We start from the raw sequence: 91,664 nt of genomic DNA, 5'->3' as shown, positions 1-91,664 counted from the left end.
GCCCCCGCAGCCCCCGCAGCCCCCGCAGCCCCCGCAGCCCCCGCAGCCCCCGCAGCCCCCGCAGCCCCCGCAGCCCCCGCAGCCCCCGCAGCCCCTGCCCCGGTCACCCCTGTCCCCGTCACCCCCGCTCCCGGCACCCCTGCCCCCGTCACCCCCGCTCCCGTCACCCCGGCTCCCGCCCCCCACGCTCCTGCCGCCCCCGCCCCCTCCGATCCAGTACGGCCCGCCACGCCCGTACGTCCCCCGGCACCCGCGCCGCAGGCGACCGGCACCGGGACAGGCACCGGCAGTGCCGGTGGCGTCGTCGAGTACGTCCCGCCCGCGGAGGCCCAGCCCGGCCGTACGACCCCCGCCCCCGTTACCTGCTCGGCCTCAACCGGCCCGTACCAGCGCGAAGTCGAGCGTTTCCTCGGCCTCACCGCGGACGGCAAGCAGTCTCCTGAGGACTGCCGGGTCATCCGCGCCTGGCAGCTCAGGGAGAAGATCGTTCCGGCGATCGGCTTCGCCGGGCCGACGAGCTGGGGCATGGTCCGGCTGTCCGAGGCGCGGCGCGATCCCAACGCCGCAGGAGAGTGCCCGGTCCTGGCAGCGCGCGTCGCATGCGTCGATCTGCCGCGCCAGTTGATGTGGGTGCAGCACGGGGCGGACGTGGTCTTCGGTCCGGTCCCGATCCGCAGCGGCATGGCTGGCTTTGCGACCCGCGTGGGCTGGAACAGGATCTACTGGAAGAGCAAGGACCACGTCTCGACGATCTACAACTCGCCCATGCCGTTCGCTCAGTTCTTCAACGGAGGCCAGGCGTTCCACGGCGTCTACGGCAACATCTACGACCCGAAGGGCGGCTCGCACGGCTGCGTCAACCTCCGCTACGACGACGCGAAGGAGCTGTGGGACGTGCTGTACGCGCAGGACCGCGTCTACTCCTGGGGCCGCCGCCCCGGTACGTGAGGCGGGAGCCTTCCGGCGCGCCCCCGAAACGTATGCACCCACGCCCGCGACGCCCCGCCCCTCGGGGAGCAGGTCGAGCAGCCCCGCCCCGCGTAGGGGAGCCCGCGATGTCCCGCCCCGGATGGGAGGGGGCCAGCCGCCCCGCCCCGCCCCGCTTGGGAGAGGCCGAGCAGGCGCTCCGCGTGGGGGAGGCCGCCCCGCCCCGCATCGGAGAGGCCGAGCAGCCGTCCCGCGCCGCCCCGAGTCAGGGAGGCGGGGCAGCCCCGCCCCGCGGGGTGGAGCCCGAGCCGTCCCGCCCCGCATCGTGAAGGCCGAGCCCCCCGCCCGCGTCGGATACACGCCTCCCGCATCCGAGAGACACCTCCCGCAACCGAGAGACGCCTCCCGCTCGGGAGAGGCATGTGCGGCACGTGGTGAGAGACTGTTCCCGATGACAGCACACCCCGGCGGCGCCCCCACCCACCCCGCCCTCCCGATGCGCGCCCGCGCCGTGGTCGATCTGGCCGCTCTGCGCGACAACATCCGTGCCCTGCGCGCCCGCGCGCCCCGCGCGGAGCTGATGGCCGTGGTCAAGTCGGACGCGTACGGCCACGGAGCCGTGCCGTGCGCCCGCGCCGCCCGTGCGGCCGGCGCGAGCTGGCTCGGCACCGCCACCCCCGAGGAGGCGCTGGCGCTGCGCGCCGCGGGCGATACGGGGCGGCTGCTGTGCTGGCTGTTCACGCCCGGCGGCCCCTGGCGCGAGGCAATCGAGGCGGACATCGACGTGTCGGTGAGCGGGATGTGGGCGATGCGGGAGGTCACCACCGCCGCCCGCGAAGCCGCCGCCCGCGAAGCCCGTACGCACGACCAGGACCGGGTACAGGACCGGGGCCAGTACCGGGACCGGGGCCAGGGCCGTGGCCGCACGGCCCGCGTCCAGCTCAAGATCGACTCGGGTCTCGGACGCAACGGCTGCCCGCCCGGCGACTGGCTGGAACTCGTCCACGCGGCCCGCGCCGCCGAGGCCGAGGGTGTGCTGAAGGTGACCGGCATCTGGTCCCACTTCGCGTGCGCCGACGAGCCCGGCCACCCCTCGATCGCGGCGCAGCTCGAGGTCTACCGCGACGCCGTCGCCGTGGCCGAGCGCGTCGGGCTCCGCCCCGAGGTGCGTCATATCGCCAACTCGCCCGCCACCCTCACCCTGCCGGAGTCGCACTTCGATCTCGTACGGACCGGGGTCGCGATCTACGGCGTCTCGCCTGTCCCGGACGTCGGCTCCGCGTCCGACTTCGGGCTGCGCCAGGTGATGACGCTGTCCGCGGACATCGCGCTGGTCAAGCGGGTCCCGGCCGGACACGGCGTCAGCTACGGCCACCAGTACCTCACCCCGGGCGAGACGACGCTCGCGCTCATTCCCGTCGGCTACGCGGACGGCATCCCGCGGCACGCATCGGGCGCCGGGCCCGTGCTGGTCGGCGGTAAGTGGCGCACCGTCGCGGGCCGGGTCGCGATGGACCAGTTCGTCGTCGACCTCGGGGGCGACAGCGCCGAAGTGGGCGACGAGGCGGTGCTGTTCGGGCCGGGCGACCGGGGCGAGCCGACCGCCGAGGACTGGGCCCGCGCGGCGGGCACCATCGCGTACGAGATCGTCACACGGATCGGATCGCGGGTTCCGCGCGTCTATGTGGGTGAGGGGGACGACGGCGGTACCGCCGCCACCGGCGCCTGACCGCGCCCGGCGTCCCCGCCGACGACCGCACCACCGCGGGCCCGTGCCAGAAGTGAGCAACGGCACGCCGACACCCCTCGGTAGCGGGCGCTGGATGCACCGTAGTTTGACCGACGACGCGCACGGCCGGGGAGGCCGCACGCATGAGGCCGCAGGGCAGGGGCAGATGGTAGCCACGGGGTGAGGTCACCTCTGCCACGGGCCAGGGGAGGCACGATCATGGGCGAGAGCACCGCTGCGAACAGGGCGGGAGGGGCGGCCGGTTGGCGCCGCGCCGGCATCGCGGGCGCCGCGATCGGCGTGGTCGCGGCGGGCGCCGCCGCGGGAGTGGCCATCGAGCGGCTGACCGTCGGCCGCGGCATGCGCAGCAAGGCGCGGCTCGCGCTGGACTCGTCCAGCCCGTACGGCCAGTTGCACGGCACCCCGGGACGGGCATTCGCGGACGACGGCACCGAGCTCTACTTCGAGACGGACGAGATCGAGCCGGCGGACGATCCGCCGCGCAGGCGCCGGGTGTTCGGGCGCCGCAGGCCCGCGCCCGTGACCGTCGTCTTCTCCCACGGCTACTGCCTGACCCAGGACTCCTGGCACTTCCAGCGGGCCGCGCTGCGCGGCATCGTCCGCACCGTCCACTGGGACCAGCGCAGCCACGGACGTTCGGCCCGCGGCCTGGAGCAGGCGGACGGCACGCCCGTCAGCATCGACCAGCTCGGCCGCGACCTGAAGGCGGTCCTGGACGCGGCCGTGCCCGAAGGGCCCGTGGTCCTGGTGGGACATTCGATGGGCGGTATGACGGTGATGGCCCTGGCCGCCCACTTCCCGGAGTACGTACGGGAACGGGTCGTCGGCGTCGCCCTCGTCGGCACGTCCTGCGGCAGGCTCGGCGAGGTCAACTACGGTCTGCCGGTGGCCGGGGTCAACGCGGTGCGGCGCTTCGTGCCCGGTGTGCTCAAGGCGCTGGGACGGCAGGCGGACCTGGTCGAGCGGGGGCGGCGGGCGACCGCGGATCTCTTCGACGGACTGATCAAGCGGTACTCGTTCAGCTCCCGTGACGTGGATCCGGCGATCGCGCGATTCGCCGAGCGGATGATCGAGTCGACGCCGATCGACGTGGTCGCGGAGTTCTATCCCGCGTTCCAGGAGCATGACAAAAGCGAGGCGCTGGCGGCCTTCCGGGAGTTGCCCGTGCTCGTCCTGGCGGGCGCCGGGGACTTGGTGACGCCCAGCTCGCACAGCGAGGCGATCGCCGCGCTGCTCCCGGACGCCGAGCTGGTCCTCATACCCGACGCGGGCCACCTGGTGATGCTGGAGCATCCGGAGACGGTGACGGACCGGCTGGCGGAACTGCTGACGCGGGCAGGGGCGGCGCCGGCCGCGGCGGAACACGCCTCCCGCCCCTCGCGCTCGGCCGGCGGCTGAGCGCCGGTTCTCGTCCGGCACGCGCCACCGGCAAACCGGGACGTCCCCCCTGCCCTCCCCTGCCCTCCACCTGTCCTCCCCTGTCCGCGGCAGAACGCCGCCCGGGCCGCCGCGCCCCGTACCATCGGCGGATATGGACGCCCCGTACGACCCCGCACCCTCTTCCGCCCCCGGCGGCGCGTCGCTGACGACAGCCACCGGAGGCATGACCTCCGCCCAGCTCACCATCACCGGACCGGACGCGATGCAGGACCTCGGACGGCGGCTGGCGAAGATGCTGCGCCCCGGCGATCTCGTGCTGCTCAGCGGTCCGTTGGGCGCGGGCAAGACGACGCTGGCGCGCGGTCTGGGTGAGACGCTCGGCGTGCGCGGCGCGGTGACCTCGCCGACCTTCGTCATCGCCCGGGTGCATCCGTCGCTGGGCGACGGGCCGCCGCTCGTGCACGTGGACGCCTACCGACTGGGCGGGCTCGACGAGATGGAGGACCTCGACCTGGACGTGTCGCTGCCCGAGTCGGTGGTGATCGTCGAGTGGGGTGAGGGCAAGGTCGAGGAGCTGTCGGAGGACCGGCTGCACGTCGTCATCGGGCGCGCCGAGGGCGACGAGACCGTGGAGAACGACGTGCGCGAGGTGACCGTCGTCGGAGTCGGCCCGCGGTGGGCGGCTACGGACCTCTCGCCGCTGGCAGGCTGACGGCGCAGCACACTCCGTACACCGCTCCGTACCACCTGTGCAGTCCCGCGCGGGCTCCGGTCCCGGCTCCGTAGAGCAGGGATGCGGCCCCCGCTCCGCAAGAACTGCCGCCCCGGTTCCGTACGACTCGGCATCGGCGTGCCGGGCGTCGAACGGACGCACCGTGCCGCGCGTTTCCGGGGCGTCCCGGGAACCCGACCAGGTCGGAGCCGCGTCTTTCCTTCGTGTGTACGTTCCGACAAGTCGTCGGCAAAATGTTGCGCGTCCGGTGCCGTGCGTGGTCACATGGTGACAGCGAACTTGGTTAGGTCTACCTAACTTGGCACCGGACTCGCCGTACGAGCCGTGAGGAGGCACCCATGACGCGTCATGAGCCCGACACTGATGCGCTGATGGACGGACGCCCCGGCGAGGAAGGGGCGGAGTCGGGCGCCCCGTCGTCCCCCGGCCCGTCGATGAGCCAGCTCCTGGCCGCCTGCGCCGCGGCGAACGCCGTGTCCACGCCGCCGGAGGACCCCCAGGGCGGGCCCGGGACCCCGGACTCCGAGGGTGAGGTCCGGCGAGACGCCGCGTAGCCCGTATGAGTGATGTCCGCCAGTGCCGCGGGCTGCCGCTCAGTCCACCACGACGATCTTCGTGCCGATCGTCGCGAAGGCCCACATCGCCTTGCCGTCGGCCCGCTTCTCCCGGATGCCGCCGGTCTTCAGCTCAGCGCCCGGGTCGGGCATCCGGCCGTTCACCGCCGCGCTGAAGCCGACCACCACACCCTCGACCGTGGTGAACCGTACGACGTGCTCGACGGGCACCCCGTCCGAGCCGGTGATCCGTACCGACCGCGACGTCACCGCGTACTGGCCGGGCTCCGGGCTGACCGTGCTCGGTGTGACCGGGAAGGTCCGCGTCACCGCGTCGTCCCGGCCGACGAGCCACACGCGCCGCTCGTCGAGCGCGTAGACGACGCGTACGCCGCTGCCTGAGGCGGCTGGAAGGTGGTGCTTCTCCTGCTTGTCGCTGTTGTCGCCGGACGTGTCCGGCCGGCCGTTGGAGTGCGAGCCGTCGCGGCGGGCCGTCGAGAGGTCGTCCGGCGCGGTGGCGGACGCCTGGTAGGCGAGGAAGGCGACCACGGCGAGGGCCGCGGCCGTGATTCCCGCGACGATCGGCCCCGAGTTGCTCCGTGCCACGCTTCCGCCTCTCGCCCCGTACGTGCCTCGACATGCCTTGCGCCGCAAGCCTTCGCGCCCGAAGGTAGCACCGCCCGAACCCGCTTTCGGCGCGGAGCGCCACGGGGCCGGGGGATACGGGCCATGCGCCGTACGCGAAGCCCACCCCCTGCCCCCGCTGCCCCCTGCCGTCCCGCTGTGTCCCGCGCGCTTCCCGAGCCGTCCCCGCGCGCCGGGCGGCGTTCCCGCCCGGGAGGAGCGGCGTCCCGCTTCCGCAGGAGGGGCACGGCGGGCGGGAGCCGCGCCGTAGGCTGTACTCGTGCTGCTGCTCGCTCTTGATACCGCCACCCCCGCTGTCACCGTGGCCCTGCACGACGGAGACGGAGTCGTCGCCCAGTCGCACGAGGTGGACGCGCGGCGCCACGGCGAGCTGCTGCTCCCCGCCGTCGACCGGGTGCTGGGCGATGCCGGGGCGAAGCTCACCGCCGTGACCGGATTCGTCGTCGGCGTCGGGCCGGGTCCGTACACCGGGCTGCGCGTGGGGCTCGCGACCGCGGCCGCCTTCGGCGCCGCGACGGGCGCCCCCGTCCACGGCCTGTGCACCCTGGACGGCATCGCGTACGCCGCGGGACAGGCCGGTCTCGAAGGACCTTTCACCGTCGCCACCGACGCCCGCCGCAAAGAGGTCTACTGGGCGAGTTACGCCGACCCCCGCACCCGCGTCTCCGGCCCCTCCGTCGACCGTCCTGCCGACATCGCCGCGATGGTCGGGGGTCTTCCCGCCGTCGGCGCGGGCGCGCGTCTCTACAGCGAGGTCTTCACGGACGTGCCGGACGGCATGCCCGAGCTGCAGTCGGCGGCCGCGCTCGCCGCGCTCGCCGCGGAAAGGATGGCCACGGGCGGGGAGTTCCTGCCGAACCGGCCTCTCTATCTGCGCCGCCCCGACGCCCAGGTGCCGGCCAACTACAAGGTGGTCACGCCGAGGTGACGAACGGGAAGGTCACGCTGCGCGAGATGCGGTGGTGGGACATCGAGCCCGTGCTGGGCCTGGAGCGCGAGCTGTTCCCCGACGACGCCTGGTCGCGCGGGCTGTTCTGGTCCGAACTGGCCCACGCCCGCGGCCCGAACGCCACCCGCCGCTACATCGTGGCGGAGACGTACGGCGGCTGCGGGGAAGAGGCGCGCGGGGAGAGCGCGTACGGGCGGCGGGCGGACGGGGAGAGCGGCGTCGAGCCGGGCGAGTCGGCGGTCTCCGCCGCCGGCCGCACCATCGTCGGCTACGGCGGGTTGGCCGCCGTCGACCGCACCGGAGACATCCAGACCATCGCCGCGGCCCGCGCGTACTGGGGCACGGGACTCGGCGCCCGCCTTCTCGGCGACCTGCTCGCCGGCGCGAACGACTTCGAGTGCCGCGAGGTGCTGCTGGAGGTGCGGGTCGACAACACCCGCGCCCAGCGCCTCTACGAGCGCTTCGGCTTCGAGCCCATCGGCCTCCGCCCGAACTACTACCAGCCGGGCAATGTGGATGCCGTGGTGATGCGCCGTGTGGAGCACGACGCGGACGACGAGCACGGCGGAACCGGGCACGGTTCCATGGACGAACACGAACAGGGAATGACCAACGATGGCTGACGAGCCGCTTGTCCTCGGCATCGAGACCTCCTGTGACGAGACCGGCGTCGGCATCGTCCGCGGCCACACGCTCCTGGCCGACGCGGTCGCCTCCAGCGTCGACGAGCACGCGCGCTTCGGCGGCGTCGTGCCCGAAGTCGCCAGCCGCGCCCACCTGGAGGCGATGGTCCCGACGATCCAGCGGGCCCTGAAGGACGCGGGCGTCGCCGCGAGCGACCTCGACGGCATCGCGGTCACGGCGGGCCCCGGGCTCTCCGGCGCGCTGCTCGTTGGTGTCGCGGCGGCCAAGGCGTACGCGTACGCACTCGGCAAGCCGCTCTACGGGGTGAACCACCTCGCCTCGCACATCTGCGTCGATCAGCTCGAGCACGGGGCGCTGCCCGAGCCGACGATGGCGCTGCTCGTCTCCGGCGGTCACTCCTCCCTCCTGATGTCGTCCGACATCACCACGGACGTACGGCCCCTGGGGTCGACGATCGACGATGCGGCGGGCGAGGCGTTCGACAAGGTCGCCCGCGTCCTGAACCTCGGCTTCCCCGGCGGCCCGGTCATCGACCGCTGGGCCCGCGAGGGCGACCCCGACGCCATCGCCTTCCCCCGCGGCCTCACGGGCCCCCGCGACGCGGTCTACGACTTCTCCTTCTCCGGCCTGAAGACCGCCGTCGCCCGCTGGATCGAGGCCAAGCGCAACGCGGGCGAGGACGTACCGGTCGCCGATGTCTCCGCGTCCTTCCAGGAGGCCGTCGTGGATGTGCTGACGCGCAAGGCCGTACGGGCGTGCAAGGACAACGGCGTCGAGCACCTGATGATCGGCGGTGGCGTCGCCGCCAACTCCCGCCTCCGCGCGATGGCCGGTCGGCGCTGCGAGGACGCGGGGATCGCGCTCCGCGTGCCGCGGCCCAAGCTGTGCACGGACAACGGCGCGATGGTGGCGGCGCTCGGCGCGGAGATGGTGGCCCGCGGTCGTCCGGCCTCGGCCTGGGACCTATCCGCGGACTCCTCGCTCCCGGTGACGCAGACGCACGTACCGGCGCCCGGCGGGCACAGCCACGACCACGTCCACGAGATGAGCAAGGACAACCTCTACTCATGACCGTTCACTCATGGCCGCTGCTCATGACCGTTCACTCATGATCGTTCGCCGATGACCGTTGCGCTGATGTGGGAGGCGAGGGCGGCCGAGGGGCGCGGACCCGAACTCCTGGACTGGGTGCGGGGGCAGGCCCTCGACCCGCCCGCGCTGCGCCGCGAGACCTTCACGGCCCCCGGGGACCGTGTCCTCGTCATCACCTGGTGGGACGCCCCGTACGACGCCGAACTGCCCGAACTGCCCGAGCCTGGCGAGGAGTTGGTGCGCCGGACGGTGCACCGCTGGCGCTTCGAGTCCGTCGGACCGGCGCAAGAGGGTCCCTAGTGCCGCCGCCGAGGTTGGCTCCCGCCGCCCTACGGGCGGATGTCGCCACTTGAAGACGGCCCCTTCCAGACGGGAACTTCCAGACGGGAACTTCCCCGGACGCCCGCCCGGTCGGGGAAGTCCGGCTCGCTCAGAGGCGGCCGTCCGCCGCCGACGGCCGGCCGACGAGCATCGCCGGCGCGCCCCCCACACGCGTGAGGAAGACGGTCGCCGCGTTCGGACCCCGCGGCTTGATCTTCCTGCGGAGTTCCTCCGGCTCGACGGCCGACCCCCGTTTCTTGACGGTGAGCGTGCCGACCTCGCGCTCGCGCAGCAGCGCCTTCAGCTTCTTGACGTTGAACGGCAGCGCGTCCGTGATCTCGTACGCGGTGGCGTAGGGGATGGGGCGCAGCTCGTCCGCCGTCACATAGGCGATGGTGGGGTCGATGAGGCGGCCGTCGAGCCGCTCGGCCACGTCCGCCACCAGGTGCGCGCGGATCACCGCGCCGTCCGGCTCGTAGAGGTAGCGGCCGACCGGGCCCGCGGCGGGGTCGGGGAGGCCGGCGCCGACCAGGTCGTGAGGGCCGGGGAGGAGGGTGGCACGGCAGGTGCCGGCCGTGCCGGTCCCGAACCACAGCACCGCCTCCTTCACATCGCCGCTGTCCGAGATCCACTCGGCCTCCGCGTCCTTCGGCACAGCCTCGTGCGGTACGCCGGGCGCGATCTTCAGGGCCGCGAAGGGGGCTTTGCGGGCGGCCTCGACGGCCCAGGACAGAGGCGGTGAGTACGCCTCGGGGTTGAAGATCCGCCCGGTCCGGCCGCCTCGCTCCCGGTGGACGCCCCGTCTTGCCGGATCCGCGAACACCGCATCGTACGCACCGAGTTCGATCTCCGTGACGTCCGCGCAGCGCACCTCGACGAGGTCCGCGAGCCCCAGCGCCTCGGCGTTGGCCCGGGTGACCGCACAGGTGAGTGGCGAGCGGTCGACGGCGACCACCTCGATGCCCGCCCGCGCGAGTGCGATCGCGTCGCCCCCGACGCCGCAGCACAGGTCGGCCACGCGCCGCACGCCGAGCGCGGCGAAGCGGTCCGCGCGGTGGGCGGCGACGGACGTGCGGGTCGCTTGCTCGAGGCCGTCCGGGGTGAAGAACATGACGGCCGCGTCCGCGGCGCCGAACTTCGCTGCCGCGCGGCGCCGCAGCCCGGCCTGCCCGAGAGCGGCGGAGACCAGCTCGGCCGGATGGTCGCGGCGGAGGCGGGTGGCGGTCGCGAGCTCCTGCGCGGGGTCGTAGTCGCGCAGGACGTCGAGGAGCGTCCGGCCCTCGTCGGTGAGCAGGGCGGCGAAGGCGTCGAGGTCGTCCACCTGCTCCATTGTGCCGGTGGCCGGTACGGGCACGGCCCGCAGGTCACAGCACGGGCAGCCGGCGGGGGGCGGCGGGCGGGGCATGGCCGGACCGGGCCGGGTTCGTTGCGGGACGGATGTGGGCCGAGCGGTGGACCGGGCAGCGAGCCCGGCGTTTTCGGAGCGCCCGATGCCGGTGCCCCTGGCAGGATGCGACACTATGCAACTTGTACGACAAAATGAAAAAAGAGATCACATTTGGACTAAAGGGCAGCTCTGGCGATGGGGCACCAGCGTCCGCGGCGCCGCGGTGTTCATGCTCATCGGCGCCGTCGGCGGCGCCTGTGCCCAGCCTCCCGACCATGCGCCCCGCGACCGTTCGAGTCCCGAATCCGGCCCCGCCGTCCTCGGCGCGACAGGGGCACCGACGGCGGCGTACGCCCTGGAGGGCGGAGCGGGCCCCGGACGCGCGGGCGCACGCGGACTTGCTCCGTACGCCGGTGAGCGTGCCCTGCCGGCGGGCGCGGACGTCCCCGCGCACGACGCGGAGCGCGACCCGTCGGCGGGCGCCGGCGCCGGGGCGGCGGGTGCCGGGGCGGCGGGTGCCGGGGCGGCGGGTGCCCCTGCCATTTCCGTGGGCCGGGCTGCCTCAGGGGTGAGCGCCGGTACGCCCGGCTCCGCTTCCCCGTTCGGCACCAACCCGGCGCTGGCCTTCTCCGCCCGCGAGACGGCCAGGTCCCAAGCGGTCAGGCTCGCGTTCGCCCACCGATGGGGTCTTTCGGTCCCGCCGCTCATCGCGCCCGCCCCGCCCGAGCGCAGACTCGCCCCCGGCGCACTCCGCGGCCTCTCCGGCTCTTCCGGCCTGCCGCCCGTGATCGCCCGCGTCCCCACCAGCGACCGCGTCGTGTTCCTGACGATCGACGACGGCGTCCACAAGGACCCCCGCCTGATCCGCATGCTCCGTGAACTCGGCGTCCCGGTCAGTGCGTTCCTCAGCGACTACGTCGTGCGTGACGACTACGACTACTTCCGGCAACTCCAGAGCCTCGGCGTCGCCATCAACAACCACACCATCAACCACGAGGATCTGCTCACCCTGTCCTACCGGGGCCAGCGCAAGGAGATCTGCCGCCAGCAGGACACCATTGAGCGGGAGTTCGGCGTACGTCCCCGCATCTTCCGCCCGCCCTACGGGAACTGGGACCGCGACACACTTCGCGCCGCCCGCTCGTGCGGCATCACGGTCGTACCGCTGTGGAGCCAGGAAGCGTTCGCCCGCCGCATCGAATACGGGGGCGGGGAGCACCGGTTCCGGCCGGGTGACATCATCCTCACCCACTTCCGCGGCAAGTCGGAATGGGACGGCACGATGCCGGACATGGTGCGTCGCGTGATCCGGGCCGCCACGTCCCAGGGCTTCGCGCTGGCCCGCCTGGAGGACTACATCTGACCGTCGGGGCAGGCACGGCTGTCCGCCCCGGGACAGGCTGGCCGTCCTGCAGGCACGGCTGTCCGTCCCGGGCGCGCGGGGTGGCCGGACGCGTTTCCGGTCCGTGCGGCCGACGCGGGCAGCCGTGCGGGCCCCCGGCGACGCCCGGCGATCGGCGCCTGCCGCTCCCTGTCGGACTCTCCGGCAGAACTCCCTCAACGGGTCGAACGACCAAGAACCAAAGCCGTCGTGTCCGAGCCACCGGCCGCGGGGCGAGACTCCAGTTGTCCCGTTTCAGGAGCCCCGAAAGGGGGGCTGGGCTGTTGGTGTGAGGAACAAAGCGGGCCCATGACGAGAAGGATCGGAGCGAAGTTGAGGGAGGGAGCAACGGCTCGGCCGACCGACGAGGCACAAGGAGGGCTCTGGTATGCGGGTGAACAAGATCGCGACAGCCACGATGCTGGTCCTGGCGGTGAGCGGATGGACTGCAGTGGGAGCCGGGACGGCATTCGCCGGCAGCGGCCCTGATCAGGGGAAGGCGAAGGCCAGGGCGGAGGGAGGATCCACCACTGGCGGGGGCCTCTTCCAGCAGAACATTGCGCAGTCCTCCAGACAGAACAACAACTGCAACAACCCCAACACCGCCCCCGAAGATGCGATCACGCTCACCGGGAGCCGGGCAGCGGGCCGGTGCGCGACCGCCGACGGTTCCCTGACCGCGTTCTCCCGCACCCGCAACGGCCCCGCCCACGCCGAAGGCGGCACATCGACCCTCAGCCTGGCTCAGCAGAACACCGCCCAGCGCGGCAGACAGAACAACAACTGCCACAACCCCAACGACTCGGACATCACCGTGGAAGGCAGCCGGGTGGAGGGCCTCTGCCTCGACCGGGACTTCTCCTTCGCCGAACACACGTCCGTCACGGGTGGAGGCGCCCGAGCCGAAGGCGGCTCCAGTGCCGGCGTTGAGGGCAATCTCCGCCAGCAGAACACGGCACAGGAAGGCCGCCAGAACAACACCTGCAACAACCCCAGCGGCGCCTTCCCTCTCGACGTGACCGGGGGCCGGGTGGAAGGCCGTTGCGGCAACAAGGACGGCTCGTACAGCAAGCACGCCCGTATCAAGGGCGGCGGCGCCTGAGCCGAAGGCGGCAGCGCAGGCGCCTTCGTGGAACAGCAGAACATTGCTCAGGACGGCCGGCAGAACAACACCTGCAACAACCCCAACTTCCCCAATGCTGACCTGGACGCCGGCCGGGAGACGAGCCACTGCGGGAACAAGGACGGATCGTTCAACCACAAGTCCCTGTTCAAGGGCGGCGGGGCGCGGGCCGAAGGCGGCTCCAGTACAAGCGCCGCCGTGGTCCAGCAGAACATCGCCCAGGAGGGCAGGCAGAACAACACCTGCGACAACTCCAACCACGAGATCCTCGCGGTGACGGGGGGTCGGGAGTCGAGCCGCTGCGGGAACAAGGACCTCTCCTTCAGCAAGCACACCCGTATCAAGGGCGGTGGCGTTCGAGCCGAAGGCGGCTCCAGCACGATCGGCGACGTGACCGAGCAGAACATCGCCCAGGAGGGCCGGCAGAACAACAGCTGCGGCAACCCCGACTTTGCCGGGACGACCCTGCTCGGTGGTGGCGGGGAGTCGAGTCGCTGCGGGAACAAGGACCACTCCTTCAGCAAGCACACCCGTATCGAGGGCGGTGGCGTCCGAGCCGAAGGCGGCTCCAGCACGATCGGCGACGTGACCGAGCAGAACATCGCCCAGGAGGGCCGGCAGAACAACAGCTGCGGCAACCCCGACTTTGCCGGGACGATCCTGCTCGGTGGTGGCGGGGAGTCGAGTCGCTGCGGGAACAAGGACCACTCCTTCAGCAAGCACACCCGTATCGAGGGCGGTGGCGTCCGAGCCGAAGGCGGCTCCAGTACCGGCAGCGTGGTTCAGCAGAACATCGCCCAGGAAGGCCGGCAGAACAACACCTGCAACAACCGCAACGAGCGTTTTGGCACCCTTACTGTGACCGGGGGCCGGGTAGAGGGTCGTTGCGGCAACAAGGACGGCTCGTTCAGCAAGCAGACCCGTATCGAGGGCGGTGGCGTCCGAGCCGAAGGCGGCTCCAGTACCGGCAGCGTGGTTCAGCAGAACATCGCCCAGGAAGGCCGCCAGAACAACACCTGCAACAACCTCAACAGCGACGCGCCCCTCTCAGTGAGGGGGAGCCAGATCGGAACGCGTTGCTGGGACAAGGACATCTCCTTCAACCGCAAAACCTTCATCAAGGGCGGCGGCGCCCGAGCCGAAGGCGGCAGCGCAGGCCTGGACGCAGATGTGAACCAGCAGAACATCGCCCAGGAAGGCCGGCAGAACAACCTCTGCAACAACCCCAACCTCCCACCCGTCGCCACGCCCTTGAGCGGCAGCCGGTCGCAGGTGGGCTGCAGGACGGTGGACGGCTCCACCAACCTCCACACCGCGGACATCCGCGGAGGAGCCAAGGCCGAAGGGCGGCTCATCCACTACCGACCTCTTCCAGCAGAACATCGCTCAGGAAGGCCGGCAGAACAACAGCTGTAACAACCCGAACAACCTCACCCTCACCACTACCAACAGCCGCACAGAAACCCACTGCACCGCCGCCGACCGTTCCACCAACATCGCCACGGTCTACCGGTAACCGCCCCCGGCTCAGCGGCCGTTCCACGCTGGCCGGTGCCGCGGATTCGGTGCGGGGCGCCGGGCGCGAGCAGGCAGAGCGCGGGGACCGCGAATGGCCTCGTCGGGTGAAACCCGGCTCGGGGCTCCAGTGGAGCGGGACATCGGGCGAAGGGCCTGTACCACAAGCAGCAGTTCGGGTACGGCCCTTCGCCGTGCCCCACGCGCTCACGCCCCTTCCACGCCTGGCGTGCTCCTCGACGCAGGCGCGAGCCTCCGGCCGTGAGCGAGTACCTGGGACACGCCGACCCGGCTCTGACAGTCGGCGTGTACGCGCACACGATGTCGAGCAGACGGACCCGCACGCGGCCGGCGGTCGATAGGCTCTTCCGGGGTCTGATCAGGGGGGAAGACGGCCCAGGGCCAGCTCGGGCAGCGTGATCGGGACCCGTGCCTTGCTCAGGCGCAGGTGGGGGTGCCCGGCAGCTCGCTGGCACTCTAGTTGACTGAGTGCTAACGCCGTCATAGTCTCGGCTTGGCACTCTCCACCAGGGAGTGCCAGCTACACAGCGACGGGCAGATCCGGCACCCGCGACGACGGATCTACCAGGTCGCCACCTCAGACAGTCAACCCCGTGAGATCTCCGAAGGGGGAGGTCGGATCGTGACGACCGCCAGCACCAAGGTTGCCATCAAGCCGCTCGAGGACCGCATTGTGGTCCAGCCGCTGGACGCCGAGCAGACCACAGCCTCTGGCCTGGTCATCCCGGACACCGCCAAGGAGAAGCCCCAGGAGGGCGTCGTCCTGGCCGTGGGCCCGGGTCGCTTCGAGGAGGGCAACCGCATTCCGCTCGACGTCAAGGTCGGCGATGTCGTGCTCTACAGCAAGTACGGCGGCACCGAGGTGAAGTACAGCGGCGAGGAGTACCTCGTCCTCTCGGCTCGCGACGTTCTCGCGATCGTCGAGAAGTAATTCACCCACGTTTGTGATCTGCGCCCCGGCCTCCCGTGTCTGAACAACCGGGCGCCCGGGGCGCAGCTCTTCGAGAGGACATACGCAACCATGGCGAAGATCCTGAAGTTCGACGAGGACGCCCGTCGCGCCCTCGAGCGCGGCGTCAACAAGCTCGCCGACACCGTGAAGGTGACCATCGGCCCCAAGGGCCGCAATGTCGTCATCGACAAGAAGTTCGGCGCCCCCACCATCACCAACGACGGTGTGACCATCGCGCGTGAGGTCGAGGCGGAGGACCCGTACGAGAACCTGGGCGTCCAGCTCGTCAAGGAGGTGGCGACCAAGACCAACGACATCGCGGGTGACGGCACCACCACCGCGACCGTACTGGCGCAGGCGCTGGTCCGAGAGGGACTGCGCAACGTCGCCGCCGGTGCCTCCCCGGCCGCCCTGAAGAAGGGCATCGACGCCGCCGTCAAGGCCATCTCCGAGGAACTGCTCGCCACCGCCCGCCCGATCGACGAGAAGTCCGACATCGCCGCCGTGGCCGCGCTGTCCGCCCAGGACAAGCAGGTCGGCGAGCTGATCGCCGAGGCGATGGACAAGGTCGGCAAGGACGGTGTCATCACCGTCGAGGAGTCCAACACCTTCGGTCTGGAGCTGGACTTCACCGAGGGCATGGCCTTCGACAAGGGCTACCTTTCCCCGTACTTCGTCACCGACCAGGAGCGTATGGAGGCCGTCCTCGACGACCCGTACATCCTGATCCACCAGGGCAAGATCGCGGCGATCGCCGACCTGCTTCCGCTGCTGGAGAAGGTCATCCAGTCCGGTGGCTCCAAGCCGCTGCTGATCATCGCCGAGGATGTCGAGGGCGAGGCGCTCTCCACCCTCGTCGTCAACAAGATCCGCGGCACCTTCAACGCAGTCGCCGTCAAGGCGCCCGGCTTCGGCGACCGCCGCAAGGCCATGCTCGGCGACATCGCCACCCTCACCGGCGGCACCGTCGTCGCCGAGGAGGTCGGCCTCAAGCTCGACCAGGTCGGCCTCGAGGTCCTGGGCTCCGCCCGCCGCGTGACCGTCACCAAGGACGACACCACGATCGTCGACGGCGCCGGCAAGCGCGAGGACGTCGAGGGCCGGATCTCCCAGATCAAGGCCGAGATCGAGGCCACGGACTCCGACTGGGACCGCGAGAAGCTCCAGGAGCGCCTCGCGAAGCTGGCCGGCGGCGTTTGCGTGATCAAGGTCGGCGCCGCGACCGAGGTCGAGCTCAAGGAGAAGAAGCACCGCCTGGAGGACGCCATCTCCGCGACCCGTGCCGCGGTCGAGGAGGGCATCGTCTCCGGTGGTGGCTCCGCGCTCGTCCACGCCGGCAAGGTTCTCGAGGGCTCGCTGGGCAAGGAGGGCGACGAGGCCACCGGTGTCGCCGTCGTGCGTCGCGCCGTCGTCGAGCCGCTGCGCTGGATCGCCGAGAACTCCGGCCTCGAGGGCTACGTGATCACCTCGAAGGTCGCCGAGCTGGAGAAGGGCCACGGCTTCAACGCCGCGACCAGTGAGTACGGCGACCTGGTCAAGGCCGGCGTCATCGACCCGGTCAAGGTCACCCGCTCCGCGCTGGAGAACGCCGCGTCCATCGCTTCCCTCCTGCTCACCACCGAGACCCTCGTGGTGGAGAAGAAGGAAGAGGAGCCGGCCGAGGCCGCGCACGGCGGTCACGGCCACGCGCACTGACCCGTACGCGAAGCTCGTACGCACCGAGGCCCGGTGTTCCCGTCGCGGGAGCACCGGGCCTCGGCCGTGCCGTCATCCGGTCATCCGCGTCCGTCGGCCCATGATGTCCACGGTCCACCACCGGCGGACCGTGGACCGGGGCGCCGCACCGCCGGGAGGCGCCGCGCCTACATTTCGACGGCGTCCAGCTGACGCAGCAGGCTCAGGATGTCGAACTGCCACCAGCCTTCCTCGATCCTGCCCTCCCGCAGCCGGAAGACGGTGACCCCCGTCATCACGCACTCCTTGCCGGTGGGCGGGATGCCCAGGAACTCCCCGCGGTGCGTACCGCGCCAGGTCCAGCGCGTCGCGACCTCTTCGCCCTCGGCGAGCTGGCTCTCGAGCGTGAAGTCGAAGGCGAAGGCCTGCCGCCACTCCGCCACGTCCTGGCGGATGACGTCCGAGCCGACCGTGGCGTCCTGCTCTTTCATGACGTCGTGATCGACGTAGTCCCATGCGAAGAGTTCGTCGATCGCGTCGAGGTTGCCGGCGGTGGCGACCTCGACGAAGAACCGGCGGACGGTGGCCTTGTTGAGCTCGTCCTCCCGTACCACCTCCAGGTCGGTGAAGACGGGCAGCTCATCGCAGAGCGCCACCATCTCCTGGAAGGTCCGGTCCGTCTCCGGCAGGCTGGAGTTCCTCATCGCGTCCTCGTACGAGGGGAACTCGACGATCTCCACGTAGTGATCGTCGTCCGAGCGGTCCCGGCCGACGATCGCGTGGGTGGCGGTCCGCCTGCCCTTGGTCTGTTCGGCCCATGTATCCATGAGCCGGTTCATGTCGTCGAACTTGCTCGTCTTGCAGTCGATGATCTGCACGAATGTCATGGCACCTCCAGGGACGAGCGCCTGGTGCCCAGTTTAGTGACGAAATATTGGTATTGGCCGTGGCCTTGGCCGGTCGGTTCGGCCCGCTCGGCCCGGCCCGATCAGCCATGTCCGTCAGCCCGGCCCGTCCGGCCCGGCCGGTCAGGTCCGGTCAGGCAGGCCGCCGCCCGCCCGGTCAGCTCGGTCCGTACTTCCGGCCCGTACGGGAGGAGATCCCGCCCAGCACGCCGCGCGGCGCCAGCTTCGCCAGGCCCAGCAGCGTCTTGTAGCGGGCGTCCGGGATCGAGATCGTCTTCCCCCGGGCGAGATCCTGCATGGCCGAGGTGACGACTTTGTCCGCGTCCAGCCACATCCAGCCCGGGATGTTGTCCGTGCCCATACCGGCCCGTTCGTGGAACTCGGTGCGCACGAACCCGGGGCACAGCGCCATCAGCCGCACCCCCGAGCCCGCCAGATCCCGTGCCGCCCCCTGCGTGAACTGCACGACCCACGCCTTGCTCGCCCCGTACGTCCCGCGCGGTACGAACGCCGCGACCGACGCCACGTTCACCACCCCGCCCCGGCCGCGCTCGCGCATGCCCTCGGCCGCGGCGCTCGTCAGCCGCAGCACGGCCTCGCAATGAACTGTGAGCATGCGCAGCTCGTCCGCCATCGTCACCTCGAGGTAACGGCCCTTGTTGCCGAAGCCCGCGTTGTTGACGAGCAGATCCACCGGATGCCTGCGGTCCGCGAGACGCTCCTCGACGGATGCGATGCCCTCCTTCTTGGAAAGGTCGGCGGGCAGCACCTCGGCCTCGATGCCGTGCCGGTCGTGCAGCTCGGTCGCCTGACCCCGCAGCCGCTCGACATCACGGGCCACCGAAACGAGGTTGTGACCGTCGGCCGCCAGCCGCCGCGCGAACGCGGCCCCGATCCCTGCGGTCGCTCCCGTAATCAGTGCAGTCGTCATGCGCGAACGCTAGCGCGCCCCGGGCCCCGGGATCAGGTCCTGCCCGGGCCCCGAGACGAGCGCTTCACCGCGGTCTCGCGGGCCTCCGGGTCAAGCGCGTCCCCGGCGGCGAGAACACGGGGGAGCAGCTCCGGTTCCAGGGTCAGCGCGCGGAACAGGAACGAGACGCTGACCTCGTGGTCCGGGCGGTGGACGATCGTGATCGGATCCCCGGCCCGGATCTCGCCCGGTTCGATCACCCGCAGATACGCGCCCGGGGCCGCCCGCCGCGTGAACCGCTTCAGCCAGTCCGTCTCGCCGAGCCACCCCGCGAAGGTGCGGCACGGGATGCGCGCCCCGCACACCTCCAGGAGCAGGCCGGGGCCGATCCGCCAGAGCTCGCCGATCCTCGCTCCGTTCACGTCCAGGCCGGTGGTGGTGAGGTTCTCCCCGAAGACACCGTTGCGCAGCGGCCGGCCGAGTTCCGCCCCCCAGGCGTCGAGATCCTCGCGCGCGAAGCCGTAGACCGCCTGGTCGGTCCCGCCGTGATGGCGCCGGTCGCAGACCGCGTCACCGGCCAGCGCGCTGCCTGCCGTGCCCTTGGGGCCTGGCGCAGCGACCCGTACGGGCCCGTCGGCCGGGCGCTTGTCGATTCCTGTCCCGCCGGGTGCGTCGGCGTAGTCGGCGAAGTGCGGGCGGCCGAGGTTCACGGAGACCACGTGCATGCCCCGAACGCTAAGCGCCCTGCCCGGGAACCGCCCGGGATGATCGACCGCGGCTTCGAAGCCTCGCTTAAGGTTGGCCCATGATCGAGGCTCGTCACCTCAGGGTGCTGCGCGCGGTCGCCGCGGCCGGCTCCTTCTCCGCCGCCGCCCGCGAGCTCGGCTGCACCCAGCCGGCCGTCAGCCAGCAGATGAAGGCGCTCGAGCAGTCCGCCGGTACGCCGCTGCTTGTCCGCGCTGGGCGTGAGATGCGCCTGACCCAGGCCGGTGAGGCGCTGCTCCGGCACGCGGTCGGGATCCTGGCCGGGCTGTCCGCCGCCGAGGAGGAGGTGGCGGCCATCGCCGGGCTGCGGGCCGGGCGCGTACGGCTGGTCTCCTTCCCCAGCGGCAGCTCCACGCTGGTACCGACCACGCTCGCCGAGATGCGCGCCGCCCATCCCGGCATTCAGGTCTCGCTGGTCGAGGCGGAACCGCCGCGCTCGGTGGAGATGCTGCGGGCCGGGGACTGCGAGATCGCGCTCGCCTTCCGCTATCCGCGGGTGCGGGGCGCCGATCCGGCGGCGGTGCCGGCGGGGGTGGCCCCCGAAGGGCACTGGGGGAGGGACGACGTGGTCGTACGGCCCCTGCTCACGGACCGGCTGGTGGGAGTCGTGCCGGAGGGGCACGCGGTCGCGGGCGCCGATCGGGTCCGCATCGAGGATCTGGCCGGGGAGTCCTGGATCGCGGGCTGCCCGCGGTGCCGCCGGCATCTGGTGGAGGTGTGCGAAAACGCCGGTTTCACTCCTCGGATCGACTTCGCCACGGATGACTACCCGGCGGTGATCGGCCTGGTGGGGGCTGGTCTGGGGGTGGCCGCACTGCCGGCGCTGGCGCTGGAGTCCGTACGGGGCAAGGGTGTGGTGACGGTGGAGTTGGAGCCGGGGGTGGAGCGGGAGGTCGTGGCGCTCACGCTGCCGGATCTGGCGCATGTGCCGGCGGTCGAGGCGATGCTGGAGCGCCTCGTGCTCGCGGCCGACCGCTGAGGCGCTCCGGGGAAGCGGCCGAGGGTACGGCGGGGGCACGCCCGGGGATACGGCAGGGGATATGGCGGGGGCACGCCCGGGGATACGGCAGGGGCACGGCCGGGGGAAGCGGCCGAGGGTACGGCGGGGGCACGCCCGGGGATACGGCAGGGGCACGGCCGGGGGAAGCGGCCGGGATATGGCAGGGGGAACGGCGGTGTCGGGCCGCGGATGGCCGCCCCCGTACGACCGGAGTGAAGTGTCGGCCCCGGCGGAACGGCCGGCGGCCTTCGGCGCACGGGGGGCAGCAGCGGCCTATAGCAGAGGCCGGGCCGTCGTGCCGCCGGGCAGTCACGGACGGACCGCGCAGGGCATGGCAAAGCGTCACTCAGAGTTACGAGTGCCGCAAATGAAGAAACGTTTTGTCAGTTACTGCTGGTGGCGATCAGGCGGTGCCTCGCCCGGCCCATCAGCTCCTCGCGCTCGTCCTCGGTGAGTCCGCCCCATACGCCGTAGGGCTCCCGGACCGTGAGTGCGTGCGCCGCACACTCGGCCCGTACCGGACAGCGCATGCAGACCTCTTTGGCGGAGGCCTCTCGCGCGCTGCGGGCCGCTCCCCGCTCGCCTTCCGGGTGGAAGAAGAGCGAGCTGTCGACCCCTCGACATGCGGCCAGGAGCTGCCAGTCCCACAGATCGGCGTTGGGGCCGGGAAGGCGGGAGAAGTCTGCCATTGCTCATCCCCTCGGAGGTTTTCCGGTGGAGCAAGTGCCCACGACCGTACATCAACTGTGTAAGTAGATGTAAATATGACTCATTGCGAATCTAGCGACAGACACCTGTAAATGGGAAGAAAAGCGGCCAAATAGGGCATAGTCCATCCGGAGGGGTGCCCGATCCAGGCCTCTGACCAGCGCTCACGCACCGCAGCGGCCGCGTGACAGCACCCTCACGTAGAGTATTGAAGGACGCCGCCGAACCCCGTAACTCTTTCGGGTGACCGTCGTTGAGAGTGCGGAGGCGGTTGACGGGACAAGCACTCGGGCAGGTGTCCGAGGCTGTCAATCGCTGAGGTGACGATACGTACCAGCCTGGAGGCTCAAGGTGACGCGCATCAGCTGCGGAGGACGGCCATGACATCCGTCCTCGTCTGCGACGACTCCCCGCTTGCCCGAGAAGCGCTTCGCCGCGCGGTCGCAACCGTGCCCGGCGTCGAGCGTGTGACGACGGCCGCCAACGGCGAGGAAGTCCTCCGCCGCTGGGGAGCCGACCGATCGGACCTGATTCTCATGGATGTCCGGATGCCCGGTCTCGGTGGTGTCGAGACCGTGCGCCGGCTCCTCTCCGCCGACCCCGGCGCCCGGATCATCATGCTCACCGTCGCCGAGGATCTCGACGGTGTGGCGCTGGCCGTGGCCGCCGGGGCGCGTGGCTATCTGCACAAGGACGCCTCGCGTGCGGAGCTGCGGGCCACCGTGACGCAGGCACTCGCCGACCCCACGTGGCGGCTGGCCCCGCGCCGGCTGCGGTCCGCCGAGATGGGCGCCGCTCCGACGCTCACCGCCCGCGAGATCCAGGTGCTGGAGGGCATGAGTCACGGCCGCTCCAACGCGGAGATCGGGCGTGAGCTCTTCCTCTCCGAGGACACCGTCAAGACACACGCCCGTCGGCTCTTCAAGAAGCTCGGCGCCTCGGACCGCGCGCACGCCGTCGCGCTCGGTTTCCGCTGGGGCCTGGTTCGCTGAGGCCGTGCCGGGTGGTTCGTAGCGGGGGAACGCCGGTCCCCGCCCGCGGTTTCGCGGGCGGGGTGACAGGCGCTTCGGTGGGGCGGACGGAGCAGTGACCAACGCGATGTCAACGTTTCGCGGGCTCTGCCGCATCCTTGAAGGTATGGATTCCTCGGGGAAGGCTCGGTCGGGGGGAGGGCGCAGGACGTGACAACCGGCGCACCCACTCATAACGCTTCGATGCACAACCGCGGGCGCGGTGCAACGCAGCGCCATGCAGCAAGGCACCATGGACCGATGCGCGACGACGAGACCGTTGGGTCCCCCATGGCCGGAGGCCCCGGGGGCATCGGTGATCTCGTCCATCGCGCGGTCGAGGGCGACGAGCGGGCCACACACGATCTGCTGGCCCACGTACACCCGCTCGCCCTGCGGTACTGCCGCACGAGGCTGTCCCGGCTGCCGGGCGACGCCCGGCACTTCGTGGACGACCTCGCCCAGGAGGTGTGCCTGGCGGTGCTGTGCGCGCTGCCGCGTTATCGGGACACCGGCCGCCCCTTCGAGGCGTTCGTCTTCGCGATCGCCGCGCACAAGGTCGCGGATCTGCAGCGGGCGGCCATGCGCGGGCCCGGGAGCACGGCGGTGCCCTCCGACGAGATGCCGGAGCGGCCCGACGATTCCCTCGGACCCGAGGAGCGTGCCCTCCTCAGCAGCGACGCGGAGTGGGCGCGGAAGCTGCTGGCCAGCCTGCCCGAGATGCAGCGGGAGCTGGTGCTGCTGCGGGTCGCGGTGGGGCTGACCGCGGAGGAAACCGGCCAGATGCTGGGCATGTCACCGGGGGCCGTCCGGGTGGCCCAGCACCGGGCACTCAGCAGGTTGCGGGCACTGGCGGAGCAGTGACCGGCGCGATGCGTCGCCGGTGACCCGGATCCCCGGGTGACCGATACCTCCCCCGTGGGGATTCGGGGGCGGAATCCCGGGCACATCGAGCCCGTTAGCATGGGAGTCCGCGCCGGGCAAGAGCACTGGGAAGGTGTCATGACTGACAACGTCGACGGAACGCCCGAGAAGTTCGCCATGATCGGGCTGACATACGACGACGTGCTGCTGCTTCCGGGTGCGTCGGAGGTGCTCCCGAACACGGTCGACACCTCGTCGCGCGTATCGCGGAATGTGCGGCTCAACGTTCCGTTGGTCTCCGCCGCCATGGACAAGGTGACCGAGGCCCGGATGGCGATCGCCATGGCCCGTCAGGGCGGCGCGGGCGTGCTGCACCGCAACCTGTCCATCGAGGACCAGGCCAACCAGGTCGACCTGGTGAAGCGGTCCGAGTCCGGGATGGTGTCGGACCCGATCACCGTGCGTCCGGACGCGACGCTGCGCGAGGCCGACGCGCTCTGCGCCAAGTTCCGGATCAGCGGTGTCCCGGTGACCGACGACGAGGGCAAGCTGCGCGGCATCGTCACCAATCGCGACATGGCCTTCGAACTCGACCGCAGCCGGCAGGTACGTGAGGTCATGACCCCGATGCCGCTGGTGACCGGCAAGGTCGGGATCTCCGGCGACGACGCGATGGAACTGCTGCGCCGTCACAAGATCGAGAAACTGCCGCTGGTGGACGACCGCGGGGTGCTCAAGGGCCTGATCACGGTCAAGGACTTCGTCAAGGCCGAGAAGTACCCGAACGCGGCGAAGGACGCAGACGGCCGGCTGATCGTCGGCGCCGCGGTCGGCGTCGGCGACGAAGCGTACGACCGTGCACAGGCGCTGGTCGAGGCCGGTGCGGACTTCCTCGTGGTGGACAGCGCACATGGCCACAGCCGCGGCATTCTCGACATGGTCGCCAAGCTCAAGTCCAACATCACCGTGGACATCGTCGGCGGCAACGTCGCCACCCGCGACGGTGCGCAGGCGCTGATCGACGCCGGCGTCGACGGCGTGAAGGTCGGCGTCGGTCCGGGCTCCATCTGTACGACCCGGGTCGTGGCCGGCATCGGCGTGCCCCAGGTGACCGCCATCCACGAGGCCGCCCGCGCCTGCGGCCCGGCGGGCATCCCGCTGATCGGCGACGGCGGCCTCCAGTACAGCGGCGACATCGCGAAGGCCATCGCGGCCGGTGCCGACACGGTCATGCTGGGCTCGCTGCTGGCCGGGTGCGAGGAGTCGCCGGGCGAGATGGTGTTCATCAACGGCAAGCAGTTCAAGTCGTACCGGGGCATGGGCTCGCTGGGTGCGATGCAGTCGCGCGGACAGGCCCGCTCGTACTCCAAGGACCGCTACTTCCAGGACAATGTCCTCTCCGAGGACAAGCTCGTCCCCGAGGGCATCGAGGGCCAGGTGCCGTACCGTGGCCCGCTGTCCTCCGTCGCGCACCAGCTCGTGGGCGGTCTCCGTGCCTCGATGGGCTACGTCGGCTCGGCCGATGTCGCGGAGCTGAAGGAGAAGGGCCGCTTCGTGCGGATCACGGCGGCCGGGCTCAAGGAAAGCCACCCGCACGACATCCGGATGACGACGGAAGCGCCGAACTACTCGCGCCGCTAGGGCGGTTGGCGCGGCGCGGCACGTACCACGGCACCACCCGTACCGCGCCTTCCGCAATTCCGCCGACGGGCCCCCGCGCGTCCGCTCATCCGCGCGCAGCGCCTCGTGGTGCTCCGGGCCCGCGGTCGGGCCGGCGGTCCGGACCACGGGCGCCTGCCGGTCCCGGGCGGCGGCCGTCGGGGATACTGGTGAGCGCAGACGTTGAGGGAAAGGCCAGACACGTGACTGAGATCGAGATCGGGCGCGGCAAGCGCGGCCGCAGGGCGTACGCGTTCGACGACATCGCCGTCGTCCCGAGCCGGCGTACGCGCGACCCGAAGGAGGTCTCGATCGCCTGGCAGATCGACGCCTACCGCTTCGAGCTGCCGTTCCTGACGGCTCCCATGGACTCGGTCGTCTCCCCGCAGACCGCGATCCGCATTGGCGAACTCGGCGGTCTCGGCGTCCTCAACCTCGAGGGCCTGTGGACCCGGTACGAGGACCCCGAGCCGCTGCTCGTCGAGATCGCCGAGTTGGACGAGCGCACCGCCACCCGCCGTATGCAGGAGGTCTACTCCTCCCCGATCAAGGAGGAGTTGATCGGGCAGCGCATCAAGGAGGTGCGCGACTCGGGCGTGGTGACCGCCGCGGCGCTGTCGCCGCAGCGCACCGCTCAGTTCTCCAAGGCCGTGGTGGACGCGGGCGTCGACATCTTCGTCATCCGCGGTACGACGGTCTCGGCCGAGCACGTCTCCGGTGCCGCCGAGCCCCTCAACCTCAAGCAGTTCATCTACGAGCTGGACGTGCCGGTGATCGTCGGCGGCTGTGCCACGTACACCGCGGCCCTCCACCTCATGCGCACCGGCGCCGCGGGCGTCCTCGTCGGCTTCGGCGGCGGCGCCGCGCACACCACCCGTAATGTGCTGGGCATTCAGGTGCCGATGGCGACCGCGGTGGCGGACGTCGCGGCGGCGCGCCGGGACTACATGGACGAGTCCGGCGGCCGCTATGTGCACGTCATCGCCGACGGCGGTGTCGGCTGGTCCGGCGACCTGCCCAAGGCCATCGCCTGCGGCGCGGATGCGGTGATGATGGGCTCGCCGCTGGCCCGTGCGACGGACGCGCCGGGGCGGGGGCACCACTGGGGCATGGAAGCGGTCCACGACGAGGTGCCGCGCGGCAAGCGGATGAACCTCGGCGCGGTCGGTACGACCGAGGAGGTCCTGCTGGGCCCCTCGCACACCCCGGACGGTTCGATGAACTTCTTCGGCGCGCTGCGCCGCGCCATGGCCACCACCGGCTACAGCGACCTGAAGGAGTTCCAGCGCGTCGAGGTCACGGTGGCTCCCTCGGCCCACCACACCAAGCGCTGACGCCGCTCGTCGCTGCCGCCGTCACAGGCGGTGCACCGGAACAGGCGAACGGCCCCGGCCGCACGGCGGTCGGGGCGCGTTCGTACGTGCCTCGCGCCTGGTGGATCGTGCGCTGGGACACGCGGGGCGCGGAGCGGCGCACAGCACCCGATGTCAGCTGCCGGTCTTCTTGGTGACGCTGAAGCCTGCCGCGGCGGCGAGGGCGAAGAAGAGGTAGCTGATGCCGTTCAGGTCTTCCTTCCAGCCGTCGAAGAGGCGGTCGAAGTTGTCGAAGAAGATCTCGGTGGCGGACGGCGCGCCGGGGACGTACTCGGCGGTGACCAGGGCGTAGCCGTAGAGCTCACCGAGGACCACGGCCGTGACGCCGAGGACGGCACCGAGGACCTGCAGGGCCACGTTGTTGCCACCGAACCTGCCCAGGGCGAAGCCGATGAGCGCGCCCACACCGACCGCGAGGTAGCCGATCTGCGTGACTTCGCCCTTGTCCTCGTCGAACGTGGCGTACAGAACGCCCGCGTAGATACCGGCCGCGACGAGGGCGGCCACGATGCCGAGCACCACGGCCAGGCCGACGTTGCCCCGACGGGCGGGTGCGGGGGGCGGGGGGTAGGCGCCGCCGGGCTGCCCTCCGGCGAAGGGGTTTCCGGGCTGAGGCTGCGACTGCGGCTGCCAAGGCTGGCTCATGTGCTGTCCCCCGATGTGAAGGTGTCGTGGATACCGCCTCCGTGAGCGGACACGTCGAAGCGGACGTATCGCACAGGAGTGCGGTTGACTCAATTTCGGCCAGAAGGCTAGCAGTTGGCGCCGACAACGGGGCAACGACTTTCTACGGTCCGTGACAAGGTTGTCACGTGAGCGCGCGGTCGCCGTTACGCGGAGCGACGGCCGCGGTTACGCGGAGCGGCGGCCGCCGTCACGCTGAGGCCGTGACCGCGGCGCACCGGAGTGCCCGAGCAGTCAACCACCCCTATTCCGCGACCCGTTGGGCCACCAGATAGCCCTCCAGCGCGGCCACCGTGTAGAAGGCGACATCGTTCTTGCCGAGGATCTCGCCGAGCCAGTAGTCCAGGGCGGGGCCGAGGTGCCGGACGATCGCCCCGCCCGGCTCCACTTGCATCCTGGCGGCAAGGACTTGGGCCACTGCGACACCGGCCGTGGCCAGTGGGACGCCGTACAGGGCAACGGCCCGGCCGCGGCCGCCCAGCTTGCCCAGGACGGCACCGACGAGCAGGCCGATGCCCAGTGCCCAGTAGCCGAGTTCGGGTCCCGCGGGGCAGGCCGCGCCCTGAAGTGCCCCCAGCAGCAGGGCGCCGGACAGGGACGCCCCCGCGCCCGCGGCGACGCCGACCCCCGCACGCTTCGAGGACTCGCTCATCTCCGGTGCAACTCCCGCTGCCGGCTGGTCCGTCCGGAACGCCGGCACCGGCCGGCCCGTACGCGTCAGCGCCGGGTGAGCGCAGGGCCATAGGGCGTCACAGCCGGTGGGCGGCACCCACGGGCGTCGCACCGCGCGTATCGAGGAGCAACTGGGCCTTCACGGCGAGCCCTTGGAGGTCGTACGTGCGGTGGTGCTGGAGCAGCACCGTCAGATCGGCGGCCGCCGCGGCCTCGTACAGGGCGTCGGCGCGCGGCACCTGCCGTCCCAAGACGCTCCACTGGTGCACGAACGGGTCGTGGTAGCTGAGCTGGGCGCCCATCTCCATCAGCCGGGTGGCGATCTCGCGCGCGGGCGAGCCCTCTTGGTCGGCGACATCGGGCTTGTACGTGACTCCGAGCAGCAGGATGCGGGCGCCGCGCGCCGACTTCCCGTGTTCGTTGAGCAGGGCCGCGCAGCGGTGGATGACGTAGCGCGGCATGCCGTCGTTGACCTCCTGCGCCAGTTCCACCATCCGCAGCGGGTGGCCGGGGCCCTGCCCCTTCCGCGAAAGGCGGCCCGGGCCGAGCGCGACGCCGCGTCCGCCGACACCGGGCCCCGGGCGGAAGGCCTGGAAGCCGAAAGGTTTGGTCTCGGCGCAGCGCACCACGTCCCACACGTCGACGCCGATGTCGTGGCAGAGGACTGCCATCTCGTTGGCGAAGGCAATGTTGACGTGCCGGTAGTTGGTCTCCAGAACCTGGACGACCTCGGCCTCGCGCAGTCCGCGCGCCCGTACGACGCGGTCGGTGATCCGCCCGTAGAACGCGGCGGCCGCCTCCGTGCAGGCGGGGGTGAGGCCGCCGATGACCTTCGGGGTGTTCGTGTGGCCGTAGCGGCGGTTGCCGGGGTCGAGGCGGCTGGGCGCGTAGGCGAGGTGGAAGTCACGCCCGCCGCGCAGCCCGGAGCCCCGCTCCAGGATCGGGAGGAGGTACTCCTCGGTGGTGCCGGGGTACGCGGCGGACTCCAGCAGCACCGTGGCGTGCGGCCGCAGCCATTGCGCCAGCACGCGGGCCGCTTCGCCGACGGCGGACAGGTCCAGGGCCCCGTCCTCGCCGGCCGGTGTGGGGGCACAGATCACGGCGGTGCGGACCCGGCCCAGCTCGGCCGGGTCCGTGGTGGCGCGGAAGCCACCGGCCAGCATCCGGCGGACATCGGCCGCGGCGAGCGAGCCGTCCACCGGGGGGCGGCCCGCGCGCAACTCGGCGATGGCGTGTTCGTCGGGGTCGTAGCCGATGGTGGAGATGCCCGCGGCGGTGGCCGCCTGGGCGAGGGGGAGGCCGAGGTGGCCGAGTCCGATGACGGCGAGGTCCGCGGGCATGGCTGGTGGCCGTCCTTCCCGAGACGATCTTCCTGAGGCGCTATGTAAGGCTAAGCACACATATGACTGATATTGAGTATTGGCTGATGGTGGACGCATCGGGTGTTGCCGCCGCGGGGCGCTCGGAGATTGCGGGCCTGTGGCGCGGTGAGAATCCCTGGACGGGGAAAGAGCGACCCGGACACGACGGGAGGCAGCGGTGAGGACAGCGACACTGGGACCGGCCGAGCGCGGTGAGGCACTCGCTCGTATGGCGGAACGCGAGCTGGACATTCTGGTCGTGGGCGCGGGCGTCGTCGGCGCGGGCACGGCGCTGGACGCGGCCACCCGCGGCCTGTCGACCGGGATTGTCGAGGCGCGCGACTGGGCGTCCGGCACCTCCAGCCGCTCGAGCAAGCTCATCCACGGCGGGCTGCGATATCTGGAGATGCTCGACTTCGCGCTGGTGCGCGAGGCCCTCAAGGAGCGCGGACTGCTGCTGGAGCGACTCGCTCCACACCTGGTCAAGCCGGTCCCGTTCCTCTACCCGCTGCAGCACCAGGGGTGGGAGCGCTGGTACGCGGGGTCCGGTGTGGCGCTCTACGACACCATGTCCGTCTCCTCGGGCCACGGCCGGGGCCTGCCCCTCCACCGGCACCTCACCCGCAAGCACGCGCTGCGCGTCGCTCCATGCCTGAAGCGGGACTCGCTCGTCGGTGCCCTGCAGTACTACGACGCCCAGATGGACGACGCACGCTACGTCGCCACGCTCGTCCGCACCGCGGTCGCCTACGGCGCCGAGGCCGCCAACCGCGCCCGCGTCATCGGCTTCCTCCGCGAGGGCGAGCGCGTCGTCGGCGCCCGCGTCCAGGACGTGGAGGGCGGCGGCGAGTACGAGATCCGCGCCAAGCAGATCGTCAACGCGACCGGGGTGTGGACCGACGACACCCAGGCGCTGATCGGCGAGCGCGGCCAGTTCCACGTACGGGCGTCCAAGGGCATCCATCTGGTCGTGCCGAAGGACAGGATCCACTCCACGACCGGGCTGATCCTGCGTACCGAGAAGAGCGTGCTCTTCGTCATCCCGTGGGGCCGGCACTGGATCGTCGGTACGACCGACACCGACTGGGATCTGGACAAGGCGCACCCCGCCGCGTCCAGCGCCGACATCGACTATCTGCTGGAGCACGTCAACTCGGTGCTCGCCGTACCGCTGACCCGGGACGACGTCGAGGGTGTGTACGCCGGGCTGCGCCCGCTGCTCGCCGGTGAGTCGGAGGCCACCAGCAAGCTCTCGCGCGAGCACACGGTCGCCCACCCGGTGCCGGGGCTCGTGGTGGTCGCCGGCGGCAAGTACACGACGTACCGCGTGATGGCCAAGGACGCGGTCGACGCCGCCCTGCACGGACTGGACCAACGCGTCGCGGACTGCGTGACGGAGGACATCGCGCTGATCGGCGCCGAGGGCTATCGGGCCCTGTGGAACGCGCGGGCGCGCATCGCCGCTCGTACGGGCCTGCACGTGGCACGCGTGGAGCATCTGCTCAACCGGTACGGGTCCCTGACCGAGGAACTGCTGGAGCTGATCGCGCGCGATCCGTCGCTGGGAGAGCCGCTGGGCGCCGCCGACGACTATCTGCGCGCCGAGGTCGTCTATGCCGCGTCGCACGAGGGCGCCCGGCACCTGGACGACGTCCTGACCCGCAGGACCCGGATCTCGATCGAGACCTTCGACCGGGGCACGCGCAGCGCACGGGAGGCGGCCGAGCTGATCGCCCCCGTGCTGGGCTGGGACAAGGACCAGATCGAGAAGGAGGTCGAGCACTACGAGAAGCGGGTGGAGGCCGAGCGTGAGTCGCAGCGCCAGCCGGACGACCAGACGGCCGACGCGGCGCGTCTCGGCGCACCGGACATCGTGCCGATCTAGTGCCGCCCCCGCCGAGGTCTGCCCCGTAGCGTGGCGACCTCCGGCGGAGCGCGGCCGGATGGGCCAGTGTGGACAGCGGAGTGCCAGCGGGCAGTTCGGACAGCCGGACCAGGGCGGTGGCAAGGCGTGACATTGAGGATGCGGAGGCAGCCGCCGCGGCGGGGTCGCCCCGACGATGAGCAGCTCACGGGGCGCCTTGCGGCCGTTGCGGTGCTGGGGTTCGTGCTGATCGTGCCGCCCTTGCTGGCGCGGTTCGACCGCGTGGCCCAGGTCTTCGGCGTGCCGGTTCTGTGGGTCTACCTCTTTCTCGTCTGGGCGATCCTGATCGGTCTGGTCGCCGTCATCGGCGGCAGATCGAGGTAGCGCCGTGCTCCAGACCTGGGTCATCGTCGCTGCATCGGTGGGATACCTCGGTCTGCTCTTCGGCGTGGCCTTCTACGCCGACCGTCGGGCGGACGCCGGCCGGAGCCTGATCAACAACGCCACCGTCTACGCGTTGTCCCTCGCGGTGTACGAGACCGCGTGGGGCTTCTACGGCAACGTGGGGACGGCCGCCACGTCCGGCGTCGGCTTCCTGTCGGTGTACCTCGGGCCGATGCTGATGTTCGCGCTGGGCTGGCTGGTGTTGCGCAGAATCATCCGGATCAGCCGAGGGCTCCGGATCACTTCACTGGCCGACTTCGTCTCCGCCCGCTACGGCAAGAGCGTCGCGCTGGGCGGCCTGGTGACGATCATCGCTGTGGTGGGGATCGTTCCCTACATCTCGCTGCAGCTCAAGGCGATTTCCAACACCTTCGAGATCCTTCGTCGGCACCCCGCCATCACCTCGACCTCGGAGCTGGGCACCGTCCCGCTCTTCCAGGACACCGGCTTCTACGTGGCGATGCTGCTCGCCGCGTTCACGATCCTCTTCGGCACCCGTCACCTGGACACCACCGAACGCCACGAAGGCATCGTGGCCGCCATCGCGTTCGAGTCCGTGGTGAAGCTCGTGATGTTCCTCTCGGCCGGGGTCTTCGTGACCTTCTGGCTGTTCGGGGGGTTCGGTGACCTGTTCACGCAGGCAGCGGACGCAGGCCTCACACAGCTGTTCACGCTGCGAGGGGAGACCCCGTACGGCACCTGGGTGTGGCTCAACGTGCTCGCCATGCTGGCGATCCTGCTGCTGCCCCGGCAGTGGCAGATGATCGTCGTCGAGAACGTCGACGAGCGGCACCTCAAACGGGCGATGTGGCTCTTCCCCCTGTATCTGCTCGCGATCACCTTCTTCGTGCTTCCCATCGCGGCCGGGGGGCTGCTGCAGTTCGGGAAGTCCGTCGACGCCGACACGTATGTGCTGGCCCTGCCGATGGCCGAAGGCCCGCAGGTGCTCGCGCTGCTCGTGTTCATCGGCGGCATCAGCGCGGGCACCAGCATGATCATCGTCGAGACGGTCGCGCTCAGCACCATGGTGTCCAACTCACTGGTGATGCCGCTTCTGCTGCGCAGCAGGTCCCGGCTGGCGCACCGGGCCGACGTCGCCGGGCTGGTGCTGGGCATCCGCCGGGCGACAATCGTGCTGGTCCTGCTGCTCGGGTACGCCTACTTCCGGCTCGTCGGCGAGGGGCCGGCGCTGGGGTCGATCGGCACGGTGTCCTTCGCCGCCGTGGCACAGTTCGCGCCCGCGATCCTGGGCGGCCTGTTCTGGAAGGGCGGCACCCGCCGGGGCGCGCTGGTCGGCCTGGCAGCGGGGTTCGCGGTGTGGGCGTACACCCTGCTGCTGCCGATCATCACCGAGGCCGGGTTGCTGCCTGCCTCGTTCCTGCGTGACGGCCCGTTCGGCGTCGACTGGCTCCGGCCGCAGCACCTGTTCGGCCTGGAGGGAATGGACCCGGTCAGCCACGCGATGTTCTGGAGTGCGCTGCTGAACATCGGGGGGTACGTCACGGTCTCGCTCGCCGCCAGGCCCTCCAGCGCCGAGCGGTTGCAGGCCCGGCAGTTCGTCGACGTCCTCGCGGAGCCTGCCAGGGAGCGGCGCTGGCAGATCCGTGCCACGGTCGGCGAACTGCAGGCGCTGCTGGAGCGCTTCCTCGGGCCGGAGGGCGCCCAGCGAGCGTTGCGCTCCTACGCCGGGGGGACCCCCGGCCAACCGTCGGCCGAAGCGAGCCCGGAGCTGGTCCATCACGTGGAATCCCAGCTCGCCGGTTCGGTGGGCGCGGCATCCGCGCGGCTCGCGGTCGCCGCGGTGGTCGGAGAGGAGCGGGTCGGCACCGATGACGTCATGGAGATGCTCGGCGAGGCGTCGGAGAAAGTCGAGGCGGCCCGCAGACGCCTCGCGTTGCTCTACGACGCGACAGGGGGCATCGGCACCACCCTCGATGTGACGCGTACGGCCGAGGAGCTGACGCAGGTCGCGGTTGCGCGCTTCGCCGACTACGTCACCGTCGACCTGGCCGAGGCCGTGCTGCACGGGGACGAACCAGGCGTCGGCGCCAGCACGACATTGCGGCGCATCGCCCTCAGCGGAATCCACGATGCCCCTCCCCTCTTCCCCGCGGGCACGATCATCCCTTTCGTTCCATCCGGGCCCCAGGCCAGGAGCTTCGAGAGCGGACAGCCCGTCCTCGTACCCCGGCTGGCGGAGGCCCCGGGGTGGCAGGCGATCGACCCCGAGCGTGCCGCCAGGGTCATCGACTACGGGATCCACTCGCTGATCACGGCACCCCTGCGCGCTCGCGGGGTGCTGCTCGGCGTGGTGATCTTCTGGCGCTCCGAGAAACCCGAGCCCTTCGAGGACGACGACATCTCCCTGGCGGCCGAACTGGCCGCACGGGCCGCCGTCTCCCTCGACAACGCCCGCCGCTACACCCGCGAGCACGGCATGGCCGTGACGCTGCAACGCAGCCTGCTGCCCCGTGCGCTGCCCGAACAGAACGCCGTCGAGGTCGCCTCCCGCTATCTGCCCGCACAGGCCGGGGTCGGCGGCGACTGGTTCGACGTCATCCCGCTTCCCGGCGCCCGCGTCGCGCTGGTCATGGGCGATGTCGTCGGACACGGGCTGTACGCCGCGGCCACCATGGGACGCCTGCGCACAGCCGTGCACAACTTCTCCGCCCTCGACCTTCCCCCCGGCGAACTCCTCGGCCACCTCGACGAGTTGGTCGCCCTCATCGACCAGGACGCCGTCGGCGCGGACAACGAACCCGGCATCACCGGCGCCACCTGCCTCTACGCGATCTACGACCCGGTCTCCCGCACCTGCGCCATCGCCAGAGCCGGCCACCCCACCCCCGCCCTCGTACACCCCGACGGCACCGTGGACTTCCCCGACGTACCCCCCGGACCGCCCCTCGGCATCGGCGGACTGCCCTTCGAATCCGCCGAGTGGCAACTGCCCGCCGGCAGCAGGCTCGTCCTGTTCACCGACGGCCTGGTCGAGCGTCGCGACCAGGACATCGACACCGGGCTCCGGCTGCTGCGCGACACCCTCGCGCACGCGGACCCCTCGCCCGAACGGATCTGTGACGCCGTGCTCGGCGCCCTCCTCCCCGACCGCCAGAGCGACGACATCGCCCTGCTCGTCGCCCGCACCCGGGCGCTGGCGGCCGACCAGGTCGCCGAGTGGGATCTGGAGGCCGACCCCGCCAAGGTCGCGGCAGTACGTGCGGCGGTCTCCGCGCGGCTCACGGAGTGGGGACTGGAGGAACAGGGCTTCACCACGGAGCTGATCCTCAGCGAACTGATCACCAACGCCATCCGCCACGCCATCGGGCCCATCAATGTGCGGATCATCCGCGACCGTACGCTCATCTGCGAGGTCTCCGACCACAGCAGCACCTCCCCGCATCTGCGCTACGCGGCCACCATGGACGAGGGCGGACGCGGCCTCTTCCTCGTCGCGCAGATCGCCGAACGCTGGGGAACGCGCTACACCGAGGACGGCAAGGTCATCTGGGCCGAGCAGACAACGCCGGGCACACCCGGCAGCTGACCCGCCGTTGTCCGTTCCGTCGGCCTCGCCGGAGCCGGTGGGCGGTCAGCGTGTGCGCGGCGGGCAGAACTCGGCCTGCTGCAGCCGGGTTTCGGCCCGGCGGGTGGGGGCGTGGTCGGTGTTGACGCGGTAGGTGAGGACGTGGGCGCCGTCGGGTGTGCCGAGCGCGCGGACGTAACTGCCGTTGATGGTGCCGTTGTGACCCCACAGGGTCGCCCCGCACGGCAGCCGGACGGGGAAGAGGCCGAGGCCGTAACGCCCGCCGGTGGCCGTGGTGTCCCGCATCTGCCGCAGCTGCCCGGGCGTCAACAGCGCCCCGCCCAGCAGGGCGTGGAGGAAGCGGTTCAGGTCGCCGAGCGTGGAGACCGCCTCGCCCGCGGCGCCGGCGCTCGACGGGTCGAGGCGGGTCACGTCGGCGATGCCGTCCTCACGGGAGGCGCCGCGCCTGCGGCCGCTTCCCGCGCTGCGCTCGCCGTGCCGATCGCGCTCGCCGTGCCGGTCGTGTGCGGCGTGCCCTTCGTGTGCGGCGTGCCCTTCGTGTGTGTCGTGCCGTTCGTGTACGCCGTGGGGGTCGGTCGCGCCGTGGCGGTGGCGCTCGCCGTGGCGGTCGCGCTCGCCGTGCCCTTCGTGTACGCCGGGTCCGACGGGTGAGCCGCGCCGGACGCTGCCGTCCCCCGGCGTCGAGTACGCCCTTCCGTGCGGGTCCGGCAGATCGGCCCGCCTCCCGGGGAAGGAGGTGCCTTCCAGGCGCAGCGGTCGCAGCACACGGCGCTCGATCTCCGCGGCGTACGGGCGGCCCGTCACCCGCTCGACGATCAGCCCCAGCAGGATGTAGTCGGTGTTGGAGTAGCCGTAGTCCGTGCCCGGCGGGAAGGGTGGCGGGTGCCGCAGGGCGATGCGCACCAGCTCGCGGGGCGTGTGCGCCTGCGTGTGGTGCGCGCGGAAGCCGCGGCCGAAGAGCCGTGCGGCGAGCCGCGGATCCTCGGTGTAGTTGAACAGGCCGCTGGTATGGGCGAGGAGCTGGCGCACGGTGATGCGCCGGCCGTCGTTTCCGCGGCCGCGCACCAGGCCGGGCAGATGGTCCTCGACGCGGTCGGTCAGCCGGAGACGGCCCTCTCCGGCCAGTTGCAGCACGACCGTGGCGACGAATGTCTTGGTGAGGCTCCCCGCCCGGAAGCGGTCGCCCTCCCGCATCCGGCGCCGGCTCCGCAGATCCGAGACACCGGCCGTACCGAACCACGGTGTGTGCCCTTGCGTACGGGACAGGGCCGCCGCGCCCGGCGCACCGCCCGCCGCCACCAGCTGCTGCACAGCGGCCCGAACGCCCGGCCGGGTGCTCTCCGCCCGCGCCGCCGTGGCCCCGCCCGGCACCGCGCAGCCGCCCGCCAGCACCGCCAGGGACAGCCCAACGGACAGTGCGGCGGCGGCCGTTCGGTACGCGGTGCGCTCGGTCATCGTCGTCGGTCCCGGCCTCGTTCCGGTTGTCGTTCGGGGTGCCCGCACAGCGGACGTTCCCTTGCCTGCATAGCGGACGGTAGTGGACCGCTCTGCGCCCGTCACCACGGGTCCCGAAGGTGGCGCATACCCAGGACCCGCACTTCGAGCACCCCCTCGCATGAGGGAGAATGGGGGCTCTGCCGGGGCCGGTCGCGCGAGTCGGATTCACGAAGCGCCATGCAACGCCATGGGTCGCCTTGAACCACAGCCAACTCGGCGCCATCGTGGATTGATTGCAGCGCTGAGGGGATGCATGTCGGAGGCGGAGCAGACGCAGGGCAGCACAGGACGCCTCCTCGCCGGACGCTACCGGCTGGGAGAGGTCCTCGGCCGCGGTGGAATGGGCACGGTCTGGCGGGCCGAGGACGAGACGCTCGGCAGGACCGTGGCGATCAAGGAGCTGCGTTTCTCGTCGAATGTCGACGAGGACGAGAAGCAGCGCCTCATCACCCGTACGCTGCGCGAGGCCAAGGCCATCGCGCGGATCCGCAGCAAGGGCGCGGTCACCGTCTACGACGTGGTCGACGAGGACGACCGGCCCTGGATCGTCATGGAGCTGATCGAGGGCAACTCCCTCGCCGAGGTGATCCGGGAGACCGGCAGCCTCACCCCGCACCGCGCCGCCGAGGTGGGGCTGGAGATCCTGGACGTGCTGCGTTCGGCGCACCGCGAGGGCATCCTGCACCGCGATGTGAAGCCGTCCAACGTGCTGATCGCGGAGGACGGGCGCGTCGTGCTCACCGACTTCGGCATCGCCCAGGTCGAGGGAGACCCGTCGGTCACCTCCACCGGCATGCTCGTCGGAGCGCCGTCGTACATCTCGCCGGAGCGCGCCCGCGGTCACAAGCCGGGCCCGCCCGCGGACCTGTGGTCTCTCGGCGGCCTGCTCTACGCCTGCGTCGAGGGCGTGCCGCCGTACGACAAGAGCTCCGCGCTGGCCACGCTCACCGCCGTCATGACCGAGCCCTTGGACCCGCCGAAGAACGCGGGCCCGCTGGAGGAGGTCATCTACGGGCTGCTGGCCAAGGACCCGGACCAGCGACTTGACGACGCGGGGGCGCGGGCGCTGCTGACGGACGCCCTGAGCGCGCCGGAGGACCAGGGGCCCGAGCCGCCGAACGGTGAGCGGACGCGGATGATCCCGATGCCGGCGGACCCGGACCGGGTCCCGAAGTCCGAGCGGGCGGCGGCGAAGGCGGCGAAGCCGGCCCGGACGGCGAAGTCCGCCAAGGGGGCCGCACCGGCGAAGCCGGCGAAGACACCGGCGGCTTCGGAGAGGGCCGCGGAGGGGGCCGAGCGGGGCGGGGCGAAGCCCGCGCGTACGACCGAGCCCGAGGCCAGGACGACCGCGATGGCGGCGGACGCGTCGCCCGACGCGGGGCAGGACGCGCCGTCCGCTGGGGCACGCGGCGAGATCGAGCAGCGTCTGCGTAACGCGCTGGCTGCCGTGCGCAACGCAGCCAGGCCCGCGGCCGCGCCCGCACCCCCTCACGGCGAGGTGGAGCGGAAGCAGCCCGCCTCCGCCCCCCTCACGGACGTCTTCTCACGGCGGACGCTGGTGATCGTGGCCGTGATGGCTGCTCTCGTCGTCCTCGGCACGATCCTGGCCCTCGCCTTCCGTGACGGCGGCGACAACGGTGCCAAGGGCGGCACGTCCGGCGGGGACAAGGCGGCCTCCGCCGGCAGCGATGGCGGCAAGGACAAGCCGGAGTCCCGGGAGGGCGGTCAGGGGGAGGAGTCGCGGCCCGGGACGGTCAAGGGCGAGCAGCCGAAGCCGGGTTCGGACCCGGGCTCGGACTCCGGCTCCGGTCCGGGTTCCGGAGGCGGGTCGAACCCGGGCCGGGGCAAGACGGAGTTGCCGGACGACTACGAGAAGGTCTCCGACTCCCGGTTCCACTTCACGATGGCGCTCCCGGAGGACTGGAAGCGCACGGGCGTCGCGGGCCGGAACTCCGGCGGGATATACAGCGAGTCCGGGGGATTCCCGCGGGTCCAGATCGACTTCAGCCCGAACCCCACGTCCGACGCTCTCGCCGCGTGGAAGAGCCTGGAGCCCGCGGTGCGCAGCAACTCCTCCGGCTACCGCCTGATCAGCCTCAAGAAGGCCGAGTACCGGGACTATCCGACGGTGGCCGACTGGATCTTCGAGCGGAACCAGAACGGGCAGCGGGTACGCGTCCTCGACCGCGGCTTCAAGGTGGATGCCGACCACGGCTACTCCATCATGATCACCTGTCGGGCCGACGCATGGGACGACGAGGAGTGCTCCACGCTCCGCGACACGGCATTCGCCACCTTCCGTCCCAAGGACTGACCAGTTCACGCCTCGGGCACGTATCGTGAGATCTCGCGAACCGTACGCAGCCACAACCGGCCGGAATATGACCGGATTTGACGGTTAGACGGGACAGCGTGGTTGCTGTGTGAGAGGTGTGGACAGCGCGCTCCGGGGAGGCGTCGTGGACGACTATGCGGGTCGGGTGCTCGCCGATCGCTACCGCCTGCCCCTGCCGACAGCCGACTCGTACGAACTCCTGGAGACGGTCGCGTTCGACACGTACAGCGGCCAGGAGGTGCTGGTCCGTCGGATACCCCTGCCGGAGGTCGTCGATGCCGAAGTCGTCGGCGCCGACGTGCCGGAGGGCCATTCCTACGGCGCCCCATCCCCGGAGCACGGCGACGACCCGCGCCGCCCGGCGGACCCCGTCGTACGGCGCGCGATCGACGCCGCGACGGCGGCCGCGGCTCTGCCCGACCACCCCGGCCTGGACCAGGTCTTCGACGTGTTCGCCGAGGGCGGCAGCCTGTGGGTGGTGAGCGAGCGGGTGGCCTCGCGGCCCCTGGTGGCCCTGCTCGCGCGGAAGCCGATGTCGCCCCACCGCGCGGCCGAGGTGGCAGCGGACATCCTCACCGCGCTGCGCGCACTGCACGCCCACGGGTGGACCCACCGCAACATCACGGGCCGTACCGTCCTCGTCTGCGAGGACGGCCGCGCCATGCTCACCGGCCTCGCGGCGGGCGCGGCGGAGGAGGCGCTCTGCGGTTATGACCCGGTGCCGCGCTCCGGCAGCCAGCGGCGGGACGTGGCGGAGGCGCCGGTCGGCGCGGGCGGGGAAGACGGCGACGGCGGCCGGGGTGGGGCCGCCGGTCGGGGCGGTGCGCCCCGGACCGGCACGAGCGGCCGGAGCGGGGACAGTCGGGTCCGGGGAGAGGGCGGGCACGGTCACGGCGCTGCGGGCGCCCGGTCCGCGCGCCCCGGAGCGATCGCCGCCTACCGGGCAGGAGCCCGTGCGGCTGCCGGAAGGGTTCAGGCGAACGTCCACGTCGAGAGGGACTCCGGGAGTGTCCCTGTGGAGAGGGACATCGACAGGGGCGTCGAGGGGGGCGGCGGAGGGGGCGCCTGCGGGCTTCCCGCCCCGCGCCGGAGCCAGGCGCCCGGTGCCGACGTCACCCAGGGCCGGGCCCCTTGGGAGCGCACCGCCGCCGATCAGCCTCTTCCCTCCGGATATCTGCCTTACGAGCCCCGGCCGGGCTCGCCCGCCGCACTCCCCGCGGCCGACCCTCACCGAGACCGTGACGAGCGCCGGGCGTCCGGCGGCCTCCCCGCGCCGCGCACCGGTCAGGGCATGGAGTCCGCACGCGGACGGGACCTGGAAAACGCGCGCGAACATGCCCGCCCCGCCCTCCCCGGACCGTACGGCGATGCTGTTCCCTACGGCGACGCCGATTCGTTTGGCGACGCTGTTCCGTACGGCGACGCTGATTCGTTTGGCGACGCTGTTCCGTACGGCGACGCGCGCTCGCTCCGCCCCCCGGAGGCGCCGGACCGCGCACCGCTGCCCGCGCCCCGCGCCGGACACGCCGCCGTCGAACCGTCCGCCGAACCGTCCATCGAGCCGTCCATCGAGCCGTCCGATGAAGGGGCCGACGCGCCCTGGGACGAAGCCGCCGGCACGGACGCGCCCTGGGGCGACCCTGAGGACGGCCCCGGGGGAGACGGACACCGCGGCCCCCTCACACAGCTCGCTGCCGAACGCGCCCGCCAGGCCCGCCTGGTGCTCGTCGGCCCCGTCACCGAGCGCTGGGCACCCGAACAGGCGGGACCGGTCCACGGCAACTGGCGGCTCGCACCGCCCGTCGGCCCCGCCACCGACCTCTGGGCCCTCGGCGCCCTGCTCTTCCGCGCTGTGCAGGGCCACGCGCCCTACCCCGAGGACAGCGCGGCCGAACTCGTCGACATGGTCTGCTCCGAGCCGCCCGCCTACGCCGAGGAGTGCGGCCCGCTGCGCCCCGTCGTCGAGTCGCTGCTCCGCCAGGACCCCACCGAGCGACCGGACTTCGAAGAACTGCGCGGCTGGCTGCGTTCGCTCGTACGGTCCGCGCCCGAGCCGGACCTCGGCCGCCGGACCGTCACCGTGCCCTCCCTCGACGGCGCCGCGCCCGCCGACCCGCGCCGCCTCCCGGTCGTGCGGCGCCGCGGCGAACTGGTGCGCAGACGCCGGGTGTCCGCGTCCCCCGCCGCCCACGGCCGTCACAAGCGCGCCCGGGAGAAGCGCGTCCGCGGGCAGGGGGCGGACGGCGCGCCCAGCCCGCGCCGTCTCGGCCGTACCCTCGTCGGCCTGGTCCTGCTCGCGCTGGTTGCCGCCGTCGCGTACGCCGTGCTGTTCATGCCGCGCGCGGACGAGAGCGGGGGCCGGGACCGTACGGGTCCGGCGGGCACGGGGACGTCCCGGCCGGGCCCGGGCGACGGGGCCTCGCACGGGTCGCAGGAGCCGCAGTCCACGGAACCGGCCGGGCTCCCCGAGGGATTCGCGGTCCGCCGGGACCCCGCGGGGTTCGCGCTCGCCGTCGACGAGACGTGGGAGCGGCGCGGGGAGAACTCCCGCGGCCAGATCCGTTATCTGGGCGGTGACTTCGAGATGATCGTGGTCCCGGGCCGCGACTCCGTCGACGACTTCGGCGGCGACCCGATGACCTACCAGCAGGACAAAGAGCGGGAGTTGGAGCCGTTCAGGGACTCCCAGTGGTCCTCGGCGTCCGGTCTGCGCCGTATCGATGTCGGCGGGACGGCGATGGCCGAGGGCACCTTCGACTGGAAGGACAGCAGCGGCCGGAAGGTCCACGCCCGCAATCTCGCGATGATCGTCGAGGGGCGCTACCACCTCGTCCTCGTCATGGGCCCGGCGGACGAGCGGGACGCGGTCGCGGAGTTCTACCAGCAGGCCGCCGACACCTACCGCCCCACAGACTGACCCCGTTCGACCTCCCGCCCGGCCGACCTCATTTCGGCGCCCGGCGCCCCCTCGTACGCTCGGTCGCCACCTCACAGCGCCCTCGCAACCGCACCCGCCGTTCCCCGCGTGTCTTTCGCGGACAAGAGCACCGCCGTACACCTAGAATCGAACTCATGTACTACTGGGAGCGTCCGACACACGAGCCGTCGTGCGAGGCCACCGAAGTCCCGGGCCGTACGGAACCGGGCGGGGAGGAGGTGCGCACCGATGTGTACGCACCGGGATACGAGCCCGCCGCGTGGATCCGGGCCGACGGGAAGTGGCGGTTCGGCGTCATCCGGGCCCGCCATCGCTATGCCGACGGCGTGACCGAGCTGCACGTCGAACTCGCCATCGGCATGGACCGGTTCAGGCGCGTGTACCGATGGCCGCAGCCCGGCATCCTCCCCGCTCACCCTGGCCGGCGGCTGACCCGCGGCCGGACCGGTGCGCATGCGGCCGTACGGCGTGGCTGACCGCGTACGGGCCGGCGCACCCGGCCCTACGCCTTGTGTCCGCACGCCTTGTGTCCGCACGCCTTGTGTCCGCACGCCTTGTGTCCGCACGCCTGGTGTCCGCACGCTGCTCACGCCTCGCTTGCGAACACCTCGCGTTCGTACGCCTCGAGTTCGGCAGTGACTCCGCACAAGCCGCCTCCGTTCGACCCGCGTCCGTTCGACCCGCGTTCGGCAGTCGCCCCGCAGGCGCCGCCTCCGTACGGCTGGGGGCGTGCGGAACTGCACGGATCCGCCGCACCGTTCAACCCGTGATCACCCACATGCCCGAGGCGCTGTCCCGGCCCGGGGGCCTGTGGGGCAGGATGTGACCATGGGGAGCTTCCGGGGCGAGGGTGACCGCCTCATCGCCGGGCGGTATCGGCTGGGCGCGCGCCTGGGGCGTGGCGGTATGGGGACCGTGTGGCGGGCCACTGACGAAGTCCTCGGCCGCGAGGTCGCGGTCAAGGAACTCCGTGTGGAGGAGGGGCTTCCGGAGGCCGAGGCCCGAAGCCGGCGGGAGCGGACCTTCCTGGAGGCCCGCACGGTCGCGCAGCTCGCGCACCCCGGCGTGATCGTCGTACACGACGTCGTCGAGCAGGACGACCGGCCGTGGATCGTGATGGAACTCATCGACGGCCGTTCCCTGTCCGACCAGTTGGCCGCCGAAGGGCCCGTGCCGCCGCGTGAGGCCGCGCGGATCGGCCGGGAACTGCTCGGCGCTCTCCGCGCCGCGCACGCCCACGGTGTGCTCCATCGCGACCTCAAGCCCGCGAACGTCCTGATGGAGGCGTCCACGGGGCGCGTGGTGCTGTCCGACTTCGGGATTGCGCAGATCACCGGCGGCACCACCATCACCGAGACCGGCTCCTTCGTCGGCACGCCCGAATACACCGCTCCGGAGCGGATGTCCGACGGCCGTACGGGCCCCGAGTCGGACCTGTGGTCGCTCGGCGCCCTGCTGTGCACCGCGATCAACGGCACGTCCCCCTTTCACCGGGACTCGCTGGGCGGCGTGCTGCACGCGGTCGTGACGGACGACATCCATCCGCCCGAGTCGGCCCGCCCCCTGCTGCCCCTCGTACGGGGCCTGCTGGAGCGCGACCCCGACCGGCGGCTGGACGCGGAGGGCGCCGAGCTCCTGCTGGAGGAGTACCTGCGGACGGGCCGTATGCCGGAGGCGCCGCGCGGACACGGGTTAGCCCAGCGCTTCGCCGAGGGCGCGCCGGCATTTCTGCGGTGGTCGTCGTGGAAGCGGCGGTCCTCGTCATCACCGGCCCGCGCGCGTACGGCCGTTGCGGCCCTGCTGCTGCTCGCGTCGGCGGTGAGCGCTGGGGTGGCGGCGGTGGCGATCCTGCTGGACAGCACCGACGACGCCAGGCCGCCCGGCGGGTCGACGGCGACCCGGCCGCCCACCGCGCACTCGTCCCCGGAGAGTCCCACGGCATCCCCGACGGTGACTGTCACCTCGACGCGCACCGCCACGCGTACTCCGGACCCGGGGGAGAACCCGGTACCGCGCGGCTACCGCCGGGCTTCCGATCCCGCCGGATTCTCCCTCGCAGTGCCGGGCGGTTTCACGCGGTCCGTCGAGTCGCCGCGCATCTTCTACAGCGACCGTGACAAGGTCTTCCGGATCGGCATCCACGTCCAGGGCAAGGAGCCCGGAGGACCACTGGCGGTGATGCGGGACGCGCACGCCGAGGGGCCGAAGCGGTACGAGGGGTACCGGGACGCGCGCGTCACGGCGACCACGCACGACGGACACCGGGCCGCCCTCTGGGAGTTCACGTGGAACGGCACCGCCGCCGACGGCGGACCGCGGCAGACGTTCGACCTGAGCTGGGAGGAGGGCGGGAAGATGTACGACCTGTGGATCTCGGCCCCCGTAGGCGAACGCGCCACCGCGCGGCGGCACTTCGACACCGCCGTCGAGACGATCGAGGTGGGCAGGCCCGAGTCCTGAGGGCAGGGTCACGGTGCTGCATACGAAGCCGGGTGAAGACTCGGCCTCGCGCCCAGGGTTCGGCCGCGGCCGCTTTCGGAGGGTCGCCAGGGCGGTCAGGGGCCTTTGCGAGAATGCGGCAAACCAATCAGGCATTCAGGGCTTTTCGGACTCCTGCCAGTCATCACTGGCGCGATTGTGGACGACCGGTGAAAACGAGTTACCGACGGGTACCCAAAGCGTGCGTCCCGGCATACTCTCTGCCGCATGACGGACACGCAGGACACCGCAGCGCACGCCACGGGCAACCCGGTCTTCACCGCCCCCGAGGGCACCCGTAGAGCCGCCGACGTGGTCACGCCCGAGCTGGTCGCCCGGCTCACGCGCGGCGTCGTCGGCTCCGGCAGCACCGCCAACCACACGCCCTTCACCGGGGAGAAGCTGGCGGACCTGCCCGAGTCCACGCCCGAGGACGTGGCCACCGCGTTCGCGCGGGCCCGCGAGGCCCAGAAGAGCTGGGCCGCCACGCCCGCCCGGCAACGCGCCGCCGTCCTGCTCCGCTTCCACGACCTGGTACTCGCGCGCCAGACCGAGGTCCTCGACCTCATCCAGCTGGAGACCGGCAAGGCCCGCCTGCACGCCCATGAGGAGGTGCAGGCGGTCGCCAGCGCCTCCCGCCACTACGGGCGCAGGGCCCCGGCGTACCTGCGGCCCAAGCGGCACACCGGTGCCGTGCCGGTGCTCACCAAGGCGACCGAGCTCCGCCAGCCGCGCGGTGTCGTGGGCCAGATCGCGCCCTGGAACTATCCGTTCGAGCTGTCCGTCGGAGATGCGCTGCCCGCCTTCGCCGCCGGCAACGCGGTCGTCATGAAGCCCGACACCGAGACCTCGCTCACCGCTCTGTGGGCCCGCGAGCAGATGATCGAGGCCGGGCTCCCGGCAGGGGTGTGGCAGGTCGTACTCGGCGAGGGCCCGGTCATCGGCCCCGCCGTCGTCCAGCACGCCGACTACGTCTCCTTCACCGGATCGACGCGTACGGGCCGCGAGGTCGCCCAGGGCGCGGCCGCCCGGCTGGTGGGCTGCTCTCTGGAACTCGGTGGAAAGAACGCCATGCTGGTCCTGCACGACGCCGACATCGAGAAGGCGGCGGCGGGCGCGATCAGGGGCTGCTTCTCCTCCGCCGGTCAGCTCTGCATCTCCATCGAGCGGCTCTACGTCCACGAGTCGGTCGCCGACGCCTTCGTCGAGCGGTTCGCCGCCCGCACCCGGGCGCTGCGCCTCGGCTCGGCCCTCGCCTACGGCGCCGACATGGGGTCGCTGGTCTCGGACCGCCAGCTCGAGACGATCACCCGGCATGTCGAGGAGGCCGTCGAGAAGGGCGCCAAGGTCGTCGCGGGCGGCCGCCACCGCCCCGACGTGGGCCCGCTCTTCTACGAGCCGACCATCCTCGACGGCGTCGAGGCTCCCATGGCCGTGTGCGCGGAGGAGACCTTCGGCCCGCTCGTCTCGATCTACCGCTTCACCGACGAGGACGACGCCATCGCGCTCGCCAACGCCACCCCGTACGGTCTCAACGCCAGCGTCTGGACCAAGGACGGGCGCCGCGGCCGGGCCGTGGCTGCGCGGCTGCGCTCCGGCACCGTCAACGTCAACGAGTCCTACGCCGCCGCATACGGCAGCGTGCAGGCCCCGATGGGCGGCATGGGTGACTCCGGCCTCGGCCGCCGCCACGGCTCCGAGGGCATCCTCAAGTACACGGAGGCCCAGACCGTCGCGCACCAGCGGGTCATGCCGCTCGCCCCGTCGTTCGGCATGGACGACGCCCAGTACACGCAGTTCATGAGCCGGGCCCTGAGGGCCATGAAGGTGTTCCGGCTGCGCTGACCCCCGACCCCGGCCGCAGCCGGCCGGACAACCCCGCCCCGCCGAACCGAGATCCAGAGCGCTGCCCCCACACGGCGCCGACCAGCACGCTCTACGGAGGTACAAGTGTCACGGGACGAGTCTTCCCACGACTACGACGTCATCGTCGTCGGTTCAGGTTTCGGCGGGTCGGTGTCCGCCCTGCGCCTGAGCGAGAAGGGCTACAAGGTCGGCGTCCTGGAAGCGGGCCGGAAGTGGACCAGGGACACCCTGCCCAAGAACTCCTGGGACGTGAAGAACTTCCTCTGGGCACCACCGCTCGGCCTCTACGGCATCCAGCGCATCCACCTGCTCAACAACGTCATGATCCTCGCGGGCGCCGGGGTCGGCGGCGGCTCGCTCAACTACGCCAACACCCTCTACGTACCGCCCAAGGCGTTCTTCGAGGACCAGCAGTGGGGGCACATCACCGACTGGCACGAGGAGCTGAAGCCCTTCTACGACCAGGCCCAGCGCATGCTCGGCGTGCGGCTCAACCCCACCGTCACCCCTTCCGACGTCCATCTCAAGGCGACGGCCGAGCGCATGGGCGTCGGTGACAGCTTCCATCTGGCCCCCGTCGGCGTCTTCTTCGGTGACGGCAAGGACGGCGACGGCACGGCGAAGGCGAAGCCGGGCGAGGAGGTCGCGGACCCGTTCTTCGGCGGCGCGGGGCCCTCCCGGCGTGCCTGCACCGAGTGCGGCGAGTGCATGACCGGCTGCCGCCACGGCGCGAAGAACACGCTGAACGAGAACTACCTCCACCTCGCCCAGAAAGCCGGGGCAGTCGTCCACCCGATGACGACCGTGACCGCCATAGCCGAGGACGGCGCGGGCGGCTACCTGGTGTCCACGGTGCCGACCGACAAGAAGCGCTCGGCGAAGCCGGTGACGCTCCGCGCCCAGCAGGTCGTCGTCGCCGCCGGCACCTACGGCACGCAGACGCTGCTGCACACCATGCGCGACAAGGGCCTGCTGCCCCGGATCTCGGAGAAGCTCGGGCATCTGACCCGGACCAACTCCGAGGCCCTGGTGGGCGCGATGACCGACAGCCGCCGCTACCGCAGGAAGCACGGCGGCCAGGAGCGCGTCGACTTCACGCGCGGCGTGGCGATCACCTCATCGATCCACCCCGACGACAACACCCACATCGAGCCGGTCCGTTACGGCAAGGGCTCGAACGCGATGGGCGCGATGTCCGTCCTCCAGGTCCCGTACGGCAGCCGGGCGCCGCGCGTCCTGGCGTGGCTGGCGAACTGCGCCCGCCACCCGTTGCTGACCGTTCGGATGCTGTCCAACCGCCGTTGGTCCGAGCGCACCATCATCGGGCTGGTCATGCAGACCTTGGACAACTCGCTGACCACGTACCGGAAAGAGAAGGGGATCGGCAAGGGGCTGCTGACCGCACGACAGGGCCATGGTGCGCCCAACCCCAACCAGATCCCCGAGGCCACGAAGGCCGCGAGCATCCTGGCCGAGGAGATCAACGGCTACCCGGGCAGCAACGTCGGTGAGCTGATGGGCACTCCGCTCACCGCCCACTTCCTCGGCGGCTGCCCGATCGGCGAGGACGCCGACCACGGCGTCATCGACCCGTACCACCGGCTGTACGGATACCCCGGCATCCATGTCGTCGACGGTTCGGCGGTCTCCGCGAACCTGGGCGTCAACCCGTCGCTGACGATCACGGCGCAGGCCGAGCGCGCGATGTCGCTGTGGCCCAACAAGGGCGAGGTGGACGCACGTCCGGAGCAGGGCGTGGCGTACACCCGGCTGACGGCGGTTCCGCCCAAGGTCCCGGTGGTGCCGGAGAACGCCTTCGGCGCACTGAAGCTGCCGGTCCTGCCTGTGCCCGTGGTGCCGAAGAAGTCGTCCTGACCCAACTCGTCCTGACCCAGCGCGCCCTGTCCCAACACGCAGCAACCGGCAGGCGAGGTCGTCCGATGACGAATACGGGCCACATGAAGAAGGGGCCGCACTTTCCGTGCGGCCCCTTCTTCCCCGTACGGGATCCCGTACGGGAATCCGGTCAGGAGAGCGCCGCGCCGCCCGCGGCCCTGCGGCGGCGGACGATGATGAAGGCCCCGGCGCCCACGACCATCGCGGTACCGCCAAGCGCGGCGACAGCCGGCAGGGCGGACGACGAACCGGTCTCGGCCAGGGCGCCCTCGATCTTCTTCACGTCACCGGTCGGCTTCACGTCGACCGGGTTCCTGCCACCCTGGGGCTCGGCGTCGTTCACGTCACCGGGCTCGACGGTGCCGGCGGCCAGCACCTCGAACTCGTACCAGCTCTCGTCGAGGTAGCAGTCGTCCTCGTCGGTGTAGACACCGAAGGCGATGCCGACGGCCGAACCGGCCGGGGCCTTGGCACCGATGCTCAGACGCAGCTTCAGCGAGAGCTTCTCGCCGGCGTCGACGTCCAGCCAGCCGCCGATCGAACCGCCGTCGGAGAGGTCGCTGGACCACTTCTCCCCGTCGAAGTACTGGAGTTCGGCGAACTTCGACATCGTGTCGGACGCCCCGTCGCTCGCCAGGTCGTCCTTGTAGACGACGGAGGCGCCGATCACGACGCTCTCCAGGTCGTCGCCCCCGCTGTTGTCCAGGTGGAGCGTGAACTCCTTCCACCCCGAGCCCGCGACCACCTTGCCGGGGAAGCCCCGCAGGCGCGCGGTGAAGTCGGCCGCCCTGCACTCGTCCTCGGGCTCGTCCGTCGCCGACGGGGTCGGCTCGGGGGAGGTGGAGGCGGAGCCCGAGGAGGCGGGGGCGGAGGGGCTGGACGCCGGGGAGGACTCGCTCTCCGACGGCTCGGTCACCGGGTCGCTCTCGCTCTCCGACGGGTCACCGGCCGGGGTGCTCTCGCTCTCCGCGGGATCGGGCGTCGCGGTGTCGTCCGCGGTCGGGGACGCGGAGGGGTCGTCGGTCGCGTACGCGGCGGGCGCGGCGAGCAGGGCGGTGGGGACGATGACAGCCGTCGCGGCAGCGGTCGCCAAGGCGCGGCGGATCTTCATGAGACCTCTTCAGGGTCCGAGGTGCTGCGAGCGCAGCACAGCATCTGGAGGCCGTCGCGGTGGGGGAGCGCGGTATGGCCGTGCGTTTGCAGATACGAGACCCGTCGGGGGTGCGAAAGGTTGTGCGACGCATGAAGAGGGTCGCGCGTGACCTGTGTCACTGGCGTGACATGAATGGGTGAAGGGGGAGGAGAGAAAAGCGGTGAAGGAGGAGGCGAGGAAACGGCGAAGGGGAGAGGGAATCTGCGAGGGACGAGGAGAGGGACTGCGAAGGGGGGAGAGGAGACGGCCGGTCCCGGCGTCCCGGGAACCGGCCGTCTTCATGGGCCGTGACCGGACTGCTGTCCCCTGCTGACCGGTCACGCACCGGAGCGCGGGTCCCACGACGCGCACCGCGTCACGCGCTCCAGCGATTCCGCCCTGTTGCTGAGGGGCGCCCGATCGAACGAGGGCGGAGCCACGCGTGGAATTCTGCGACCGCCCCTGGCTGGCACGGACACCGGGACCAACGAAGCGATTCCGGAGTCGGTCACGGGCCGTACGGGTGACGGCCCATGACCGTACGAGGCGGCGCAGGGCGGCCCGCTACGCCCGCCCCCGGCACAGCTCCAGCAGCGTCATGGCCAGCGCCGTCCCCGGCTTGCCGAGCTGGTCCCTGTAGTGGGTGAGGATCTCCATCTCGCGGGAGAGGCTGACCCGGCGGCAGCCGGAGGCGGTTCTGGTCCGCTGGATGACCGCCGAGACGGCCATCCGTTCCTGGATGAGGCCGATGATCCTTCCGTCCAGGTCGTCGATCCGTACGCGGGCGCCGGTGATCCCGGCGGCCGCCTCTTCGGTACGGGCACCGGTGTCGGCAGCGCCCGCGGCGCGGTCGGCGGTGGGGATGCTCATGTCCGTGTCTCCTGTGGTCGGGGCGGCGGCCACGGGCCGACGGTCACGGGCCCGGCACACGAGAGGCGCCCCGGGCCTGTCGGCCCGGGGCGCCTGGGAAGTCGCTTGTCAGTGGCTCAAGCGGCACGACCATGGCAGCCGGACGGGCCGGGTGCCATAGGTAAAGACGAACGTCGTGCGCCGAGACATGCGGAGCAGTATGGCGTGAGCGGTCTCCCCGGGCCAATCGGGGCCCGGATGATGAGACGCCCGAGCCGTCCGCGGGCGCGGGGGAGGGGCGGCGGAGCGGTCAGGCACCCCCGGTAGAATCGAGGGACACACCCCCGTTTCACCGCCGGAAGGCCGCCGAAGTGCCATCAGCGACCCCGCCCGCCGCTCCCGACGCCGACCACACTCCGGACTCCGTCCTGGTCGTCGACTTCGGCGCGCAGTACGCACAGCTCATCGCCCGTCGCGTCCGCGAGGCCCGGGTCTACAGCGAAATCGTCCCGCACACCATGTCCGTGCCGGAGATGCTCGCCAAGAAGCCCAAGGCGATCATCCTCTCCGGAGGCCCCGCGTCGGTCTACGCCGAGGGCGCCCCGCACCTGGGACCGGAGATCTTCGAGGCCGGAGTGCCCGTCTTCGGCATCTGCTACGGCTTTCAGGCCATGGCGCTAGCCCTCGGCGGCACGGTCGACAACACCGGCGGGCGTGAGTACGGCCGTACGCCGCTGACCGTCTCACGCCAGGGCTCGACGCTCTTCGAAGGCACCCCGGGCGAGCAGTCCGTGTGGATGTCGCACGGCGACGCCTGCTCGGCCGCGCCCGAGGGCTTCGCGGTCACCGCCACCACCGACGGCGCTCCCGTCGCCGCCATCGAGGACGACGAGCGAAGGCTCTACGGCGTCCAGTACCACCCAGAGGTCATGCACTCCACGCACGGCCAGCAGCTTCTGGAGCACTTCCTCTACCGCGGCGCAGGTCTGCAGCCGGACTGGACGACGCAGAGCGTGGTCGAGGAGTCGGTTGCCGCGATCCGCGCGCAGGTCGGCTCCAAGCGCGCGATCTGCGGACTGTCCGGCGGCGTGGACTCCGCGGTGGCCGCCGCCCTCGTCCAGAAGGCGATCGGGGACCAGCTCACCTGCGTGTACGTCGACCACGGCCTGATGCGCAAGGGCGAGTCCGAGCAGGTCGAGAAGGACTTCGTGGCCGCGACGGGCGTTCAGCTCAAGGTCGTCGACGCCGAGGCCCGGTTCCTCGACGCGCTCCGGGGCGTCTCCGACCCCGAGCAGAAGCGGAAGATCATCGGCCGGGAGTTCATCCGGGTCTTCGAGCAGGCCGCGAGCGAGATCGTCGCCGAGGCGGGCGCGCAGGGCGAGCAGGTCGAGTTCCTCGTCCAGGGCACCCTCTACCCCGACGTCGTCGAGTCCGGCGGGGGCACCGGCACCGCGAACATCAAGTCGCACCACAACGTCGGCGGCCTTCCCGAGGACCTTCAGTTCGGACTCGTCGAGCCGCTGCGCCGGCTGTTCAAGGACGAGGTCCGGATGGCCGGCCAGGAGCTCGGCCTGCCGGAGGAGATCGTCCAGCGCCAGCCGTTCCCCGGCCCCGGTCTCGGCATCCGCATCGTCGGCGAGGTCACCAAGGAGCGTCTGGACCTGCTGCGCGAGGCCGATGCCATCGCCCGCGAGGAGCTGACCGCGGCCGGGCTGGACCGCGAGATCTGGCAGTGCCCGGTGGTGCTGCTCGCGGACGTCCGCTCGGTCGGCGTCCAGGGCGACGGCCGCACGTACGGCCACCCGATCGTGCTGCGCCCGGTCTCGTCCGAGGACGCGATGACGGCCGACTGGTCACGCCTCCCGTACGAGGTGCTGGCCAAGATCTCGACGCGGATCACCAATGAGGTCGACGGGGTCAACCGCGTCGTCCTCGACGTGACGAGCAAGCCGCCGGGCACCATCGAGTGGGAGTGACCTCCCGCTACGGGACAACACCGACGCCGTCGCTCATTCTTTCGAGTGGCGGCGTCGCTGTTCGTCCTGGGTAGCCTGAGCGTACGGACCAGACTCACGTCCATGGGAGCACTCATGACCGCTGCGCCCGCGCACCGCTGGCCGGTGCCGCCGCGAGACGGCTACACCGTGGACGACCTGTTCACCCTGCCCGATCTCCCGCCGCACACCGAACTGATCGACGGGAGCCTGGTCTTCGTGAGTCCGCAACGGGATTTCCACAGCGTGGTGATCGACCTTCTCGTGAGCGGGCTGCGCCGGACAGCGCCGTCCGATTGGAAGGTGCGGCGCGAGATGACCGTGGAGATCGACAAGCGCAACGGACCCGAGCCGGACGTCTCCGTCGTCCGGGCCGAGGCCGTACAGCGCCGCGATCAGACGTACTTCCGTGTCGCGGACGTGACGCTGGCCGTCGAGGTGGTCTCGCCGGACTCCGAGGCGCGTGACTACGACACCAAGCCCCACAAGTACGCCGGTGCCGGGATCCCGCACTTCTGGCGCGTCGACATGGCCGGGACCGATGAGCGGGCCGTGGTCCACACCTTCGAACTCGACCCGCAGGCGCGGATCTACCGCTCCACCGGTGTCCACTCCGAGTGCCTCAAGCTCTCCGACCCCTTCGAGATCGACATCGACCTCACCGAGATCGACCGCATGTGATCGTTCGCCGGTCCGGCATGAAGGTGGGCAGGCCGGGGGATCGGATCGTGCCGGTTCAGAGAGGGTGCCGCACGGCTCTGTTCTCCGTGGATACGCGGCGGTAGCTTCCGCTCCGGAACCACGGAGTCATGAGGAGCGCCGATGCCCGAGCCCGGTCGGACACCCCGGCCCATCCCCACCGAGCAGCTGCACCTCGCGATGCCGCCGACCTTCGACTCGCCCGCCGAGGAGCGGCAGCACCGCAAGGAACGGCTCGCGGTCGCGCTCCGGATCCTCGGGCACCTCGGCTACGAAGAGGGCGTCGCGGGCCATGTCACCGTGCGGGACCCGGAGTTCGCCGATCATTTCTGGGTCAACCCTTTCGGTATGTCCTTCGACCATGTCACCGTCGGGGATCTGGTCCTTGCCGATGAGGACGGACAGGTTGTCGAAGGGCACCACCACGTCAACCAGGCGGCGTTCGCCATTCACTCGTCCGTGCACCGGGCCCGGCCGGACGTCGTGGCCGTCGCACACGCCCACTCCACGTACGGGCGCGCGCAGGCCGCACTGGGCGAGTTGCTCGAACCGATCACGCAGGACGTGTGCGCCTTCTACGAGGATCACGCGCTCTTCGACGAATACACCGGCGTCATCGTGGACGCGGGAGAGGCGCGGCGGATCGCCGCGGCCCTCGGTCCGCACAAGGCCGTCATCCTGCGCAATCACGGTCTCCTCACGGTCGGGGACTCCGTGGACGCGGCCGCGTGGTGGTTCATTACCATGGAGCGGTCCTGCCAGGTGCAGCTGACGGCGAAGGCAGCCGGGACGCCGGTTCTCATCGACCACCACAACGCCCTGCAGACCCGCGAACAGCTCGGAAACGATCTCGTGGCCTGGATCAACTACCAGGTTCTGTGGCAGCGGATCACCCATGGCGTCGCGGATCCCCTGCCCTGACAGCCCGGACGAATGCGGCACAATTCCCTCTCATCACACGGGCATTGCGGCGCGTGCAGCGAGAGAGGTGTTGTCCCATGGCCGTGGACTCGGCGAGAGACGGTGAGCCGGGAGGCGGTTCCGGCGCCACGGGTGCCACCGACGCCCCCGGCGGCAGCGGCGGCCGCCCGCCCACGGAGACGTCCGCCACGGCACCGGCCGCCACGGCGAAGGACCGCAAGGGGAGCGGGCGCACGGCCGCCCATCGGCACGGGAGCGACTGCACCTGCGGCGCATGCCCCGACTGTGCCCGCGAAGGCCACCGTCGCGCCGTGGCCGCGTTCGTGGCCAAGCGCGAGGAACTGGCCGCGGGCCGCGGCGTTCCCGGAGCGCTCGCGCACTCCACCGGCGCCTCCCGCCAGTGGGTCTCGGACGAGCTGACGCGTTCCGCCCGTACCGCCGCCGAGCTGGGGCGCGCGGAGGGCCGCGCCTGGCTGCGCCACGGGCGCGGTGCGCTGGCCGGGCCCCTGGTCGGCGAGGACAACCGGCTGTCCACCTCCCGTACGGTCGCCGCGTTGTGGACGCTGGTCTCCGTCGTCTCGGTGCTCGTCGTCGCCGCCGCCCTGGCCGTGACGGACGACCGGGCCCGGCTGCTCGACGGACTGCGGATCGGCCGCAGTGCCGGTCTGCTGGCCGTCGTCGCGCTGGCCTTCGTGGTGGCGGTGGCGGCGCGGGTGGTCGTGACCCTGCGGGTGCGGACCCAGCGGCTCCAGAAAGTGGCGGCGTCCCGGCCGCGCGCCGCCGATGTGCTCACGGACGACGCCGGCCGCGGCAGCCTCGCGGACGTGCAGTACGCGGCGGTGGCCGCCGGTGTGGCGGTGTTCGCGGCCGTGGCTCTCGTACGGGATCCGCAGCGGCTGCCGGATCTGCCGTTGGGGCTCGTCGCCCTCGCCTTCGTCTCCGCCCTCGCCTATCTCGCCGCAAAGCTGACGGACGGCGGGCGGCCCATCGTGCTGTCGGTCGTGCGGGCCCGGGAGGCGGGCGACCTCGACGGTCCCATCAGGGCGGGGGACGACATCGAGATCCGCGGCAGCGGCTTCGTGCCGCCGGGCGCGGACACGGCGGAGGCCCTCGCCCGAATGGTCGTACGCATCGGGACCGTTCATGTGCATGTGCCACTCGTGCCCGTGGCGGGCGGCTTCGGCAATCCGACGGATCTGACGCTCACCGTGCCCGTACCGGCGGAGGTCGAGCCGGGCCGCGTGGAGGTCCAGGTGGTCACGGCCACGGGCGCGGAGTCCAACCGCTGCCGGATCGATGTCGCGGACGGCTGACCTCGGTCGCGGAGACCCCTGACGGCCGGCTCCGAGGGCCGAATTCGCGGATTGCCGGCCCCGAACGCGCCGGCCGTGGGTTGTTGACCCCGAACGGCCGATTCGCGGACTGCGCCCCCGAACGGCCGACCTCGTGGCACCGCCCCGCCGCGAGTCCGGTTGATCAGGACTGGGACCGGTTGCCGCTGATGACCGCTGGTTGAACCCTCATCGAATCTCCTGCGTACCTCTCGCCGACACCACCCGTGTGCCGGAGAATCGAAAGCCGCGGGGGCCGACGATGAAGGGCGGACGGCATGGCTCATGGAGCACGCGTTGACCGGACTCGTACCGGTGGGCTGGGCGAGCCCGCCCCGACGTGGCGGGACTCCGCTTCCCGCTACGCCCTGCTCCCCTTGCGCATCTTTCTGGGCGTCACCTTCATCTATGCAGGTGTGGACAAGCTGACCGACTCGGCCTTCTTCGCCAGCAGCGGCAACGGTTCGATCGGTGACCTCTTGCGATCCGTACGCGACGGGGCGGCGATCCCCGCCATGGTCGACCTGGCGCTGAAGAGCCCGACGAACTTCGGCTACGCGATCGCCATCGGTGAGCTCGCGGTCGGTGTCGGCACGCTCTTCGGGCTCCTCGCCCGTCTGGCGGCCTTCGGCGGAGCGCTGATCTCCATGAGCCTGTGGCTCACGGTGAGCTGGCAGACCCACCCGTACTACTACGGCAACGACCTCATCTACATGATGGCGTGGATCCCGCTGATCTTCGCCGGGGCGCCGATGTTCTCCCTCGATTCCAGGCTGTCCTCGCGCCGTACGCGCTACGGCAGTCAGCTCTACGGCTAGAGCCCTGGGGGCCATTGGCGCTGAGGGTTCGCCGGGCGCGCCGCGGCGCTCCGCCCCCTCCGGGCTCCATGCGCCGGGCTCAATGTCCGGTCTCACGGGGGGTCGGGCTCAACGTCCGGTCTCACGGGGGGTCGGGCTCAAAGCGCCGGTCTCACAAGGGGTCGGGCTCAACGTCCGGTCTCACAAGGGGTCGGGCTCAAAGCGCCGGTCTCACAAGGGGTCGGGCTCAACGTCCGGTCTCACAAGGGGTCGGGCTCAGAGCGCCGGTCTCATGGCGTCGTCGTCACAGTGGTCGGTCTCATGGCGTCGGTCTCACTCCGCGGCCCCGCCCCCGTGCTCCTCCGTCCCGCCCCGGTCCCAGCGCCCGCTCCGCTCCGCTCCGCGCCGGAGGGCCGACCGTACGGCACCCGTGGCGCCCGCGAGTGACAGTCCGCCGACCACCACGGGGATCAGCGCCCAGGCCGGGACGGACCAGGCACCCGCCGCGTCCAGCGCGTAGACCAGACCCGCGGCCAGCAGAGCCAGGCCCGCAACCAGCTTGCCCGGTTCGAACTCATGGCGTCCCACGGCTCACCACCACCTGCCCCACGCCCGTCTTCAGGTCGAGATCGAGTGTGCCGCGCGCCTTCTGCCCCTCCGCGGGCGGGACCGTCCTGTGCTCGTCGATGCCCGGGGTGACGTCGACGTCCTCCCTCCGGTCGCCGGGGAGCCGCAGATCGCCCAGACCGATCTCGACGTCCAGTTCCACTCTGGCGTCCTCCGGCACGATGATCTTGAGCTGGCCCGCGCCCACGCTGGCCCGCGTCGAGACGGTCCGATGCGGGTCGAGTACCACCTTCGACAGGTCCAACGTCCCGACGCCCGTGCCCAGTTCGTACTCCGGTCGTACGTCGGAGACGGTGGCAGGCCTCCACTCCGTGCGCGCCCAGTCCGCCGTGACGCTCTTGGGCAGGGCCGCCGCGGCTGCGAGCAGACCGGCGGTCAGTACCGCCAGCACGATCGTCCCGCCGCCCGCCCGCCCGTAGAACGCGCTCACCACCAGGCCAAGTCCGAAGACGGCCAGAGCGCAGGCGAGTCCGGTCTGCAGGCTGGTGCCCAGCGGTTCGGCGTCCCAGGTGGCCGCGAGCCCCGTGGCGCATGCCGCCACCGCGAGCAGGAAGACCCATCCGCCGATCCACGGCCCGTGGCGCCGGGCGGGGCGGTATCCGGCTCCCCAGGCGGGCGCTGCCGTCGGCTCCTTGGCGTCCCACGCCAGGCCGTCGTCCGGACCCCACAGATAGCCGGTACCCGTGGTGCCGGCCGTACCGTCCTTGGTGATCGGGTCGCGCCACCACGAGGGCCCGCCCGGCGCGGGCGGGGCCTGGGTCTCCGGGGGCGCACCCCTCTGGCCGGTGACGGCCGTTGCCGTAGTTGCCTTACCGGTGCCGCCCGTGCCCGCTGTGGCCGTCCGGCTGCCCGAATCCACACCCGCCGCCGTGTCCGTCGTGCCCGGTTTCTGGCGCCGCCGCAACCAGTGGGTGCACCCCGCGAGAATGCCCAGCACCACCACAGAGAAGAACAGGCGCGTCGGGTGGCCGAGCGTCGCCAGCAGCAGACCGCAGCCCGCGACCGCACAGAGCACGGCGGCCAGCGCCTCGCCCTCCACGCGCCCGTAGAGCAGCCGTCGGCCCTCGTTCTCGTCCTCGCCCTCGCGGGGGATGAGCAGCCAGGCGACGGCGTACGCGATGAACCCGACGCCGCTCGCGAGCGCCGTCACGGCCAGCGCGACACGGAAGATGACCGGATCGACGTCGTAGGTCCGGCCGAGCCCGCCGCACACCCCACCGATCACCTTGGTGCCGCGGCTGCGGCGCAGCGGCGGCACCCCGTTGCCGTTGCCGCTGCCCGTTCGGCCTGTGGAGGTGTGGTGATCGGTCATGACTCCATGGTGACGGCGTTGTGACCCTGAGGACATCGGGCCCGACCCTGGTACGACCCTGAGATGTCCCCGGTGGGGACGCGGCAGGTGAACGCGGTTATCGTGGCGAGTCCATGGCACTGTCGGGTCCATGGCAGGCGGGGGAGCAAGGGGAGCGAAGAGGTGTCTGACGACACGGGGAGGGACGAGGGGCGGCTCGTCGCAAGCCGATACCGTCTGCTCGAACGGATCGGCCGCGGGGGCATGGGCACGGTCTGGCGGGCGGAGGACGAACTACTGGGCCGTCATGTGGCCCTGAAGAAACTGCACGTACCGCCGCATCTGGCGGACGACGAACGCGAGACGCTGTACGAGCGGACCCGCCGCGAGGCGCGCAGCGCGGCCCGTATCACGCACCAGAACGTGGTCGTCGTCCATGACGTCGTGAACGACGGCGGGCTGCCCTGCATCGTCATGGAGCACGTGCCGTCCCGGACGCTCGGCGACCTGCTCAAGCAGGACGGCCCCGTGACCCCGGACGAGGCGGCCCGGATCGGGCGGGGCATGATCGCGGCACTGCGCGCCGCGCACGCCGCGGGCGTCCTCCACCGCGACGTCAAGCCCGGCAATGTACTGCTGGGCGAGGACGGGCGCGTGGTGCTCACCGACTTCGGCATCGCCGTCGCCTCCGGCACGTCCACGCTGACCCGGACCGGCGAACTGGTCGGCTCGGTGGACTATGTCGCCCCCGAACGCGTCCGGGGCGGAACGCCGGGCCCCGCGTCCGACCTGTGGGCGCTGGGCGCGACGCTCTACCAAGCCCTGGAAGGGCGGCCGCCGTTCCGCAAGGACACCGCGATCGAGACGGCGTACTCCATCGCCGTCGACCCGCTGGAACCGCCGCTCAGGGCAGGCAGTCTGACTCCGCTCATCGAGCATCTGCTGTCCAAGGACCCCGAGGCGCGGCCCTCGGCGGAGACCGTCGAGTTGCGTCTGCGCGACCATGCGGCGGAGGCGGAGACGGCGTATGTAGACCGGGGACAGTTCCCGGATCAGGACGCCACGACCACCATGGGCCGGCTCGGCGGTCCGGGGACCGCTGCCGGGCGCAGCGACGACACCGGCCAGGGATTCGGTACGAACAGCCACGGCACGGGCGGATACGTCACCGGCACCGGCGGCCCCGGCACGGGCGGCTACGGTCCTGCGACCGGCGGCCCCGGCACGGGACAGGGCGCTGTCGGGGCGCACGGCCGGGCAGGCGTCTTCGGACCCGCAGAGGGCACGCAGGGCGCCGCCCCGTACGGCGGGTACTCCGGAGACACCCCCTCCGTGCCCACGCCTATGCCCGCCCCGTCGCCTGCTCCCCGCCGCAGGAAGAGCCGCGTCGTTCTCTGGACGGCCGTCGCCGTCGTCCTGGCCGGTGCGGTGGGCGGCTACGTCCTGTGGCCCAAGACGGGCTTCGGCCCCGACGCGTCGGCGGACCAGGGGCCCTCCGCGCCCACCGACGAGTCGCAGTCGAAGTCGGAGTCACCGTCGAAGCCGACGCCCAAGCCCTCGCCCCTGCCCGACGGCTACCGTCTCGTCAAGCACGAGAAGGAGGGTGTCTCCGTGCCCGTCCCGGACGGCTGGGACGAGACCGATGTGGACGACAGCCCCATCGCGTACGTCGACCCCAGCAGAACGGTCAGTCTCCGCATCAACGTCCTCGACTTCGCGACCACCAAACCTCTCCAGCACTGGAAGGACGACGAGGCCAAGTCACTGGCGGACGGCAATTTCCTCGACTACAAACAACTGCGCATGCAGTCCACGACGTTCCGGGACATGCCCGCCGCCATCTGGGAGTTCAACTTCACGGGGAAGAGGACGTTGCGGAGGTTTCGCGCGCTGGACCTGGGCTTCGGCGAACCCGGTGGCAAGGAGTACGCGGTCTACCTGTCCGCACCCGACGAGAACTGGGAAGAGAACAAGAAGATCTTCGACGACGTGCGCAACAGTCTGAAGATCCACGAGTGACCGGTGGCCGTACGGCACCGCGCCCTCGCCGGCGGGCCGCCGTACGGACGCACTCACGTGTCGGAGACCGATGAGTCCGATGCCGTCGCCGAGTCTGAACCGGTGGGAGGGGGACCGGTTCACTCGACGAGAGGCAGGACGAAATGACCCGTATCACGCTGACCACCTTTCTGTCCCTGGACGGGGTCATGCAGGCCCCCGGCGGGCCCGAGGAGGACACCAGCGGCGGCTTCGACCAGGGCGGCTGGCTCGTCCCGTTCTACGACGAGGACATGGGGCGTTACGTCGACGCCTGGTTCCGCGAGGCCGACGGCTTCCTCCTCGGCCGCAGGACGTACGAGATCTTCGCCTCCTACTGGCCGAACCAGACGGACCCCGACAACATCGTCGCGACCCAGCTCAACGCCCTTCCCAAGTACGTGGCCTCCACGACCCTGGAGAAGGCGGACTGGGAGAACTCGACGGTGATCGCCAACGACATCCCGGGGCGGGTCGCCGCGCTGAAAAAGGAGTCCGGCCGTGAGCTGCAGATCCACGGCAGCGGTGCGCTGGCCCGGTCGCTGATGGAGCACGACCTCATCGACGAGTACCGGCTCTGGATCTTCCCCGTCGTCCTCGGCAAGGGGCAGCGCCTCTTCGCCGACGGCGCGCTCCCCACGGCCATGAAGCTCAAGGAGGCGAGGACGACGAGCACGGGCGTGGTGGTCCAGATCTACGAATCGGCGGGCCGGCCGACGTACGGCTCGTTCATGGACTGAGAGTGCCGCTCGTAGTCACGAGGCGAGGTCTTCGTGTCCTGAGGCCCGCATTCGTTCTCGGATGCGGGCCTCGGCCTGGGGGAACGATCAGGGTCGACCCTGATGCCCGCCCCGGTGCGCCCGTGTGACGATCGGGGCATGACCGCCGCCGCCCGCGCCGGAGGCCCCTTCGTCCCGGCGCCCGACCCCGAGGAACCGGCTCCGCGCAAGCTCTACCGCAGCGCGGACGGCCGGATGCTGGGCGGCGTGGCGCGCGGTCTCGCGGGCCACCTCGGGCTGCCGGTCTCGTGGGTACGCATCGTCTTCCTGGCGCTGCTGCTGCTCGACGGCCTCGGCGCCCTGCTGTACGCGGGGTTCTGGTTCGCCGTACCGCTGGGCGTCGGGGGCGTCCAGGCCCCGCCCGCCGAGCCCGCGGGCCCGGACGGCCGCCGCCGGATCTTCGTCCGGAAGCCGGACAAGGGCCAGCTCTTCGCCCTGCTGGCCCTGATCGCGGGCATGGCGATCTTCATCGACAGCATCCAGCTCGGCCGCGCGGCCAACGCCTATATCTGGCCGGTCCTGCTGATAGGTGCCGGTGTCGCGCTCGTCTGGCGCCAGGCCGACAACGCCCGCCGCGAGCGCTGGGTGGCCGTCGGCCGAAGCAAGCGCGTCCAGGCCGTCGCCCGCAGCGCCGCCGGGGTTGCTCTGGTCTGCCTCGGCGTCACCGGCTTCATCGTGCTCCGCGGCTCGGCCCACCAGCTCGGCACCGTGCTCACCGCCGCGCTCGCCGTCCTGGTCGGCGTCATCCTCCTGGCGGGCCCCTACCTGGTACGGATGACGCAGGACCTCTCCGAGGAGCGGCTGATGCGCATCCGCGCCCAGGAGCGTGCCGAGGTCGCCGCCCACGTCCACGACTCCGTCCTGCACACGCTCACCCTCATCCAGCGCAACGCCGAGGACCCGAAGGAGGTCGCGCGGCTGGCCCGCGCCCAGGAGCGCGAGCTGCGCGCCTGGCTCTACAAACCGCAGGGCACGGGCAAGGACGAGGCCGCCGAGCCGGAGACCCTGGCGGAGGCCGTGCGGCGGACGGCCGCCGAGGTCGAGGACCACCACGGCGTACCGGTCGAGGTCGTCTGCGTCGGTGACTGCCCGCTCGACGAGAGGCTGACCGCCCAGCTCCAAGCGGCGCGCGAGGCGACGGTCAACGCCGCGAAGTACGGTGGCGAGGGCGGGCCCGTACAGGTCTACGCCGAGGTCGAGGGGCGTACGGTCTTCGTGTCCGTACGGGACCGCGGCCCCGGCTTCGACCTGGACGCCGTCCCGGAGGACCGGATGGGCGTCCGCGAATCGATCATCGGCAGAATGCAGCGCAACGGCGGGACCGCGAGGCTGCGTTCGGCGCCGGAGGGGGGCACGGTAGTGGAGCTGGAGATGGAGAGGGCTTCGTGATGACGGAAGAGGCAGAGAGCCGGAACCGGAGCGAGGCCGAGGCCGCCGCGGACGCGACCGGCCGCCGCGTACGGGTCGTGCTGGTCGACGACCACCGGATGTTCCGGACGGGAGTCCAGGCCGAGATCGGCCGCACGGACGAGACGGGCGTGGAGGTCGTCGGGGAGGCCGCTGACGTCGATCAGGCCGTCACCGTCATCACCGCGACCCGGCCGGAAGTCGTGCTCCTGGACGTCCATCTGCCGGGCGGCGGAGGCGTGGAGGTCCTGCGTCGCAGCGCGACGCTGATGGGCGACCCGGAGCAGCCGGTGCGCTTCCTCGCGCTCTCGGTCTCCGACGCCGCCGAGGACGTCATCGGCGTCATCCGCGGCGGGGCGCGCGGCTACGTCACCAAAACCATCACCGGCACGGACCTGGTGGACGCGATCTTCCGAGTCGCTGACGGCGACGCTGTCTTCTCGCCGCGCCTCGCGGGCTTCGTCCTCGACGCCTTCGCCTCGACGGACGCCCCGCCGGTCGACGAGGACCTGGACCGCCTCACCCAGCGCGAGCGCGAGGTCCTGCGCCTGATCGCGCGCGGGTACGCGTACAAGGAGATCGCCAAGCAGCTCTTCATCTCCGTGAAGACGGTCGAGTCCCATGTCTCGGCAGTTCTGCGCAAGCTCCAGCTCAGCAACCGCCATGAACTGACGCGTTGGGCCACGGCCCGCCGGCTCGTCTGACTCCTTCACCCCACCGGCCCGGCCGGGAGCTTCAGCGCGAACCACACGATCTTCCCGATGCCGCATGCGCGCGGGTGCGCGCCCCACTCGTCCGCTAGCGCGGCGACGAGCGCCAAGCCGCGTCCGCCCTCGTCCTCGGGCGACGCGATGCGGGGCTTCGGCAGCTCGCCGCTCGCGTCGGAGACCTCCACGCGAAGTACGCCGTCCCGCAGGATGCACCGGGCCCGCAGCTCCCGGCCCGGTGAAACGCGGGCGTGCGTACGGGCGTTGGTCATCAGGTCGCTCAGCAGTGGAACGGCCGTCTCGACCACACCGTCCGGGATCTTCCACGAGCGTGCCTGCTCGCGCAGCAGTTCCCGCGAGCGGCCCACGCTGCGCGAGTGGCGCGGCAGGCGCCATTCAATGTCCTTCGGTGGTGGGGGAGTTCCGTCGACCATGGCTCAAACGGTGCTGGCCAGGGCGTAGCCTCGGGAGTAACGACGCGGGTACGGTCCGTGGTGTACCCCGCGTGCACCGGGGGAGGCCGGGGGAGGCCAGGGGAGGCCGGGGGAGGCCGGGGGAGGCCGGGAGAGGTGGAGCGCGATGACGACGGGGAACTCCTCCCAGCCGCCCATGGCGTGGCGGTACTGCGGAAACCAGCTGAAGCTGTGGCGCACGAAGGCTGGTGTGACGCGGGAGAAGCTGGGCGAGGAAGCGGGTTACACGTACGAGGCCGTGAAGTCGAGGGAACAGGGCCGTCGGCGACCGACGCCTCGCCTCCTTCAGGTCGCGGATGAAATGTGCGGCGCGCAGGGGTTGTTGAACGCGGCGCAGGAGTATCTGAAGCCGGAGAGGTTTCCGGCCCCGCACGCATGAGTTCATGGCTGCCGAGTCCGAAGCGATCACGCTCATTGGTACGAGACGCTTCTCATCCCCGGCCTGCTCCAAACGGAGGAGTATGCGAGGGCGCTGATCGGAAACAGCTGCCCACCCCTCGACGGCGAGACGATTGAAGAACGCGTCGCAGCGCGAATGCAGCGCCAGGAGCGGCTGCGGACGAAGCCGACTGTCCTATTCGGCTTCGTCATTTACGAAGCCGCTCTCCGAACTCTCGTCGGAGGGCCTGAGTTGATGGGACAACAGTTGCGCCATTTGCTGAGAGCCAGGGAGTTGCGCAATGTGTGCATCCAAGTCCTTCCAGCAGGACGCAGCGCCTATCCCGCATTGAGTGGGCCTCTCGTGCTGCTGGAGACTGCGGAGCACGAACACTATGCCTACGTCGAGGGCCAAGAAACGGGTGCTCTTCACTCGGACCCCGCCAGGGTAAGTGCGCTCACACAACGGCATGGCATGATCCGCATGCAGGCTCTGAGTGCTGAGGAGTCAGCCCGGTTCATCGGCAAGTTGGCGGAGGAGCTATGAGCGACGAGCTGAAGTGGTTCAAGTCCAGCTACAGCGACGACCAGGGTGGCGCTTGCGTCGAGGTCGCCATCTCCTGGCGTAAGTCCAGCCACAGCGACTCCGAAGGCGGCGCGTGCCTCGAGGTGGCGGCCTGCCCCGGCACAGTGCACGTCCGGGACTCCAAGGACAGGACCGGCCCGCAGCTGGCCTTCACGCCCGCCGCCTGGGCGGAGTTCGTCGCGTTCGCGGCGCGGCAGCAGCTCCCGTAGGAACGGCCCCGGCGCATGCCGGTGCCCCGGCGGGCACGGCACGCTGCGGTGCCGGTCCCGGCCGGGGCGCTGGACTTGACGGGGTGCGATCACGCGTAGGTGACGCCCCCGGTAACCGTGGCGTTGCCACCCGGAGTGGTGACCGTAACGGTTGCGGGGCCGAGCGCGCCGGGCGGAGCGAGGCCGACCACAGTGGTTCCGCTGGGGTCGATGAACAGGACGGTGGCCGCGTTGCCGCCGATGTCGACCGTCGCACCGTTGAGGTTGGTTCCGGTGATGACGAAGGTCGTACCGCCCGAGGCGGCCAGAGTGGTCGGCGTGATGGCGGCGGGGGCGGGCGGAGCCGGCGGTGCAGTGTAGGTGAAGCCGCCGGGGACCGTGGCGCTGCCACCCGGGCCGGTGACCACGACGGGCTGGTTGCCCGCGGCACCGGCTGGGGTCACGCCGGTCAGCTGCGTTCCCGAAGGGTTGACGACGATGCTGGTTGCCGCGTTGCCGCCGATGTCGACCGTCGCACCCGTCAGGTTGGCCCCGAAGATGGTGAACGGGGTCCCGCCGGCGGTGGGTCCGGTTGACGGAACGATGGTCAGCGCGATGGGCGGCGTCGGGGGAGAGACGGTGTAGAGGAACGGGAAGGAGTTGCTGGGGCCGCTAGCGGTGTTGACCACGACCGGCACCGTGCCGGGAGTCACGCCCGCGGGCACCACCGCGCTGAGCAGGATGCCGGGGATGATCGGGGTGACCGAGGTGGCGGGGACCCCACCGAAGGTGACCGAGGTCGGGCTGTTCAGGCCGAAGCCGAACAGGAAGACGACGTTCCCTGCCCCTCCCTGGGCAGGTACGACGCCCAGGAGGAGGGGCACGTTGGGCAGCCCGGGGAAGGGCGGGAGCGGGGGAAACGGGAACCCCGGAATCGGGGGGAAGGGAAATGCGAGTTGGCTCTGTGCCGAGGACTGCATGGCGAATTGCCTCCAACTGGCGGGGGAGCAGGGCTCATTGACTGCCCCCGCCTCCGAGAGTGGGTCGTACTTTCACGCTAAGCAGACCCCCGGGTCAACGGGAGGCGTGAATTCACCAGGACGAGGCATTCGGTAAGACATGCGACTATACGAAGACGAGCTGCCGTGGAAATTTGTTCCACCCGCGCACGCCCGTGCCGCCGAATGTTTTTCACAGGTGTCTCTTGATGCCAACTGCTTTTACTTCCGGGCGAGTTGAGGGCAACAACGGCTGAATTGCGGGTCAATTGCGCGTTGTCGATCTCCCCGTAGCGCGGGCGGACCGATCGGGCGACGCCCCGCGGTGATCTCCCGACGGCGGTGCTAGGCCGGGCGCGTCGCGCCCGCGAACGGCATCTGGTCGATGGGTGCCACCCGCACCGGAGCCCCGGGGCGGGGGGCGTGGATCATGCGGTCGCCGCCGATGTAGAGCCCGACATGACTGACGCCGGAGTAGAAGAAGACCAGGTCGCCGGGGGCGAGTTGGGCCCGCGGGACGCGTCGGCCGGCGTTGATCTGGGTGTAGGTGGTGCGCGGCAGGGCCACCCCGGCGGCGCGCCAGGCGGCCTGTGTGAGGCCCGAGCAGTCGAAGCCGCTCGGACCTGTGGCGCCCCAGACGTACGGCTTGCCCAGAGCGCTCTGCGCGTACGCGACGGCTTGGGCGGCGCGGGCGTTGGGCGCACGGACCGGGCCGCGGGGGAAGGCGCGGCCTGCGCGGCCCGTGGTGGCGAGGCCGTCCGCGGCGTGGCCGTCCCGGCCGAGGATCTCGGCCCGCTGCGCCTCGGTCAGCCGGTCCAGCAGCCGCTCGGCATCACGGAGTTTGCGGTGGACGGTGCGCTTGTGTCCCAGCAACGCGGCTTGGTGGTCCTCGAGTTCGGCCAGCTTCCCCGAGGCCTCGCGCCGTACCTGCTCGATGGCACGGAGCTGCCGCTGGATGCCCGCGACGGCCGTGGCCTGGCGGCTCCCGGCCCGCTCGACTGCGGAAGCGCGGTCGAGATAGTCGTCGGGGGAGGAGGAGAGCGCGAGCTGAACCGCCGGGTCGATGCCCCCGGAGCGGTACTGGGACGTGGCGATCGAGCCGAGGGCGTTGCGCGAGGCGCTCAGTTTCTCGGTCCTGCGGGCCGCCTCGTCGCGGAGGCGGTCCAGGGACCGCTGCGCCGCGCGGGTCTTCTCCATCGCGCCGTTGTACTTCTCGGTGGCGAACTCGGCCTCGTGGTGGAGCCGGTCGACCTTCTCCTTCACCTGGGCCGGGGCCGGGTCCGCCTGGGCCGCTCCGTCGAGGGCGACTGAGCCCGCCGCGCCCGCGAGCGCGAACGTCGCGGCCGTACGGGCGGCGGTGCCGCCCGTGAGCGAGCCGATGAACGATCGCTGCCTGGGCTTCCTGTGCGAGGCCACGGCGGCCGTCACTTCCTTCCCCTGACTCTCCGGTGGCCTTGCGGAAGGGGCCGTTCCGGGGCGCCGCACGGGCACCTAGGGGGAGGACGCTAATCCGCCTCGTCGCGGCAGTGAGCCGGGATGACCGGGACTGAAACGTTTCGGTACGGCAGTGATCGTACGGTCCGGGTGATTTCCGCCGCCTATGGCCGTTCACGCTACGGGCATGACCGAAGCGGCAATTGGGGCTCACCCGAGCGGGAGCGGCTGCTATGGACCCGGCTAGGCTCCGCGCATGGACATAGCCATCAATGTCTTCGTCGGCCTGCACATCATCGGCATCGCGGCCCTGCTCGGCGGCTTCCTGTACCAGATGAAGGCGATGGGCGAGGGGACCCAGCGCTTCAGTTCCGGCATGCTGCACGGAGCGCTGACCATGCTCGTCACCGGAGTCGTGCTGGTGGGGCTGAACCAGGCCGACGACCAGGCGGTCAACAACGTCAAGATCGGCGTGAAGCTCGCCGTCCTGGTCGTCATCCTCGGTCTGGTCTATGTGAAGCGGGACGAGGAGAACGTCGAGAAGGGGGCCTTCGGAGCCGTCGGCCTGCTCACCCTGGCCAACATCTTCATCGCCGTTCTCTGGACCTGACGCGCAGCCGCGCGCCCTCCCCGCCCCGGGCCGCCCTCCAGCGCCGGATTGGTCCCGGCCCTCCGACGGGTGCCCCGCTTGGCGAGAGCACCGGCCGGAGGGCACGGGCGGCTTGTCACGCGGGCCGGACGCTGCCGTAGATCGGCATGTACGTGATGGCCTCGGTGCGGACGTTCGCACCCGGCTTCGGCGCGTGGATCATCTGCCCGTCGCCGATGTAGATGCCGACGTGGCTGATGTCGTCGTAGAAGAAGACGAGGTCCCCCCGCTGCAGATCCTCGGTCGCCACGCGCTGGCCGACCTTCACCTGGTCCCAGGTGGTGCGCGGCAGCGAGACCCCGGCGGCCTTCCAGGCGCCCTGGGTCAGTCCCGAGCAGTCGAAGGAATTCGGACCCGTCGCCCCCCACACGTACGGCTTGCCTATCTGCGCACGCGCGAAGGCGACCGCCTTCTCGGCCTTGACCGCGTAGGAGCCGGAGCTCTCGGACGAATCCGAGCCCTGCTCGGCCTCCTCCTGGCGCCGCTTCTCGGCCTGCTGCCGGGCCAGTTCCTCCGCCTTGCGCTGGGCCTCGGCCTTCTTTCTTCGCTCGATCGCCGCCAGCCGGGCCTTCTCCTCGGCCGTCAGCTTCGACAGCAGCTCACGCGCGTCCGCGAGCTTGCGCTGCACCGACTCCTTGGTGGTGCGGAGCTGCTTCTGCGATTCGGCCAGGCCCGCCAGGCTCTCCGTGGCCTCGGCCCGCTTCTTCGCCGCGGCCCGCTGCTGGGTTTGGAAGTCGTCGACCGCCTGCTTCTGCCGCCCGGTCATACGGGACATCAGGTGGTCCTGGTCGAAGTAGCTCTGCGGGTCGTCCGCGAGCAGCATCGTGGCCGTGGGGGCCATGCCGCCGTTGCGGTACTGGGTGGCCGCGAAGCTGCCGAGCAGCCGCCGCGCCTCGTTCAGCTTCTCCGTGCGCTCGGCGACGTCGTCGAGCAGCCGGTCGACTCTGGAGCGCTGCTGGTCGGTGCGCTCCTGGGCCTGGTTGTACTTCTGCGTGGCGCTGCCGGCCTGCCGGTAGAGCTCGTCCACCTTCTTCTGGACTTCCTCAATGCTCTGCTTCGGCTCGCCCGGAGCGGCCTGCGCACTCTGTGACAGCAGGCTGACCCCTGCGAGAGCCGCGGTCGTCAGCCCCACCGCCGCCCGGCCCGAGCCGGGTGACGCAAGGCCACGTGTCCGCAGTTTGCGGTGCGACGCCAAGGCGCGCGTCTCCTTCCGTTGACCGCTTACCGGGTTAGCTGTCGGGTTCGGGCGGACGGAAGGCTGCCCTACGGCTCCGCGCCGACGGACTGCAAATGCACGTGCGCGGGCCGATTCACCCCGGTGGGACGTGTGGGTCCCCGGCTCCGGATACCGCGGGAACGTCGGTCGGACATCCGCCGGGCAGCGCCGGATTCAGCGGAGGCTGCCCGTGCCGACGCGGGTCGTCGACGGGGGTTTCGGGCCGCCTGAGCGAGCACGGTAGCCAACGTCTGGGGCACCTGTGAAGGCTGATGTTCGATATGCCCGAAACCTTTTCGTGACCAATCCGGAGCGCGATCGTTTGGAACCGGATCGGGCCCTCGTACGTCCGAGGACCGGGAACCGGCGTGGGCTGTCGGTCGGGCGGCCTAGACTCGGGGAGCGATGAGCAGCCTCTTTGACGACAACTTCCTGGCGGGTCTCCAGCACCGCGGTCCGGGCCCCTCCGCCCACACGGGACACCCCGGACGCCACGGTGAGGAGCACCCGCCCCCGCCGCCCGAGGAGGGGGGAGCCGAGGAGATCCCCGCCGATCTCTTCGGCGGGCGCTTCGACGCCTCCGCGGAGGAGGAGGCCCGCGAGCGGTACTACCGCAACGGCGCGCACCGCCCCGTCGTGGACCCCGAAGCGCTGCTCGAGGGGCTGAACGAGCAGCAGCGTTCGGCCGTCGTCCACAGCGGCTCCCCGCTGCTCATCGTCGCCGGGGCCGGCTCGGGCAAGACCCGGGTGCTCACCCACCGCATCGCATATCTGCTGGGGGCCCGGCGGGTGCACCCGGGCCAGATCCTCGCGATCACCTTCACCAACAAGGCCGCGGGCGAGATGAAGGAGCGCGTGGAGCAACTCGTCGGCCCGCGCGCCAAGGCGATGTGGGTGTCCACCTTCCACAGCGCATGCGTCCGCATCCTCCGCCGCGAGAGCAAGAAGCTCGGCTTCACCTCCAGCTTCTCGATCTACGACGTGGCCGACTCCAAGCGCCTGATGTCGCTGGTCAGCCGCGACCTGGACCTCGACCCGAAGCGCTATCCGCCGAAGTCCTTCAGCGCGAAGATCTCCAACCTCAAGAACGAGCTCATCGACGAGGAGGACTTCGCGGGTCAGGCCTCCGACCACTTCGAGAAGACCCTCGCCGAGGCATACACGCTGTACCAGTCGCGACTGCGCGAGGCCAACGCGCTGGACTTCGACGACATCATCATGACCACCGTCCATCTGCTCCAGGCGTTCCCCGATGTCGCCGAGCACTACCGGCGGCGCTTCCGTCATGTGCTGGTGGACGAGTACCAGGACACCAACCACGCGCAGTACATGCTGGTGCGCGAGCTGGTGGGCACCGAGGAGACCGCGCCCGAGGACGGCGTGGGCGAGCTGTGCGTCGTCGGCGACGCAGACCAGTCGATCTACGCCTTCCGCGGCGCCACGATCCGCAACATCCTCCAGTTCGAAGAGGACTACCCCGACGCCACGACCATCCTGCTGGAGCAGAACTACCGCTCCACGCAGACGATCCTGTCCGCCGCGAACGCGGTCATCGAGCGCAACGCCGACCGCCGCCCCAAGAACCTCTGGACGGAGGCCGGGGCCGGTTCGGCCATCACCGGCTATGTCGCCGACACCGAGCACGACGAGGCGCAGTTCGTCGCCGACGAGATAGACCGTCTGACGGACGAGGGCGAGGCCAAGGCGGGGGACGTCGCCGTCTTCTACCGCACCAACGCCCAGTCCCGTGTCTTCGAGGAGATCTTCATCCGGGTCGGCCTGCCGTACAAGGTCGTCGGCGGCGTCCGCTTCTACGAGCGCCGAGAGGTCCGCGACGTCCTCGCCTATCTGCGGGTGCTCGCCAACCCCGAGGACACCGTGCCGCTGCGCCGGATCCTCAACGTCCCCAAGCGCGGCATCGGCGAGCGCGCGGAGGCGATGATCGAGGCGCTCGCGCTGCGCCAGAAGATCTCCTTCGCCCAGGCGCTGCGGCGGGTGGACGAGGCATACGGCATGGCCGCGCGCTCGGCCAACGCCGTCAAGCGGTTCAACACCCTGATGGAAGAGCTGCGGACGATCACCGAGTCCGGCGCCGGCCCCGCGACGATCCTGGAAGCCGTCCTGGAGCGCACCGGCTATCTGGCCGAACTCCAGGCGTCCACCGATCCCCAGGACGAGACACGGATCGAGAACCTCCAGGAACTCGCCGCCGTGGCGCTGGAGTTCGAACAGGAGCGCACCGAGGAGAACCCGGGCACCCTCGCCGAATTCCTCGAACAGGTCGCCCTGGTCGCCGACTCCGACCAGATCCCCGACGAGGACGAGGGCGAGGAGGGCACGGGCGTCATCACCCTGATGACCCTGCACACCGCCAAGGGCCTGGAGTTCCCCGTCGTCTTCCTGACGGGCATGGAGGACGGCGTCTTCCCGCACATGCGCGCCCTCGGCGACACCAAGGAACTGGAGGAGGAGCGGCGCCTGGCGTACGTCGGGATCACGCGTGCGCGGGAGCGGCTGTATCTGACACGCTCGACGATGCGCAGCGCGTGGGGCCAGCCGTCGTTCAACCCGCCGTCCCGCTTCCTGGAGGAGATCCCCCCGACGTACGTGGAGTGGCGCCGTACGGGCGGGACCACGCCCTCGGCCTCGGCGGCGGCCGGGGTGGGCGGCGCGCTGTCGGCCTCGCGCTCCCGGTCCGGGCCGAGCGGCTTCGCCACGCGCAGGGCGACGGACCGGCCGGTGATCTCGCTGGCGGTCGGCGACCGTGTCACGCACGACCAGTTCGGCCTGGGGACCGTGATGTCGGTGGCGGGCAGCGGGCACGACGCGAAGGCGACGATCGACTTCGGCGACGAGAAGCCGAAGGTTCTGCTGCTGCGGTACGCGCCGGTGGAGAAGCTCTGAGTCCCTCCGGTCGGTGGAGGCCCACAGGGGGCGAGGTTCCTTGGGAGGACGAGCCGCGGGGGCGGCGCCGCATACGTCCGGGGCCGTGTCCGTACACCCGCGTCGGTGGAGCCGAGTGGCCGGGAGTGCGAGGGGCCGAGGGCCGTGGAGCGAAGACCCCGGGTCTGTCAGGTGGGGTCGAGGCCCTGGCTGCGCAGCCAGGGCAGCGGGTCGACGGCGGAGCCGCCGCCGGGATGGACCTCGAAGTGCAGATGCGGGCCAGTGGAGTTGCCGGAGTTGCCCGAATAGGCGATCACGGTTCCCGCCTTCACCGTGCCGGAGCGGATCTTGGTGCTGCTGAGGTGGCAGTACCAGGTCTCGGTGCCGTCAGGGGCGGTGACTATGGCCATGTTGCCGTAGGAGGCGTCCCACTGGGTGCGCACGGTGCCGTCGGTGGCGGTCTTGACCGGGGTGCCGTAGCTCACCGGGAAGTCGATGCCGGTGTGCACGGACATCCAGTTGATGCCCGCCTGGCCGTAGTACGCGCTGATGCCGTCCTGCTCGACGGGGAGCGCGAACTTCGGTCGGAGCGCCTCCTTGCGCGCTGCCTCCGCCTCCTTGCGCTTCTTCTCCTCGAGCCGGCGCTGCTTGAGGTCGAGACGCTCCTGGGTGCGGCTGGCGCGGTCGGCGAAGTCATCGGCGTCCGCGGTGAGGGTCGCGAGCTGGCTGTCGAGCTTGCTGTTGACCGCCGCCGGCTTCACGGACGACGGGTCCGGCGCCGCCTGCGTGGTCTCTGCCCCGTCGGTGCCGCCGCTGACCGACGCCGCGGCGATCCCGGCGACGCCCATCACTGCTACGGACGGGACGGCGACGGTGAGCAACGCGGAGCGGCGGGCGGGCGTGCGCCGCCGGCCGCGGGCGGCGGGGGTGCGGCGCTGCACAGGAACGGTGGCGACGCCGTGGCCGCCCTGGATCCCGTCGGCAGCGTGCCCGGCCCGGGGATCGTGCGCGCTTGCGGGCCCTCCGTCGGTGTCCGCGGAGGCGTCGTCGAAGTCGGCCTCATCGTGGCCGGTTTCGGGTGACTCGTACCTCTGCTCGTCCAACGTCTCGAAAACGGCGGTCCGTTCCGCCTCACCGTCCTGCGGAGCCGTGTCGTACGACTCGTGGACGGCGTAGGGCGCTCCGGCATAGGGCTCCTCGGCGGCCGCAGCGAAGGCGGAGGTGTCCCAGGTGCCGGTGTGGGCCGTGGTGTCCCACTGCGTGGCGTCGTACTGGCCGGGGTCCTGCGTGAGGTCCTGCTGCGTGAAGTCCTGCTGGGTGAAGTCGTGCTGGGTGAAGTTGTGCTGCGAGAGGTCCTGCTGGGCGAACTCCTGCGCACCGAAGTCGTAGGAGCCGGTTGCCCAGGCGCCGGTGTCCTGGCCCGGTTCGGGCGCATGGCCCTGGTCGGCCACGTGGCCCTGCTCGGTGGCGTGGAGGGCGTCGGCGCTCGCGTCGAAGGACTCGACGGTCGCGGGGCCGCTCTGGTGCGGAATGGTGCTGCCGCCCCACGCGGAAGTGTCGTAACTGCCGGTCTCGTGCGGCGTGCCCCCATAGGCCCCGTACGTGTCGTAACCACCCATCGACATGCCACACTGCGAGGTGTCGTACTGGCCCGAGTCGTAGGTACTCGTCTCGAAGGCGCCAGTGGTGTACGCGTCGTTGCCGTGCGAGCTGTTGCCGTGCGAGCCGTTGCCGTACGAGCCGGGCAGCGCGCCGAAGAGCGGGTCACTGTCGTCGTAGGCGGCGGTCAGGCTGTCGAAGGTACCGGTGGAATATCCGTCGTACCCGGCATGGCCGTTGAAGGCCCCTTGCTGGTCGTACGAGACGTAGTGCCCGTACGAGGCGTCGGGAGCATGGGCGGTCGGGGCGGAGTTGCCCGACGGGTGACGGTCGTTCACCACCAACTTCTCTTTCGCCTCGACAGCAGGAGCCGGGGGTCTGGGGACTCCCCAGGGCGGTGCAGTGCGGTGACTGTACCCGGCGGTATGCGGCGCCGACAATCTTCGGCAGGTTTCCGCTTCCCAAGGAACGGGCATTTGGCCGCCTTTCGGCAGTCTGCGTACCGGAGCTTGGCCGGACGTTCGAATGTCGTTCGACGTCGTGCCATGCGGAGCGCTGCCCGGGTGCGGCGGATGAAGGGGATGCGCGGACGGCTGGGGGCAACCTTCTTGTCCGGCCTGTCCGTTGCGTCCCTGCCAGTGCGCAGGCCCTTCGGCTCAGCGAACCGGCCGGAGGGTTCGAGGCGGGGTACGTGACGGTGGCGTGACGGAGCGGGCGGGCCGGCCCGTCAGGCGACGGAGGCCGCCTCCGATGCGCCGCCGCCCGAGGCCGCGGCGTCCAGGGCCTCCCGAATGCCTGCCGCGACGGCGCCGTGCACGGGCAGTGCGAGATGTCCGATGCCGCTGACCTGCACGTTCTCGGCGATGAGGTCCGGGTGGTGGACCTGTGCCGTCTCCAGCGGCGCCATGAGCTGGTCCAGATCGCTCCAGAAGCTCACGAAGTGCGTGGCGCATCCGGCTGCGGGCCGGGCCAGTTCCTCGATCACATCGGAGTCCGGTCGCATCTGGCGCACGATCGGGTGCGCGGACAGCAGAGGAACGGCCCGGGTGCCGGAGTGCGGTGTGCCCAGCGTGACCAGGGTGCGGACGCGGACGTCCCCGCCGAGGCGCTGGACGTAGTAGCGCGCGATCAGCCCGCCGAGGCTGTGTCCGACCACATCGACCTTGGCGTGGCCGGTGCGCTCGCAGACCTCCTCGATGTGCTTGCCGAGCAGGGCGGCCGCGGCCCGGATGTCGCAACTCAACGGCGAGTAGTTGAGTGCTTCAACATGATCCCAGCCGTGCTGGCGCAGGGAACGGCGGAGGAGGACGAAGACGGAGCGGTTGTCGATGAAGCCGTGCAGGAGCAGCACGGGCACACGGGAGGCGTGTGGGGTGCCGTCCGCCGGCAGACGGGGCGTTTCGGGCGCGCAGGCCGTATCGGGCTGGGAGGGCCCGGCTCCGGGGGAGTCGGAGGGCTCGGCGGGCTGCGTGGGCGTGGACACCTCCGGCGGGCTCTCCTGAATCACGCCCGTGGGGTAGAGCACCGCGTGCCCGGCAAGAATCGCCAGGTCAAGAGCTGTGGCCTTGATGAACGCGGCCGAAGGGCGGAGAAGACTCGGAAGAAAGGGCAAGGCCCTCATGACCGACCTCCCGACGGCACATGAGGAGGACGGTGGCTCCGTCCCCCGTGTGCCCTCACGGAGAGCCCGATTATGGGGAGAGGCCGGTACGGCTCGCTTCCGGCCTGCTGGCGGCTCTCCTGCAAAACGTGTCCCTGGTGTGATTTCCCCCTCGGCCGCCTCCGCAAAACTGCCCGGTGAGGGATGCTGGGGATAACCTTCGTTCACGCATGCGTGTGGTGACCCTGAGGTACATGGAGGCTGGGATGGGTGTGTCGGGTCCGATCCGCGTGGTTGTGGCCAAGCCGGGGCTCGACGGTCACGACCGCGGCGCCAAGGTCATCGCGCGGGCGCTGCGCGACGCGGGCATGGAAGTGATCTACACCGGTCTGCACCAGACCCCCGAGCAGATCGTCGACACGGCGATCCAGGAGGATGCGGACGCGATCGGCCTGTCCATCCTGTCCGGGGCGCACAACACGCTCTTCGCGAAGGTCCTGGACCTGCTGAAGGAGCGCGAGGCGGACGACATCAAGGTCTTCGGGGGCGGCATCATCCCGGAGGACGACATCGCCCCGCTCAAGGAACTCGGGGTCGCGGAGATCTTCACGCCCGGCACTCCCACCAGCGACGTCGTGACCTGGGTCCGTGCCAACGTGCGGGAGCTCGCCGCGTAGCGCATCCTGGAACGCCGAGCCGTTCCCGGCGCTGCCGGGTACGGCGGCCGCGGTGCGTGAGCCTGGCTGGGTGAGTACATGCGCCGGTCCGGCCGGCCGTGCCGGGTCCGCGAAGCGCACGGGATGCGCGAGGGTGCCGGTGACGGCTCGCGGGCCACGGTGGTGGCTGTGGGTCGTGGTCATGGCTGGTGGCCGGTGGCGGGCTCGAGGTCCGCGGGGGACGGATGGACCTCGGAGCCCGCCTCCCCCGTGTCTTCAGCCTTCCCCGGGCGGCTGCCCGGTCTTCCCGGGGTCCCCGGTCTTCCCGGGGTCCCCGGTCTTCCCGGGCGAACGCACGGCCGTGATAGCCGCCTCCCCGGTCTTCCCATGCGCGTCCGATGGCCCCGACGCAGGCATCGCCGGACGGACCCGCGGGCCCGGAGGGGCCGATGTGGTCCACGCGGGAGGGGGCCGTGCGCTCGGATGGAGCCGTGTGGTCCGTGCCGGTCGGGTCGGTGTGGTCCGTGGGGGAGGGGGCCGCGGGCTCGGATGGAGCCGTGTGGTCCGTGCGTGAGGGGCCGATGTGGTCCGTGCCGGAGGGGGCCGTGTGGTCGTCCTCAGGATTCGCGGGCCCGGCGGGGGCCCACGTGGTCTGCCGGGTCCGCGGGGTCGTCCTCAAGCTCCCGGTGCATGGCCGCGCGGAGCCGGAGCGTACTCACGAGCCGCTGGAACGCCTCGGACCAGTAGCCGCCCGCACCCGGGGACGCGCTCTCCGTCTCGTCCGGCGTTGCCGTCAGCAACTCCAGGCGGTCCGCATGATCCGGATCCAGGCAGCGCTCAGCAAGGCCCATCACACCGCTGAAGCTCCACGGGTAACTGCCCGCGTCCCGGGCGATGTCCAGGGCGTCGACCACCGCCCGGCCGAGCGGAGCGGCCCATGGCACCGCGCACACGCCGAGAAGCTGGAAGGCCTCCGAGAGGCCGTGCGCCGCGATGAACTCGGCGACCCACGCAGCCCGTTCGTACGGCTCCAGTGCTGCGAGCAACTTGGCCCGTTCGCCCAGGGACGCGGTGGCGGTCGTCGGCCCGGTGGTCGCACCGGGCGCACCCAGCAGCGCCCGGGACCATGCCCGGTCGCGCTGCCGCACCGCCGCGCGGCACCAAGCGGCGTGCAGGTCGGCCTGCCAGTCCTCGGTGACGGGCAGCGCCACGATCTCCGCGGGGGTGAGGCCGCCGAACCTCTCCTGCCAGCAGGACAGCGGAGCGGACTCGACGAGCTGTCCCAGCCACCAGGCACGCTCGCCGCACCCGGCCGGTGGCTTCGGCGTGACACCGTCGCGCTGCATCCCCGCGTCGCAGGAGCGCGGCGGGTCGACCGTGACCTTGGGTGTGCCGCCGTCCCGGTCCAGGGATAAGCGGACCGCGGCCCGTTCGGCCATACGCGCGGAGAGGGCGGAACCGGGGAGTGCCGAGAGCAGCTCGGCGGCGGTTGCCCGTACGTTTCGGCTGCGGTCCGCCAGCGCCTGTTCGAGGAACGGTTCGTCGTCGGCGGAGAGCCCGGTGCGCAGCGAGTCGGTGAACATCAGCCGGTCCTCGGCCCGTTCGCGGGCCCAGGTCGAGCCGAGCAGGGCGAGGGCGGCGGCGGGGTCGTGGCGCCGCAGCGTCGTCAGCAGCGCCACGCGCTCGGTGAACAGGCCCTCCTGCCAGACCTGTTCGGTCGGGGCTTCGGTACCGGAGCCGATGGATCGATCGCCTTCGGACAGGTTGTCGTCAAAACCGTGGTCGCCGGGGCGGCGGGGGCCGGACCGGCGCCCGGGAACCGGTCCCGCAGCGGTCCCGCGGAGCGCGAACTTCCAGTCCGGATTGAGCCGGGCCAGCCACAGGGCGCGGGGACCGCCGAGGACAAGAGCCTCCTGACGCAGGTCGGTACGGGACCGGGCTGCGTCGAGGAGTGCGGGCAGGAGCGCCTCCGGGGCCCGATAGCCGCGGCGGTTCGCGGTGGTGAGCCACTGGGGGAGCAGCTCGGTGAGGTCGGGCGCCGTGCCGCGGCGGCCACCGCCGGAGCGGGATCCGGCGGTGCGGTCGGCCAGGAGCGAGGCGAGACGACGACGGGCGGCCGCCGGCAGCGGCGGCCTCGTGTCCTCCGGGGCGGGCGAGGGCCGGACGCCCGCCGCGGCCGGCCGAAGGCCGGCCCGCCGCCGAACGGTGCTGATCGCGGCACTGTCGAGCAACGCGGCCGCGGGCTCCCGCCCGGGCCGCGCCACGGGCGGCCTGCGGCGCTCGGTTCCCAGCAGCGCGGCATTGACCAGCGCCTCCCAGGACGGGGCGGGGTGCTCAGTCGTCATGGTCATGTGCGGCCCCCTGACGAATCGGTCGATGGTGTTGCTGTGCTGGTGCGGGCGGTCGGGCGGCGGCCGCCACATGGGAAGCCCCTCGCGCACCGGGATCCAGGTACCAACGCGCGCGATGTACGACGCCGAGTGCACGGTCTGAAGCCCACCTGCGCCGGTGGCCGGGACCGTTGTGGTCGCGTCCGTGGCGCCGTATCTGTCGCGGGCGTTGGCCTCCGGCCGCTGGCCGCGGGCTGAACGGAGCCGTTGGGATGGCCAGTTCGGTGTTGGTCCTTCGCCCAGTTGTGGCGGTGGTCGGGATTGGTTGTGGTCGCGTCCGTGGCCCCGTATCTGTCGCGGGCGTTGGCCGCTGGCCGCTGGCCGCGGGCCGAACGGGGTCGGCCTGACTCGCAGTTCGGCCCGGTCCCGCAGGTGATCGCTCTATCCGGTAGCGCCCGTGATCCGGCGTCACAGCGGCACCGGTTCAGTGGCGTCGGCGGGCCATGCCGTGATGGGCGTGAATCCACGGTGGCCGCATTCGCCGAAGACGGTCAGTGGCGCGCCCCCCGACAGGGCGGCGAGTTTCCACAGCCCCGAACGGTCAAGGCAGCGCGGATCCACCGGTAGGGCTTCGTCGCCCGCCATGTCGGAGATCTGCCAGCCGTGGGCCGCGGGTATCGGTGCGACGTCCGACAGCACCACGGGCCACGCGTCGAGCCACGGGTCGTCGCGGACCGCGTCCCCGTAGGCCGCAAGGGCCGCGCCGACCGTGGTGCGCGCCGGCTGCCCGCCCGGTGCCGGGGGCCCCGGAGGAGCGAACTGCCTGCCCACGGCGGCGCGCAGCGGCCGCGCACCGGGGTAGAAGGCGAGGGCGGCGTCCAGGGCGAGCCCGATGGGAAGGACGAGTTCGGGGGCGCGCCCGGCCGCACCGTACGAGAGCAGCAAGGCCTCCCGCCGGGAGCTCTGGCCGCGGAGCCAGATGCGGCGCGTGGTCAGGGTGCCGTCCTCGCTGTCCCGCGTTCCGAGAACCAGCCACCGGTCGCGCAGCCCGCGGCCCTCGGTGGTCAGTAGTTCGGCCTTCTCCGTCGTCAGGCCGACGCGCGAGCGGACGGTCGCTGCGAGAGGCCCGGGCAGCCGGGAGATCCCGAGGAAGCCCTCGTTGAGCAGATGCAGCAGGGAGCACTCTTCCAGCAGCCGGCCCGGCCAGCCGTCACCCGAGGCGGGTACGGGCCCCCAACTCCCGTACGCGCGCGGCGAGTCCGGGGGCCTGCGCGTCCACCATGCGGGCCGCCGTCTCGTCCCAGGCCGCATTGCCGGTGCTGCCCGCCCCGGCCAGTCCGCCGCGCAACAGGTCGGCCAGCCGCTGCTCCAGCTCGGACGCACCCGCCGCGATCCGCTCCGCGCGCAGCTCGGCCCGCCGCTTGGCCGCCTCGGGGTCGGAACTCCGGCCGCCGCCCGCAGCCTTGGGCACCGAGTCGGCGGTGCGGCCGGCGCGCTGCCTCCGGCCGTCGAGCCAAGTGGCCGCCCACTCCGGCGGCAGCGCGCCGTCCGGGACCGCCGACGGGCCTTCGGACCACAGCAGCAGAAGCCCCAGTGCGTGCTTGCACGGGAATTTGCGGCTCGGGCAGCTGCACTCGTACGCGGGCAGGGCCGGAAATGACGAAGCCGGGTCCGCCGCATCCCCGCCGCCGCTCCGGCCGGCGTGGATCGCCACCACCGTCCGGTACGGCTTCTTCCCGCTCCCCCTGCACAGCCCCCACACCGCGCCCTCCCCCGCCCCCGCGCCGGACCACGGCCCGAGCGCGCCGACTTTGCTTCCCGCGCTGCGTGAGGCGGCGTCAGGAGCCAGTGCCAGCACCTGATCCGCCGTCCAGCGCTCCCCCGTTCCAGTCATGGCTCGACGCTATGACCCGGCACTGACAATCGCCTCCGACCTGCGGACGCGCAGGCCGTACCCGGGCGGTTCCACCTCGCTGCCGAGGAGTTGTCAGTGCTGTGGTGCACGGTTGATGGAACGTCATGCGCCAAACGCAGCCATGCGAGGAGGGGGAGCCGTGACCGCGACCGTCACCGCCGCAGGAACCACTACGGATGCGACCGCAGGAAGGACCGCCAGTGCGAGCGCGTCCACCACCGGCGGCCCGGCACTCCGGCCGCACGCCGAGGACGCCTTCGCCGGAGAGCTGAAGGCGCTCGCCGCCGCCGACGACCGCCCGCGCCCGACCCGTTGGCGGCTGTCACCCTGGGCCGTCTCGACCTATCTGCTCGGCGGCACGCTGCCGGACGGCACCGTGATCACACCCAAGTACGTCGGCCCGCGTCGCATCGTCGAGGTCGCCGTCACCACCCTGGCCACCGACCGCGCCCTGCTCCTGCTCGGTGTCCCCGGCACGGCCAAGACCTGGGTGTCCGAGCATCTGGCCGCGGCCGTCAGCGGCGACTCGACGCTCCTCGTCCAGGGGACGGCAGGGACACCGGAAGAGGCGCTTCGCTACGGCTGGAACTATGCCCAGCTGCTGGCCGACGGCCCCAGCCGCGACGCGCTCGTGCCGAGCCCCGTCATGCGGGCCATGGCCGAGGGGATGACCGCGCGCGTCGAGGAGCTGACCCGTATCCCGGCGGATGTGCAGGACACGCTCATCACCGTGCTGTCCGAAAAGACCCTGCCGATCCCCGAGCTGGGCGAGGAGGTCCAAGCTGTCCGGGGCTTCAATGTCATCGCGACCGCCAACGACCGTGACCGCGGCGTCAACGAGCTGTCCAGCGCGCTGCGCCGCCGGTTCAACACTGTGGTGCTCCCGCTCCCCGCGACGCCCGAAGCGGAACTCGACATCGTCTCCCGCCGGGTCGACCAGATCGGGCGGTCGCTCGACCTTCCCGCCGCACCGGACGGGGCCGACGAGATCCGGCGTGTCGTCACGGTGTTCCGCGAACTCCGGGACGGGGTGACCGCCGACGGTCGTACGAAGCTCAAGTCGCCCTCCGGCACGCTCTCTACGGCCGAGGCCATCTCCGTCGTCACGGGCGGCCTCGCCCTGACGGCCCACTTCGGTGACGGCGCGCTCCGCGCGGGTGACGTGGCGGCGGGCATCCTGGGCGCGGTCGTCCGGGACCCGGCCGCCGACCGTGTCATCTGGCAGGAGTATCTGGAAACGGTGGTGCGCGAGCGCGAGGGCTGGAAGGACTTCTACCGCGCATGCCGTGAGGTTTCGGAGTGACGGCCGGTACGGGTGGACCCGGACCGAAGGGGCCCGTACGGAGGGGGCCCGCGCGGAGAGGGGATTCGGATCCCCGGGAGCCGTTGCTGCTCGGGGTGCGGCATCACGGGCCGGGCTCCGCGCGGGCCGTGCGGGCCGCCCTCGACCGGCACAGGCCGCGGGCCGTGCTCATCGAGGGCCCGCCCGAGGCGGATAACATCACAACACTGGCCGGGGACCCCGGCATGCGGCCGCCCGTCGCGCTGCTCGCGCATGTGGCCGACGACCCGGGGCGATCCGTGTTCTGGCCGCTCGCAGAGTTCTCGCCCGAGTGGGTCGCGATGCGCTGGGCCGTCGCCCGGGGAGCACCGGTCCGCTTCATCGACCTCCCCGCCGCCCACACCCTCGCCATGAACGGCGACGACGCGGGCTCCGGCCCCGACGGCACCGAGCCCTCGGGGCCGGAACCGACGGGCGAGGGCGAGGGCGCAGCGGCCCGGTTGCGCATCGACCCCCTCGGTGTGCTCGCCGAGACCGCCGGATACGACGATCCGGAGCGCTGGTGGGAGGACGTCGTCGAGCACCGCGTGCTGCCTCGTGCCCCGGCCACGGGCGCCGGCCGGGCAGGGGGCGGTGACCGGCCACTGACGTTCGCATGGGCACGGGGTGTTGCCGCCCCGGCCGCTGACGGCATCGCTGCCCGCCAGGACACAGTCTGCGAGCCGTCCGAAGGACCTGACTCCCCGTACGCGTTCCGGGCGCTCGCCGAGGCGATGGGTGAATTGCGGGCGACGTACGGAGACGGCGGCCATGAGCGCGACGCCGTGCGCGAGGCCCATATGCGGCTGCGGATCCGGGACGCGCGGCGCGAGTTCGGTGACGACCTCGCTGTCGTCTGCGGCGCCTGGCACGTACCGGCCCTGTCCTGCCGCACCACGGTGACCGCCGACCGCCGGCTCCTCAAGGGCCTGCCGAGGGTCAAGACCGAGATGACCTGGGTCCCTTGGACCCACCGCAGGCTCGCCAAGCACACCGGTTATGGCGCGGGCATCACCTCACCGGGCTGGTACGGCCATCTCTTCGCGTCCCCCGATCGGCCCGTGGAGCGCTGGATGACGAAGGTGGCGGGCTTCCTCAGAGAGGAGGGCAGGTCCGTGTCCTCCGCGCATGTCATCGAGGCCGTCCGGCTCGCCGAGGCCCTCGCCGCGATGCGCGGCCGCCCGCTCGCCGGTCTCGGCGAGACGACGGACGCGATCCGTGCGGTGATGTGCGAGGGATCGGACGTGCCGCTCGCGCTCGTCCGGGACCGGCTGGTCGTGGGTGACGCGCTGGGCGAGGTGCCGGAGGCGGCGCCCGCCGTCCCCCTGCAGCGCGATCTCACGCGTACGCAGCGGTCGTTGCGGCTCGAGCCGGAGGCGGCCGAGCGCGAACTGGAACTCGACCTGCGCAAGGACACCGACGCGGGGCGCAGCCGCCTGCTCCACCGGCTGCGAATCCTGGGTATCGGATGGGGCGAACCGGCCCGCTCGCGCGGCGCGCTCGGCACGTTCCGCGAGACGTGGCGGCTGTGCTGGGAACCGGAGTTGTCGGTGCGTGTGGCCGAGGCCGGGGTGTGGGGGACGACCGTGTCCGCCGCGGCCACGGCGAAGGCCGGGGCGGAGGCGACGACGGCCGGTTCACTGGCCGATGTCACCGCGCTCGCCGAGCGCTGTCTGCTCGCAGGGCTGTCCGGCGCCCTCCCGTTCGTCATGCGCGTACTGGCCGACCGGGCGGCCCTCGACGCGGATGTCGGCCATCTCGCCCACGCCCTGCCCGCGTTGGTCCGCTCGGTGCGGTACGGCGATGTGCGCGGGACGGACGGAGCGGCTTTGGCCGAGGTGGCGACGGGCCTGGCCGAGCGCATCTGCGTCGGCCTCCCAGCGGCCTGTGCCGGTCTGGACGCCGACGGCGCGGCGGAGATGCGCGGGCATGTGGACTCCGTCCACACAGCGGTCGGCCTCCTGGCGGAGGCGGGCGGCCAGTCCGCCGGTGACGGCGGCGGAGCCGGCTCGCCGGAACCCGCGCTGCGGGAGCGCTGGGCCGCTGTCCTGCGAGGCCTCTCCGGCCGGGACGGTGTGGCCGGGGTGGTACGGGGACGGGCTGCGCGGCTCCTGCTGGACGACGGCCGCCTCGGGGAGGGAGAGGCGGCCCGCCTCATGAGCCATGCGCTGTCGCCGGGCACGCCGCCTGCCGATGCGGCGGCGTGGATCGAGGGGTTCGTCGGCGGGGGCGCGGGGAGCGGCATGCTGCTGGTCCACGACGAGCGCCTGCTGGGGCTCGTCGACGCGTGGCTCACGGGCGTCACGCCCGACGCTTTCACGGACGTACTGCCGTTGCTGCGGCGGACGTTCGCCGCATACGAGCCGGGCGTGCGCCGCACACTGGGTGAACTCGTCCGCCGCGGACCGGCCCTGCCCGGGGCGGCAGGCGCCGGCCACGCGGGCGGCCCGGCGGACGGGACCATCCCCGGCTTCGGGCCCGGCCTCGACCCCGGCCGCGCCGACGCCGTACTGCCGGCACTGCGTCTGCTGCTCGGACTCGACGACGACGAACTCGCGGGGGTGCCCGGATGAGCCACGACACGACGCCTGTGCCGCGACCGCCCACCGGCGGGGGCGGTGCTCGCGGAAGGGCGGCCGGCACGGTATCCGCTCCGGCGCCGCCGGGCCGGAACGGTCTCCCGGCCACCGGCCCGGTGGTCTCCCCATCGCCCGGCCCCGCAGGCGAGCGGCTGCGACGGTGGCGGCTGGTGCTCGGCGGCGGGGAGGCCGACAGCGGGCTGTGCGCGCTCGGCGGTCGGGACGCGGCCATGGACGGGACGCTTGAGGCCCTCTACGGCAGCGGGAGCGGCAAATCGGGCACCCGCCGGGACAGCGGCAACCGGTCGGCGGGGCTCGGCGGTTCCGTGCCCCGGGTGGCGCGCTGGCTGGGCGACATCCGCACCTACTTCCCGAAATCCGTCGTGCAGGTCATGCAGCGCGACGCCATCGAGCGGCTCGACCTGTCCTCCCTGCTCCTGCAGCCGGAGATGCTGGAGGCCGTCGAGGCGGACGTCCACCTCGTGGGCACGCTGCTGTCCCTCGACAAGGCGATGCCCGAGGCCACCAAGGAGGCCGCCCGCGCTGTTGTCCGCAAGGTCGTCGAGGACCTGGAGAAGCGGCTGGCGGCCCGCACCAGGGCCACACTCACCGGCGCGCTCGACCGGTCCGCCCGCACCAGCCGTCCCCGCCACCGGGACATCGACTGGGACCGCACCATCCGGGCCAACCTCAAGAACTACCTTCCCGAACACCGCACGGTCGTGCCCGAGCGGCTGGTCGGCCACGGGCGGGCCGCACAGGGCGTGAAGAAGGACGTGGTGCTGTGCATCGACCAGTCGGGGTCGATGGCCGCGTCCGTCGTCTTCGCGTCCGTCTTCGGCGCGGTGCTGGCTTCGATGCGGTCGATCGCAACACGCCTGGTCGTCTTCGACACCGCCGTCGTCGACCTCACCGACCAGCTCGACGACCCGGTCGACGTGCTGTTCGGCACCCAGCTCGGCGGCGGCACCGACATCAACCGGGCGCTCGCGTACTGCCAGTCGCGGATCATCCGGCCCGCGGACACGGTCGTCGTGCTCATCAGCGACCTCTACGAGGGCGGCATACGCGACGAGATGCTGAAGCGGGTCGCGGCGATGAAGGCGTCCGGCGTTCAGTTCGTGGCGCTGCTCGCCCTGTCCGACGAGGGGGCGCCGGCGTACGACCGGGAGCATGCCGCGGCTCTTGCGGCACTCGGCGTGCCCGCGTTCGCCTGCACCCCCGATCTCTTCCCGGACGTCATGGCCGCGGCGATGGAGAGGCGGCCGATTCCCGTACCGGACGCGTGCAGTTGAGGACTGCCCGCTGAGCGGTGCGGGGCTGCGCCGCTTCGGGAGCCGTCCGCCACCGGCTCCTGTGGGTGCCCCGCTGCGTGCCGCGGGTGGTGTCTGTCGCGCCCCAGCGGGTGCCTCGCGGCGGGCCCACGGGTCCCGCGGCGCTCCCGCGGGCGCCTCGCCGCGCGCGAGAGGCAGCGCCTCGCCGCGCCCCAGGGGCGGTGTCTCCCGCGCCCCAGCGGGTGCCTCGCGGCGGGCCCACGGGTCCCGCGGCGCCCCAACCGGCGCCGCGGCGCCTGGCATTCGTCGCCGCGAGGCTCGGGCCCGCGGCGGTGAGCCCGGCGACGCGGCGCCGTCACACCGTTCCCGCTACACGTTCGGGACCTTCAGCTTGTCCCAGCTCGCCTTGCCCGGGATGCCGTCGGCGTCCTTGCCGGAGTAGCCGAGTTTGCGCTGCCAGGCCGCGTACGACTTCTTGTCCGCGCCTGTCCACTCGGGGCCCGGCCCGACCTCGTAGCGGCCGCAGCCCTCGGCGACGAGTCGCTTGCCCATCGCCGTGATGATCCTGCTGTTGCGGCCATCGCGGAAGAACGAGGCCCCGGGGAAGGGCTCGTACTTGGGCGGCTTCGGCGGGTCCGTCGGGCCATCGGGGTCGCGGCCGAGCCGTTTCGCGATGCGGTCGCGCATCGACTTCATCGTGAAGCCCCGCGGGTCCTGCTTCCCCGGCTGCCACTCCAGGTGGCCGATCACGGACTTGTGGGTCCAGCCGTGCGCCCGGCAGATGGCGGCCGATGCCTTCTCTATGGCCAGCTTCTGCTTCTCGGGCCACGGGTCCTTCCCGTCACCGAGGTTGATGCACTCGAAGCCGTAGAAGTGCCGGTTCCCGTCCGTGTCGGCCTCGTTGTCGGGGGGCAGGTCGGACTCGTTGATGACGGCGCGCAGTACGTCGCCGTCGCCGAGCCCGGCGTGGTTGGCGCGGCCGTTGCCGACCAGCCACACCTCGCCCTCCTTGTCGATGACGCCCATGCACAGGGGCCCCGGCAGCGCCGAGTGCCCGTCGTAGCAGAGGTCGACGGAACTGCTCGTGCCCTTGGTGACGGTGTGGTGGATCATCACACCGTTCACCGGTCCCCAGGGGCCCTTGTGATTGCGGTTGTGGGTACGCCAGTTGCGGAATTCATGGACCACCAGTCCCTCGTCGCGCAGGACTTGGACGATTCGGGACGCGCTCAGGGGCGTGGCCATCGTGGTGTCTCCTTCTGTATCCGGTTCAGCCGAGGGCTACTGCTGTTGACCCGCCTCCTCCTCCGCGTCCGCTCCCGCCGCCTCGCGTGCTTCCGGTTTCCGTTGCTGTCGCGGCTTCCGCCGCCAGCACTTCGTCGTTCGCCGCCGGGACAGGAGCGGCCAACGGCCCGAAGGACTGCCGCAGGTCGGGCTCCGTCCTCTCGCCCAGCACCCACGCCAGAGGCGCGTAGTGGGCCTGGACCCCGAGCGGGGCCTGCAGCAGCGGCTTCCGGGCCGCGTTCACCGGCCATTCCGCGGCGCCCGTCGCGGTGCGCGCGGGGATCAGCCAGTAGTCCCCTGTCCTATACGTACCCTCGGCAGCGAAATAGACCTCGATGCCGTCCTCGAGAGGAAGCCAACAACCTTCCTGCGATCGGAGTGCGCCGTGCTGCAGTCCCGCGGGCGCGCCCCCCTTGACCCGGCGCGCCCCCTCCTGGTGGTCCAAGCGGCGGAGGTACGGGTGCAGTTCCGGCCGTCGCCCGACGCCCGGCTCGGGCTCACCGGACAGCCTCGCTCGGGGGCCCGGGCAGGTGGAGTTCCTCGACCCGCAGCAGCGCCAGTACCACGGGCGGGTCGAGTTCCTCGACCCGCCCGTGGCAGTCCCTCACCGCGGCTGCTGTACGCGGTGTCCACGAACTCGACCCGGTCGCCCACGTTGAGGTCGAGCTTGTCGTCGCTGCGGAGCGACGCCCGCTCCACCCAGGTGCCGTGTGGGCCGTCGATGGGGAGGACCACCGAGCCCTTCTCCCGCGACCACTTGAACGGCGCGTCCTCGGCGGAACCGTCGTGCACATCGACGCGGTGGAGCTGGTTCTCAGGCCACCGGTAGCGGGCGTCCGGGCCGACCGGGGACGGGTCCTCGTGACGACGGAAACGAGTCGAAAGGATGAAACGCCCCGGCGAGCCGGTTTGACCTCCCGTTCGCGCCCTGAAGGGGAGGAATGGCCGATTGGCCGCGCTTGGCCGGGACGGTCCCCGGGATGAGACACTCCGTCTCGTCATGTGACCACCATCACCGCTCACATGTGACCTGTGATTTAGGGACCCGAGCGCGTCGGGGATAACCTGCGAGACGGACATGCCGCGTACCCGGCCAACGTGTGTGCGCCTCCGTTGTGATCGCGTCGTCACGCTGCCCGTAGCGGCACGCCCACGCATACAACGAACCGCATCACCACGACAGCGGTATTCAAGACGCAAGGGACGGACGCGCGTGGACCTGTTCGAGTACCAGGCGAGGGACCTCTTCGCCAAGCACGGTGTACCGGTGCTGGCCGGTGAAGTCATCGACACGCCTGAGGCGGCGCGCGAGGTGACCGAGCGTCTCGGCGGCCGGTCGGTCGTCAAGGCCCAGGTCAAGACCGGTGGGCGCGGCAAGGCGGGCGGCGTCAAGCTGGCCTCCGACCCGCAGGACGCGGTCGAGAAGGCCGGCCGGATCCTCGGCATGGACATCAAGGGCCACACGGTCCACAAGGTCATGCTGGCGGAGACCGCGCCGGAGATCGCCGAGGAGTACTACGTCTCGTACCTCCTCGACCGCACGAACCGCACCTTCCTGGCCATGGCCTCCGTCGAGGGCGGCATGGACATCGAGGAGGTCGCGGCCACGAAGCCCGAGGCCCTGGCCAAGATCCCGGTCGACGCCAACGAGGGCGTGACCGCGGAGAAGGCCGCGGAGATCGTCGCCGCCGCCAAGTTCCCGGCCGAGGTCGCCGACCAGGTCGCCGAGGTCCTGCAGACCCTGTGGAAGACCTTCGTCGCCGAGGACGCGCTCCTCGTCGAGGTCAACCCGCTGGCCAAGGTCGCCGACGGCCGCATCATCGCCCTCGACGGCAAGGTCTCCCTGGACGCCAACGCCGAGTTCCGGCAGCCCGGACACGAGGCGCTCGAGGACAAGGACGCGGCCAACCCCCTCGAGGCGGCCGCCAAGGCGAAGGGCCTCAACTACGTCAAGCTCGACGGCCAGGTCGGCATCATCGGCAACGGCGCGGGTCTGGTCATGTCGACCCTCGACGTCGTCGCGTACGCCGGTGAGGCCCACGGCAACGTCAAGCCCGCCAACTTCCTCGACATCGGCGGCGGCGCCTCCGCCGAGGTGATGGCCAACGGCCTGGAGATCATCCTCGGCGACCCGGACGTCAAGTCCGTCTTCGTCAACGTCTTCGGCGGCATCACCGCCTGCGACGCCGTCGCCAACGGCATCGTCCAGGCCCTGGAACTGCTCAAGTCCAAGGGCGAGGACGTCACCAAGCCGCTGGTCGTGCGCCTGGACGGCAACAACGCGGAGGTGGGTCGCAAGATCCTGACCGACGCCAACCACCCGCTCGTACAGCAGGTGGACACCATGGACGGAGCGGCCGAGCGCGCCGCCGAGCTGGCTGCGAAGTAAGAAGGACGAGGACACCGACACCCATGGCTATCTTCCTCACCAAGGAAAGCAAGGTCATCGTCCAGGGCATGACCGGCTCCGAGGGCCAGAAGCACACCCGGCGGATGCTCGCCTCGGGCACCAACATCGTCGGCGGTGTGAACCCCCGCAAGGCCGGTACCGCGGTCGACTTCGACGGCACGGAGATCCCGGTCTTCGGCACGGTGGCCGAGGCCATCGAGAAGACCGGCGCCGACGTCACGGTCATCTTCGTCCCGGAGAAGTTCACCAAGGACGCGGTCATCGAGGCGATCGACGCCGAAATCCCGCTCGCGGTGGTCATCACCGAGGGCATCGCCGTCCACGACACCGCAGCGTTCTGGTCGCACGCCCGGGCCAAGGGCGACAAGACCCGCATCATCGGCCCGAACTGCCCCGGCCTGATCACCCCGGGCGCATCCAACGCCGGCATCATCCCGGCCGACATCACCAAGCCCGGCCGCATCGGTCTCGTGTCCAAGTCCGGCACGCTGACCTACCAGATGATGTACGAGCTGCGCGACATCGGCTTCTCGTCCTGCGTCGGCATCGGCGGTGACCCGATCATCGGCACCACCCACATCGACGCCCTGGCCGCCTTCGAGGCCGACCCCGAGACCGACCTGATCGTGATGATCGGCGAGATCGGCGGCGACGCCGAGGAGCGGGCCGCGGACTTCATCAAGGCCAACGTCACCAAGCCGGTCGTCGGCTACGTCGCGGGCTTCACCGCGCCCGAGGGCAAGACCATGGGCCACGCAGGCGCCATCGTTTCGGGCTCCTCCGGCACCGCGCAGGCGAAGAAGGAGGCCCTGGAGGCCGCGGGCGTGAAGGTCGGCAAGACGCCGTCCGAGACCGCCCGGCTGGCGCGCGCCGCGCTCGGCGGCTGAGCCAGGCGGGTCTCCGACCGTACTCCGCAAGGGACTTGGGCCCGTACCGTCACGGTACGGGCCCAGCCCCTTCTGCACCGTCCCGCCGCACGGGCTACCCGGGGGTCACCAGAGCGTGTCGATCACCGTGGCCACCAGCACCACCGCGGCGAAGAACCCCACCAGTCCGTACACCGTCCGCGTCCACAGCCGGGCGCGCCTCTCACCCGCGCCCCGTACGGACTCGGCCGGCCGGGTCCGCAACGTCTGGGCGGGGGCCGTCTCGCTCAGCATCCGGCGCAGCGCGGCCGCCCGCCGGACGGGCGTCGCCTCGCGCAGTTCGGGCAGCAACTCGGCCATGGCGGACCGGGCGTGCATCAGCCGGTTCGTGGTGGCGGCCGTGCTCGCCTCCGTCTCCGCGGCGGTCTCGGGCAGACCGAGGCCCACGCCGTCGTGCAGCAGCAGCGCACGCCGGTAGGAGGGCGGAAGGCTGAGCAGCGCGGTGATCAGGGCCCGGTCGGGGCCCAGCCGCCCGGAGGGGCCGCGGTTCGCTCGGTGCAGCCGGCGCCACGGCGAGAGCGCGTACTCGTAAGCCGCGGCCCGTACCCATCCGGCCGGATCGCTGTCCACGGCGACTTCGGGCCAGCGCTGCCACGCCTGGTAGAAGGCGTGGTGGACCGCCTGCCGGGCGAGGCGCTTGCTGCCGGTGAGCAGATAGGCCTGCCGTACGAGGCCGGAGGCGTGGGCGGTGTAGAGCGCGTCGAACGCCAACGGTGCGCCCGTGCCTGCCCGTTCCCTGCCGGACTGTGCGTAACGGTGCATAGCCACATATTGAGCGACACGACGGCTTAAGAGCTGCTGCGCTCACGAATGGTGTGTTGTTGGCAGCATGTCCGCCGTGACCCCATCGAACGATCGGACACCGTCGCCACCGTCGCCACCGTCGTCTCCGGCGCGCGGCCGCCTCGTCGCGGACGGGGTGGTCGCGGCCGCCCTGGGGCTCGGCGCGGTGACCGTGGCCGTACTCCTGTTGTGGATCACCTCGCCGTACCCGGAGAGCGGGCCGAGCGCGGCACTGCACGTCGCGGCGGCCCTGTGGCTGCTCGCCCACGGAGCCGAACTCGTCCGCACCGACACGCTCTCGGGTGGTGCAGCCCCCGTCGGCATCACCCCGCTCCTGCTGAGCGCCCTGCCCCTCTGGCTGCTGTACCGTGCGTCCCGGCACGCGATCGAGGCCCACGAGGAGGAACTTGCCGACGCCGGGCACGAGCCCGGAGGACCGCTGGCCGCCGGTCCCACGATCGGGTGGTTGAGCGCGGGCTACCTCCTCGTCGGTGTGTCCGCTGTGGTCTACGCGTCCGGCGGACCCCTGCACGCCGACGCCCTCAGCGCCCTCCTGCACCTGCCCGTCGTCACCCTCGCCGCGGTCGCGTACGGGTACTGGACGGCGAGCGGCCGGCCGCGCGAGAAGCTGCCCGAGCAGGCCGGGCAGCTTCTGGAACGGGTCCCGCCCCGCGTACGGGCCGTGCTGACGCGCCGCAGGCTCGTCACGGCGGGGCGCGCGGGAGCCGCCGGTACGGCCGTTCTGCTGGGCGGTGGTGCCCTGCTCTTCGCTCTCTCCCTCACCTGGCACTGCGTCGTTGCCCAGCAGTCGTTCCACCAACTCACCCAACCGTGGACGGGCCGGTTCGCGGTGCTGCTGCTGGCCCTCGTGCTGGTGCCGAACGCTGTGGTGTGGGGCGCGGCCTACGGCACCGGCGCCGGTTTCACCCTCGGCGCGGGCACGCTCGTCGGTCCGCTCGGCACCTCGGCCCACCCGGACCTACCGCGGTTCCCGCTGCTCGCTGCCGTACCGGACGCCGGTCCCGGCTCCCCGCTGACCTGGCCGGTGGTGCTGCTGCCGCTCGCGGCCGGGGTGACGGTCGGCTGGTACACGGCCCGGGCCGCTGTCCCGGGCGCGGCGATGCGCGCCGCCGCCGCGCGCGCCGAACTCCCCGCCGTACGGCCGCCGCTGCGGCAGCGGCTGGCCCTGCGGCGACTGCTGATCCTGGGGTGGCGGCGGCTTCGCGGGGGAGTGGGCGCAGCTGCGGGCGACGGCTCGAACGGTGCCTCTGCCCCTGCAGGGGCGGTACGGCGGCGGGCGGCCGTCACCGGCAAGGGCGTGCGGGGATGGCGGGACACGGCGCTCACGGCGGCGCTGGGAAGCGCCGCCTGCGCGCTGGCGACGGCCGTCCTGAGCGGGGTGACGGAGGGCGCGCTCGGAACGGGCGCACTGGAGGACTTCGGTCCGAGCTGGTGGCTGACGGGGGCGGTGGCGCTGTGCTGGACGGTGCCGGTGGCGGCGCCGACGGCCCTCGTGCTGCGCTGGTGGCGCCGGCGTCTGCCCCACCCGGCGCCGAAGGAGACGCGGTCGGCGGCCGCGGCGGCCGCAGCGTCCTGAGCCCGCGGTTGCCGCATCGGCGTCCTGGGGGCCCGTTGTCGCCCCCCCCCGGACGTGACCGTTGCGGTCGCCGCAGTGGTCGTCATCGGCCCCCGGGGGGGTGTCCCTATGGGTTTCGTCAACCTGTGGGGGCGGGCTTGGGGTCGTAGAAGGTGCCGTCGCGGAGCATGGCGAAGAGCACGTCGGCTC

General features: G+C 71.6%; 70 protein-coding genes, 5 pseudogenes and 1 riboswitch. Of the genes and pseudogenes, 49 read left to right on the top strand and 26 right to left on the bottom strand.

Annotation, left to right across the window (positions count from 1 at the left end):
- The 5 genes from AB0M26_RS11820 to AB0M26_RS11800 form a co-directional block, all read left to right on the top strand.
- The coding region (locus tag AB0M26_RS11820) for a L,D-transpeptidase family protein (RefSeq protein ID WP_365258427.1) at nucleotides 1-948 on the top strand (948 nt) is incomplete at its 5' end.
- 430 nt (nucleotides 949-1,378) lie between these two features.
- Nucleotides 1,379-2,656: an alanine racemase gene (alr, locus tag AB0M26_RS11815; protein ID WP_365258424.1), complete on the top strand. Its 1,278-nt coding sequence runs from the start codon at nucleotides 1,379-1,381 to the stop codon at nucleotides 2,654-2,656.
- Between the two features lie 219 nt (nucleotides 2,657-2,875).
- Nucleotides 2,876-4,075, top strand: a complete 1,200-nt coding sequence (locus tag AB0M26_RS11810; RefSeq protein ID WP_365258421.1) for an alpha/beta hydrolase — start codon at nucleotides 2,876-2,878, stop codon at nucleotides 4,073-4,075.
- 205 nt (nucleotides 4,076-4,280) lie between these two features.
- Nucleotides 4,281-4,769, top strand: coding sequence for a tRNA (adenosine(37)-N6)-threonylcarbamoyltransferase complex ATPase subunit type 1 TsaE (tsaE, locus tag AB0M26_RS11805; RefSeq protein WP_365258635.1), 489 nt, complete (start codon nucleotides 4,281-4,283; stop codon nucleotides 4,767-4,769).
- 359 nt (nucleotides 4,770-5,128) lie between these two features.
- Nucleotides 5,129-5,344, top strand: coding sequence for a hypothetical protein (locus tag AB0M26_RS11800; protein WP_365258418.1), 216 nt, complete (start codon nucleotides 5,129-5,131; stop codon nucleotides 5,342-5,344).
- Between the two features lie 39 nt (nucleotides 5,345-5,383).
- Here AB0M26_RS11800 and AB0M26_RS11795 read toward each other — a convergent pair whose 3' ends face one another.
- Nucleotides 5,384-5,950, bottom strand: a complete 567-nt coding sequence (locus tag AB0M26_RS11795) for a hypothetical protein (RefSeq protein ID WP_365258415.1) — start codon at nucleotides 5,948-5,950, stop codon at nucleotides 5,384-5,386.
- A 298-nt stretch (nucleotides 5,951-6,248) separates the two neighbouring features.
- On the opposite strand from AB0M26_RS11795, the gene tsaB reads away from it, so the two are divergent.
- From tsaB to AB0M26_RS11775, 4 genes are read left to right on the top strand one after another with little or no spacing between them, the layout of a single operon-like run.
- On the top strand, nucleotides 6,249-6,917 hold the full coding sequence (tsaB, locus tag AB0M26_RS11790; RefSeq protein ID WP_365258412.1) for a tRNA (adenosine(37)-N6)-threonylcarbamoyltransferase complex dimerization subunit type 1 TsaB: 669 nt from the start codon (nucleotides 6,249-6,251) through the stop codon (nucleotides 6,915-6,917).
- Nucleotides 6,918-6,943: 26 nt separating this feature from the next.
- Nucleotides 6,944-7,561 (top strand): ribosomal protein S18-alanine N-acetyltransferase, encoded by a 618-nt coding sequence (gene rimI, locus AB0M26_RS11785; RefSeq protein ID WP_365258632.1) that lies wholly within the window; start codon nucleotides 6,944-6,946, stop codon nucleotides 7,559-7,561.
- Nucleotides 7,554-8,654, top strand: a complete 1,101-nt coding sequence (gene tsaD, locus AB0M26_RS11780) for a tRNA (adenosine(37)-N6)-threonylcarbamoyltransferase complex transferase subunit TsaD (protein WP_365258409.1) — start codon at nucleotides 7,554-7,556, stop codon at nucleotides 8,652-8,654. Before rimI ends, tsaD begins: the two co-directional genes overlap by 8 nt.
- Nucleotides 8,655-8,705: 51 nt before the next feature.
- Nucleotides 8,706-8,975, top strand: a complete 270-nt coding sequence (locus tag AB0M26_RS11775) for a hypothetical protein (RefSeq protein ID WP_365258406.1) — start codon at nucleotides 8,706-8,708, stop codon at nucleotides 8,973-8,975.
- Nucleotides 8,976-9,105: 130 nt separating this feature from the next.
- Here the strand turns inward: AB0M26_RS11775 and AB0M26_RS11770 are convergent, their stop codons facing one another.
- Nucleotides 9,106-10,326, bottom strand: coding sequence for a class I SAM-dependent methyltransferase (locus AB0M26_RS11770; RefSeq protein ID WP_365258629.1), 1,221 nt, complete (start codon nucleotides 10,324-10,326; stop codon nucleotides 9,106-9,108).
- A gap of 286 nt (nucleotides 10,327-10,612) precedes the next feature.
- Here AB0M26_RS11770 and AB0M26_RS11765 point away from each other — a divergent pair, with 286 nt between their 5' ends.
- The 5 genes from AB0M26_RS11765 to groL all read left to right on the top strand — a co-directional run bounded on the left by AB0M26_RS11765 (nucleotide 10,613) and on the right by groL (nucleotide 17,070).
- On the top strand, nucleotides 10,613-11,746 hold the full coding sequence (locus tag AB0M26_RS11765) for a polysaccharide deacetylase family protein (protein ID WP_365258626.1): 1,134 nt from the start codon (nucleotides 10,613-10,615) through the stop codon (nucleotides 11,744-11,746).
- 406 nt (nucleotides 11,747-12,152) lie between these two features.
- Complete coding sequence (locus tag AB0M26_RS11760; RefSeq protein ID WP_365258404.1) at nucleotides 12,153-12,866, top strand: hypothetical protein; 714 nt, start codon at nucleotides 12,153-12,155, stop codon at nucleotides 12,864-12,866.
- A gap of 27 nt (nucleotides 12,867-12,893) precedes the next feature.
- Nucleotides 12,894-14,303: a hypothetical protein gene (locus AB0M26_RS11755; RefSeq protein WP_365258401.1), complete on the top strand. Its 1,410-nt coding sequence runs from the start codon at nucleotides 12,894-12,896 to the stop codon at nucleotides 14,301-14,303.
- A 742-nt stretch (nucleotides 14,304-15,045) separates the two neighbouring features.
- On the top strand, nucleotides 15,046-15,354 hold the full coding sequence (gene groES, locus AB0M26_RS11750) for a co-chaperone GroES (protein ID WP_360853671.1): 309 nt from the start codon (nucleotides 15,046-15,048) through the stop codon (nucleotides 15,352-15,354).
- 90 nt (nucleotides 15,355-15,444) lie between these two features.
- On the top strand, nucleotides 15,445-17,070 hold the full coding sequence (gene groL, locus AB0M26_RS11745) for a chaperonin GroEL (protein ID WP_365258399.1): 1,626 nt from the start codon (nucleotides 15,445-15,447) through the stop codon (nucleotides 17,068-17,070).
- Between the two features lie 167 nt (nucleotides 17,071-17,237).
- On the opposite strand, the gene AB0M26_RS11740 is transcribed toward groL, so the two are convergent.
- The 3 genes from AB0M26_RS11740 to AB0M26_RS11730 all read right to left on the bottom strand — a co-directional run bounded on the left by AB0M26_RS11740 (nucleotide 17,238) and on the right by AB0M26_RS11730 (nucleotide 19,589).
- Nucleotides 17,238-17,936: an ester cyclase gene (locus tag AB0M26_RS11740; RefSeq protein WP_365258396.1), complete on the bottom strand. Its 699-nt coding sequence runs from the start codon at nucleotides 17,934-17,936 to the stop codon at nucleotides 17,238-17,240.
- Between the two features lie 175 nt (nucleotides 17,937-18,111).
- Nucleotides 18,112-18,885: an SDR family oxidoreductase gene (locus tag AB0M26_RS11735; RefSeq protein ID WP_365258394.1), complete on the bottom strand. Its 774-nt coding sequence runs from the start codon at nucleotides 18,883-18,885 to the stop codon at nucleotides 18,112-18,114.
- Nucleotides 18,886-18,917: 32 nt separating this feature from the next.
- On the bottom strand, nucleotides 18,918-19,589 hold the full coding sequence (locus tag AB0M26_RS11730; protein ID WP_365258391.1) for an MOSC domain-containing protein: 672 nt from the start codon (nucleotides 19,587-19,589) through the stop codon (nucleotides 18,918-18,920).
- An 80-nt stretch (nucleotides 19,590-19,669) separates the two neighbouring features.
- On the opposite strand from AB0M26_RS11730, the gene AB0M26_RS11725 reads away from it, so the two are divergent.
- Nucleotides 19,670-20,608, top strand: coding sequence for a LysR family transcriptional regulator (locus AB0M26_RS11725; RefSeq protein WP_365258388.1), 939 nt, complete (start codon nucleotides 19,670-19,672; stop codon nucleotides 20,606-20,608).
- Nucleotides 20,609-21,012: 404 nt separating this feature from the next.
- Here the strand turns inward: AB0M26_RS11725 and AB0M26_RS11720 are convergent, their stop codons facing one another.
- Nucleotides 21,013-21,318 (bottom strand): WhiB family transcriptional regulator, encoded by a 306-nt coding sequence (locus tag AB0M26_RS11720; RefSeq protein WP_360853690.1) that lies wholly within the window; start codon nucleotides 21,316-21,318, stop codon nucleotides 21,013-21,015.
- 399 nt (nucleotides 21,319-21,717) lie between these two features.
- On the opposite strand from AB0M26_RS11720, the gene AB0M26_RS11715 reads away from it, so the two are divergent.
- From AB0M26_RS11715 to AB0M26_RS11700, 4 genes are all read left to right on the top strand, one after another.
- Nucleotides 21,718-22,329 carry a response regulator transcription factor gene (locus AB0M26_RS11715; protein WP_003948568.1) on the top strand — a complete coding sequence of 204 codons (612 nt, stop codon included), beginning with the start codon at nucleotides 21,718-21,720 and terminating at the stop codon, nucleotides 22,327-22,329.
- A 279-nt stretch (nucleotides 22,330-22,608) separates the two neighbouring features.
- Entirely contained in the window at nucleotides 22,609-23,211 is a 603-nt protein-coding gene (locus tag AB0M26_RS11710) for a sigma-70 family RNA polymerase sigma factor (RefSeq protein ID WP_365258384.1), read from the top strand.
- Between the two features lie 138 nt (nucleotides 23,212-23,349).
- Nucleotides 23,350-24,852: an IMP dehydrogenase gene (gene guaB / locus AB0M26_RS11705; RefSeq protein ID WP_365258382.1), complete on the top strand. Its 1,503-nt coding sequence runs from the start codon at nucleotides 23,350-23,352 to the stop codon at nucleotides 24,850-24,852.
- A gap of 221 nt (nucleotides 24,853-25,073) precedes the next feature.
- Nucleotides 25,074-26,204, top strand: coding sequence for a GuaB3 family IMP dehydrogenase-related protein (locus tag AB0M26_RS11700; RefSeq protein WP_365258379.1), 1,131 nt, complete (start codon nucleotides 25,074-25,076; stop codon nucleotides 26,202-26,204).
- A gap of 153 nt (nucleotides 26,205-26,357) precedes the next feature.
- On the opposite strand, the gene AB0M26_RS11695 is transcribed toward AB0M26_RS11700, so the two are convergent.
- From AB0M26_RS11695 to AB0M26_RS11685, 3 genes are all read right to left on the bottom strand, one after another.
- Nucleotides 26,358-26,888, bottom strand: a complete 531-nt coding sequence (locus tag AB0M26_RS11695) for a hypothetical protein (RefSeq protein WP_365258376.1) — start codon at nucleotides 26,886-26,888, stop codon at nucleotides 26,358-26,360.
- A 283-nt stretch (nucleotides 26,889-27,171) separates the two neighbouring features.
- A complete protein-coding gene (locus AB0M26_RS11690; protein WP_365258373.1) occupies nucleotides 27,172-27,579 on the bottom strand; it encodes a hypothetical protein in 408 nt (135 codons plus the stop codon).
- 97 nt (nucleotides 27,580-27,676) lie between these two features.
- Nucleotides 27,677-28,939, bottom strand: coding sequence for a nucleotide sugar dehydrogenase (locus tag AB0M26_RS11685; RefSeq protein ID WP_365258370.1), 1,263 nt, complete (start codon nucleotides 28,937-28,939; stop codon nucleotides 27,677-27,679).
- Nucleotides 28,940-29,138: 199 nt separating this feature from the next.
- Between AB0M26_RS11685 and AB0M26_RS11680 the strand changes: the two genes are divergently transcribed.
- The 3 genes and pseudogenes from AB0M26_RS11680 to AB0M26_RS11670 all read left to right on the top strand — a co-directional run.
- Entirely contained in the window at nucleotides 29,139-30,845 is a 1,707-nt protein-coding gene (locus AB0M26_RS11680; RefSeq protein WP_365258366.1) for a glycerol-3-phosphate dehydrogenase/oxidase, read from the top strand.
- Nucleotides 30,846-30,983: 138 nt separating this feature from the next.
- A complete protein-coding gene (locus AB0M26_RS11675) occupies nucleotides 30,984-31,208 on the top strand; it encodes a hypothetical protein (protein WP_365258363.1) in 225 nt (74 codons plus the stop codon).
- 1,924 nt (nucleotides 31,209-33,132) lie between these two features.
- Nucleotides 33,133-34,815 (top strand): annotated as a pseudogene (locus AB0M26_RS11670) (SpoIIE family protein phosphatase); the annotation flags it as partial.
- Between the two features lie 45 nt (nucleotides 34,816-34,860).
- Here AB0M26_RS11670 and AB0M26_RS11665 read toward each other — a convergent pair.
- Nucleotides 34,861-36,270 (bottom strand): serine hydrolase domain-containing protein, encoded by a 1,410-nt coding sequence (locus tag AB0M26_RS11665; protein ID WP_365258360.1) that lies wholly within the window; start codon nucleotides 36,268-36,270, stop codon nucleotides 34,861-34,863.
- A 295-nt stretch (nucleotides 36,271-36,565) separates the two neighbouring features.
- Between AB0M26_RS11665 and AB0M26_RS11660 the strand changes: the two genes are divergently transcribed.
- From AB0M26_RS11660 to AB0M26_RS11635, 6 genes are all read left to right on the top strand, one after another.
- On the top strand, nucleotides 36,566-38,626 hold the full coding sequence (locus AB0M26_RS11660) for a serine/threonine-protein kinase (protein WP_365258357.1): 2,061 nt from the start codon (nucleotides 36,566-36,568) through the stop codon (nucleotides 38,624-38,626).
- A gap of 145 nt (nucleotides 38,627-38,771) precedes the next feature.
- Nucleotides 38,772-41,564, top strand: coding sequence for a serine/threonine protein kinase (locus tag AB0M26_RS11655; RefSeq protein WP_365258354.1), 2,793 nt, complete (start codon nucleotides 38,772-38,774; stop codon nucleotides 41,562-41,564).
- A gap of 155 nt (nucleotides 41,565-41,719) precedes the next feature.
- Nucleotides 41,720-42,061: a hypothetical protein gene (locus tag AB0M26_RS11650; protein WP_365258351.1), complete on the top strand. Its 342-nt coding sequence runs from the start codon at nucleotides 41,720-41,722 to the stop codon at nucleotides 42,059-42,061.
- 352 nt (nucleotides 42,062-42,413) lie between these two features.
- Entirely contained in the window at nucleotides 42,414-44,045 is a 1,632-nt protein-coding gene (locus AB0M26_RS11645) for a protein kinase (RefSeq protein WP_365258348.1), read from the top strand.
- Nucleotides 44,046-44,291: 246 nt separating this feature from the next.
- The gene (locus AB0M26_RS11640; RefSeq protein ID WP_365258345.1) at nucleotides 44,292-45,908 is read left to right on the top strand and encodes a succinic semialdehyde dehydrogenase; all 1,617 of its coding nucleotides are present in this window, start codon (nucleotides 44,292-44,294) and stop codon (nucleotides 45,906-45,908) included.
- A gap of 105 nt (nucleotides 45,909-46,013) precedes the next feature.
- A complete protein-coding gene (locus tag AB0M26_RS11635; protein WP_365258342.1) occupies nucleotides 46,014-47,804 on the top strand; it encodes a GMC family oxidoreductase in 1,791 nt (596 codons plus the stop codon).
- A 151-nt stretch (nucleotides 47,805-47,955) separates the two neighbouring features.
- Here AB0M26_RS11635 and AB0M26_RS11630 read toward each other — a convergent pair whose 3' ends face one another.
- Nucleotides 47,956-48,936, bottom strand: a complete 981-nt coding sequence (locus tag AB0M26_RS11630) for an LPXTG cell wall anchor domain-containing protein (protein ID WP_365258340.1) — start codon at nucleotides 48,934-48,936, stop codon at nucleotides 47,956-47,958.
- A gap of 585 nt (nucleotides 48,937-49,521) precedes the next feature.
- Nucleotides 49,522-49,827: a chorismate mutase gene (locus tag AB0M26_RS11625; RefSeq protein WP_365258337.1), complete on the bottom strand. Its 306-nt coding sequence runs from the start codon at nucleotides 49,825-49,827 to the stop codon at nucleotides 49,522-49,524.
- A 350-nt stretch (nucleotides 49,828-50,177) separates the two neighbouring features.
- On the opposite strand from AB0M26_RS11625, the gene guaA reads away from it, so the two are divergent.
- The 5 genes from guaA to AB0M26_RS11600 all read left to right on the top strand — a co-directional run bounded on the left by guaA (nucleotide 50,178) and on the right by AB0M26_RS11600 (nucleotide 55,569).
- Nucleotides 50,178-51,782: a glutamine-hydrolyzing GMP synthase gene (gene guaA, locus AB0M26_RS11620; RefSeq protein WP_365258334.1), complete on the top strand. Its 1,605-nt coding sequence runs from the start codon at nucleotides 50,178-50,180 to the stop codon at nucleotides 51,780-51,782.
- A gap of 102 nt (nucleotides 51,783-51,884) precedes the next feature.
- Nucleotides 51,885-52,481 carry a Uma2 family endonuclease gene (locus AB0M26_RS11615; RefSeq protein ID WP_365258331.1) on the top strand — a complete coding sequence of 199 codons (597 nt, stop codon included), beginning with the start codon at nucleotides 51,885-51,887 and terminating at the stop codon, nucleotides 52,479-52,481.
- A 141-nt stretch (nucleotides 52,482-52,622) separates the two neighbouring features.
- Nucleotides 52,623-53,420 (top strand): class II aldolase/adducin family protein, encoded by a 798-nt coding sequence (locus AB0M26_RS11610; protein ID WP_365258328.1) that lies wholly within the window; start codon nucleotides 52,623-52,625, stop codon nucleotides 53,418-53,420.
- Nucleotides 53,421-53,497: 77 nt separating this feature from the next.
- The gene (locus tag AB0M26_RS11605; RefSeq protein ID WP_365258325.1) at nucleotides 53,498-54,733 is read left to right on the top strand and encodes a hypothetical protein; all 1,236 of its coding nucleotides are present in this window, start codon (nucleotides 53,498-53,500) and stop codon (nucleotides 54,731-54,733) included.
- A gap of 296 nt (nucleotides 54,734-55,029) precedes the next feature.
- Nucleotides 55,030-55,569, top strand: a complete 540-nt coding sequence (locus AB0M26_RS11600; protein ID WP_365258323.1) for a DoxX family protein — start codon at nucleotides 55,030-55,032, stop codon at nucleotides 55,567-55,569.
- Nucleotides 55,570-55,881: 312 nt separating this feature from the next.
- On the opposite strand, the gene AB0M26_RS11595 is transcribed toward AB0M26_RS11600, so the two are convergent.
- On the bottom strand, nucleotides 55,882-56,136 hold the full coding sequence (locus tag AB0M26_RS11595) for a hypothetical protein (protein ID WP_365258320.1): 255 nt from the start codon (nucleotides 56,134-56,136) through the stop codon (nucleotides 55,882-55,884).
- Nucleotides 56,123-57,487: a PspC domain-containing protein gene (locus AB0M26_RS11590; protein WP_365258317.1), complete on the bottom strand. Its 1,365-nt coding sequence runs from the start codon at nucleotides 57,485-57,487 to the stop codon at nucleotides 56,123-56,125. Before AB0M26_RS11590 ends, AB0M26_RS11595 begins: the two co-directional genes overlap by 14 nt.
- A 243-nt stretch (nucleotides 57,488-57,730) precedes the next feature.
- Between AB0M26_RS11590 and AB0M26_RS11585 the strand changes: the two genes are divergently transcribed.
- The 4 genes from AB0M26_RS11585 (at nucleotide 57,731) to AB0M26_RS11570 (ending at nucleotide 62,393) form a co-directional block, all read left to right on the top strand.
- Entirely contained in the window at nucleotides 57,731-59,485 is a 1,755-nt protein-coding gene (locus tag AB0M26_RS11585) for a serine/threonine-protein kinase (RefSeq protein WP_365258623.1), read from the top strand.
- Between the two features lie 143 nt (nucleotides 59,486-59,628).
- Nucleotides 59,629-60,243, top strand: coding sequence for a dihydrofolate reductase family protein (locus AB0M26_RS11580; protein WP_365258314.1), 615 nt, complete (start codon nucleotides 59,629-59,631; stop codon nucleotides 60,241-60,243).
- Between the two features lie 138 nt (nucleotides 60,244-60,381).
- Nucleotides 60,382-61,671, top strand: coding sequence for a PspC domain-containing protein (locus AB0M26_RS11575; protein ID WP_365258311.1), 1,290 nt, complete (start codon nucleotides 60,382-60,384; stop codon nucleotides 61,669-61,671).
- Nucleotides 61,671-62,393, top strand: coding sequence for a response regulator transcription factor (locus AB0M26_RS11570; RefSeq protein ID WP_365258308.1), 723 nt, complete (start codon nucleotides 61,671-61,673; stop codon nucleotides 62,391-62,393). The genes AB0M26_RS11575 and AB0M26_RS11570 overlap by 1 nt, the downstream gene beginning before the upstream one ends.
- A gap of 5 nt (nucleotides 62,394-62,398) precedes the next feature.
- Here the strand turns inward: AB0M26_RS11570 and AB0M26_RS11565 are convergent, their stop codons facing one another.
- A complete protein-coding gene (locus AB0M26_RS11565; RefSeq protein WP_365258305.1) occupies nucleotides 62,399-62,830 on the bottom strand; it encodes an ATP-binding protein in 432 nt (143 codons plus the stop codon).
- Between the two features lie 145 nt (nucleotides 62,831-62,975).
- Here AB0M26_RS11565 and AB0M26_RS11560 point away from each other — a divergent pair, with 145 nt between their 5' ends.
- The 3 genes and pseudogenes from AB0M26_RS11560 to AB0M26_RS11550 all read left to right on the top strand — a co-directional run bounded on the left by AB0M26_RS11560 (nucleotide 62,976) and on the right by AB0M26_RS11550 (nucleotide 64,042).
- Nucleotides 62,976-63,248 carry a helix-turn-helix transcriptional regulator gene (locus AB0M26_RS11560; RefSeq protein ID WP_365258302.1) on the top strand — a complete coding sequence of 91 codons (273 nt, stop codon included), beginning with the start codon at nucleotides 62,976-62,978 and terminating at the stop codon, nucleotides 63,246-63,248.
- Between the two features lie 30 nt (nucleotides 63,249-63,278).
- Nucleotides 63,279-63,794 (top strand): annotated as a pseudogene (locus AB0M26_RS11555) (DUF5753 domain-containing protein); the annotation flags it as partial.
- Complete coding sequence (locus AB0M26_RS11550) at nucleotides 63,791-64,042, top strand: DUF397 domain-containing protein (protein ID WP_365258299.1); 252 nt, start codon at nucleotides 63,791-63,793, stop codon at nucleotides 64,040-64,042. The pseudogene AB0M26_RS11555 and the gene AB0M26_RS11550, both read left to right, overlap by 4 nt.
- A gap of 89 nt (nucleotides 64,043-64,131) precedes the next feature.
- Here AB0M26_RS11550 and AB0M26_RS11545 read toward each other — a convergent pair whose 3' ends face one another.
- Entirely contained in the window at nucleotides 64,132-64,905 is a 774-nt protein-coding gene (locus tag AB0M26_RS11545) for an IPT/TIG domain-containing protein (RefSeq protein WP_365258296.1), read from the bottom strand.
- A 459-nt stretch (nucleotides 64,906-65,364) separates the two neighbouring features.
- Nucleotides 65,365-66,435, bottom strand: a complete 1,071-nt coding sequence (locus tag AB0M26_RS11540; RefSeq protein ID WP_365258293.1) for a C40 family peptidase — start codon at nucleotides 66,433-66,435, stop codon at nucleotides 65,365-65,367.
- A gap of 274 nt (nucleotides 66,436-66,709) precedes the next feature.
- On the opposite strand from AB0M26_RS11540, the gene AB0M26_RS11535 reads away from it, so the two are divergent.
- A complete protein-coding gene (locus AB0M26_RS11535; protein WP_365258290.1) occupies nucleotides 66,710-67,063 on the top strand; it encodes a hypothetical protein in 354 nt (117 codons plus the stop codon).
- A 115-nt stretch (nucleotides 67,064-67,178) separates the two neighbouring features.
- Here the strand turns inward: AB0M26_RS11535 and AB0M26_RS11530 are convergent, their stop codons facing one another.
- Nucleotides 67,179-68,297, bottom strand: coding sequence for an NlpC/P60 family protein (locus AB0M26_RS11530; protein ID WP_365258287.1), 1,119 nt, complete (start codon nucleotides 68,295-68,297; stop codon nucleotides 67,179-67,181).
- A gap of 7 nt (nucleotides 68,298-68,304) precedes the next feature.
- Nucleotides 68,305-68,465, bottom strand: a riboswitch (cyclic di-AMP (ydaO/yuaA leader).
- 258 nt (nucleotides 68,466-68,723) lie between these two features.
- On the opposite strand from AB0M26_RS11530, the gene pcrA reads away from it, so the two are divergent.
- The gene (gene pcrA, locus AB0M26_RS11525; RefSeq protein ID WP_365258284.1) at nucleotides 68,724-71,222 is read left to right on the top strand and encodes a DNA helicase PcrA; all 2,499 of its coding nucleotides are present in this window, start codon (nucleotides 68,724-68,726) and stop codon (nucleotides 71,220-71,222) included.
- A gap of 167 nt (nucleotides 71,223-71,389) precedes the next feature.
- Here pcrA and AB0M26_RS11520 read toward each other — a convergent pair whose 3' ends face one another.
- Nucleotides 71,390-73,138 carry a M23 family metallopeptidase gene (locus AB0M26_RS11520; protein ID WP_365258281.1) on the bottom strand — a complete coding sequence of 583 codons (1,749 nt, stop codon included), beginning with the start codon at nucleotides 73,136-73,138 and terminating at the stop codon, nucleotides 71,390-71,392.
- Between the two features lie 389 nt (nucleotides 73,139-73,527).
- Nucleotides 73,528-74,421: an alpha/beta fold hydrolase gene (locus AB0M26_RS11515; RefSeq protein ID WP_365258278.1), complete on the bottom strand. Its 894-nt coding sequence runs from the start codon at nucleotides 74,419-74,421 to the stop codon at nucleotides 73,528-73,530.
- A gap of 245 nt (nucleotides 74,422-74,666) precedes the next feature.
- Between AB0M26_RS11515 and AB0M26_RS11510 the strand changes: the two genes are divergently transcribed.
- Complete coding sequence (locus tag AB0M26_RS11510) at nucleotides 74,667-75,077, top strand: cobalamin B12-binding domain-containing protein (protein ID WP_365258275.1); 411 nt, start codon at nucleotides 74,667-74,669, stop codon at nucleotides 75,075-75,077.
- Between the two features lie 596 nt (nucleotides 75,078-75,673).
- Here AB0M26_RS11510 and AB0M26_RS11505 read toward each other — a convergent pair.
- Together AB0M26_RS11505 and AB0M26_RS11500 are read right to left on the bottom strand one after the other, a co-directional pair.
- Entirely contained in the window at nucleotides 75,674-77,407 is a 1,734-nt protein-coding gene (locus AB0M26_RS11505) for a DUF5691 domain-containing protein (RefSeq protein ID WP_365258272.1), read from the bottom strand.
- 447 nt (nucleotides 77,408-77,854) lie between these two features.
- Nucleotides 77,855-79,280: pseudogene (locus AB0M26_RS11500) on the bottom strand (SWIM zinc finger family protein).
- Between the two features lie 160 nt (nucleotides 79,281-79,440).
- On the opposite strand from AB0M26_RS11500, the gene AB0M26_RS11495 reads away from it, so the two are divergent.
- The 3 genes from AB0M26_RS11495 to AB0M26_RS11485 all read left to right on the top strand — a co-directional run bounded on the left by AB0M26_RS11495 (nucleotide 79,441) and on the right by AB0M26_RS11485 (nucleotide 84,496).
- A complete protein-coding gene (locus AB0M26_RS11495; protein WP_365258270.1) occupies nucleotides 79,441-80,604 on the top strand; it encodes an AAA family ATPase in 1,164 nt (387 codons plus the stop codon).
- 83 nt (nucleotides 80,605-80,687) lie between these two features.
- Nucleotides 80,688-83,195, top strand: a complete 2,508-nt coding sequence (locus AB0M26_RS11490; RefSeq protein ID WP_365258267.1) for a DUF5682 family protein — start codon at nucleotides 80,688-80,690, stop codon at nucleotides 83,193-83,195.
- Nucleotides 83,196-83,317: 122 nt separating this feature from the next.
- Nucleotides 83,318-84,496 carry a VWA domain-containing protein gene (locus AB0M26_RS11485; RefSeq protein ID WP_365258264.1) on the top strand — a complete coding sequence of 393 codons (1,179 nt, stop codon included), beginning with the start codon at nucleotides 83,318-83,320 and terminating at the stop codon, nucleotides 84,494-84,496.
- A 348-nt stretch (nucleotides 84,497-84,844) separates the two neighbouring features.
- Here AB0M26_RS11485 and AB0M26_RS11480 read toward each other — a convergent pair whose 3' ends face one another.
- The 3 genes and pseudogenes from AB0M26_RS11480 to AB0M26_RS11470 form a co-directional block, all read right to left on the bottom strand.
- Nucleotides 84,845-85,720, bottom strand: a complete 876-nt coding sequence (locus tag AB0M26_RS11480) for a peptidoglycan-binding protein (RefSeq protein WP_365258261.1) — start codon at nucleotides 85,718-85,720, stop codon at nucleotides 84,845-84,847.
- A gap of 25 nt (nucleotides 85,721-85,745) precedes the next feature.
- Nucleotides 85,746-86,204 carry a DUF6519 domain-containing protein gene (locus AB0M26_RS11475; RefSeq protein WP_365258258.1) on the bottom strand — a complete coding sequence of 153 codons (459 nt, stop codon included), beginning with the start codon at nucleotides 86,202-86,204 and terminating at the stop codon, nucleotides 85,746-85,748.
- Between the two features lie 230 nt (nucleotides 86,205-86,434).
- Nucleotides 86,435-86,761 (bottom strand): annotated as a pseudogene (locus AB0M26_RS11470) (DUF6519 domain-containing protein); the annotation flags it as partial.
- A gap of 211 nt (nucleotides 86,762-86,972) precedes the next feature.
- Here AB0M26_RS11470 and sucC point away from each other — a divergent pair.
- Both sucC and sucD read left to right on the top strand, forming a co-directional pair.
- Nucleotides 86,973-88,148 carry an ADP-forming succinate--CoA ligase subunit beta gene (gene sucC, locus AB0M26_RS11465; protein WP_365258255.1) on the top strand — a complete coding sequence of 392 codons (1,176 nt, stop codon included), beginning with the start codon at nucleotides 86,973-86,975 and terminating at the stop codon, nucleotides 88,146-88,148.
- A gap of 23 nt (nucleotides 88,149-88,171) precedes the next feature.
- Nucleotides 88,172-89,056, top strand: a complete 885-nt coding sequence (gene sucD, locus AB0M26_RS11460) for a succinate--CoA ligase subunit alpha (RefSeq protein WP_365258252.1) — start codon at nucleotides 88,172-88,174, stop codon at nucleotides 89,054-89,056.
- A 300-nt stretch (nucleotides 89,057-89,356) separates the two neighbouring features.
- On the opposite strand, the pseudogene AB0M26_RS11455 reads toward sucD, so the two are convergent.
- Nucleotides 89,357-89,803: pseudogene (locus AB0M26_RS11455) on the bottom strand (sigma factor-like helix-turn-helix DNA-binding protein); the annotation flags it as partial.
- Nucleotides 89,804-89,933: 130 nt separating this feature from the next.
- Here AB0M26_RS11455 and AB0M26_RS11450 point away from each other — a divergent pair.
- Nucleotides 89,934-91,475 carry a DUF6350 family protein gene (locus AB0M26_RS11450; protein WP_365258249.1) on the top strand — a complete coding sequence of 514 codons (1,542 nt, stop codon included), beginning with the start codon at nucleotides 89,934-89,936 and terminating at the stop codon, nucleotides 91,473-91,475.
- Nucleotides 91,476-91,664: the final 189 nt, after the last annotated feature.

It is taken from the genome of Streptomyces sp. NPDC051776 (assembly GCF_040681345.1).
Classification (GTDB): domain Bacteria; phylum Actinomycetota; class Actinomycetes; order Streptomycetales; family Streptomycetaceae; genus Streptomyces.
The sequence above is the reverse complement of the archived record's forward strand: the minus strand, read 5'-3'. Positions and strand labels throughout refer to the sequence as shown.

Excerpts from the sequence above, each read along its gene's own strand:
- AB0M26_RS11645 (WP_365258348.1), top strand. The coding sequence starts at position 42,414 with ATGGGGAGCTTCCGGGGCGAGGGTGACCGCCTCATCGCCGGGCGGTAT.
- AB0M26_RS11770 (WP_365258629.1), bottom strand. The coding sequence starts at position 10,326 with ATGGAGCAGGTGGACGACCTCGACGCCTTCGCCGCCCTGCTCACCGAC.
- AB0M26_RS11690 (WP_365258373.1), bottom strand. The coding sequence starts at position 27,579 with ATGAGCGAGTCCTCGAAGCGTGCGGGGGTCGGCGTCGCCGCGGGCGCG.
- AB0M26_RS11740 (WP_365258396.1), bottom strand. The coding sequence starts at position 17,936 with ATGACATTCGTGCAGATCATCGACTGCAAGACGAGCAAGTTCGACGAC.
- AB0M26_RS11570 (WP_365258308.1), top strand. The coding sequence starts at position 61,671 with ATGACGGAAGAGGCAGAGAGCCGGAACCGGAGCGAGGCCGAGGCCGCC.
- AB0M26_RS11480 (WP_365258261.1), bottom strand. The coding sequence starts at position 85,720 with ATGGCCACGCCCCTGAGCGCGTCCCGAATCGTCCAAGTCCTGCGCGAC.
- AB0M26_RS11640 (WP_365258345.1), top strand. The coding sequence starts at position 44,292 with ATGACGGACACGCAGGACACCGCAGCGCACGCCACGGGCAACCCGGTC.
- AB0M26_RS11660 (WP_365258357.1), top strand. The coding sequence starts at position 36,566 with ATGTCGGAGGCGGAGCAGACGCAGGGCAGCACAGGACGCCTCCTCGCC.
- AB0M26_RS11765 (WP_365258626.1), top strand. The coding sequence starts at position 10,613 with ATGCTCATCGGCGCCGTCGGCGGCGCCTGTGCCCAGCCTCCCGACCAT.
- AB0M26_RS11580 (WP_365258314.1), top strand. The coding sequence starts at position 59,629 with ATGACCCGTATCACGCTGACCACCTTTCTGTCCCTGGACGGGGTCATG.
- tsaD (WP_365258409.1), top strand. The coding sequence starts at position 7,554 with ATGGCTGACGAGCCGCTTGTCCTCGGCATCGAGACCTCCTGTGACGAG.
- AB0M26_RS11675 (WP_365258363.1), top strand. The coding sequence starts at position 30,984 with ATGCGGAGGCAGCCGCCGCGGCGGGGTCGCCCCGACGATGAGCAGCTC.
- AB0M26_RS11685 (WP_365258370.1), bottom strand. The coding sequence starts at position 28,939 with ATGCCCGCGGACCTCGCCGTCATCGGACTCGGCCACCTCGGCCTCCCC.
- AB0M26_RS11665 (WP_365258360.1), bottom strand. The coding sequence starts at position 36,270 with ATGACCGAGCGCACCGCGTACCGAACGGCCGCCGCCGCACTGTCCGTT.
- tsaE (WP_365258635.1), top strand. The coding sequence starts at position 4,281 with ATGACCTCCGCCCAGCTCACCATCACCGGACCGGACGCGATGCAGGAC.
- AB0M26_RS11695 (WP_365258376.1), bottom strand. The coding sequence starts at position 26,888 with ATGAGCCAGCCTTGGCAGCCGCAGTCGCAGCCTCAGCCCGGAAACCCC.
- AB0M26_RS11535 (WP_365258290.1), top strand. The coding sequence starts at position 66,710 with ATGGACATAGCCATCAATGTCTTCGTCGGCCTGCACATCATCGGCATC.
- AB0M26_RS11560 (WP_365258302.1), top strand. The coding sequence starts at position 62,976 with ATGACGACGGGGAACTCCTCCCAGCCGCCCATGGCGTGGCGGTACTGC.
- AB0M26_RS11585 (WP_365258623.1), top strand. The coding sequence starts at position 57,731 with ATGGGCACGGTCTGGCGGGCGGAGGACGAACTACTGGGCCGTCATGTG.
- AB0M26_RS11735 (WP_365258394.1), bottom strand. The coding sequence starts at position 18,885 with ATGACGACTGCACTGATTACGGGAGCGACCGCAGGGATCGGGGCCGCG.
- AB0M26_RS11590 (WP_365258317.1), bottom strand. The coding sequence starts at position 57,487 with ATGACCGATCACCACACCTCCACAGGCCGAACGGGCAGCGGCAACGGC.
- sucD (WP_365258252.1), top strand. The coding sequence starts at position 88,172 with ATGGCTATCTTCCTCACCAAGGAAAGCAAGGTCATCGTCCAGGGCATG.
- AB0M26_RS11760 (WP_365258404.1), top strand. The coding sequence starts at position 12,153 with ATGCGGGTGAACAAGATCGCGACAGCCACGATGCTGGTCCTGGCGGTG.
- rimI (WP_365258632.1), top strand. The coding sequence starts at position 6,944 with ATGCGGTGGTGGGACATCGAGCCCGTGCTGGGCCTGGAGCGCGAGCTG.
- pcrA (WP_365258284.1), top strand. The coding sequence starts at position 68,724 with ATGAGCAGCCTCTTTGACGACAACTTCCTGGCGGGTCTCCAGCACCGC.
- AB0M26_RS11775 (WP_365258406.1), top strand. The coding sequence starts at position 8,706 with ATGACCGTTGCGCTGATGTGGGAGGCGAGGGCGGCCGAGGGGCGCGGA.
- AB0M26_RS11810 (WP_365258421.1), top strand. The coding sequence starts at position 2,876 with ATGGGCGAGAGCACCGCTGCGAACAGGGCGGGAGGGGCGGCCGGTTGG.
- AB0M26_RS11605 (WP_365258325.1), top strand. The coding sequence starts at position 53,498 with ATGGCCGTGGACTCGGCGAGAGACGGTGAGCCGGGAGGCGGTTCCGGC.
- AB0M26_RS11610 (WP_365258328.1), top strand. The coding sequence starts at position 52,623 with ATGCCCGAGCCCGGTCGGACACCCCGGCCCATCCCCACCGAGCAGCTG.
- AB0M26_RS11565 (WP_365258305.1), bottom strand. The coding sequence starts at position 62,830 with ATGGTCGACGGAACTCCCCCACCACCGAAGGACATTGAATGGCGCCTG.
- AB0M26_RS11715 (WP_003948568.1), top strand. The coding sequence starts at position 21,718 with ATGACATCCGTCCTCGTCTGCGACGACTCCCCGCTTGCCCGAGAAGCG.
- AB0M26_RS11730 (WP_365258391.1), bottom strand. The coding sequence starts at position 19,589 with ATGCACGTGGTCTCCGTGAACCTCGGCCGCCCGCACTTCGCCGACTAC.
- AB0M26_RS11575 (WP_365258311.1), top strand. The coding sequence starts at position 60,382 with ATGACCGCCGCCGCCCGCGCCGGAGGCCCCTTCGTCCCGGCGCCCGAC.
- AB0M26_RS11615 (WP_365258331.1), top strand. The coding sequence starts at position 51,885 with ATGGGAGCACTCATGACCGCTGCGCCCGCGCACCGCTGGCCGGTGCCG.
- AB0M26_RS11710 (WP_365258384.1), top strand. The coding sequence starts at position 22,609 with ATGCGCGACGACGAGACCGTTGGGTCCCCCATGGCCGGAGGCCCCGGG.
- AB0M26_RS11510 (WP_365258275.1), top strand. The coding sequence starts at position 74,667 with ATGGGTGTGTCGGGTCCGATCCGCGTGGTTGTGGCCAAGCCGGGGCTC.
- alr (WP_365258424.1), top strand. The coding sequence starts at position 1,379 with ATGACAGCACACCCCGGCGGCGCCCCCACCCACCCCGCCCTCCCGATG.
- AB0M26_RS11515 (WP_365258278.1), bottom strand. The coding sequence starts at position 74,421 with ATGAGGGCCTTGCCCTTTCTTCCGAGTCTTCTCCGCCCTTCGGCCGCG.
- AB0M26_RS11600 (WP_365258323.1), top strand. The coding sequence starts at position 55,030 with ATGGCTCATGGAGCACGCGTTGACCGGACTCGTACCGGTGGGCTGGGC.
- AB0M26_RS11720 (WP_360853690.1), bottom strand. The coding sequence starts at position 21,318 with ATGGCAGACTTCTCCCGCCTTCCCGGCCCCAACGCCGATCTGTGGGAC.
- groL (WP_365258399.1), top strand. The coding sequence starts at position 15,445 with ATGGCGAAGATCCTGAAGTTCGACGAGGACGCCCGTCGCGCCCTCGAG.
- AB0M26_RS11725 (WP_365258388.1), top strand. The coding sequence starts at position 19,670 with ATGATCGAGGCTCGTCACCTCAGGGTGCTGCGCGCGGTCGCCGCGGCC.
- AB0M26_RS11625 (WP_365258337.1), bottom strand. The coding sequence starts at position 49,827 with ATGAGCATCCCCACCGCCGACCGCGCCGCGGGCGCTGCCGACACCGGT.
- AB0M26_RS11630 (WP_365258340.1), bottom strand. The coding sequence starts at position 48,936 with ATGAAGATCCGCCGCGCCTTGGCGACCGCTGCCGCGACGGCTGTCATC.
- AB0M26_RS11800 (WP_365258418.1), top strand. The coding sequence starts at position 5,129 with ATGACGCGTCATGAGCCCGACACTGATGCGCTGATGGACGGACGCCCC.
- AB0M26_RS11650 (WP_365258351.1), top strand. The coding sequence starts at position 41,720 with ATGTACTACTGGGAGCGTCCGACACACGAGCCGTCGTGCGAGGCCACC.
- guaB (WP_365258382.1), top strand. The coding sequence starts at position 23,350 with ATGACTGACAACGTCGACGGAACGCCCGAGAAGTTCGCCATGATCGGG.
- AB0M26_RS11505 (WP_365258272.1), bottom strand. The coding sequence starts at position 77,407 with ATGACCATGACGACTGAGCACCCCGCCCCGTCCTGGGAGGCGCTGGTC.
- AB0M26_RS11550 (WP_365258299.1), top strand. The coding sequence starts at position 63,791 with ATGAGCGACGAGCTGAAGTGGTTCAAGTCCAGCTACAGCGACGACCAG.